Source organism: Streptomyces sp. NPDC032198 (genome assembly GCF_040636975.1).
GTDB lineage: Bacteria > Actinomycetota > Actinomycetes > Streptomycetales > Streptomycetaceae > Streptomyces.
Genome location: NZ_JBEZVL010000021.1, coordinates 1 through 115,343, shown reverse-complemented (window position 1 = coordinate 115,343; position 115,343 = coordinate 1). Strand labels below are relative to the sequence as shown.

Sequence of the window (115,343 nt, the reverse complement as noted above, 5' to 3'; positions counted from 1 at the left end):
TCGGAGCTGCGGCCCACCGTGGTGATGGCGAGAGCGACGAGCAGCATGGTGCCGAGCACCAGCAACTGGGCCGTCGTGTCGCTCTCGCCCAACGTCACTGTCATGAACGTGGGGAGATACGACGTCACCATGTAGTTCGTGACGTTGTAGAGCAGCACGAGCCCCATGCAGATCAGCACGGCCTGCCAGTGGCGGGTGAAGATCTCCTTGAGCCGTCCCTTGCCGGACTGACGGGCCTGCTCGACGGGGTCCTCCTCGCCGCGCTCGGGACCCGCCTCTCGCTCCGCCGCGGCGGTGGCCGCCTCCTGCTGGAAGGCGGGCGTCTCCTCCAGCTTCAGCCGCATGTACAGGCCGATGAGCCCGAGCGGTCCCGCGATGAAGAAGGGGATGCGCCAGCCCCAGCTCTCCAGGCCGTCCGACCCGAGGGTCAGTGTCAGCACCGTCACCAGACCCGAGCCCAGCGAGTAGCCCACGAAGGTCCCGAAGTCGAGCCAGCTGCCCAGGAAGCCGCGCCGCTGGTCGGGGGCGTACTCGGCGATGTAGGTGGTGGCTCCGGCGTACTCGCCGCCCGTGGAGAACCCCTGGACCAGTCGGCACACGAGCAGCAGCAGCGGGGCGGCGAACCCGATCGAGGCGTACGTGGGCAGCAGGCCGACGGCGAACGTGCTCGCGGCCATCATGATCATGGTGGCCGCGAGCACCTTCTGCCGGCCGATGCGGTCGCCGAGAGGCCCGAATACGAGGCCACCCAGCGGGCGGACGAGAAAGGCAGCGGCGAATGTGGCAAACGTGGCGACGACCTGCGCCCCTGGCGAACTGGACGGAAAGAAGACCTTTCCGATCGTGCCCGCCAAATAGGCGTAGACGCCGAAGTCGAACCACTCCATGGTGTTGCCGAGCGCGGCGGCCGTCACCGCGCGCCGCACCTTCGGGCGGTCCGAGACCATCACGTCCTCGGCACTGAGCGCCTTCTTGCGGCGGCGCAGCAGCGTGCGCGCCATACGGTCGGTCGCCGACCGTGACGCGCGCGTCGATTCCGTCTCAGGCCCCCGGGGCCGCCGGGGTTTTCTGTGCGGAATGCCTTTCACCATGAAGCTTTTCTCCTCTTGCCTGAGAAAAAGCTGTGTCGCCGCAAAATTAGGCTGATCAAGGGCGACCGGCAAATTGTCCGCCTGCCCTGGCCCGGAGAGCCTCGCCCATGTTCTCCGCTCGCCAGCGGCGCAGAAGTTCATGGAAGGCGACGGCGCCGTGCGGGTAGGCCGTGGGGCCGTTCGGGCGGCCGCGGCCCTCGCCGTTGTAGTAACCGGGGGTGCATTCGGCGTGGAACCACGCGTGGTCGGGGGCGCCCTGCGCGCAGATGTCGATCCAGGCGTCCTCGGCCTCGGGGGCCGGCTCGACGACGGCGCCCTTCTCCTCGGCGGCGGCGACCAGGGCGGCGGCGTGCACGGCCTGCTCGTCCAGGATGTGCGTGAAGTTCACGCTGCTGGCGTTCTGCAGTGAGCCCATCCGGATCAGGTTCGGAAACCCGTTGCTGGTGAAACCGTGCAAAGTGCGCGGACCCCGCTGCTTCAGCGCGCTCAGGAGCTGGATGCCGTCGCGGCCGGTCACCGGCAGCTTCCCGGAGGTGACGCCGGACAGGCCCACGGAGAACCCGGTGGCGAACACCAGGCAGTCGACCTCGTACTCCACTCCGCCCACGACGACACCACGCTCGCTCATGCGCTCGATGCCGTGGGTGTCGGCCGTGTCCACCAGGGTGACGTCGGCGCGGTTGAACGCGGGCAGGTACGTGTCGGAGAACGTGGGGCGCTTGCACGCGTACCGGTACCAGGGTGCGAGGGCCGCGGCGGTCGCGGCATCGGTGACTTCGGAGGCCACGCGTGCGCGGATCTGGTTCATCGTCGCGTGGTCGGCGACCTCGTATGCGGCCTCGAAGTCCGGCTCGCCATGGCGGCGGAAGCTGGGCAGGAGCTTTTCGAGCAGCCCGGCCGACTCCGTCCAGCGATCGGCCACCAGGTCCTGCTCGGCCTCTTCTCCCGAGCAGATGCGCAGGAAGTTCTCACGGCGCTCACCGGCCCAGCCCGGCCGCTCGGCGCCGACCTGGCGCGGCGTCATGGGCTGCTGGCCACGCACGTCCACGGCGGAGGGGGTGCGCTGGAAGACGTAGAGGTGACCGGCGTCCGCAGCCAGCATCGGGATGACCTGCACACCGGTGGCACCCGTGCCGACGACGCCGACTCTCTTGCCCGCGAGGCCCGCCATGCCTCCCTCGGGACTGCCGCCGGTGTACGCGTAATCCCAGCGAGAGGTGTGGAAGGTGTGGCCCCGGTAGTCCTCGATCCCGGGTATGCCGGGCAGCTTGGGCTCCGAAAGTGTGCCGGTGGCGGTGATGACGTAGGTGGCCCGGAACTCATCGCCGCGATCGGTGGTGACCACCCACTGCTCAGCCGTCTCGTCCCAGGCCAGGGAGGTGACGGCGGTGGAGAACAGGGCGTGCTCGTACAGGTCGAACTGCTCGGCGATACGCACCGCGTGGCGGCGGATCTCCTCGCCCGGGGCGTACTTCCACCCGGGCACGTAACCGGTCTCGTCCAGGAGCGGAAGGTAGACGTGGGACTCGATGTCGCAGTGGATGCCGGGGTAGCGGTTCCAGTACCACGTGCCGCCGAAGTCGCCGCCCTTCTCGACGACACGCACCTTCGCCACGCCCTGCCGGCGCAGGCGCGCGCCCGCCAGGATCCCGCCGAACCCGCCACCGACGACGGCGACGTCCACCGTGTCGTGCAGAGGCTCGCGCTCGGTCGCCTCGCCGGCGTACGGGTCGGCGGCGAAGTAGCCGAACTCCGCCTCGGCGGGCCGGTACTGGCCCGTGCCCTCGGGGCGTACGCGGCGTTCCCGCTCGAGGCGGTAGCGCTCGCGCAGGGCGACGATCTCCTGCGGGGTGGGCTGATTGGCGCACTGCGGCAGGGACATGGGGCGAGGTCCTCTCGTGGGGGTGGGGGGAAGCGCGTCGGGCGCCGCGCGGGCGAGATCAGTGCCCTCGCCGGGGGCGCCCCGAGCGGTCAGAGGTACCGTAACCCAGGAACCGGACAGTGTTGTCCGGTTGGGTTCGATGCCTCCCCGCGAACCGCCCGAGCGCCACGACACGCGATGACGCCATGCCACGCGACGACGCCACGACACGCGACGACATGACGCCACGACAGACATGACGCCACGACATGAAAGGCCTGCGATGCCGAACATCACCCCCGCATCCCCGCTGCGCGACTGGCTGGCGGAACCCACCGCCGGACAGGTTCTGCGTGGTCTGCTGGTCTCCCAGGGGCAGAGCGAAGAGGCCCTCGCCCCGGCCCTCGGCCTGCCGCTTGAGCAGCTCGTGCAGATGTCCGGGGGGAAGTTCCCCGCGGAACTCGTGGACGTACTGGTCACCGCCGCCGAGACCGGGCAGATCCCCGACAGCCTGCCGGCGGCGCCGCCGACCGAGGCCGCCGCGACCGCCGAGCCCGACCCGGGCGTCGAGATCGGTGCCCCCGAGCCGTGGATCGAGCAGGTCACGCCGGGCCGCTTCGGCGGTCAGAAGGTCGTCGTCACCGAAGCCGCCTCCGGCATAGGCAAGGCCGTCGCCTCCCGCATCGTGCGCGAGGGCGGCATCGTGGTCGCCGTCGACATCTCCGCGGGCGGCCTCGCGTCCCTGGCCGCGGACCTGGGCGAAGCGCTCGTGCCCGTCACCGCGGACATCACCGAACCCGCGTCCGCCGACGCGGTCCTGGCCGCCGCGGCCGGCCGCGTGGACGCCCTGGCGAACGTCGCGGGCGTCATGGACAACGACGCCGCCGTGCACGAAGTCGACGACATCACCTGGGAACGTGTCCTGCGCATCAACGTCGACGGCCCGATGCGCCTGATGCGCGCCGTCGTGCCCGGCATGCTCGCCGCGGGAGTCGGCCGGATCGTCAATGTCGTCTCCGAGGCGGCCCTGCGCGGCTCGGCGGCCGGAGCCGCGTACACGACCTCGAAGCACGCGCTGGTCGGCCTGACGATGTCGTCGGCCTATCAGTACTCGGGAACGGGCGTACAGATCAACGCAGTTGCCCCGGCGCTGTCGCCACCGGCATCGCGATGCCGGCCGCCGCCCCGTACGGCTCGGCCCGCACCGCGAAGATGCGCGTGGCGATCCCGCGTCTCGCCATGGCCGAGGAACTGGCTGCCTCGATCACGTTCCTGCTCAGCAAGGACGCGGTGAACATCAACGGCGCCATCCTGCCGTCCGACGGGGGCTGGTCGGCCGCCTGACCCTGACCCATGTCCGGCTGCCCCGGCCTCATGGGCGGCCGCGACCGCACCCGTACCTCACCACGTCTCCTGCACATCACCACGTCCGAGCCGTTCGGACGTGCAGGAAGGAGCACCCCACCGCATGAACGCTCGTTGCACGCCCCGCCGCCGTCCCCGCGCCGCCCTGGCGGTTCTGGCCGCCGGCGGCCTGCTGGCCCTGACCGGCTGCGGCACCCAGACCTCGGCCGCCCCGGCCTCGCGCCCCGCACAGTCGGGCGAAGGCAGGGCCATCCGCGCCACGCAGGTCGCACACGTGACGGACCCGCACGAGGCCACCGGCAGGACCCTGCTGGAGGGCCCGGTCCTGGACGAGGACGGCGACCTGTACGTCGTGGACGTCACCGCGCCCGCCGGCGAACCCAAAGTCATCTCCGTGGACCTGGCCACCGGAAAGCACAAAGGCATCTACACCGACAAGACGGGCGCCTACACCTCCGCGCAGATCAGCCCGTACGACGGCCGCCTCTACCTCACCGACTACACCGGATCCGTCGTCAGCACCGAGCCGGACGGCTCGCACCCGCGCACATTCTTCTCGGGTGAGGTCGACGGCTCCACGATGAACCTCGACGACATCGCCTTCGACGACGAGGGCAACCTGTACGTCAGCGACCTGCACGGTATGGAGCCGGGCAAGGCCGAGGGGCGCATCGTGCGCATCGACCGCGACGGTGGGAAGGCCACGGTCCTTGCTGACGGGCTCGCCCACCCCAACGGGGTCATGTTCGACCCTGACCTGCGCGGCTTGTGGATCAGCGAACTCGCCGAGAACACCATCTCGTACCTGTTGCTCGACGCCGACAAGACCGCCGTGACCTCTCAGCACGAGGCCATCCACGTCGACGGCGGCGTGGCCCAGACCGACTCCATAGCCGTGGACGCCGACGGCAACCTCTACCAGGCACTGCATGGCCGACCGGCCATGGCCGTCTACAGCCCCGACGGTGAACGGCTCGCCACTGTCGAAGTTCCCGCCAAGTCTGCCAAGGGGCTGGAGTCGGCGACCAACGTCGCCATCACCCAGGGCGGCACGAAGGCGTACATGACCGTGAGCGGTCCCGACGGCGGGTACGTCTACCGCTTCACCGCGCTTGGCGAGGGCATCCGCCAGTCCAACGGCGGCTGACGGTCACCCGTCCACGGGAGTCTCGACGGGCCGCAACGGCCCCACGTCGACGCCGAGCAGGCGCCAGGCCGCCAGCGCACGGTGCTCCCGCTCGTCCGGTGTGGGGCCGTTGACGGCCCCGGACACCATGGCGACAGCGAGCATGACGTCGTCGGCGGACAGCCGATGGCCTGCGGGCAGGCACCGGGACAGGACGCTGTGGACGCGTCCGGCCAGCGCCAGGGCCTGCTCGCTGTCACCCCGTGCGCCGCGTATGCGCAGGAGGTCGACGAAGGCCGTCGAGCGGGTCAGATGCCAGGTGACCACGCCCAGGACGCTCGCCAGATCCGCGTCGGGTTCGTGCGCGGCCTGTTCGATCTGCTGGACGTTCTCGTCCAGGACGGCGGAGGCCAGCGCGATCCGGTCGGCGAAGTGCCGGTAGAGGCTGCCCTGCCCCACCTCGGCGCGGCGCGCGACGGCCGACAGCGGTGCGTCCAGCCCTTGCTCGGCGAACACTTCTCGGGCGGCGGCGATGAGGGCGGCGCGATTGCGGGCCGCGACCCGCCGCCCCTGGTTGGCCGGACGGACCGCGCCGACCGTGCTGCCCTGCACGGCGGCCGAGCCCTGGGCGGCCGACTGCGGGCCCTGGGGCTCGATGTGGTTCATCACGCTCGAAGGGTAGTACGACCGCTCTGTCCGCTTCGGCATCCGGCTCGACGACCGACCCCGTACGTGTCACCGTCTTGACCGGTGACGCATGAGCGAGCGAGACTCGTCACCTGTGGAACCGGTGACGCTGCGGGTCTGGTCCTTGTCGCGCTCAGCTGCTCTGCGGTTGCCGAGAAGTGGAAGAGGAACAGGAGGCCGGATGCGTGGGACGGATGACGTCGGCATCGGGATCGAGGCTGTCGTTTTCGACGTGCTGGGAACGATGGTGGATGAGACCGGAGGACTACGGGCGGCCCTGAGCGAGGCGGTGTCCGCGTCCGGCGGGGCGTCTGCCGACGAGTCGCCCGGAGGGGCGTCCGTGGAGCAGCTGCTCACGGTCTGGCGGGAGCACGTCGAACGCGAGCAGCGGCGCATCGAGGAGGGCGGCCGAGCGTATGCCAACAGCGAGGTCGTCGACCGGGAGGCGGCTGAGCGTGTGGCCGAGCGTGCCGGGCTGAGCGATCCGGTGGCGATCGGCCGGCTGGCCGGCGCGTCGCGGCGCCTGCGGCCGTGGGGCGATTCCGCTGCCGGACTTGCGCGCATGGCCGGACAATTCCCTGTGCTGGGGCTGTCTCACGCCAGCCGCGGGACGCTGCTGCGACTGAACGCGTACGCGGGTCTGCGCTGGCACCAGGCGTTGTCCGGCGAGGACGTACGGGCCTACAAGCCCGCACGGGAGGTCTACCGGCTCGCGATCGAGGCGGCGGGCTGCCCGGCCGAGCGGGTGCTCATGGTCGCCGCGCATGCGTGGGACTTGCGGGGAGCGCAGGCGGTGGGGATGCGAACGGCCTATGTTCAGCGCCCGGTGGGGGATCCGCCGAGGAGCGGCGACTCCTTCGACTGGCAGGTGGAGGGTCTGGAGGAGCTGGCGGACGTGCTGGCGGCGGTGTAACGCTGCCGATGTGCGCCGCGAGGCCCTCTCCATGACCCTGTGCACGTGTCCCCGCCCGGCACAGCCGGTGACGTCATACGTCGGGGCGGTGGCACAGCACCGGGACCCGTTGCGTGGCGTTGTTCCCGAAGCCGCCCCGGTTCCAGGGCTGTTCCACGGGCTGGGTGTGTCCGTCGGCGTCGGACGCGCGGACGGACAGGGTGTGGTGGCCGGCGACCGCGGTCCACGTGGTGTGCCAGGGCTGCCAGCCCCAGCGGTGCGGGCCGCGGGGAGTGACCTCGGCGTCGACCCAGGTGCGGCCGTCGTCGGCGCTGACCTCGACCCGCGTGACCGGCCCGTATCCGGACCAGGCGCGCCCCTCCAGCTTCACCGGCCCGGGGCGCACGACCCGGACGCGCGACATGAAGTCCGGGAAACCCGGGGGTATCAGGAGGGCGCGCGGGGCTATGTGCGTGACGGGCTCACCAGCGTCCTCGGGGGTCTGCCGGTAGCGATACGCGACGGCTTGCTGGAAGCCCGTGAAGGGGGAGCCGATCAGTTCGATCCCGCGCAGCCATTTGACGCTCGCCATGCCGTACCAGCCGGGGACCACGAGCCGCAGCGGGTAGCCGTGCTGGGGCGGGAGCGGGCCGCCGTTCATCTCATACGCGAGCAGTACGTCCGTGTCCGCGTCCACGGGGAGCGGCAGGCTGCGCCGGTAGTCCTGTTCGACGCCGCGCTCGACACCGTGGTCCGCCCCTGTGAACACGGCCTCGACCGCGTCCTCTTCGACTCCCGCCGCCGCGAGCACGGTCCGCAGTGGAACCCCGGTCCAGTCGGCGGTTCCCACCGCCTCCACGAGCCAGGGCTGGCTGACCGGCCGCGGGTGCAGCCGGGCCCGGCCGTTGCCCGCGCACTCCATCGTGACGCGGTGGGTGACGGCGGGCAGCGCCCGCAGGTCCGCGAGGCCAAGTTCCAGGGGCGTGCGAACCAGGCCGCTCACGGAGAGCCGCCACGCGTTCTCCTCAGCCATGGGGATGTCGTAGTGGACCAGCACGTAGTGGAGGCCGGGGGGTGTGACGTCGTGACGCATGGCTTCCAGCGGCAGGCCGTGATTGCGTGCCGCGAGGGCCAGCTCTTCCTCGCTGATGCCCTCGTCGGCGGCGGCGACGCGCCCCGGCGCGCTGACATCGCCGAGGGATGTCGGCTCCATACCTCCATGGTGGCCCGTGCGACGCGGGTCCGCACGGTTACACGGTTGGAGGACGAACGAATTTCTCGGGGGAGGGGACAGCAGAAAGCCCCGGACGGATTCGATCTGGTCCGGGGCTTCGCGTTGAGCGCTGGGCAGGCCTTGCACCTGCATTTCCCCGCAGGAAGCGGGGCGTCTTTCCTTGGACGACCAACGCGGGGCCCGCTGCCGGAAGTTTCCCGCTGCGAGCTCAAGATCAACTATAGCCTGCGGGATGAGTGCTCCGTGCCACGCCCGGCGCTGTCCTCGCCGGGCTGTGCCCGGGCCTTCCATGGCTGTGCGGTCTGGGCGCAGAGGCGGGAGTGATGGTCACATCGAGTGACCCGGCACGAGTGTTTCGTTGTGACCTTAACCCTCAGGCTTAGCTTTACTGTCGGCTTCTGTCGAGCGCGGAGTGCCGAGCACGGAGCACGAGGCGCCTTCCTCTCTGAACGTTCAGGGGATCGAGGAAATCGGTTGCCTGGCGGCCAGGGTGGTGGATGCAATGTCCGGCATGATCACCCATCGCAGCCCGGGAGACGCCACCTCATGAGTACGCCGCCATCGCCATCCGGAGAGCGAGCAGGAACGGGACCAAAAACAGGAACAGGAGCTGGAGCGGAGAGGGCTGACGGGGCGTCCGTCCGGATCGGCGCTCTCGTTCCGCTCACCCGGCCCGGCTGGGTAGGAGCGGGCCAACACCTGCTCGCCGGACTGGAGCAGGGAGTTCGCGAAGTCAATGACGCCGGAGGGATCGCTGGAAGGTCAGTTGAACTGGTGGTCCGCGACACCGCGGCTGATCCGCGGAGGGCAGTGGACGCCGTGGACGAATTGGCCGCCCTGGGGGTGGCTGCCGTGGTGGGGGAGTATCACAGCGTCGTCGCTCGCGCCGCGGCCGCCAGGGCAGACGCCGTCGGTCTGCCGTTCCTCTGCTCGTCAGCGGTTCTCGACGCGCTCACCGAACAGCCGACGGAATGGGTCGCGCGCCTCTCCCCGCCGCAGTCCCGAGGTTGGCAGGTCTACGCGGACTTCCTTCTCGGCGCGGGCCACAGCCGCATCGCGGTAGCAACGCAGCCGAGCGTCTACTGGGCGTCCGGGACCCGCATCCTGCGCGACTACCTCGCGCCACGGGGCGGCACCGTCCTCGAACTCGACATGAGCGTGCTGACCCCCACGACGTTGTGCGACGAACTCGTCGAGAACGGCGCGACAGCCCTCCTGTTGCTGGCCGGACACCCGGAGCCGGCCGTCCCGATCGTCAAGTCCGTACGCCACGACCAGCGCCTCGGCGAGATCCTGATCGGTGCTCCGGCCGGACAACCGGAGCTCGCCGAATGGGCCGCGCTGCTGGGCGGCGACGGCGCCGCGATCCCGTTCCTGCGGTACCTGCCCGAGCGGCTCAGTCCCCTCGGTACGCGAGTCGGGACGGCCCTGCGTGAGCGGCTGGGCGCAGCGCCTTCCTTCGTCGCCTTCGAGGGGTACGACACGATCGCCGTCCTCGCCGAAGCCCTGCGTTCCCATGGCACGGACCGGGTGGACCGGGCACGCATCGCCGAATCCTGGCCGCGCGTCGCAGTCGAAGGCACCCGTGGCCAGATCCGGTTCTCCCGCATCCCGGGCATCAGCGTCTGGCAGTGGGCGCGGACGCCGATCCAAGTCGTCGATCGAGACCCGGCGGACCCCGATCGCTTTCGAACCCTTCACGCCGACTGAGACCTGCCCCTCCCTCTGAGACCTGCCCCTCCCTCGGCCAGAAACCAGGTGCGTACAGGCGGTGCGGTGACGTCTGATCAGGGCATGGCAATTGTGGTGAGCGAGCCGGGAGTTGACGGTCTGAGTCAGGCTGTGGGCGTGCTGCGGGAGTGGCAGTACCTTGTGGCGTAGAGGAAATGCGTAGGGTCGGCCTGTTTTCGGCTCCGTCGAAGGAGGACGGTGGAGGTAGGGCGTACCGTCCGCGACGAGCTCCCCTCCACGGCCGGTGCTGCCCGACCATGGGCGCCGACGCGGCGGGAATGCGTCGGCGTTCATGGGCGGTGGGCAGCTCCAGCAGTGTCGAGCAGTGGCGCTCAGCGGCGATCGGTAAAGTCGCAGCCATGCATGGTGTGCGGGTGGTGCTGATCGGGGGAACGTCGCACGTCGGGAAGTCGACCGTCGGCCAAGTGGTGGCGGACAGAGCGGGATTCGAGTACCGGTCGACGGACAGACTCGCCCGGCACCCGGGGCGCCCCTGGCGAACGCCGGACTGGGAAGTTCCCGCGCACGTCGCGGAGCACTACAGAACCCTCCCGGTGGACGAACTGATCGCGTCCGTGCTGGACCACTATGAGCGGCTGTGGCCCCGCATTCAGGAACTGATCACGGAGTACGCGGCCGGGCGGCAAGGTGTCGGAGGGGGCCTGGTCCTGGAGGGGTCGGCGCTCTGGCCCGACCGTGTCGCGAGTCTGACGGCCCCTCACACGGCTGCCGTGTGGCTGACCGCGGAGGAGTCTGTTGTCCGCGCCCGGATGTACGAGGGCAGCCGCTACACGGAAGCCGCCGCCGAGGATCAGCACCTGATCGAGAAGTTCCTGGCCCGCACCGTGCGCTACCAGGCGCTCATGCGAACTGCCGTCGACAGGCTGGGCCTTGACCGCATTGAAGCCGACAGAGGCCGGTCTCCTGAGGAACTGGCCGACGTGGTGCTCACGGCTGTCGGCTCGCAAGGTGCGGTCGGACGCTCGACCGCCGGATGATGACGCCTGCTGCGATGGCCCGCGGGCAACTCCGTCAGGTCGGGGCGACGGTCGGCCATGAGGTGGTTCTCGCCACCCGTGAGCGCTTCGAGCAGGCGGTGACCCGCGCCCGCGCCCAGGAAACCGCCGCCGCCCTCGCCCACGAGGACGGCACCCGCCAAGTCCTCGCGGCCGTCGAACGGCTCGGCCGACGTTGAGGGGTCGGGGGGCTGAGGATCTGAAGGGTGCACCCATGCGTCAGTAGAGGCCGGAAAGGCCAGCCGTTATACGGAATCGGCTACTCCCGTGTGGCAGGGGCACACGGAGGCCATGACTCTGGCGAGATCTCTTCCCGACAGCCCCACCGAGTGGTGGATCTTCCTCGGGGGCCTGGCCCTCTATCTGCTGGGGCGGTGGTTCTTCGCCTGGCGCCAGGCCCGCTCGGAAGGACGAAGAAGTCCTGCGCGCGCCGCGCTGAACGAGGTGGGGGACGACGATCACCCCGACATGTACCCGGCGGGGGTCGCAGCCGGAGGCTTCTACAGCTGGCAGCAGTTCATCGGGTTCCTGATCGGCGCGGCGGTGCTCGTCGTGATAGCCGGTCTGACGGACGGGCCGCTGCGCCTCGCGCTGCTCTGGGTCTTCGCCCCGGTGCTGGTGATCGCCCTCGCGTACCTGGACTTCCGAACAGCCCGCAAGGCGAGTGCGAAGAAGGCCCGCACGAGCACCTGAGGGGCTGGCGGGTGTGCAGCGCGGTGTGCCGCCGACCGGGCCCGGCTTTCGCGCCCGCCCGGTATGGCTTCGGAGCGAAGGAGTGATGCGACGCTTCCGACCAGCCCGGGGGCATCGGCATCGCCCTCGCCGCCGTGCTGACGGCCATGCTCGCGCAGGGCTCCTGGCAGTGGTTTGCCACGTACGTCGGGGTGACTCTCCTCGCGGTGGTCTTCTCCTACTACCGTCTGCGCTGGGCATGGCTGTTCCCGATGCCGGGCACGCGCGACAGGTGTGATGCGCTGGGTGCCTACGAGAGCATCCGGGCGGAGGCGTCGCTCGGGAGCCTGGTCGGTCGAGACGGAGTCGCCTTGGCCGACGCCCAGGAGGTCCGGAGCCATGAGGCCGTCGCCGACTGCCTGTCCTCCACCACCCTGTGGCTGCCGGTCGGAAGCCCCCGGATCCTCCGGGGCAGGGCTGAACAGGCCACCGCATACGGCGGGCAGCGGGCCGCAGACTACGCTGACCGCATGATCATCCCGCTCCTCGTCGGCCTCACCGTCCTCGCCACCGTCGGCGCCGTGGGCATCTGGGTGTCCCTGGAGTTCTGCAAGGCGTTCCGCGATCGGAGGCGCATGCCCGCCGGGCCCGCCGCCGGCGGGCAATAGCCCCGATCCAGACCTGAGCACGCAGGACGACGGGTACACGTCGGTGTGCTCACCGCGGCATACGACTACGACGCCCCCGGACCGTAGCGCGCGGCGATGTCCTCCGAGCCCACCCACCGGCTGTAGGTGGGGGACTGCGGCCAGCCCTTGGGGGAGTCCTGCCACTCCTCCTGCCGCCCGTACGGCAGCAGGTCGATCAGCGCGAAGCTGTGGCTGAGCTGCTCGGTGCCGCGGCCGGTCGTGTGCCAGGTGCGGTAGACGGTGTCGCCGTCACGCAGGAAGACGTTGACCGCGAACCCGCCGCCGGGCGGTGCGCCCACGTCGCTGCCGAACGTGCTGTTCGCGGTGGAGTACCAGGTCATCTTGTTCCCGACCCGCTCCTTGTACGCGAGGGCCTCGCCGATCGGGCCCTGCGTGACGATGACGAACCTGGCGTCGTAGCCCTCCAGGAACCCCAGCCGCGTGAACTGTGACGTGAACCCCGTGCAGCCGGGGCACTGCCACTTCTCGCCGGGGAACCACATGTGGTTGTAGACGATCAGCTGCGACGCGCCGTCGAAGACGTCGGCCAGCCGCACCGGTCCTTCCGCGCCCTCAAGGGTGTAGTCGGGCATCTCGACCATCGGCATACGGCGGCGCTGGGCGGCGATCGCGTCGAGTTCCCGGGTCGCAGCCTTCTCCCGAACGCGCAGGTCGTCGAGCTGACGCTGCCAGGTCTCGACGTCGACAACGGGCGGTAGTGATGTGGGCTCCATGAGTGCCTCCGGCTCGCGGTGTGCACGTACAGACCCTTGGACCGATCCCGTGCACGAAACTCATCGCTCCGCGCTGCCGTGAGTCGCCCGCCTCCGGACCCGTCAGCCCCCGGGCGTCGTGGCCGGACCGCCCGCCAGATCCGGACCGCCCGCCAGATAGCGGGTGAGCATCGTGGCGAGTTCGTCCTCGAAGCCGGCGACGCACCGCGGTATCTGTTCCTCGCGGGCGGGATCGGGATCACGCCGCTGCTGCCGATGCTGCGCTCGGCGGTGGCCGCCGGACTCCCCGCGACCCTGCTGTACGTGGGGCCTTCGCTGGACGGCATGCCCTTCGCCGAGGAGCATCGCCGCTCCTACGGGGACCGGGTGCGGATCGTGGAGACCGAGCGGCCGGGGAGACCGGACCTCGACGCCCTCGCGGCCGTGCTGGAGGCCGACACCCTGGTCTACTGCTGTGGTCCCGCGGCCATGCTGGCGGCCGTTGAGGCGGCGTTCCCCGCCGGGAGGCTGCACGCCGAGCGGTTCCAGCCGGTGGCTCGCACCTTCGGCCCCGACACGCCGTTCGAGGCGGTCTGCGCGGCGCGCTCCGGGAGCACCGTCACCGTGCCGGCCGACGAGTCGCTTCTGGATGCCCTGGCCCAAGCTGGGCACGCCCTGCCCTCCGGATGCCGCGAAGGTGTCTGCGGCAGCTGCGAAGTCACCGTCCTGTCCGGCGAACCCGACCACCGGGACGACATCGGCGCCCCCGAGGCCCGCATGTACGCCTGCGTGTCCCGCGCACGATCCCCCCGCCTGATCCTCGACCTCTGATGGGAGCCGTACCCGCAAACTTCCCTTCGCCCTGAGCCTTGCCGCCGCCCGGATCAGCCGACACACGGCCGTAGTCCCCCTGTCGTAATCCGCCTGCATGGTTGATCGTTGGGCCGTGGGAAGCAGGCATAGACCGAACAGGGGGACGACCAATGACCATCAGCCGCAGGGGGCTGCTCGGGGCCGGCGCGGCAGTGGGGCTGCTGAGTGCGTGTGGCTCCAACACCGGCCGCGACGACGGTGGTTCAGGCGATGGGCCCAAGTTGTCGCAGTGGTACCACCAGTACGGCGAGCAGGGCACCGAGCAGGCCGTGAAGAAGTACGCCGCCGCCTACAAGAAGGCGGACGTCAACGTCCAGTGGCGCCCCGGTAATTACGATGAGCAGACCGCCGCCGCGCTCCTCACCGCCTCTGGACCCGATGTCTTCGAGGTGAACGGGCCGAGTCTCGACCAGATCCAGGGCAAGCAGGTCGCCGACCTCACCGAGCTGTTCGACGGGGTCAAGGACGACTTCAATCCGGCCGTCCTTGCCCCGAAGACGTACGAGGGCAGGATCTGGGGCATCCCTCAGGTCGTCGACATGCAGATGCTCTACTACCGCAAGAGCCTGCTCTCCGATGCCGGTGTCCGGCCGCCGCAGACGCTGGACGAGCTCGTGGACGCCGCGAAGAAGCTCACCTCGAAGAAGACGAAGGGCCTGTTCCTGGGCAACGACGGAGGCGCCGGCGTCCTGGGCGGCATGCCCCTGTACGCGGCCGGCCTCGAACTCGTCACCACCGACGGCAAGGTCGGCTTCGACGATCCGGCCGCCGCCCGCGCCCTCGGCAAGATCCACCAGTTGTACGCCGACAAGTCGCTGCTCCTGGGTGCGCCCGCCGACTGGTCCGATCCGTCGGCGTTCGTCCAGGGGCTGACCGCCATGCAGTGGTCGGGCCTGTGGGCGCTGCCCTCGGTGCAGAAGGAACTCGGCGACGACTTCGGCGTCCTGCCGTTCCCGAAGGACGGGGCCGAGGGCAGGCCCGCGGTGCCGGTCGGCGCGTACGCCGCCGCCGTCAGTACCCGCAGCAAGCACCAGAAGGCCGGCAAGGACTTCCTCAAGTGGCTGTGGATCGACAGCACCGACCGCCAGGAGGACTTCGCCCTCGGGTACGGATTCCACATCCCGGCCCGCATGTCCCTGGCGAAGAAGGCGGAGAAGCTCAGGAAGGGCGCCGCGGCCGACGCCGTCCGCTACACCACCGACCACGGCCGTGCCGAACCGCTCCTCTGGACCCCGGCCAGCAGAAGCGCCTACCAGGACGCCCTGAGCCGCATCATCAAGGACGGCGCGAGCCCCGACGACGAGCTCAAGAAAGTCGTGCGGAAGGTGTCCGCCGAGCTCGGCCGGGTGAAGAAGAAGTCGTGACCACGACAGCCCCTCGCGAACAACAGGGAACGGGGCGCAGGAAGGTGTGGGGGACCCAGAACCGCACCCTCTGGTTCTGGGTGTTCGTCGGGCCCTTCCTGCTCGGCCTGGGCGTCTTCACGTACATCCCGCTCGGCTGGAGCGTCTACCTCAGCTTCTTCGACGCCCACAACACCGTCACCCCGGACGACTTCGTAGGCTTCGGCAACTACACGGCGATGCTGCGGAACGAGGCGTTCACCGACAGTCTGTGGACCTTCTTCGTCTTCTCGCTCTTCATCGTGCCGGCGACGTACGCGCTCTCCCTCGCGCTCGCCCTCATGGTCCACCGGCAGCGCCGCGCCCAGGCGTTCTTCCGCTCGGTCTTCTTCCTGCCCGCGGCCTGTTCCTACGTCGTGGCCGCGCTCATCTGGAAGATGTCGATCTTCAACGGGGTGCGGTTCGGGCTCGCCAACACCGTCCTCGGCTGGTTCGGCGGCGATCAGATCGCCTGGCTCTCGACCACCGACCCGCCCTGGTACTGGGCCGTCATCGTCACCGTGCGGCTCTGGCTCCAGGCAGGCTTCTACATGGTGCTCTTCCTCGCCGGACTCCAGCGCATCAGCCCCACCCTCTACGAGGCGGCGGCGGTGGACGGGGCGCGGCCCGGCTGGCAGGTCTTCCGGCACATCACGTTCCCGCAGTTGCGCGCCACGTCCGTGGCGGTGGTGCTGCTGCTCGTCATCAACGCGTTCCAGGCGTTCGACGAGTTCTACAACCTGCTCTCGGATTCCCGCGGCTACCCGCCCTACGCCAGGCCCCCGCTCGTCTACCTCTACTACACGGCGCTGGGCCAGGGGCAGAACCTCGGTCTGGGCAGCGCTGGCGCCGTCCTCCTCGCGCTGATCATCGCGGTGGTGACGGTGGGTCAGGCGAAGTGGTTCGGGCTCGGCAGGAAGGACGCGGAATGAGCGAGCATCCGAGGGCCGGGCGGGACGACTCCAGGGTCAGAGCGGGCCGCGCGCTGCGGCTTTCGCTCCTGATCGCGCTCGCGCTCCTGTTCCTGATCCCCTTCTACCTCCTCGTACGCAACGGGCTCTCGGCCGAGAGCGACATCACCTCGCCCGAGTGGACCTTCTTCCCCTCCTCGCTGCGCTGGGGGAATGTCAAGGAACTCTTCGACGACACATCGGTACCGTTCGCGCGCTCCCTGCTCAACTCCTCGCTCATCGCGGTCGCGACGACGCTGGGCACGCTGCTGCTTGCCTCGCTGGCCGGCTACGGTCTGGCCCGCATTCCGTACCGCCACGCGAACAAGGTGTTCTACGCGATCCTCGGCACGCTGATGGTCCCGGCCTCGGTCACCTTCGTGCCCAGCTTCGTCCTGGTCTCGTCGCTCGGCTGGGTGTCGACGCTGCGCGGCCTGATCGTGCCGACCCTGTTCTCCGCCTTCGCGTGCTTCGTCTTCCGGCAGTACTTCCTCGGTTTTCCACGGGAGCTGGAGGACGCGGCGCGCGTCGACGGGCTCGGCTACTGGCGTACGTACTGGCGGGTGGTCGTGCCCAACTCCCGGCCGGTCTTCGCGGCAGTGGGCACGATCGTCTTCATCGGCGCGTGGAACTCGTTCCTGTGGCCGCTGGTCATCGGCCAGGACCGGAACGCGTGGACGGTGCAGGTGGCCCTGTCGTCGTTCACCACGTCCCAGGTGATCAGGCTGCACGAACTCTTCATCGCGGCTGCCGTGTCGATCGTGCCGCTGCTCGTGGTGTTCCTGTTCTTCCAGCGGTGGATCGTGGCGGGGGTGGAGCGGTCGGGCATCGACGACTGACCCCGCCCCGACCCGAAAGGACCGGCGCTGGGGGCCCGTTGCCGGGTCCAGGGTGAAGCCCACTTCGATCCACTCGCCCTGGCTCGACTGCGCGATCCCCGGGCCCCACCAGGTGTTGCTGAGCTTGTCGAAGACGAGCTTCGGACCGTGGCCCGCGTACGAACGTGAGGCGCGGATCGTGTCCGGCTCGACCGGCGCCCGCTTGGCGAAGTGGTCCCGGGTGGCCTGGATACCGGCGGAGAGGTTCACCGCGGCGAAGATGAGCAAGGTCAGGACGATGGCCAAGGTGACCCAGGTGCCGATGTTGTCGAACACACGGCGCAGCCGCGGGCGGTCGGCCGACTTCGAACGGGGCTACGCGGTCACGGCGGGGGCGGTCTTCTTCCGTGCGCGGTAGGCGGCGGCCTTGAGCTTGTTGCCGCAGGACTCCATGCCGCACCACTGGCGCCGCATGCCGCGGGAGCGGTCGATGTAGACCCGCGTGCACTCCGGGTTGCCGCACTCCTTCAGCAGCGGCACGTCCGGGCCGCTGAGCAGCTCGACGGCCTGCCGGGCGACGGTCGCCAGGGCCTGGCCGGGGGTCGCCTCGTTGTGCCGCCCGGCCACGGTGAGTTGTGGCGTCACGGGGGTCTCGCGCGCCGCGCCGTTGAGCACGGCGAGCGCGTCTCCGTCGAACTCCTCGCCGAGGCGGCGTTTGGTGAGGAGCCGGTAGACGGCCTCGCGCACGGTCCTCGCCTCCCGGACGTCCTCCTCGTCACCGGGGGTGATCGCGTCCACGAGGCCGGACTCCAGATACCAGGCATTCAGCCGCTCCGGCGTCACGAGCACCTCGAACCGGGAGGAGCGGCGCGCACGGAGTGTGGCCGCGAAGTCGAGGGCCGGGTGTCCGCAGACGAATACATGGTCGAGGTTCACATCACCATCCTGGCAGGTGACTGTTACGGAACACAATCATCGGCACTGCCCGCCCGTGCGCAGGCGCCCGGGTCAGGAGCGGGAACGGCTCGCCACAGTGCCCTCCGACTGTCCGCTTCCGCCCCCGAGCCGTATCTCGCGGCCCTGCCACCGTCGGCGGAGCCAGCGGTCGTGGCTCGCGACGACGATCGCGCCGGGACCGGCACCCAGCGCCTCCTCCAGTTCGTCGCACAGGCGCGGGGAGAGATGGTTGGTGGGTTCGTCGAGCAGCAGCAGGTGGGGTGGCCGGGCCACCAGCAGTGCCAGCGCGAGCCGCCGCCGCTGCCCTACCGACAGCCTGCCGACAGGCTTCTGCAGGTCCTCCGTGTGCAGCAGGCCGAGCGATCTCAGCGGCACCTCATCGGCCCGCACCGGGCCCAGCGTCAGCTCGTAGGTGTCCTGGGCCGTGCGGTCGGGCCGGTCGAACACGGTGTCCTGGGCGAGCAGCCCCACCGTCAGGCCGCGCCGTCTGCGTACCTCGCCCTCGGCGGTGAGATGGCCGGTGAGTACGGCGAGCAGCGTCGACTTGCCCGTTCCGTTGCCGCCCGTGACCAGCAGCCGGTCCGTCGCCGACACCTCCAGGTGCTCCAGCGCGAGCCGCCCCGGCACCCGTACGTCGCGCAGCGAGACCAGGGGCTGCGGGCTTTCGTCCGCCTCGGCGGCCAGCGCTCCCGCCGCGAACCGCAGGGGGTGCGGCGGCTGTGCGACCTGGGCGCGCTCCAGCTCATCGAGGCGCCGCGCGGCGTTGCGGACCCGGCGGGAGATCTGGCTCTGCACCCGGCCCGCCCGGTGGCCGTAGCCCATCTTCTCGTTGTCGCGCGGTCCCCGGTCCGGCGCGACCCGGTGTGCGGTCACGCCCGCCGAGCGGCGCAGTTCCGCCAGCTCCTCCTGCTCCTCGACGTACCGCCGCTCCCAGCGCTCCCGCTCGGCGCGCTTGTGGCTCAGGTAGGCGCTGTAGTTGCCTCCGTGCCGGACCGGTCCTTCCACCGCCGGGTCGAGGTCGACGAGGTCGGTGCAGACGGCGTCGAGGAACGCCCGGTCGTGGCTCGCGGCCACCACGGTTCCCGGCAGATCGCGGAGCTGCTGTTCGAGGAAGGCGGCAGCGTCGTCGTCGAGGTGGTTGGTGGGCTCGTCGAGGAGGAGTGCCGACGGCCGCCGGACGAGCAGCGCGGCCAGGGCGAGCCGGCCGCGCTGCCCGCCGGACAGCGAGCCGAGCCTACGGTCGTGCCCGAGGGTGCCCAGGCCGAGGCCGCCGAGGACAAGTGCCGCGCGGCGGTCGGCGTCCCAGGACTCGCGGTCCTGGGCCAGTTCGAGACGCCTGCCGTAGGCGTCGAGGAGGTCCTGGTGGCCAGGGGCGTCGTCGGGGACGCGGGCGAGTTCCTCGCTGAGCCTTTCGAGCTCCGCGAGGTCTTCCCGGGCCTCGCGCAGCGCCTCGTCCAGGACAGCGGCGATGGTCGAACCAGTGTCGTAAGGCATCTCCTGGTGCAGAAACCCGAGGTCACCCGGGCGCGAGACGCTTCCCACGTCGGGTTCGTCCACACCGGCAAGGACCCGCAACAGGGTGGACTTGCCGACGCCGTTCTCCCCGATCAGACCGATGCGGTGACCGGGGGAGGCGGTCAGGGAGACACCGTCCAGGACACGTCGGCCGCCGAGGTTGCGTACGAGGTCATGGGCGACCAGAGCCGACTGGACCTGGCTCCGGGGTTGGTGTCGGGGGTGGAGTTGGGGCACAGGAATCCGTCCGATGTGGTCGGTGGTCGGCCCGCCGGGCGCACGGCCTCGGCGCGGGCCACTTCACGCACCGGCGGCTCACACCTCGGGTGCCCCGGTCTCCTTGAGCGTCCCCTCGGCCAGCCGCAGCCAGCGGTTCACCCCGATGTCGGCGAGGAAGCGCTCGTCGTGACTGATCACCACGAAGGCGCCCTGGTAGGAGTTGAGGGCGCTCTCCAGCTGGCCCGCGCTGACCAGGTCGAGGTTGTTGGTCGGCTCGTCGAGCAGGAGCAGATGCGGTGCCGGTTCGGCGCACAGTACGCAGGCCAGGGTGGCGCGCAGCCGCTCGCCGCCGGAGAGCACCCCCACGGGCAGGTGCGCGCGCGGGCCCCGGAAGAGGAAGCGCGCGAGCAGGTTCATCCGCTCCGCCTCGGGCCGCTCGGGGGCGAACACGGCGAAGTTCTCCGCCACGGTGCGCTCCAGGTCCAGCAGGTCGAGGCGCTGCGAGAGATAGGCGATCCGGCCGTCGTTGCGCTTGATCTCCCCCTCGTCCGGAGCGAGGTCGCCGGTGATCAGACGCAGCAGGGTGGTCTTGCCCGCGCCGTTGGGCCCGGTCAGGGCGATGCGCTCGGGTCCGCGGACGGTCAGGTCGACACCGCCGTCGGCGAACACGGCCCGGCCGGTGTGACGGACCTGCATCCCCTCCCCGAGGAAGAGGTTGCGTCCGGCGGGCACCTGCGTGTCGGGCAGCTCAAGGGTGATGCGCTGTTCCTCGCGCAGCGCGCGTCCTGCCTCGTCGAGCCGGGCCTTGGCGTCGCTGACCCGGGTCGCGTGCATCTGGCCCGACCTGCCCGCTGATTCCTGTGCGCCGCGCTTCATGTTTCCGGCGAAGATGCGGGGCAGACCGGCGCTCTTGAGGTTGCGGGCGGCATTGCTCTGCCTGCGTTCGGCGCGTTCGCGGGCCTGCTGCAACTCGCGCTTCTCGCGCTTCAGTTCCTGCTCGGCGTTGCGGATGTTCTTCTCGGCGACCTCCTGCTCGGCGCGCACGGCTTCCTCGTACTCGCTGAAGTTGCCGCCGTAGGAGCGCAGTTCGTCGCTGCCGAGCTCGGCGATGCGTTCCATGCGGTCGAGCAGCGCGCGGTCGTGGCTGACCAGCAGCAGGCAGCCGCTGAAGTCCGAAAGGACGTCGTAGAGCTGGTGCCGGGCCTCCGCGTCGAGGTTGTTGGTCGGCTCGTCGAGCAGCAGCACGTCGGGACGCCTGAGCAACTGCGCGGCGAGCCCGAGGGAGACGACCTGGCCGCCGCTGAGCGTGTCCAGGCTGCGGTCCAGGGCGAGGCCGGACAGGCCGAGACGGTCGAGCTGGGCGCGGGTGCGCTCCTCGATGTCCCAGTCGTCGCCGATGGTGGCGAAGTGCTCCTCGCTCACGTCACCGGACTCGACGGCGTCGAGCGCGCGGATCACCGCGGCGACGCCGAGCACCTCGGCGACCGAGAGATCGCCGGTCAGGGGAAGGCTCTGCGGGAGGTAGCCGAGCGTGCCGCTGACCGACAACGAGCCGGTGGCGGGCGTGAGTTCGCCGGCGATCAGCTTGAGAAGGGTGCTCTTGCCGGAGCCGTTGGGCGCGACCAGACCGGTACGGCCGGTGGCCACCGTGAAGGAGAGGTCATGGAAGACCGGGGTGTCGTCGGGCCAGGCGAAGGAGAGGTTCGTGCAGAGAATGGCGGCGTCGGACATGGAGGTGACCTCGAAGAAGTGAGGGCAGACAGAACTCTGCCCTGAGCAGCGGGGGAGAGGGGGTACGACGAAGAGGGCCACGGCAGCAGCGCCCTTGCGGCGCCGTCCGATGGCCGGTCACATCCGGATCTCATCCGGAGATGTCGTCTTCACCCACCACGTCTGCGACTCCTTGATCCATACGGTCCAGGTCTCTCGCAGCGTAACAGGTGTCTCCCGCACGACCGGCGTGGTGCGAGGGCCTCCACCGCGGCGCACCTGATCCACTCTTGGCAGGAGACCGCACGACCGACGAACAGGAGCGGGCAGATGAACCGGCCCCACAGCCGCACCTCGCGACGGCCTCGGATGCGGTTCGACGGCTGGATCGCAGGAATGGGGACCGCCGGCGGGACACGCATCGTCCTCGGCCACTGGCAGCGGACGCCCTTCGGACCGTTCAGCGACGTGATGGTGGAGGACGCGGACGGGGAACGGCTGCTCCTTGCCCCCTCGCAGGAAACAGCGGACTTCATCAGCGGCACCTACACCTTCGACGCCGTGCGAGTCGTCCCGGTCGAAGTGGACGTACGCGACGACACCTGGACCGTCACGGCGGACCCGCTCAGCCTGTGCTTCACCGTCGGCCGGCGAGGATGGCTGGGCCTGGCCCTTTGCGCCGTCCCCGACGGGATCGCCCGCCGACCGGCGTGGAGTGCTCTGACGGACTGGCCGGCCCGCGTGCTGATGAGCGGAGTGCAGACCCGCGGCAGTGCGGGTGGAGGCCGCACGGAGTGGTACGGAGCGTTGGACCTGCATCCTCTGCGTACCGTCTCCGCCTCCTTCGACGGGGCGGACCTCGGCCCGATCGCGCCCGTCACACCACCCGTCCGCTTCGGGTTCGGCTCGGCGCCGAGGACGCCGAGCCTCACGCGGATCACCACCACCGTGGCGCTGAGCCCGGAGCGACCTTGAACGTCGCGGCGCGCCCACGAAGGCGGTATCCATGCGGTGGTCTTTCGCCGCCCCGGGCCCGGATCGGTACCTGCTCGCGCCGGTAAGGTGAGGCAGCGCTGTGGTCCGGCTCGGTCGCGCGCAGGGGCTCACTAGGTGCAGGGATGTGGCGAGCGTATGAGGCGACCTGAACGGCTGTGGGCGATACCGAGGCTGGGGAACCGGCCGACCGCACCCCTCGCCATGTCCCGTTCCGTGCGGGGGAGTGCCGTCGCATCCTTGCTGCGCAAGGTCGCCGGGCACGACGGGGTCTGGCTGGGTACCGCGGCGGTCCTTGCGATGTCGGGTGACAGGAGTGCCCGCAGAGCCGCGCTGCGTGGAGCGGGTTCCGTCGCGATCGTCGCGGCGGTGAATCACGCCCTCGCCAAGCCGGCCGCCCGCAGCGCGCGCCCGGTGCGGGACGCGTTCCCCCGAGTCTTTCCCCGGCCGAACACGGCGTCCCTGCCGTCGAGTTCCCTGGCGTCGGCCGCCGCCTTCGTCACCGGAGTCGTCCTGGAGTCGCCCCGCTCCGGCCTTGCCGTGCTGCCGTTCGCCGCGGGCCTTGCCTACGTGCGCGGCCGCGAGGGACTGGACCACCGGGGTCGCGTGGCGGCCGGGGTGATGGTCGGGATGGGCGCGGCGCTGCTCACCTGCCGCTGGTGGCCGGTGAAGCCGGAGGCCGCAGCCGCCGCGGCTCCTCCGCGCAGGCCGGCACCCGCCCTCAAGGACGGCAACGGCCTGCACCTGGTGGTCAATCCCTCGTCCGGCATCGGCTGGACCAAGGACACCGTCGAAACCCTGCGCACGTTGCTCCCCGAGGCCACGATCACCGCATTCGAGCCGGGTGACGACCTGTTGGCGCTACTCGACGGGGCAGCGCTGCGGGCCGTCGCGGACGGCGGGGCGCTCGGCGTGTGCGGCGGCGACGGCACGATCAACGCGGGGACGGCGACGGCCGCCCGCCACCGGGTCCCCCTCGCTGTCTTCCCCGGCGGGACGTTCAACCATTTCGCTGTGGACCTGGGGAACCAGACCATGGAGGATGTCGCCCGCGCGATCCAGGCCGGCGACGCGGTCACCGCCGACGTGGGCCGCGCGTCGTCCCCCGCGGGCCGCGACGCCCAGGCCGAGGCGGGTACCCCCAGCGGCTGGCCGGGTGGAGCGACGGCCAGCGCCGGGACCGGAGGTGACCAGCAGCTCTTCGTCAACACCTTCAGCATCGGGGTGTACTCCGAACTCGTCCACGCCCGGGAACGCCTGGAGAAGCGCATCGGCAAGTGGCCCGCGCTGGCCGTGGGCCTGGCCAAGATCCTGGCCACCGGCAGCCCGCTCTCCGTGGTGATCAACGGCCGGGCCCGCAGCATCTGGCTGCTCTTCGCGGGCAACGGCATCTACCACCCGGCCGGTTTCGCCCCGACGTACCGCACTCAGCTCGACGACGGCTTCCTCGACATCCGCGTCGTGGAGGCCGGCACCCCCCTGGCCCGTACGAGACTCCTGCTCGCCGTGCTGACCGGGACCCTGCACAACTCCCGCGTCCTGAGGACCGCTCAGGCACGCCGTCTCGACCTGCAGATCCTGGAGGGCGAACCGCACTTCGCCTACGACGGAGAGGTGACCGACGCCGCGTACCGCCACCTGGTCCTCGACAAGCTCCCGAAGGCGGTCACGCTGTACCGCCCCGCCGACCAGGACCAGTGGCTGCACTGAGGCGCCGGATCGCGCTGGGGCGTCAGACCTTGCGCCAGCGCGCGTTGGCCCAGGAGAACACCCCGAAGGCCACGAGGCCGACCGCGATGAGCACCAGCAGCCACGGGCCGACAGGAGTCTCGGTGAAGGAGCGCAGCGTGTCGTCCATGCCCTTGGCCTTGCCGGGCTTGTGCTGGACGGCCGCGGTGACGGCGAAGCCTCCCGCGACGGCGAAGACGACGCCACGGGCCACACCGCCGAACACCCCGAGGAAGGTGACCACCTGACGGGTCCGCGCTGACATCTGGGACATCTTCAGGTGCTTCTTAAACTTGCGGCGGATGGCCCTGACGGCGATATACACACCGGCCCCGGCCACCACGGCACCGGCGATGGCGACGACCCACTGGCCTGCCGGCCAGTCCAGGACCTTCGCCGTGACGTCCCGGGAGCTCTTGTCCGAGCTGCCGCTGCCGCTGCTCTTGTCTCCGGCCGCGTAGGACAGCACGGAGTACGCGACGAAGCCGTAGAAGACGGAACGGCCCGCGGCCATCGCCCGCTTGTTCGCCTTCCGGCCGTCGGGCCCGGCCTGACCGAACGCCGCCTCGGACAGCCGCCACAGGGCCATGCCCACCAGGGCTATGCCGAGCAGCCAGAGCAGAGCCTCACCGAAGGGCTTTCCGGCGATCTCGGCGACGGCTCCACCCCTGTCCGCCTGCTTGCCGCCGCCGTCCGAGAAGGCGATCCGTAGCGAGAGAGCGCCGATCAGGATGTAGATGATCCCGCGGGCGACGAAGCCCGCACGGGCTCCCGCCGCGACCGCCGTACTGTTCGCCGCGCGTCTTGCCTGACCGCGCCCACGTGCCGCTGCCGTTCCTCTAATCATTTACACCCAGTGCCCCCAGCGGAGGAATCGACGCCTGTCGGGATCGTGTCAGGACCCCCGAGCCCGTGGGAGGGGTCGTCACCGCCTTGACGGGTGACGGACTCTGGGTACAGGCTGAGAGCCGCTACGAGTGGCGGCGAAGTTCGATGGGATTCGCCGTCCACGCGCACGATCGACGAAGTGGAGATCGGCCATGAAGAAGGAACTCACCGGTGATGCCGCCACGGCGGCGCGGCACGAGCGCTACGGCCGACTTCCCGAGCGCGTCGTCTTCGAGGACATGACCGAAGAGGTGAAGGCCGGGCGGAGCGGCGGGGACAACGGTTCGTACAACCCCGAGGGCTCATGGAAGTACTACTCGTGCCTGGCCCTCGACCTGGGGCTGTAGAAGCCGCGCAGGCATCGCGCCGCGTTTTGGCGTCCAGCGGTCACATTCCTTCGTCGCCATCCGTCAGGGCAGTGAAAGCGATACACACTTGCCCTGAGGAGACAGTGATGGAAGCACGTTTGATCACGGCCGAGGTTCCGATGGCCCCGCGGATGGCCGAGGACCCCGCTGCGCTCGTCCCCGAGCTGGCGGCGGTTTCGGCGGCGCTGTTCAAGGTCACCGGCAACGGCTCGATACCGCGCTCCACGATCAGCCTGATCCAGCTGCGGGCCGGGCAGATCGTCGGCAGCACCTATCTGACCGTTCTGCACACGGGCTTCCTGCGCAAGGCGGGGGAGTCGGAGGAGCGCATCACGTCGGTGGCGTCCTGGCAGGACTCGCCGTACTTCACCGTTGCCGAGCGGGCCGCGCTGGCGCTCGTGGAGGCCGTGCTCACGCCGTCCGGGGACGGGGAGCGGGTGTCCGACGAGCTGTACGCCCAGGCGGCCGAGGTCTATGAGCCCCAAGCCCTCGCCACACTCATGTTCGCCATCGGCCAGGTCAACTTCTTCATCGCCGTGGCGCTCATCGCCAAGCCGGTGCCCGGCCGGTCGTTCACCGACCCCTGGAACTGACCCTATGCGCCAGTACTGACCCAACCCAGCCGTCCGGGTCCCGCACGCAAAGCGGGGCCCGGGCGGCTTTCGCGCGTGAGGACGCCACGGGCGTACGCGTCGCCCAGAGCGCCCCAGAGCGCCCAGAGCGTTCCGGCGGACACCACCGCCCGCCCCTCCGGGCAACCGCCTCTGCCCTGCCGCCTCCTGACGGACCGCGCGGGCCCGGGAGTTGCTGGGCGGGCAGCAGTTCGTGCGGCAGCATCGTCGCCAGGACGGCGGACAGCAGCCGGTGTTCGTCCTGCGGAGTCTTCGTCCAGGCCGTCACCAGATAGGCGAGCCGGAACCACCGCGGGGGACGGCGGCGGCGTACGACGACGTCCCGCTCGTCGCGCAGCCCGGTGCGGCCGCGCCGGCGCAGCGACACGTCCTCCCGGATGTCGTACAAGTAGGCGTTGACCACGGGTGCGTTGCGCCGGGCCGCCCAGTCCCGGGTGGGCACGTCGAAGGACACGTCGATACCGGATCCGGCCAGTGCCCCGCCGCTGATGAGCTTCTTGAGGACCTCGTCCACCTCATGGATCACTCGCAGGCTCCCACGTGCCGTTCGCTTCCGTGCCGCCCGGTCGCGGCCCTGGCATCGATCGTGCGCCCCGCGCCGACCGGAACGCAGGCACGACAGGGATGACGACGGGGCAGTGCTCTGTGCCTCAAGGGGCCGACGTCGGAGCCCGTCCGGTCAGATGTAGCCCTCGCGCAGGGCGTGCGCCACCACGTGCGCCCGGTTGCGCAGGTGCAGTCGTGTGGTCAGGCCGTGCATCACGTTCTTGACGGTACGTTCGGAGTACGACAGCTTCAGGGCGATCTCCGCGGTGTCGAACCCCTCGGCCACCAGCCGTACGACGTCCACCTCGCGCTTGGTGAAGCTCAGGAAGCCTCCCGGCAGATCGGTGCTTCCCCGGTTGAGCCGCCCCACCTGGCCGATGAGCTGTCCCAGCAGGTCCGCGGGCAGATCGCCCCCGCCCTCGGCCGTCGTCAGGACCGCCTGCACCAGGCGCCGGGCGGTCGCTTCGCGGCGCCAGACGATGGCGCCGACACCGCACTCGATGACATCCAGGAGCTCGTGTTCGCGGACCGTCCCCGCGACGAGCACCGCACGCGTACCGTCGCTGCGCACGGCCCGTCGCAGCCGGGTGAGCGCCGCTTCGTCGAGGGTGTCCTCGACGAGCAGGGCGACCGCGGCGGGGCCGGACTCCAGGTTCAGGTCGACCTCCGGATGCCGGCGCAACTGGCTGAGGACTCCCTCGCGGCTGATCGGGTCGGGGGCGGTGACGGCGACCCGTACCCGGTTCGGCTTCGGTACGGCGGTCGCTAAGGCCGATGGGGTCGAGGAGGCCGGGGGCGGCGGGCTGGACAAGCGCGTTTCCTTACCTCTGGGGCCGGGCTACGTATGGGACCGGGCGTTGCGTGAATCGCGGAGAGCAGGTCGCCGCGCTCGCGGAGAGCCGGGCGCCGCCTCAAGGGCGGGGCGGCGCCCGATGGGGGTCAGGAGCAGTTCTTGTAGAAGTGCTTCCAGCCGTCGCTGGGCATGGCCGGCGGCTCGGCCGGGGTCCCGGTCTCGCCGTACTGCTGCTGCTGGTCGCTGTCGTACGCGCCCGGACCCTTGCCCGGCACGGACAGGCGCACGCCGCGCTCCCACACCCCGTCACCGGCGTTGCTGAGGATCGCGAGGTCCGGGTACGCGTCACCGCCGTAGTTGGCGATCCTCAGCTCCTTGCCCTCACGGGCGTCGCCGATGTCGGAGTGCCGGGCCTGGGCGGAACCCAGGTTCGCCCGCTTGAGCGGGCCGGGGCGGAACTCCGCGATGCGGGCCGTCGCGGGGTCGTCCACGCCGGACGGCTCGACGACGTTGACGACGATGTCCAGGGTGCCGTCGTTCTGGAAGTCGGCGACCGCGGCGGTGGCGACCTCACCGGTCCTCGCGCCCAGGAGCTTGGCGACGGTCTGCTTCTGACCGAACGAGCCGTCAGCCTTCCCCCACTGGACCGTCATCTTGGTGCCGGTGTGCCCGGGGTTCGCGATCTTGTCCGGGTTGCCGTCACCGTCGAGGTCACCGACCAGGGTGGTGGCGTTGGCCAGGCACGGGGCCGCAGCCCTGGCGGACTCGCCGGACCGTCCCGCGCCGCCGGAAGCCGACGACCCGGCAGCACTGGCCTGGTAGCCCGCGACCGTCAGAGTGAGGGCGACAGCCGCGATCGGCGCGGCGATCAGACGTGAGCGCTTGTGAAGCATGTGCGAACTCCTCATGTTGTTGCTTCTGAGCCGTGCTCGCCGAGCGGGCGCCTTGCCACACCCACCACTGCGTACGAGTGCCGTACAACTGCCACTGCGGGGCGTGGGCGGAGCTCCAGAACGAGCACGACTGAAGCGTGTGGGGCGATACGCCCACATGGCCAGGAAAGGCGGACAGTTCGGGACGATGGAACGCTTGAACGTATCTGACCTGCGGAAACGTAGGGCGCCTGGAACGGAGGGCTGGAACGTCCGTGCCCCTCCGGATCAGTCGCGATCCGAGTGGCGGGGACGCATCCCGCCCGGCGATGTGCCCTTTCCGCCCCCTGGCTCTGCCTCCGCCGCCGCCCCTGCCGCCCTTTCGTGGACCGAGGCGACGAGTCACCGTGGAGGCCGAGTGACCGGACCACCGACGGAGCCGTCATGGGGCCGCGGCCATGAACACGTACGCCGAGCAGGTCGTGACGGGCGACCGCGCCCGCCAGGAGGCGGCGGGCCGGGAGCCCGGGAAGTACGTGATGGAGCTGGGGGTCGCCCACGCCACCGCGCACCGAAGCCGCGACGGCGGCCCGGTCCGGGCCGATGACGCCACCCTCCCGGGCCTCTTCCCCCGCATGTCCGAGCTGCTGAACGTCCCGGCCGTGGAGTTCACCGAGGACGGTGACCCGCCGCGCCCGGCGCTGAGACGGATCCGCCCCACCGCGCCTCCGAGGCAGAGGGACACCGGCGTGTGACACGCCGGTGTCCCTCAGGGAACCCGGAGCCGGAGGAGGCGGCCACGACTCCGGGAGGCGAACGCGAGAGCGACGCGTTGGACATTCCCGGGAGGCGTCTGGCAGGGTCGCCCGTCCGGTCCCCCATCCCTTGAAGGGAGAGACGCGATGATCGAAGTGAGCACGCGTAGCGTCAAGGAAGCGGCTGCCGCAGAGCAGCTGCGCGCGAACACCTCGACCCTGGACATTCCGAAGGGCTTTGACCTGTGGACGGCCGAGGAGATCTCGGAGTGGCTCGACCAGGTCGAGGACGACCCGGGCGTCTCCGACGCCGACTTCTACGCGGCCCAGCAGGCGGTGCGGCGGGTGCTGGGCGACGAGGGCATCTGACGGGGATGCGTGTACGTGGACGGCGGGCGCATGACGGTTGGTCAGGAACCGGCGATGCGAGAGCCGTCGGTGCACGGCCCGGTGGTGGATTCGGACAGGCCTGAGCCCCGGACACCTGGGGTGCCGGGGCTCGGGGCGGACGAGACCGGATGCGGTCCAGTCGGGATCAGTACGCGCCGTTGACGTTGTCGATCGAGCCGTACCGGTCGGCCGCGTAGTTGCAGGCGGCGGTGATGTTGGCGACCGGGTCGAAGCTGTCCGACGAGGTGCCGGGCACGTGGTAGGCGTCGAACGTCGGGGCGATGACCTGCAGGAGCCCCTTGGACGGGGTTCCTGCGACGGCGTTGGAGTCCCAGTTGTTTATGGCAAGCGGGTTGCCGGAGGACTCGCGTATGACGTTGCGGTGGATGCCCTCGTAGGTACCGGGGATGCCGCGCTGGGCCATGATGTCCAGCGATTCCTTGATCCAGCCGTCCAGGTCGTCGGTGTAGGACTTCGCCGCCGGGGCCACGGCGGGCTTGGCGGTGAGCGTGTCATCGCGCTCGGAGCGGTCCGCTCGCTCGGCGGGCGCGGCCGGCGAGCCGAGCGTGAGCTTGAGGCCGGGGTGGATCAGCTTCGGGTCGTCGCCGAGCGCGCTGCGGTTGTCCTCGTACAGCTTCTTCCAGCCGCCGCTCACGGAGTGCTCCCGGGCGATCTTGGCGAGGGAGTCGCCCGCGGCGACGACGTACGTCTTGGGGGCCGCGGCGGGCTTGGCGGCCGTCCCGGCCGGTGCCGCGGTGGCGGCGGTGGCGCCGAGCACCGGGAGAACGAGTACGGCCCCGCCGGTGCCCGCGACGGCGAGCCCCCGGCTGAGTGAGCTGGACTTGGGGCGGCGGTGCTTTCCCTTTGCAGGCATGACGAATTCCTCTCCGTCGCCTACGAGGTGAGCTGTCGGGTTCGGACGGGAGATGTCCGGTCGCACTGCGCATGCGACTTCACCCCGAGCCGTTCCGGAATCCGGATCGGCGACTTACCTGGGTCCCCCGCTCCTGCCGAGCGAAAGTGATTGATGGGAAGGGTTTCCGGACAGCGGCAGGATTCGGCGTTCCATCCGGATTGACGGTGACGTTAGGCGAGAAAGCCCGAACGGAACAAGAGCCGAATTTGCAGAGGGAATGGGTGAGGCCAGTATCCGTCGCCCGGAACCCATCCCATTCTTTGATCGAAAAGCCCCAACTTTCTTTGCGCGGAGCGGAAGTGCGCTCGACGGCTCCCGAGCCCCCCGAACTGCCGATGTGACCGATTCCACTGAAAGGGTGCAGGTCGCGCGGCGAATGGAGGCGTATCGGATCGCGCTATTTCACACAAGAATCGCGCAATGCGGACAGTGGTCTCTATGCATTACGAATAAGGCAAGAAGGGGCTTTATTGGGCAAGATGGACATGGTGCAAGGTGCGCCATGACCGCCATAAGGGGCATATCGCCTTCGATGGGTGTGCGCCTGCGATGCGTGCGCTCTGGGGGCGGCTCGGACCGCGGAAGTACCCCAACCAGCCTGAAGAATAGGCGCGGTTGGTCATGGATGCGCGGCTATGGACGAGTCATGTGGCGCCCGGTGGCTGGGGGGTGGCGTTAGGTGGGCCCGGCTGCGGAACATTGTTCATCTCGTCCACCTCGCCCTCCTTTCCAACCTTGCTCGCCTTGTTCGCTTTGGCAATGACTGCCGCGAGTTGCTTCTGTACGGCCTCGGGCAGGTCGGTCCCCTGCGCGGTTCCCACCAAGTTCTCCGCCAAGTGGTGGAGTTTTGTGTTGGTGTTCTGCGAGGCCGTGACGAGTACTTCCCAGGACGCTTCGGGACTCAGGCCGAAGGCGGACATCAGGACGCCGTGGGCCAGGTCGATGGTCGGACGGGTCTGCATGGCCCGCCGCAATGGGGAGATGACGGTCCGCAAGCTCTCCTCGGAATCCTTGTCGGGCTCCGTTTCATCGCCGGCGGGTCCGCTCTCCTCCTCGCTTTCGGGGGCGGGCGGCTCAGTCAACTCGGGCGGCGCGAACAGGTCATGGGTGGCAGTCAGGTCGAACATCCGCTCAACCGCGGTACTGGTCGAGAGCACCGCCACGGTCTTGCCGTCCCGCAGGGCCAGCCGGCGCAGGTCGAGCAGAAGGTTCGTCCCCGAGCAATCGCAGAAGGTCACTTCACTCAGATACAGGTCGATGCCCTCGGTCGATCCGCTCAGGGCGCGGAGCAGGTCGGGCCGGAGCCGTTCGCCGGTTTCGAGGTCGAGTTCTCCGCGCACGATCACGCTCACCCGGGTGCCGTCCGACACGGTGTCGACCGTGGCCGGCAGCGGGAGCCGGGGCGGCGACGGGTGGATGTCCCGTGCGGGCTCGGCGCCCTTCCCGGCGAGGGGCTCGTCTGAGTGTGCAGGCTCCGGCATGGCCTCTCCCTCTCGTGGTGCCTAGCGCCGCTCCTAGGCTGCACTTCGCAGCGCAAGCACGTCAACTAATACATGAAAGGAAGTACGTGTTTTTGAAAACGTGTACGCTTGCTCGCTAGAGTTGTCGCATGCATGAAGTGCCCGAGCCCCACACCGGATGGACGTTCCTCACCAACCATGCGCGGGTGCTGGCGGCCATCGCCGACAACCGCAACGCCCGGATCCGGGACATCGCCGCGCACTGCCGACTGACCGAACGCGCTGTTCAGAAGATCATCGCCGACCTTGAGCAGGACGGTTACCTCTCCCACGTCCGGAAAGGGCGCAGCAACACCTACCGGATCGAGCCCGGCGAGGTGCTGCGCCACCCGGCGGAGTCCGGCCTGGCCGTGGCCTCGCTCCTGTCCCTGCTGGCGCCGGACGAAGCCGGCCGCGCCACCTCTTCGGACGTCGATGGGGGGAGCCGCGCCAGCGCGTGACGCGGGAGAGTACTGGAGCTGCTGCCCCGGCTGAGGCGGGGGAGGCGGCACCACTCTTGTGCAGGGGCGGCGATTCCCCTTGAGCGGTCGCCGGCTACCTCGGCGGTACGTGTGTGAAGTGCTGCCGCACGCCGTCGCTGGCGTCCGCGTCGAGGGAGAGGCGCCACTCCAGGCCACCCTAGGCCCGAGGCGCAGCCCCCAGTCCCGTAGCTGTCGGCTCCTGGGCGTCGGCTTCGTGGTCGGTGACGTCGCGACGGACCCCCGCGCAGCTATGGCCGTATTACTGACGCGTCAGTACGGTGCTGGCCAACCCCCCTTTGCCCACAGGAGAGTTGGGAGAGCTGCATGATGCCAGCTTTACGCAGACGACCGGTGGCCGCGGGTGCCGTTCTCGCGGTGGCGGTGCTCGGGCTCCCCGGGTCCGCCGCCGCGCAGAGCACCAACGCTCCGGATGGTGCCCGGGACGCGACCCCCACGACCCGGTCCGCGGCGCAGTCCGCCGGAAACGCCCTCAGCGCCGCGCGGCACGGCAGGGACAAGAAGCCGGGGAAGAAGAAACCGGGGAAGAAGACCGCCCCCGGCGCGATCCTCACCTCGAAGCCCTCCTCCTTCCAGTACACGCCGGGCGTTCCGACCCCCACCAAGGCTTGGAAGATCACCTACCGGTCGACCTCCGCCGACGGACGGCGCAACGCGGTCTCCGGCACTGTGATCGTTCCCGATGACGGCAGGACCACCCCACGCCCGCTGATCACCTACGCCGTCGGCACGGTCGGCCTCGGCGACAAGTGCGCGCCGTCCGCGGGATTCCCGGGCGGTACGACGGCGGAGGCACCACTCGTCAACGCCGCGTTGGTACGGGGATACGCCGTCGTCGTCACGGACTACGAGGGCCTCGGCACCCCGGGCGACCACACCTACATGGTGGCCAAGGCGCAGGGCAGCGCTGTCCTCGACGCGGCGCGCGCGGCCCAGCGGCATCCGGAGGCGGCGAAGTACGGCGTCTCCGCGAACGCACCCGTCGGGATCATGGGCTACTCGCAGGGCGGCGGAGCCAGCGCGAAGGCCGCCGAGATGGCCGCGACCTACGCTCCCGAGTTGAAGGTCAAGGGAACGGCGAGCGGCGGCGTTCCCGCCGATCTCAACAAGGTAGCCGAATCATTGGAGGGCGGGGACAGCGCCGGCTATCTGCTGATGTCCGCCGTCGGCCAGAACGCCGCCCAGCCCACCCTGGCGCTCAACAAGTACCTCAACAAAGAGGGCCGCAAGCTCGCCAAGGTGGTGCGGACCGAGTGCGTCGGTACGGTACTGGAGGCAGGGCGGGGCAAGGCGATCGAGGACGTCACCACGTCCAACCCGCTGGACCGGCCGAACTGGCAGAAGGCCATCGCCAAGCAACTGATCGGCACCAAGCGTCCGTCGGCGCCCACTTTCCTGTACCACGGGGACGCGGACGAGACGATTCCCTACGCGGTCGGTCAGAAGCTGCGGGCCGACTGGTGCGCCAGGGGAACCGCCGTGGAGTGGCGGTCCTTCGCCGGGCAGTCCCATGTGGGGACGGCGATTCAGGGCAACGGCCCAGCACTTGAGTGGCTCGGCCGCCGCTTCGCGGGCGAACCCACATCGGGCAACTGCGGCACCTGATCCGGGGCCCCGCACCCGCCGCTTCGCCGCCGCCCATGAACGGCGCCGAAGCGGCGCCGATGCCTGATGGACGTCTCGGCGCGGGCCTCGGACTACCCCGCCCCGGGCGCAGGCAGCCGTTCCGTGATGCGGTCGAACAAGTTCGTCAGTGGCTCGCTGACGTACTGGCCGAACTCGGTCAGCCCGTAGGTGACCTGGGGCGGTGTCGTCGGCTCGACCTCTCGCCAGATCATGCCGTCCAGGACCAGCGCGCGCAGAGTCTGCGCGAGCATCTTCTCGCTGATGCCCCGGATGCCGTCACGCAGCTCGTAGAACCGAAGGTCGTTGCTCCGCAAGGAGATCAGCACCCAGATGCCCCACTTGCTGGTCACGTGGTCGACCACGTCACGCGCGGGGCAGTCTGTGTGAAACACCTCATACCGAGTGCCTGCCTCGCTCTGCGTCAGCTGCACACCTTCATTCATGCCCGGAGCTTACCCATAGGTATGTCCTTACGGAAAGTAAGCCCGGCTCCTAGCGTCAACTTCCGCAGTGCACAACGGACTAGGAGCTGAACATGATCGTGGTTACCGGAGCTACCGGAAATGTGGGCCGACCCCTGACGCAGGCCCTGGCCGAGGCGGGCGAGCAGGTGACGGCGGTGTCGCGGCACGCTGCGGCGGTGCCGGACGGAGTCCGGCATGTGGCGGCCGACCTGACCGAAGCGGGAAGCCTTACCACCGCGTTGCACGGGGCGAAGGGGCTCTTCCTCCTGCTGTCCGGCGACCTGCACGCCCCCGAAGCCACTCCGGCCGACCTCATCGGCCTGGCCGCGGCCAGCGGGGTCCGCCGAGTCGTCCTGCTGTCTTCGCAGGGCGTGGCGACCAGGCCGCTCGGCCCGACACGGGTCGCGATGCGCGCGGTGGAGGACGCGTTGCGGGAGTCCGGCCTGGACTGGGCCGTGCTGCGACCGGGCGGATTCGCCTCCAACGCCTTGGGCTGGGCGGAGTCCGTCCGCACGCAAGGCACGGTCGCCGCGCCCTTCGGCGGCGTGGGGGTGCCGGTCATCGACCCGGCGGACATCGCCGAGGTCGCGGCGGCCTGCCTGCTGGACGACCGGCACAACGGCGGGGTGTACGAGCTGACCGGCCCGGAGGTGATCACGCCGCGTCAGCAGGCGGCGGCGATAGCCGCCGCGCTCGGCTCGTCCGTACGGTTCCACGAACTCACCCGCGACGAGGCCAAGGCCATGATGACCCGGTTCGTGCCGGCGGAACTCGCCGACGACACCCTGGACATCATCTCCGGCCCGAACCCGGCCGAACTGCGGATCAGCCCGGACGTGGAACGAGTACTCGGCCGCGCCCCGCACCCCTTCAAGGACTGGGTCGACCGCAACATCGCCGCTTTCCGCTGAGGCACGGCTCAGCGGAAGCACCAGGGTGGTCTCGCGCGCCGGAAACGTAAGCTTGCGGGCATGCGGACGCGACCCACCTTGACCTGGGAGCCCACCGGCGGCTCGCTCCCGGCCTCGACCGACCTCACACCGGTCGTCGATGCGGTGCGGGCGGGTGGGGTCGCGGTGCTGAGCGGCGCCGGTCTGTCCACCGAGTCAGGCATCCCGGACTACCGCGGGGAGCACGGCTCCCTGCGGCGGCACACTCCCATGACGTACCAGGAGTTCGTCGGCGCCGAGCAGGCACGGCAGCGGTACTGGGCCCGCAGCCAGCTGGGGTGGCGTGCCATGACGACGGCCCACCCGAACGCCGGTCATCGGGCCGTGACCGCGCTGGCCGAAGCGGGCCTCGTCACCGGCGTGATCACACAGAACGTCGACGGGCTGCAGCAGGCCGCCGGGGCCCCGGACGTCATCGAGCTCCACGGGAGCCTGAGCCGGGTGGTCTGCCTGGACTGCGGGAACGGCATCACCCGCGCGGAGCTCGACCGGCGGCTGCGGGAGATCAACCCTGATTTCGAGGCCGCAGCCGAGCGCTACCGCGCCGCGCGGGTCAATCCGGACGGTGACGTGGAACTGCCCGACGAGGCGGTCCGCGAGTTCCGGGTGGTGGACTGCTCGGCCTGCGGCAACGGGATGCTCAAGCCGGACGTCGTCTTCTTCGGCGAGAACGTGCCCCCCGAGCGGGTCGCGGCGTGCCGGCGCCTCGTGGAGGAGGCCGAGGCCCTGCTCGTGCTCGGCTCTTCCCTCACCGTCATGTCCGGGCTGCGTTTCGTGCGCCAGGCGGCCCAGTCGGACACACCGGTCCTGATCGTCAACCAGGGCGCGACCCGAGGCGACCGCTGGGCCACCCAGCGTGTCGATCTACCGCTCGGGGATGCGCTGCGCACCCTCGTGGCGCAGGTGTGCCCCTGAGCTCTCCTTCGGGCTCGGAAGCGCTTCCGGATCGGGCTGAGCCGTACGGTCCGGGCAGACGAAAGCCCCGGCTGGACGGGGGAGACCAGCCGGGGCAGACGGTGGTGGCATGCGGAGGGCGGTCGCCTCTCGGCGAGTGGCTCCATGGGGCTTCAGCCGAACGATCGTCCCCATGGGCTATGTGTGGGCCCGGGGACACTGTCCCCTCCGCAGCCACATACAGAAGAACGGCGGGCCCTCCTGGTTTGTTCCGGCCTTCTCGCCGCTTGCCGGGTGAGGCGGGCCACACCGGCCCGCTTCCCGTTCACCCACGCTACGCCGCGCCGAGCGTCCCCAGCAGGGCGAGCGACAGGATCACCTCCACGGCTCCGATCACCGGAGCCCGTACGGTGCCGCGCGTCGGCATCCACACGGCCCGCAGGAAGCAGACGCCGAAGAAGGCCACTGTCGGCACGGGCAGGTGCAGGCCGTACGCCGCTGCCACCGCGCCGCCGTGCCAGAGGGCGGATGCCCAGCGGTACGGGGAACTGCCCCGCTCCCGGATCATGGTCTTGACGTAGAGGACCGTGCCGGCGAAGTAGAGCAGGCAGGCGAGCGCCGGGCGCCACGCGTCGCCCAGATCGCCGCCGCCCAGGAGAAGCGCGACCGGAAGCATGCCGCAGGCGGGGATCACCGCGGCGATCCCGTTCGGCAGAGCCCGCTCGCGGTTGCGCCACGCGTAGGCGTAATTGACGGCGAGGAACGGCACCGCGCAGACCCCGGCCGACAGCAGCCACGGCGCGTGGACGACCAGTACCGCGGCGAGCGGCAGGAGGGCGAGGCCGAAGACCCGGGCAGGCAGCGCGTGCCGCCGGGCGGCCCGGGGGTTGCGGGAGTGCCGGCGCAGCCGCAGCCACTGCTGGGTGTGGAAGGAGGCGAGATACCCCAGCAGCCAGGCGAGCAGCAGGACGGCGTGCCAGGGAGTGGGCGTACCGAGGAACATCCCGGTGAGGAACGGTACGACGAGCATCGCCCAGGCCCCGTGCTGATTGGGCAGCCAGCGTCGGGCGGCACGCGATGCCATGACACCCCCTTCCCGACTCCGAGGATTCCCGGCTCGGCGGGCTCAAGGCTTCTCGGAATCCTTGGTTCTCGGACTGCTGCCCAGCCTGGCAGCCGACTCGACCCGCGGTTGCAGTCGTTGGTCCCGTCCCCGGCAGGCGTAGGTCCCCCGCATCAGGCTCTCCCGGCCAACTTGCCGCCGCCGGAAGCCGCCTGGGCGGGCGGCACCCGTAAGTACGGGCCTTGGTCCCGCCCTCATGGGACCTATGCCGTGAAATGACCGAAGGGCGCGCACATAGTGTCATTGCGTACCGATGTTCGTACCGGTGCTCGCGCCACATCGGGCGCCGTGGCGCGCCCGATCCGTCGATGTCCATGAGGAGTCCGGGTGCAGCAGAAGCAGGGCGGCGACCCCGCCGACCTCCTGATCAGGGCCGGCCGTTTCTTCAGCCGGGATGCGGTCTCCGACGATCTGCGGACGGTGACCCGTACCGGGGGCCGCGACGCGGAGTCGTTCTACCGGGACCGGTGGAGCCACGACAAGGTCGTGCATTCGACGCACGGCGTGAACTGCACGGGTTCCTGCCGGTGGAAGGTGTACGTCAAGGACGGCATCATCACGTGGGAGACGCAGGCCACGGACTATCCCAGCGTCGGCCCCGACCGGCCGGAGTACGAGCCGCGCGGCTGCCCGCGCGGCGCCTCCTTCTCCTGGTACACCTACTCGCCGACGAGGGTGCGCTACCCGTACGTCCGCGGCGCCCTGATCGAGATGTACCGGGAGGCGAAGTCCCGGCTCAAGGATCCGGTGCTCGCCTGGGCCGACATCCAGAACGACCCGGAGCGGCGCCGGGGTTATCAGCGGGCGCGCGGCAAGGGTGGGCTGGTGCGGGCCACTTGGGAAGAGGCCCTGGAGATCGTGGCCGCCGCGCATGTGCACACCATCAAGACGCATGGCCCCGACCGGGTCGCGGGCTTCTCTCCGATCCCCGCGATGTCGATGGCGTCGCACGCGGCGGGCGCACGGTTCCACTCGCTGATCGGCGCGCCCATGCTGTCGTTCTACGACTGGTACGCGGACCTGCCGGTCGCCTCGCCGCAGGTGTTCGGCGACCAGACCGACGTCCCCGAATCGGGGGACTGGTGGGACGCCGCGTATCTGATGATGTGGGGCTCGAACGTCCCCGTCACCAGGACCCCCGACGCGCACTGGATGACCGAGGCCCGTTATCGGGGCCAGAAGGTCGTCGCCGTGTCGCCGGACTACGCGGACAACACGAAGTTCGCCGATGAGTGGATGCATCCGCACCCCGGCACGGACGGCGCGCTCGCCCTCGCCATGGGTCACGTGATCCTCAAGGAGTTCTTCGTCGACCGGCAGACGCCGTTCTTCACCGACTACGTAGGCAAGTTCACCGATCTGCCGTTCCTGATCACCCTGAAGGAGACGGACGCCGGGCTCGTCCCGCACAAGTTCCTCAACGCCTCCGACCTGGGCCAGGACGTCGAGAACGCCGAGTGGAAGCCGGTCCTGCTCGACGACGCCACCGGCGAACCGACCGTGCCGAACGGCACCCTCGGCCACCGCTGGGGCAGCGGCGAGAAGCCCGAGTGGAACCTCGATCTCGGTGACGTCGTCCCCCGCCTGAGCCTCTACGCGAACGGCTGCGAGAGCGCCGAGGTGACCCTTCCCCGCTTCGAGGAGGGCGCTCCCGGCACCGAGCGCCGCGGTGTTCCCGTGCGGCGCGTCGGCGGAAGGCTCGTGACGACCGTGTTCGACCTGATGCTCGCCCAGTACGCGGTCGGCCGCCCGGGTCTTCCCGGCCGGTGGCCGACGTCGTACGAGGACGCGGACACGCCCGGTACACCGGGCTGGCAGGAGACCCTGACCTCGGTCCCGGCCGCCCAAACGGTGCGTGTGGCCAGGGAGTTCGCCGACACCGCCGAGCGGTCACAGGGCCGCTGCATGATCCTCATGGGCGCCGGGACCAACCACTGGTTCCACTCCGAGACGATCTACCGCGCGTTCCTTGCGCTGCTCACCCTGACCGGCTGCCAGGGCCGCAACGGTGGCGGCTGGGGGCACTACGTCGGCCAGGAGAAGTGCCGCCCGGTCACCGGCTGGGCCACCCTCGCGGCGGCGTCGGACTGGTCACGGCCGCCGCGCCAGATGATCGGCGCGGGCTGGTTCTACCTCCACACCGACCAGTGGCGCTACGACACGCTGCCCGCCGAGGCACTGGCATCACCGCTCGGCGACGGCCGCTTCAGCGGTATGACGGGCGCGGACTGCCTGGCGGCCTCGGCCCGCATGGGCTGGATGCCCTCGTACCCGACGTTCGACCGCAACTCCCTGGACCTGGGGGAGGCCGAGGACCCCGTCGCGCACACGGTGGACCAACTCAAGTCCGGCAAGCTGAAGTTCGCGACCGAGGACCCGGACGCGCCGGAGAACTGGCCGCGCGTGATGACCGTATGGCGGGCCAATCTCCTCGGCTCCAGCTCCAAGGGCAACGAGTACTTCCTCAAGCATCTCCTCGGGACGCACTCCAACCTGCCGGACGACGGACGGCGCTGCACCCCGCGCGACGTGACATGGCGCGAGGACGACGTCGAGGGCAAGCTCGATCTGCTGCTCTCGCTCGACTTCCGCATGACGTCGACAACGCTGCTTTCCGATGTCGTGCTGCCCGCGGCGACCTGGTACGAGAAGCACGACCTCTCGTCGACGGACATGCACCCCTTCCTGCACGCCTTCACCCCCGCGATCGACCCGCCCTGGCAGGCCCGCTCCGATTACGACATCTTCCTCGCGCTGGCCCGCGGCTTCAGCGACCTCGCGGACCCACACCTCGGCGTACGCAAGGACCTGGTGGCCTCGGCCCTCCAGCACGACACGGCGGGCGGCGAGATGGCGCAGCCGGGCGGCGTCGCCCTGGACTGGTCGAAGGGGGAGTGCGAGCCGATACCCGGGCGCACCATGTACAACCTGACCGTCGTGGAGCGCGACTACGGCGCGATCGGAGAGAAGTTCGCCGCGCTCGGCCCGCTCGTCGACACCCTCGGCGTGACGACGAAGGCGGTCACCTTCGAGGTGGGCGAGGAAGTCGCGTATCTGGCGGAGAAGAACGGCGCGGTGCGCGGGGGAGTGGCCGACGGAAGGCCCCGCCTGGACACCGCGCAGCGGGCGTGCGAGGCGATCCTCAGCCTGTCCGGCACGTCGAACGGCCGCCTCGCCACGCAGGGCTTCCGCACCCTGGAGGCCAGGACGGGCCAGGAGATGGCGCACCTCGCCGCCGAGCACGAGGGAAAGCACATCACGTTCGCGGACACCCAGGCGGCACCCGTACCGGTGATCACCTCACCGGAGTGGTCGGGCAGTGAGTCCGGCGGACGGCGCTACACCGCGTTCACCGTAAACACCGAACACCTCAAGCCCTGGCACACCTTGACGGGTCGTCAGCACTTCTTCGTCGACCACGACTGGATGCACGAGGTCGGCGAGGCGCTGCCCGTCTACAAGCCGCCGCTGAACATGCACCGGCTCTACGGAGAACCGGAGCTCGGCACCGTCAGCGACGAGCGCGAGGTGTCCGTCCGGTTCCTGACCCCGCACAACAAGTGGGCCATCCACTCCCAGTACCAGGACAACCTCTACATGATGACGCTCGGCCGTGGCGGCCAGACCGTGTGGATGTCGCCGCAGGACGCCGACGCCATCGGCGTACGCGACAACGAGTGGGTGGAGGCCGTCAACCGCAACGGTGTCGTCACGGCCCGCGCGATCGTCTCGCACAAGATGCCGCCCGGCACCGTCTACATGAACCACGCCCAGGAACGCACGGTCGGCGTCCCCAAGACACAGAAGAACGGCAAGCGCGGCGGCATCCACAACTCGCTCACCCGGATCATGCTCAAGCCCACCCATCTCGTGGGCGGCTACGCCCAGTTGACGTGGGCCTTCAACTACCTGGGCCCCACCGGCAACCAGCGTGACGAGGTCACGGTCATCCGCCGCAGGTCGCAGAAGGTGGAGTACTGACATGCGTGTCATGGCACAAGTGGCGATGGTGATGAACCTCGACAAGTGCATCGGCTGCCACACCTGTTCCGTCACCTGCAAACAGGCGTGGACGAACCGGCGCGGCACCGAGTACGTGTGGTTCAACAACGTCGAGACCCTCCCCGGCCAGGGCTACCCGCGCCGCTGGCAGGACCAGGACCGCTGGAAGGGCGGCTGGGAGCGCACCCGCTCCGGCCGTCTCCGCCTGCGGGCCGGCGGCCGGGCGAAGCGGCTCGGTTCGATCTTCGCCAACCCCGATCTGCCGACGGTCGACGACTACTACGAGCCGTGGACCTACGAGTACAAGAACCTCACCGAGGCCCCCGCGGGCGACGACATGCCGGTCGCGCGCCCGTACTCGCAGACCACCGGTGAGCCGATCGACACGATCCAGTGGGGCCCGAACTGGGACGACAACCTCGGCGGCGCCCCCGAGCACGGCTCCAAGGACCCGATCGTCGAGCGCATCAGGGAGGAGGTCGGCGAGCGCATCCGCTTCGAGTTCGAGCAGAGCTTCATGTTCTATCTGCCGCGGGTCTGCGAGCACTGCCTCAACCCGGCCTGCGTGTCGGCCTGCCCCTCGGGCGCCATGTACAAGCGTGCCGAGGACGGCATCGTGCTCGTGGACCAGGACGACTGCCGCGGCTGGCGGATGTGCGTCAGCTCCTGCCCGTACAAGAAGGTCTACTTCAACCACGCCACCGGCAAGGCGGAGAAGTGCACGTTCTGCTTCCCGCGCGTCGAGATCGGCATGCCGACCATCTGCTCCGAGACATGCGTGGGCCGCATGCGCTACCTCGGTGTGATGCTCTACGACGCCGACAAGGTGACCCGGGCGGCGGCCGTCGAGGATGAACACGACCTGTACCCGGCCCAGTTGGAGTGCTTCCTCGATCCGCGCGACCCGGCGGTCATCGAGGCGGCGCGGGCGAGCGGCATCAGCGACGACTGGATGGACGCGGCACGTCGGTCCCCGGTCTACGACCTGATCCGCACCTACCAGGTGGCCCTCCCGCTGCGCCCCGAATACCGCACCATGCCGATGGTCTGGTACGTCCCGCCGCTCTCCCCGGTGGTCGAAGCGGTGGCCGCCAGCGGCCACGACGGCGAGGACGCCGGCAATCTCTTCGGCGCCATCGACAGCATGCGCATCCCCGTCGAGTACCTGGCCGAACTGCTCACCGCGGGCGACACCTATCCCGTGGACGCCGTACTGCGGCGGATGGCCGCGATGCGCGCCCACATGCGCAGCCGCAACCTCGGCGAGGAGCCCGACCCGGCGGTCGCCGCGTCCGTACGGCTGACCGGGCAGGAGCTCGAGGACATGTTCCGGCTGCTCGCCATCGCCAAGTACGAGGACCGGTACGTGATCCCGAGCGCGGCCCGCGCCGACGCGGACGCACTGGCCGATTCCCATCCGCTGGATCCGCCGGACGCCGAGTGCCCGGTCGGTTCGGTGCCGAACGAGCCCGTGCTGCTCAATCTGCCGACCCTCCGGAGGTCCGCATGACACCGGATGCCACCCTGTGCCTCGCGGCAGCTCGTCTGCTGGTCTACCCCGACGAAGGCATGTATCAACAGCTGCCTCTAGTAAGGGAGTTGTCGGAGGCGCTCGACGGTGGGCCGGACGGCCACCTCGCGGCCTTCCTTGCCTACGTCGACGAGGAGCGCCCTCTCGATCTGGCGGCGCACCACACCGCAGTGTTCGACACACGCAACCGCCGCTGCCCGTACCTGACCTGGTGGACCGACGGCGACACCCGCAACCGCGGCCTCTCGCTCGTCCGCGTGAAGCAGGTCTACCGCGAACACGGCCTGGCGTTCGGCAGCGAGGAACTGCCCGACTACCTGCCCGTCATGCTGGAGTTCGCGGCCCTCGAGCCCGCGGCGGGCACCGAACTGCTCCAGGAGCACCGCGCCGGACTCGAACTCCTTCGGCTCGCACTCACCGAGCACGGTACCCCCTACGCGCACCTCCTCCAGGCCGTCTGCGCCACCCTTCCCGGCCCCTCACCCGCCACCCGTGAGGAGGCCAAGGCGCTGGCCCGCCAGGGCCCGCCGCGCGAGAGCGTCGGCCTCGAACCTCTCGGCCCCGGCATCGAACTGCCCTGGCCGACCCTGCCCGAAAGGACCCCGGCGTGATGGACCTGCTGCTGTGGGGCGTCCTGCCCTATGTCGTCCTCGTCCTGCTCGTCTCGGGCCTGGTGTGGCGGTCCCGCCACGACCGCTTCGGCCTGACGACCCACTCCTCGCAGCTCCACGAATCACGGCTGCTGCGCATCGGCTCCCCGCTGTTCCACTTCGGCATGGCGTTCGTGGTGATCGGCCATGTGGTGGGCCTGCTGATCCCGCAGAGCTGGACGGACGCCGTCGGGGTGAACGACCACCTGTACCACCTGGTCGCCGTCTCGACCGGCGCCCTCGCGGGCATCGCCGCCGTGACCGGCATCGGCATCCTCGTGTACCGCCGCTTCACCGTGCCCGGCGTGCGCCGGGCGACCCTGCGCAGCGACCACCTCATGTACACGGTGCTGATCGGCGCGATGCTCCTGGGCCTCGTCGCGACGCTCCTCAATTCCGCCGGAATGAGCGGGGATTACAACTACCGCGAAGGCATCTCGGTCTGGTTCCGGTCGCTGTTCACGCTCCAGCCCGACTACGCACTGATGTCGGGGACCCCCCTGGCCTTCAAGCTGCACATCCTCTTCGGCTTCGCGCTCCTCACCCTCATCCCGTACTCGCGACTGGTCCACATGTTCAGCGCGCCGGTGCGCTACCTCTTCCGCCCGTTCGTCGTCTACCGGCGGCGGGATCCGCGGCAGCAGCCCGCGCAGCGTGCACCCAGGCGCGGCTGGGAGCGCGTGAAGTGAAGGCGAACCCGAGCGTGCGCAGCCCGCGCCATGCCGTCGCGGAGCGGCCGTTCATCGTGATCTGGGAATCCACCAGAGCCTGCCCGCTCGCCTGCCTGCACTGCCGTGCCACCGCACAACCCGACCGTGACCCCGGTGAACTGAGCGGATCCGAGGCGCGGGACCTGATGCGTCAGACGGCGGAGTTCGGGCGGCCGTCACCGCTGTTCGTGATCACCGGCGGCGACCCCTTCCAGCGCCGTGACCTCAACGACCTCGTCGCGTACGGCACGTCACTGGGTCTGCGCATCGCCGTATCACCGTCGGGGACACCCACGCTGAACCGCACCAACCTGACGGCGGTACACGATGCCGGCGCGGTGGCCCTGTCGCTGTCCCTGGACGGATCGACGGCGGAGCGGCACGACGCCTTTCGTGGGGTCGACGGTGTCTTCGAGTGGACCATCGACGGCTGGCGCACGGCACGCGACCTCGGCCTCAAGGTGCAGATCAACACGACCCTCACCCGGAACAGCCTGCCCGACCTCGCCGACATCGCCGCGCTGGTGCGCCGCGAGGGGGCCACGCTCTGGTCCGGTTTCCTCCTGGTGCCCACCGGGCGGGGGACGCAGCTGGACGGCCTGACGCCCCAGGAGGTCGAGGACGCGATGCACTTCCTCTACGACTGCGGCGCGGTGATCGCCACCAAGACCACGGAGGGGCACCACTTCCGGCGCGTGGCGGTGCAGCGCGCGATCCACGCCGAACGCGGCACCCGCCCAGCGTTCGGCCCGCTGCATGGTGAACTCATGCGACGAGCAGCCGAGTTGGGGCTGTTCGATGGTCAGCTACGCACCCGACGCCGCCCGCCCATGGACGTGTCGTCGGCGCGCGGTTTCGTCTTCGTCTCGCACACCGGAGAGGTGCACCCGAGCGGCTTCCTGCCCGTCTCCGCGGGCAACGTCAGGCACAGATCGCTGCCGGACATCTACCGCACCTCCGACCTGTTCGTCTCGCTGCGGGATCCGGCCCGGCTTCGCGGGAAGTGCGCGCACTGCGAGTTCAGCCAGGTGTGCGGCGGCTCGCGGTCCCGCGCCCACGCGCTCACTGGCGACATGTTCGCCGAGGACCCGTACTGCGCGTACCGTCCGGGCACCTTCCCTCACCAGGCCGAGCTGCGGGCAGTCCTCGCACCGGCCTCCTCCCGAAGTGGATCGTCATGCGATCGGTAATCGTCATCGGCGCGGGCATCAGTGGCCTCACCGCCGCGTGGGCCCTGCGCGACACGGCCCGTGTCACCGTGCTCGACAGCGCACCCCGGGTGGGCGGCAAGATCCGTACCGGTCGTGTCGCCGGTGTCCCGGTGGACCTGGGCGCGGAGTCCATGGTGACGATGGGGCCCGACGCCGTCCGCCTCGCGGAGGCCGTCGGCCTGGGCGACGCGCTGTGCGAGCCCGCCGCCGCACCCATCACGATATGGACGCACGACGCCCTGCGTCCCATGCCGCCGGGGCACCTGATGGGCATCCCCTCGCGCCCCGAACTCATGGCCAGATCCGGCCTGTTGTCGGACGAGGGCCTGAACCGTCTGCACCTCGGCGAGGATCTCGAGCCGCTCCCGCCGACCACGGACGTGACCGTCGGCGGCTACCTTGAGCCGCTGATCGGCAGGGAGGCGGTGGACCGCCTCGTGGCCCCGGTGCTCGGCGGCATCTATGGAGGCGACGCCTACCGCCTCTCGCTCGCCTCGGCACTGCCCTTCCTGACCGGAATCACCGAGTCCGGCGAACCCCTCATGACTGCCCTGCGGCGCCGCGAGTCGGCCCGCGCGGGCGCGCCGCGAACCTCGCCGGTACGCGGTGTTCGCGGCGGCATGGGACGCCTCGCGCAGGCGGTCGCGGAGTCGTCCGGAGCGACCGTGCTGACCGGCACGACGGCCCGCGCCGTGTGCCAGGAGGCGGAGACGCGGGCGCAGGCGGATGCGAAGGCGAACGGTGCTTGGCGCGTCCACGCCGACACCGACGACGGGCCGCTCGCTCTGGACGCGGACGCCGTGATCCTCGCCGTACCCTCCGACGTCGCCGCACGGCTTCTGGGCCCGCACGCGCCGCACGCCGCCAAGGCCCTCGCGGAGGTCGAGCACGCGAGCTCCGCGGTGGTCACCCTCGCGTTCCCCGCGGACGGCGCGACGCGGGAGGCCTTCGCCGGCCGCAACGGATTTCTCGTGCCGCCCGTCGACGGACGCGCCGTCAAGGGCGCCACCTTCCTGTCCGCGAAATGGCCCTGGTACGCGCAGGACGCCCCCGGCGTCTTCATCGTCCGGGCCTCGCTGGGGCGGGCGGGGGCCGATTCACCGCTCGGTGTCCCGGACAGGACGCTGGCGGACGCCGCCCTGTCGGACCTGACGGCGGCACTGGGCCCCTTGGATGAGCCAGTGGCGAGCCGCGTCACCCGCTGGGAGCGCGGCCTGCCGCAATACCACGTCGGCCATGGCGCACGCATGGACCTGGTCAGGGACGAACTCGCCTCTCTGCCGGGACTCGACGTGTGCGGTGCGACGTACCGGGGCGTCGGAGTCGCGTCCTGCATCAGCAGTGGGCTCGCCGTGGCGCGCCGCATGGCCCCCGAGACCGAGCCGTTCACACGACAGGAACCCGCCGATGAGCAATAGGAAGAGCTACAAGAAGAGCGACGAGCCGAGCAACATGAAGCAGGCGCGCTTTCGTAGGCGCGCCCTCATCGGCGGCTGCGCCGCCATCGCCGTGGCGTTCGCGGCCGGTGTCGGCATCGCCACCGGAACCGGCACCAGCTCGGCGGAGGAGGCGGACCGCCCGCTGAAGGTTCCCGCGAACTCCTCAGGAACTGACGGCACGTTGATCGCCTACGGCGACAGCAAGGCCGGGACCACCGTCAAGGTGTACGAGGACCCGCGCTGCCCGTACTGCGGCGAATTCGAGCGGAAGCTCGGCCCGACCCTCAAGGACATGGTGGACTCCGGCAAGGTCAGGGTCGAGTTCCACCTGGCCGCCTTCCTCGACAAGAGCCTCGGCGGCCAGGGCTCGAAGACCTCGCTCGCCGCGCTCGGAGCGGCCCTGAACGAGAGCCCGGAGAAGTTCCAATCCTTCCACGATGTGCTCTTCGCCCATCAGCCCGCGAAGGAGACGGACGACGACTTCGGCAGCACCGCGAACCTGCTCGAACTCGCGAACAAGGTACCGGGGTTGCGCACACCGTCCTTCAACAAGGCGGTCAAGGAGAAGACGTACGCGCCATGGGCGGACAAGGTCGCCGACGCCTTCTACGACAGCGACGTCACCGGCACACCGACCGTGAAGGCCGACGGCGAGAAGCTCACCGTCATCGGCGAGGACGGCAAGGCGGTCAGCCCCAAGGACTTCACCCGCCAGGTGGATGCCGCGGTCGCCGGCAAATAGTCATCTAACGTTGGTCCATGCCCAACATGCCGCCACGGGTCGAACTTCGCCCGCTCACCCTCTCCGACCAGGACGAGTTCTGTACGCTCGCGCAGGCCAGCTCCGATCTGCACCGGCCCTGGGTGCAACTGCCCGCGACCGCCGAGGAGTTCCAGGCCTGGATGCGCCGCTTCGACGACGGCACCAACCTGGGTTTTCTCGTCCGCGTCCGGGAGACCGGTGCAGCCGCCGGCATGGTCAACATCAACTCGATCATCCGGGGCCGCTACCAGGGAGCGTCCCTCGGCTATGCGGCTTTCGCCCCGTCCGCGGGGTACGGGTACATGACCGAAGGGCTCGCCGTCACCCTGCGGCACGCCTTCACCGACCTGCGGCTCCACCGGCTGGAGGCCAGCATCCAGCCGGGGAACACAGCGTCCCTGGCCCTGGTCCAACGGCTGGGTTTCCGCTACGAAGGCGTCTCGCCCGCCTACCTCTACATCGACGGGGACTGGCGGGACCACGAACGCTGGTCCATCACCGCGACGGACCCCTGGACAGCCGATCCCTCACTCCCGGAGGTCTGAGTCGCACGGCGCCGCTCATGACGGTTCGACCAGCCCCGCGCGCTCTTGCTCAGTCGGGGAGTTCCACCCGGACCACCGCTGTGGTCCATTCCTCCGGGCTCCTGTCCTCATGTGCGGGCTCGGCCTCCACCGCGGCGTACAGCGCGTCAGGCGAGCCCGCTATGGCCTGCACTCCCGCGATCACGGGGGAGAGTTCCCCGTGGGCCACCCGGTGGACGAGTTTCCCGCCCGACGACTCCTCGATGAGCTTCTTCTGCGGGGCGGATGAAGCGCCGCGCCAGCCGTAGGCGCCGTTCAGGCTCGGTTTGAGGCTGCTTCCCGCATCGGAGAAGTAGAGCTCATCGCGCCCCGGCACGAGCGTCAGGTCGCCGCGTGTGCCGCCGGAGGCGTGGCGTGGGATGGTCGCGTCGGCCGCTCTGCCCACACTCTCGAACGGTCCGTCCGCCTCGGTGATCTTCTTGGGTGCGGCGGCCGAGACGACGGGGCTCAGTGTGCCGTCGCCGTTGATCCGGACGATGCCTTGCCCGGTCCTCCAGTAGAGGCCGTCCTTGCCGGAGGCGAGCCAGCCGGAGTTGAAGCTGTCCGTGACCAGCACGTCCTTGGCCTTGGTGTGGGGCGATGGGTTGATGCCGTTCTTCACTGCCGGGTTGGAGGGTTTGTACGTCTCGCCGTCCTTCGGCGGGCGCCCGGCGACCAGCTCGATCGAGTCCCCGTCGACCTTGTGGACGTAGGAGGCCACGTCATCCCGGTTCACCTGGTCGCCTATGTAGAGGGAACCGTCATCGGCGAGGGCGACGCCCGTGATCTGCCCGGCGCAGAACTTGCCCGCGACTGTGACGCGCGGGTCGGGGCTCTTGCACCTGCCGTTGATGACCTTTGTCGCTTTCCCCGCCGCGCTGACCTTCCAGAGGTCGTCCGCCGCGAGGTAGACGGAGCCGTCCCGGGCCACCGCCGCCTGCTGGGCCGTGACGGTGTCCATGCCGGAGATGGGGATGCGCTTGACGGCTCCGGAGGGCTTCCGTCGCCACGGTCGAGGAACGGCCGGACCGACGGATCCTATGCACTCCCACCGCGCCCCGGCCATGCCGTTGCGGCTGCCTGACAAAGCTGAAGCTCCCTGTACGCCGCCGTGGCGCCCGGGAGCGCCCCGGAAACCCGCGCCCACCCTTGCGCCGGATGCTGTCCGTGTAGTCCGCTGATCCGCATGAGGAACAGGAGCATTGCCGCAATGACCGCCGCCCTTGTCGCGGGGGCCCTTCTGACCGGCGTACCGAATGCCGGTGCGCAAGCCGCCGGGCACGGCGCCGACGACTCGTCGCCGACGAACGGGTCAGCCCACGGCCTCGGGGTCGACCTGGACACCGTGACGATTCCGGAATTACAGGCACGCATGGCGAAGGGTTCGCTGACTCCCACGATGCTGACCAAGGCGTACCTGCGGCGCATCGAGAACGTTGATCCCAAGATTCACTCGGTGCTGCGCACCAGCCCGACGGCTCTGCGCCAGGCGGCCGCCAGTGACGCAAGGCACAGACACGGTAAGACCCTTGGGCCGCTGGACGGCATCCCCGTTCTGCTCAAGGACAACGTGAATACCCGTGACATGCCGACGACTGCCGGGTCGCTCGCGCTCGCCGGGAGCCCGCCCGGCACCGATGCCGCGCTGGTGACCCGGCTCCGGAAGGCGGGGGCGGTGATCCTCGGCAAGACCAACCTGTCCGAATGGGCCAACTTCCGTGGTGCGAAGCCGACATCGGGGTGGTCGGCAGTGGGCGGGCAGACCAACAACCCGTACGTCCTCGACCGGAATCCCTGCGGTTCGTCGGCCGGTTCCGGCGCGGCACTCGCCGCGTCGTTGTCGCAAGTGGCCATCGGCACCGAGACGGACGGGTCCATCGTGTGCCCGGCCGGAATGAACGGCGTCGTCGGCCACAAGCCCAGCCTCGGCCTGGTCAGTCAGTCGGGCGTGGTCCCGATCTCCGCCGAACAGGACACGGCCGGGCCCATGGCACGCAACGTGACCGACACCGCGCTCACCCTCTCGGTGCTGAGCGAACACAAGAGCGCGCGCGGTGAGGGCGGGAGCGCCGACCTCCGCGGCAAGCGGATCGGCCTGTGGCGCCTGCCCTCCCTCGGATCCGACGTGGACGCGGTGATGAGCCGTACGGCGAAGAAGCTGCGCAAGGCCGGAGCCGTGGTCGTCGAGGTGACACCCCCTTACCAGGCACGGCTCGCCGAACTCGAATTCCCGGCGCTGCTCAGCGAGTTCCACCGGGACATCGACGCCTACCTCGGCACGCGCGAAGGCCCCCGCAATCTTGCTGAGCTGATCGAGTTCAACCGCACCCACCCCGAGGAACAGACCTGCTTCGCCGGCCAGGAGCTGTTCGAACAGGCCCTCGCCGCGCCGCCCACCACCGACCCCGAGTACCGGGCGATGCGCACCGAACTGAAGGACCTCTCACGGCGCTCCATCGACGAGACCCTGGCCACCCATCACCTGGACGCCATCGCCGCGCCCACGAACCCGCCCGCCTGGACGACCGACTGTGCCCGCGGCGACAACGACGTCATCCCGTCCTCCACCCCCGCGGCCGTCGCCGGATATCCCTCCCTCTCGGTGCCTGCCGGGTCCGTGCACGAACTGCCCGTGGGCCTGCTTCTGATGGCCGGTGACCGCCAGGACACCAAGCTCCTCTCGCTGGGAGCCGCGGTGGAGCACCGGCTGAAGGCCTGGCGGGCACCGCGCTACCTGCCGACGGTCGGGTCCGGCGCGTCACGGTGAACACGGGAAGGAAACCCTCAGCGGCCTGATCACTGAACCTCAGGACCGCCGATGTGATGCCCGCCACGGGCCGGGTGCTTCGGGTCGCCCCTGCGCGATCATGATCCGATGGAGAGTCGATTCCTTGGCATCGGTGAGCTCGTCGAAGCCCCGACCGTGGCGGTCGTGGTCGACGTCATGCGTGCTTTCACGGTGGCCGCCTGGGGCTTCGCCCGCGGGGCGGAAAAGATCGTCCTTGCCGAGTCGCTGGACGAAGCCCTGTCGCTCAAGGCCCGTCACCCGGACTGGCTGGCACTCAAGGACGGCCCGCCCGCACCCGGGTTCGACGCCGTCAACTCGCCGGGTCTGCTGAGGTCCACCGACCTCGGCGGCCGGACCGTCGTGCAGAAGACCACGGCAGGCACGGTCGGCGCCCTCGCGGTCAAGGAGGCTTCGCTGGTGCTGTGTGCCGGCTTCGTGGTCGCGGAGGCAACGGCAGAGGTCCTGCGGACACGCGAATGCGACAGCGTCACGTTCGTGGTCACCGGCGAGGAGGGGCACGCCGACGAAGACCTGGCGTGCGCCCAGTACATCGCTCGGAGGACCACCGAGGCCGGGACGGACGCAGCCGAGTTCCTCCGCCGCGCCGGGAAGTCACGTGCCGCCGCCGAGCTGGCGGAGGGGGTGCGCCAAGGAGTCCATCCTGATGACGTCGCGCTCTGTCTGGAGCTCGACCGCTTCCCCTTCGCCATGGTGGCGACCTTGGAGGACTCACTCATGGTCCTTCACCCGCATGCCGTGGGCGGAGTGACCACCCCTCCGCGCGGGACGCCCCGAGGACGATGACACGCACGAATGCTCCTGATGGTGAGTGGTGCCGCTGAGAAGAGGCGAGGACGCCATTCAGTACGCCGCCACTGGCCCCCCGTGCGCTCCGGTCACCCCACCAGATCGGGCGAGCGCAGCATCTGCGGCGGGATGCCCCAGGCGTCGACGAGATCGGTGGCGAGCGGCCGGATCTTGCGGCACAGGTCGTTCACCTCCCGGCGAATCGCCTTGGAACGCTGCGTCGTCAGCCGGCCGTGTTCCATGAACCAGGCACGGTCCGCCTCGATCGTGGAAAGGGCGAAGAGGTCGCACAGCAGCCCCAGCGCGACCTTGTTGTCGCCGTCGGGCAGCCGGCGCATCGTGTCGACGAACGCCTCGAGCACCAGCCGCTCGACATGTGCGTGGGCCACCGCGATGACGTGGTCCTGCACCTGTGAGAAGACGACACCGGGGTGGGTCTTCTGGTCCATCCCGCGCTTGAGCCGCCGCGCCACACCGGCGAGCATGTGCTCCTCGCGGAAGCGGAGCATGGCGAGCTGGTACTCCGAATCGAACAGGCCCGCTTCCTGATCCCACTCGTCACCGCCGGGCAGCAAGTCCCGTACCCGCTCCAGGAGTTTGTGGGCCGAGGTCTTCTCGATGACTGTCTCGACGGCGAGGTTCGTCACGTACCGGACCATGCCGAGCTGGTCCAGGTTCTCGAACTCGCTCGCGTAGTGAGTCAGCAAGCCCTTCGCCACCAGCTGCAGCAGCACGTGGTTGTCGCCCTCGAACGTGGCGAAGACGTCGCTGTCGGCCTTCAGGGCGGCGAACCGGTTGACGGCAAGATAGCCGGCGCCCCCGCACGCCTCACGGCACTCCTGAATCGTGCGGGTGGCGTGCCAGGTACCGAGCGCCTTGGTGCCCGCGGCCCGCGCCTCCAGCTCACGTCGTGCGAGCTCGTCGTCATTGATCCCCGAGAAGACCTCGTGCAACTGCGTGCGCACGACGTCCTGGGCGAAGTGCAGTGCGTAGGTGCGCGCGATGAGCGGGAGCAGCCTGCGCTGATGCATGCCGTAGTCGAGGAGTACCTGCTCCTCGGTGTCCGAGGCCGCCTGGAACTGGCGTCGGCGCACGGCGTACTTGGTGGCGATCGCCAGGGCGACCTTGCTGGCGTTGATGGCGCCGCCGCCCACGCTGACCCGCCCCTGTACCAGCGTGCCGAGCATGGTGAAGAAGCGACGGTCGGGGTTGTCGATCGGGCTCTGGTAGACGCCTTCGGGCGTGACGTCGGCGAACTGGTTGAGCAGCGCCTCACGCGGCACGCGTACGCCGTCGAACCAGATGCGGCCGTTGTCCACGCCGTTCAGGCCCATCTTGCGGCCGTCGTCCTCGATCCGGACGCCGGGGGCCACCTCGCCGTTCGCGCGGATCGGTACGACGAACGCGTGGACGCCCTGGTGCTCTCCGGCCACCTCCAGCTGGGCGAAGACGACCGCCAGCTCCGCGTGCCGGGCGGCGTTGCCGATGTAGTCCTTGCGCGCCTGGTCTCCGCCGGTGGTGATGACGAACTCCTGGCTCTCGGCGTCGTACCGGGCCACGGTGCCGAGCGCCTGGACATTGGAGCCGTGGCCGGTCTCGGTCATCGCGAAGCAGCCCATCAGCTCCCCGGTGATCAGACGCGGCAGGTAGGCCTCGTGGTGGCGTTCCGTGCCCAGGTGCAGGATCGCGCCACCGAAGAGCCCGAACTGCACGCCGACCTTCACCAGCACCGAGAGATCGCCGAAGGCGAGCGTCTCGAACGCGGCGATCGACGCCCCGATGTCGCCGCCCCCGCCGTACTCCTTCGGAAAGCCCATGCCGGTCTGGCCCGTTGCCGCCATCTCGACGACGAGCTCACGCACGCGCTCGCGGAACGCGTCGAAGCCGAGCTGCTCCGCGTCGTCCAGGACGCCCGCGTACGTCGTCAGGTTGGCGCGGACCAGGTTGCGGACCTCGGCGTACTCGCCGTCGAGCAACTCGGCAAGAGCCGGTACGTCGACGTCGGGCTGCACGTATCCGCTCGGGGGAGTGGCGCTGTCGGTGACCATGTCGCCCTGCTACCCGCCCCGGGGATGATCAAATCGGTCGCTTGGTCCATCCAGTGGCCCCGCCCGACGCTCAGGACGGGGCCCCGTAGCGGGCGGCGATCATGGCGCCGCGGTTGCGTAGGGCGGTACGCAACGACTGCGGGGTCAGGGCTTCCGCATCCGTGCTGAGCTGCCACAGCGCCCATTCCGCATGCCGTGCATCCTGGAAGGTCACCTCCAGCCGCAGCCAGCCGTCCGCGTCGGGTTCTTCCGCGCGAACGGCCAGCGCCGTGTCCAGCAGCTCCTCCCGACGTACCGGGTTCACCCGGACCAGCACAGTGAGGTGCTCGCTGCCGGACAGGAACCGCGCCGAGCGCTCCCGCCAGATCCGGTCCAGATCGACCTCGTTCGGTCGCTGTGCCGGTTCGGGGAGCTCCTCGGCGGCCAGCACCCGCGACAGCCGGTAGGTGCGGTCCGCGCCGGATCTCGTGGCAAGCAGATAGGCCCGGTCTCGTACGGTGACCAGGCCGACCGGATCCACCGTGCGCCACTGGGGTGCCTGGCCCGTGGCCGCGTAGTGGATGCGCAGCTTGTGTCCGGCGAGGACCGCGCGCCGGACCTCGATCATGGTGGTGTCGGCCACCTGCTCGGTGACCAGGCGGCGTGAGAGCAGGTCGGTCTCCGGGTCGATGAGCATGCGCTGGGCCGCGTCGCTCGCGGTGACGCGGTGGCTTTCGGGCAGCGCGTCGACCACCTTCCGTATGGCCGAGGCGAGCGCCGAGCCGAGGCCGAACGCCTGCTCGCCGCGCCCCGGTCCGGCGGTCAGCACGGCAAGGGCCTCGTCGTGGTTCAGGCCGGTGAGTTCGGTCCGGAAACCGGGCAGCAACGCGAAACCGCCGTGCCGACCGCGTTCGGCATGGACCGGGACTCCCGCCGTGGACAGTGCCTCGATGTCGCGCAGCACGGTGCGGGTGGACACCTCCAGCTCGCGGGCCAGCGTGTCCGCGGTCAGCCGACCGCGCTGACGCAGCAGCAGCACAAGCGAGACCAGCCGGTCGGCACGCATGCGGAGAGGTTATCCAAATACATGACCAAGGGTGTCGTGATTTGTTGGGAGGCTCGTTTCCATGACGTCGAGGCCGGCGGCCACCGCGCCGACGGACGTCCGTACGCCCTGCTTCCCGATCCCGATGAACCGACTGAAATGGATGTGGCAATGGAACGAACGGCAGTCAACCCGGTGACGTGGTCGCAGGAGCTGGGATTCAACCAGGGCGAGGTGGTCTCCGGGCACACACGGACCCTGTACTGCTCCGGGCAGACGGCGATGAACAGCGACGGCAAGCCTCAGCATGAGGGCGACATGGCGGCACAACTGGCGCTGACCATCGACAACTTGGAGGCCGTGCTCGGCGAGGCCGGCATGTCTCTCGCGAACCTCGTCCGGCTCAACGTCTACAGCACCGACGTCGATGACCTCTTCCAGCACTACGGCGTGCTGGCGGCGCGTTTGGGCGCCGCGAGAGTGGCACCGACCACCACGATGCTCGGGGTGACACGGCTGGCGATCCCCGGGCAGATGGTCGAGCTGGAGGGGACCGCCGTCGCATGACGCCAGGTCGACTGGCGTATGAACTGAGTTGCGGGGCGAACGCATCCTGAGCCCCTGATGATCGTTCAGCTAGGCATGGAGAACACCAAACGCGCCGTCGTTGCCCTGACCCTTGCCGCCGCAGCCCTTGCCGTGGCCGGACCCGCCGAGGCGGACGACGTCCCCGGCGACAGCGGACGGATCAACCTCCCGCACAGCCCCGGCGAGGTCGTCCACGGAGTACGAACGGGTCTTGACGCGGCGGCCATGACCTGGGAGCTGGCGCAGGCCCGTTGAGAGGTGAGCGCGAGAGAGTCCCGGCCCTGAGGCCGGGGCTCTTCGTCTGTTCACAGATGGCTGTCGGTACAGATGTCTACCGCTCACAGGTGACTGTCGGCCGAACGCCCGTCCGGGTCGTCGGCCAGCGCGAGTGTCGCCGTGATGCGCTTGCCCATCGGCTCCCGGTGCACGTGGAAGTTCCGGCACACGGCCATCACGACTTCCAGGCCGTGCTGTCCGATGCGGCTCGGATCCGGTGCCGAGACCGCGGGAAGGACGATGTTGCCGTCCCGTACGGTGACTTCGACGTTGTCACCCTGCACCTCGAGGCTGAGCAGACATGGCCCGGGGGCATATTTGCGGGCGTTGGTCACCAGCTCGCTGACCACCAGTTCCACCAGGCTCATGGCCCGGCTGGACACGGGAAGCCCGTGAGCGGATCGCACGCCCGCCAGGAAGGCCCGGACCAGATGCCGCGCGGGCGCGATACCCTCGTCGCCCTCGAACAGCTGGGAAACCGACACAGACCCCGCCGGTATCGACGGCTGTCCGTCATCGCCCGCTGTCTGACCCATACAGTCCGCCTTGCTCCCCGATCAGCCCGGCCTCACGCGGACCGACTACCCCCGTAACCGCGCTTAACCCCGGCTCGGCGTCCAACTGCCCGCGGAATGAACGCAACCGGCCCTCATCGAGGTTCTGCCACCCGGCGCAGGGCGGCGAGAAGTTCCCGATTGCTCGCGCCTTTGAGTACGTACTCCGAAACGCCGGCGTTCCTCATCTGCTCCATGGAGCCCTTGTCGTCATACGCGGAGAACGCCACGATTCGGCTGGCCGGTGAACACCGTGCGATGCCCTTGGCGACGGAGTGACCGCCCCCGGGGAAGCGGACGTCCAGGATGACGAGGTCCGGCTGATGGCGATACGCGAGTTCGAGCGCCCGCTCGCTGTCGCGCGCGGTGCCGACGACCTCCAGGTCGGGCTGTGCCTGTACGACCTCGCTCAGGGTCTCCAGGAGCATCGCGTTGTCATCACACAGGATCACGCTGAAGAGTGAACGCGGGCAACCGTCCTCGGCAGCCGCGCTCACGGCGCCTCACCGTTCGATGTCGGTGCCGACGCAGGGGCCGAGGCCGGGGCCGGGAGTGGGTTCGGCACCCAGAACTCGACTGTCGTCCCCTCCCCAGGGCGGCTGTGCATGGACCACCACCCGCCCGCCGTCTCGGCTCGCTCCCGCATCTCGATGACTCCGAAATGATCGCGGGTGCCGTCCCGGGACAACGGCACGCCGGTTCCGTCGTCCACGACCCGCGTCACGATGCCCCCGTCAGCGGACGAGACGCGGACGTCGACTCTGCTCGCGCGCGCGTGCTTGTGCACGTTCAGCAATGCTTCTTGGACGATGCGGAAGATGGTGATGGCCGTCTCGGGCGAGGGCGCCCGGTCCAGCTGGTGCTCGAACGAGTAATCCATCCCCCACGAGGAGCCCACGACGTCGTCCAAGTGGCTGGAAAGACCGTCGACCAGGCCGTGCCTGTCGATCCCGGGTGGATGCAGCCGGAAGGTCAGACTGCGCAGGCGGCCGATCGCCTCGCGCACCGATGCGTCGAGACGCTGCAGTTCGGCGGCGTACGACTCCGGAACCCGGTCGGCCAGCAACTCCAGCCGCATCCCGACGGCGACCATGGCCTGGATGGAGTCGTCGTGGACATCCCACGCGATGCGGCGTCGTTCCGTCTCCTGTGCCTGGACCAGGTGATCGAACAGCCGCCGTCGCTCGCTGAGAGCATGCTGCGCTGCCCGCCGTTCGGACATGTCACGGGTGACCTTGCCGAATCCCCGCAGTACGCCGTCGTCGTCCCACAGGGCGGTGATGACCACGTTCGCCCAGAACCGGGACCCGTCCTTGCGGACCCGCCAGCCCTCGTCCTCCAGTCTGCCGTCGGCCACGGCGGTCTCCAGCTCCCACTGCGGCTTGCCGGACGACTGGTCCTCGGGCGGGTAGAAGACCGAGAAGTGCTGTCCGACGATGTCCTCGGCCCGGTATCCCTTGATCCGCTCGGCCCCCGCGTTCCAGCTGATGATGTGGCCCTGTGGGTCGAGCATGAAAATGCCGTAGTCCAGCACGCCCTGGACCAGCAGCGTGAAAGCCGCTTCCGACATCGGAGCCGCCTGCTTCCGCGCCCGCTTCTGCTGTCGCGGCTCCCGTGTCACGTGAGCAGCCCTTCACGTCGCGCGATCGTCACGGCTTCCAGCTGGGAACGCGCGCCCAGCTTTTCCAGCACCCGCTGGACGTGGTTGCGCCCCGTGTTGAGAGCGACCCCCAGCTGATCGCTGATCTCCGTGGTGGTGCGCCCCTGCCCCAGCAGCTGAAGTGCCTCCCGCTCCCGCGGGGTCAGGTTCGCGCCCGGACTCGGCACCCTGCCGGTCAGCCGGCCCAGCACGTCGCCCAACAGGTCCTGGCTGAACACCATTTCACCCGCCGCCACCCGGCGTACGGCGTCCTCCAGCTCGCTGAGTCCGCGGGCCTTCAGGATCAGGCCGGCCCCGCCCGCCTCGGCTACGCGCGCGGCCACCGATCCGCTCGCTTCGCCCGCCAGGACCAGTACGCGCACGTCCGGCATGATCACCAGCAGATCGGGGATGGCGGTGACCCCGTCACCGTCCGGCAGACGCCGGTCCATCAGCACGACATCCGGCTCGCATCGTCTCGCGTCGGTCAGCGCCGAGGCCACCGACGTCGCGTGGCCGACGATCCGCAGGTCGGGTGAACGCTCCAGGGCGAGGCATATCGCCTCGGCCACCATGTCGTGATCCTCCACCAGCAGGACTCTGATCGGACGGCTGTGCGGGGGAGGTGAAGGCATCAGTGCATCCTTGCAGGGTGGGGGATTGCACGATCATGCCAGAAGGTCCCGGAGCGGCGACTGATCGATGGCCCCCGCCGCATCGTGCCCGGTTGCGACCGTGTCCGAGGGGGAGTGGGCCACCTTCGCCTTCGCCGGTGTGTTCCCCTCGGTGAAGATGTCGTCGGCCCCGATGAGGAAGAGCAGCCGCGCCACCTGCGTTCCGGCCCCTTCGACGTAAAGATCCACGCCTGCCTCAAGAGCGGAGATCCGTACGGTGAGCAGGGCGTTCAGGCCGGCGCAGTCGCAGAACGAGATGCCGGTCAGATCGAGGCAGAGACTCGTTGGCTGCTTCGCCAGACACTCCGCGACCGCCTCCCGGACGAAGGGTGCGGTGTCCAGGTCGAGTTCGCCGACGAGAGTCACTCGGGCGATGCCGGATCGAACGACGGCCTGCGACGTGAACGGGTAAAAGGTCACAGCGTCCCGCACCTCTCCGTGCTCACGTGCGGCGCGCATCCGCGCGGCACGGTCCCAAAAGCCCTTCCTGCGGAGGGGTCCCCCGGTTGTCAGCTGCAGCATCACTACCCCATGGCCGCGTAGTGTGAGGGCATCAGTTCCGCTCTAGTGAATCTGCACTAGACGAGGAAGTCAACACGCTCATACGAGGGTTGACGGCGGGGATTCACCGGGGCAGGGCGCCGGTCAGCAGTTCCACGAGATCGTCGGTGGCGTCGGCGGCCCCGAGGGCGGCGAACGCGCCGATGGCGAGAACTACGGCGGCGACGGCACGCAAGTCCGGCGGCGGTGTGGTCCGCAGCGCGGCGATACGCGCGGTCACGGCGCGGTCGGTGAAGTTCAGGCGGCGGGCCGGACGCGAGCTGTGGGCCGTGAGGGCCGCCCGGGCGAGGGCGCGGGCAGTGGTGTCCCGGTCGCCGACGGTGTGCGCGGCGTGTTCGTCCGCCCAGCGTTCGATGAGGAAGGTGACCGTCGTGTGCACCGGCGTCAGGAGCGGGTTGGCCGCGGCGGCCAAGGCCGCGCCCGCCGAGACGCGTGCGTGGCGATGGGTGAGGTGGGCGCGTTCGTGGGCCAGCAGGACGCGGCGCTCGGCGGGTTCGAGCGCGCTCAGCATCGAGGAGCTGGCGAGGATGCGGCCCGGAGAGCCGGGGGAGCCGGGGATGGCGAAGGCCTGCGGAACTGGGGAGTCGATGACGATGAGCTCGCTGCCCGATGGATGGTTCGCAGTCAGCTTGCGCAGGGCGCGCCGCATGGCGTGCTGGGCGCGCAGCACCCGGTGGAGGCGGTACGCGACCAATGCAAGGGCCAGCAAAGCGGCGCAGGCCACGGCCTGGGGAACCGGGTCGGCAAGGTGCTGTCCGTCCTCGCGGGCCTGCGCCTCCACGGGCGGGGCCTCGGTGATGAGAGTTGCCGAGAGCAGGAGCAGCGCCCAGGTGGTGGAGGCCGCGGAGAGGACGGCGGCGAGGGTGAGGGCGCGGGTGGCGGGGGCGGGCGCCAGGCGTCGACCGATGGCTGGGCTGATCGCGGCGAGCAGCACGGACAGGACGAGGGGGATGTACACGTCGAGTCTCATGGGTGGCCCCCGTCGAGGAAGTCCCGCAGGGCACGCTCCTCGTCCGGGCTGAGTCCGCTGACGAACTGCTGGAGCGCGGCGATGGGGTCCGGGCCGCGGTCCAGGGCCTGGTGCATGGCCTCCGCGGTGCTCTCGGCGGCGTTCTTCGCCGGGCGGTAGGAGCCTCGGCGGCCGTGGGCGTCGCGGATGACCAGGCCCTTGTCGTAGAGGCGCCGGAGAATGGTGTGCACCGTGTTGTAGGCGAGGCCGCCGCCCAGTTCGGCCTGGACCTCGCCCGGTGTCAGGGCCTCTTCGGTGGCCCACAGGGTGGCCAGGACTTCGCTCTCCAGCTGGCCCGCGCCGCGCCGTTCGGGACCCGCGCCGCGCCGTTCGGGACCGGTGGCGCTGTGTCGTCCGGGTATGCCGTGGGGGTCCTTGCCTGCCATGCTTTCACCTTACGACGCGTAGGGTCCGGTGCCGGCGGCGGCCGCGGGGGCGCTCGCGGCCCGGCTTCGCCGCCAGCTCGGCGATGAGTGTCTCCCATTGGGCGCGGATGCGCTCCGGCCGGTAGCGCAGGGCGGAGGCGGCGGCCTGCTCGCCCAACTCGGCCCGCATCGTTGGTCGTTCGATCAGATGGGTGACGGCCTGGGTGAGGGCTCTGGTGTCACCGGGGCTGATGAGCAGCCCGTCGCCGCCCGTGATGATCTCGCGGGGCCCGTGCGGGCAGTCGAAGCTGACCGGCGGGACGCCGTGGCTCATCGCCTCGGCCAGCACCATGCCGAAGCCTTCGTGCCGGGAGGCCAGGGCGAAGACGGAGGCTTTGGCGAGCTCGGCCTCCAGGTGTGGCGTACTGCCCATGAGATAGACGTGGTTGTAGAGGTGCCACCGGTGGATGAGGGCGCGCAGGCGGTCGCGTTCGGGGCCGGACCCGTAGATTCGCAACTGCCAGTCGGGATGTGCCTCGGCGACGGGTGCGAAGGCCTCGATGAGGGAGTCGAAGCCCTTGGCCTTCACCAGGCGTCCGGCGCTCAGGACGAGCGGCCGGTCGAGGGTCGAGCGGGTGGGTGAGCCGGCCGGGAGCGGGTTCGGGATGCCGACGATGCGGGGGCCGTCGCTGCCCAGGCGGGCGGTGTAGGCGCCCCGGTCCGCCTCCGTCAGTACCGTCAGCGCGTCGAGTCGCGGATACCAGAGGCCGATCTGCTGGTCCAGGGCCGGTTTGTGGTGGGCGTGGTGCAGGTGCTCCTGGCCGATGCCGATGACGGACGCGGGTGTGAAGCGGGCCGAGAGGAGATTGAGGGCGGGCCGGGTGGTGATGAGGACGCCACCGTCCAGGGAGCGCAGATAGCGGACGAGACGCCGGTCCGTGAGCCGGCTGAAACGGTGGTACTTCACCTCGGCGGCGGGCACCAGCTGACTGGGGCGGGCGCCCAGCCACGCCTCGATGCGGCGGCGCGGCCAGGACGCGCTGGTGGTGGTGCCCGTGGCGGCCGTGTCGTCCACGAGCGCCCGCAGCCGTACCCGCCCGTGCAGGGCGAAGACGGGGGCCGGGCGGTGCCGGTGGACGCTGGTGATCTCCACGTCGTGTCCGGCCTCGGCGAGTGCGTTCGCCTGGTTGACGACGGTGCGTACGGTGCCGCCGACCGCGTACGCGTTGAGCAGCAGGAAGCGGATCTTCACCGGGACCCCCGGTGGCAGCGGATCGAGAGATTGTCCTTGACCGTGAAGTACGGCTCCACCCAGGTGTCTTCGGTGCGCTGAGCCGGATAGACGAAGATCCCCTTCTTGCCCTTGACGTCATCGAGGTGCTTGCCCAGGCGCAGCCGGTCGCGGCCGGTACGGGGGGCGAGGTGGAGATCCCAGACCCACTCGCGGTCTCCTTCGGGCACGCCGGTGCGGGGTCCGCCGGGGGCGGCCAGACAGTCCAGTGGGATACGCACCTCGAAACGACCGCCGCTTCCGGCCGTGGGAAGGCGCAGTTCGTTGTCACGGCCCCGGACTTCGAGCACGAGATCGGCCTGCTCGGCCTCGGCCTCGGTGCCGGCGAGCGTCAGCCACAGCAGGATCTGTCCGTCGCGGGGCCAGACCTCAGCGACTTCCGCGTGATGAGGGCCGGACGTGCAGGGCGCCGTACGCACGGGCACTTCGTGCATGGCTGCCCCCCTTTCGCTCTCCCCAGCAAACCCTACGCCTTGTAGGGTTCGAGGCGACCCTACAGCCTGTGGGGTGAGGCGGTGGGTAGCAGGTGGAGACCGCATTCTCTGGCGTGGAGTTCTCCCGCGCCGGACGCCACGCCGTGCCCGAACCGGACCCGGCTGCTGCGCCGCGTGCGGCGGCTCGCGCTCCTTCTGGTTAATTGTGGCGGGATAAACCAAATACGAGCCTTGGCCGGATCGCCCCCTTTCGTCATGTGGCGCGCTCTGCTTCGCTGCTCCCTTAGGTGACGGACCTTCAGACGGGTCTGGTCATCAGGGGGATCACTCATCGACGGAGGGGGCCACCATGGCGGACGTGCTCAAGTACGGCGACAAGGTGCACATCCAGAACGGCTACGACGGCTGGAAGGGCGGGTACCTCGACACCAACGGCGGCAGCAGTCAGAGCGGATCCCTGTACGGGGTCTCCACCGCCGACACCCCCACCCGGGGCAAGGGCACCGGCACTTGGGAGATCATCTCCGCGACCGGCAAGAACACCGGCGAGCAGGTACTGAGCGGGGACGTCATCCACCTGCGCAACCTGTATGCCAACGATGGCGGCTATCTGGACACCAACGGCGGGGCCAGCCCCGACCAGACGGCGGCCGCCAAGTACGACGTGACCACCCACAAGGACAAGGACCGGGCGTCAGTCGGCACCGCGAGCTGGCGCATCTTCGCCCAGACGTCGGCCCCGGCCGACCAGTTCGTACGGACCAACGACATCGTCATCCTGTGGAACCTGTACTCGCCCACCGGCAGTTTCCTGGAGACGAACGGCGGCACCACGGCATCCGGCGGCAAGTACGACGTATGCACCAGCGCCTACTGGAACCGTTCGAGCAACGTCGGCGACTGGCGTCTGATCAAGGCCAAGGCGTAACGGCACCCACAGAACCTCCGCGGCCACCGCCACCCCTCCGAGGGTCGCGGTGGCCGCGGCTGGTCCCGGGGCCGGGTTGAGGTCACAGCAACCGGTCGACCAGCCCGTCGATGTAGTCCGGGGTGAGCGGGACCATGCCGAACAGGACGCGGATGTACATCGGGGCCAGGATGTGGTCGAGCACGCCGAACGTGTCGGGCGCTTGCTCGCCACGTTCGCGGGCGCGATCGAGCATGGACTGCAGTTGCCGCGTACGTTCCGCGCGAAGGTGGTCAGCCGCCCGCAGGCCCTGCTGGCCGTTGCTGGACAGGGTGACGGCCAGGCGCACCAGCGCCAGGCCGTCGGGTCCGGTGATCTCGCGGGCCACTTGGGCCGCGTAAGCGCGCAGGTCGCCGTCCAGGGTCCCGGTGTCGGGCATCGGTGACCTGGCGTTGAGGCGGTTGAGCGCCACGTCGCTGAGCAGGGATTCCAGGCTGCCCCACCGGCGGTAGATGCTGCTGTCGGCCACGCCCGCGCGGGCCGCGACCTCGCCGACGGTGAAGTTGCCGTAGCCGCGCTCGCTGATCAGGTCGGTGACGGCCTGGTGTACCTCCGCGCCGACGCGGGCGCTGCGCCCGCCGGGCCGCCGGGTTCGCTCTCGGTCGTTCATGCCCTCACCTTAACGCAGTTGGGACTTGCGTTTGTGGGGTGACCCTCCTTATAGTCGCTTAACGCAGTCGCCGACTGCGTTAGAGGGCTCAGGTGTATCGCCACCCGCGTCGACCGCGGCCGGGCGCACCTGACGATCGAGAGGAATACCCATCACCGCATCGCTTGGGGCCGTAGGCAGTCGATCAAACCGGGCCGTGCTGCTCACGGTGACCTGCCTAGGCCAGTTCATGGTCCTGCTCGACAACACGATCGTTGGAGCGGCGCTGCCCGACATGCAGCACCGGCTGCACACCGAGTTGACCGGCCTGCAATGGATCGTCGACGCGTATGTACTGCTGGTCGCCATGCTGCTGCTGTCCGGCGGCATCTTCTGCGACCGGTTCGGCCGCAAGAGGGTGTACCTGACCGGCGTGGCGGTGTTCACCGTCGCGTCGGTGCTGTGCAGCCTGGCGCCCTCGGTCGGCTGGCTGGTCGCAGGACGGGTACTGCAGGGCATCGGGGCCGCGGCGGTGAGCCCCGCCTCGCTGGCCCTGCTCGTCGCCGCCTATCCGGTGCCGCAGGAACGAGTCAAGGCGATCGGGCTGTGGGCCGGACTCAGCGGAATCGGTCTGGCCGCAGGCCCCGTGGCCGGCGGCGTGCTGACGGAGGCCTTCGGCTGGCCCGCCATCTTCCTGGTCAATCTGCCCATCGGCGTGGTCCTTCTGCTGCTCGGACTGCGCAGCCTTGAAGAGGCCCGCAATCCGAGCGCCCCCGCCATCGACATCCCGGGGACGGTGCTGTCCGTCCTGGGGGTGGGGGCGATGACCTACGGGCTGATCGAGGGTGGTGCCCGCGGCTGGACGGCGCCGGTGATCCTGGGCAGCTTCACCGCCGCGGCGATCCTCCTCGCCGCCTTCGTCGCCGTCGAGGCGCGTCGCTCCGCTCCGATGCTGCCGCTGCGACTGTTCCGGCAGCGGTTGTTCACCGTGTCCAACACCGCCATGGTCGTGGTGGGGTTCGCGCTCATGGGCTCGTCGTTCTTCTTCTCCCAGTTCTTCGTGTACGTCCAGGGCAGTTCGATCCTGCGCGCCGGCCTGCAGACCCTCCCCGTCTCCCTCGCCATGGTGATCGTCAGCCCGTTCGCGGGCCGGTTCGCCGCCCGGTACGGCTTCCGGATCGTGGTCACCATCGGCCTGGCCCTGGCGGGTCTGGGCCTCCTTGCGCTCGGCTTGGTGCACGCCGACACGGGTTACGGGAACGTGTGGTGGCGGCTGGGAGTCGTCGGCATCGGCTTCGCCCTGACCATGTCCCCACTGACGGGCGCCGCCATCCAGGCGGTCAGCTCGCAGGAAGGCGGCCTCGCCTCCGGCATCAGCAGCACCACCCGGCAGATCGGCGCGGTGCTCGGTGTGGCGGTACTCGGAGCCATCGTCCGCACCCGGCAATCCGGCGGCGCCTCCTTCGAGGCCGGCCTCAACAGTGCCTTCGTCGCGGCGGGCGTCATCACCTTGGCCACCGCCGTGTTCACCGGCCTGTGGCTGGCGAGGTCCAAGTCCGCGGAAGGCTCCGCGGCGCCGCAACGCTCCACCGACCCGGATGCGGTCGCCGTGACGAACGAGGCGCCCGCGAACAGCCGTTGACCACGGCGACCACCTCGGCCGGGAAGCGCGGGAGCCCCGGCGCGCGACCCGCGCCTGCTCTGCTCGAGGGCGAATACCCCTCTCTCGAACACGCGAAAATCTATGTTGGCCGGAGTAGACACCGCAGGACATCGATAGTCGTAGGCCGGCAGATGGTGTAGCAGTTCCTTCGGGGCCCTGGTGCGAGTTAGGCACCAGGGCCCCTCCACGTGCGCCATGGAGCAGTGAACTCCTCGTCGGGCAAGGCGACTTCGGTGATGCGCGGTCTTGGCGGCATCAGAACAAGCTGGTTAGGGTGACGGGCAGAGGCTGATCCCGATGCCCTTGACCAGGGTGACGGCCGGGCCGGCGAACAGGGTCGCCGGACGGTGGGTCGGACACGACGGGGGGGGCTCGCGTTGGATCGCCTGGCCGGAGCAGATCCGGAGCCCGCGGTGCTGCCCGCCGCGTTTCGCGCCTGGCTCGGGCTGATCGGGGCCCTCTCCGCGCTGGTGGTCGTCCTGCTCGGTGTTCTGTACGCCGGCCACAGCGAGCCCGGCACGGTGGACAGGTGGGTCATCGATCCGACGGCGGACAGCGTCCAGCCGCCGTGGCGGTACGTCGCCCTGGCCACCGACTTCCTGGGAGAGCCCGCCGGCTCGGCGATGCTGATCGTGGCCGTCGTGGCGGGCTGCCTGCTGCGTCGGCGTCCTCGCGCAGCGGTGTTCGTCGTGGTCGGCGTCGGCGTGACCGTCGTGACGGCGACGCTGCTCAAGTTCCTGGTGGGACGCACCATCCACGGTGACGACAACCTGTCCTACCCGAGCGGGCACACCGCCTTCCTCACCGCGCTCGCCCTCATCGTGGCGCTGCTCGCGGCCGGTCGCCTCGGCCTCGGCAGGACGGCTGGGACGCTGCTCGTGCTCGCCGCGGCACTGGTCGCGGGCGCCGCCATGGGCTGGGCGCAGGTCGCCCTGGGCGCTCACTACCCGACCGACGTCCTCGGCGGCTGGTGCACCGCGCTGGCGGTGACACCGACGACCGCGTGGCTGGTCGACCGGGCGGCCGACCGGCGGGCCGACCGGATGGCCGACGCCGGTCGGCAGGAGCACCGCTGACGTCACGTCACGTCAAAGCCGTCCCGCATCACCTCACGCCAAGCGGCGGAACACCGGCTTCACCGGTCGCCCGCCCAGCCAGGGGGTGGGGTCGGTGGCGTCCAGTGCCTTCCGGTACACCGCGCAGGCCTGGGCCACCACATCGACGGTGCGGTCGATGTCGGCGTCGCTGAGCGCGCTGCTCACCACGAACGATGGGGCGAGCACCCCGCCCGCCAGGAGGCGGCGCAGGAACAGGGTGCGGTACTCCTGCGACGGCTGCCCGTTCTCGCCGAGGGTGGCGAAGACCAAGTTGCTGGCCCGGCCCCGGACGACGATGTGCTCGCCGACGCCCATGCCGGCCGCGGCATCGCGGACACCGGCGGCCAACCGCTCGCCGAGGGCGTGCAGCCGCGCGGTGACACCCTCTTCGACGTAGGTGGCCTGCACGGCCATCGCGGCTGCCAGTGAGTGCGTCTCCGCACCGTGCGTGGTGGACAGCAGGAACACCCGCTCGCCGGAGTGACGCAGCCCGCCCCGCTCCATCAGATCGCGGCGCCCGGCCAGCGCGGAGACGGCGAACCCGTTGCCCAGCGCCTTGCCGAACGTGGAGAGGTCGGGGACCACGCCGTACAGGCCCTGGGCGCCCGCCTCGGACCAGCGGAACCCGGTGATCATCTCGTCGAAGACGAGCACGCAGCCGTGGCGGTCGGCCAGTTCGCGCAAGCCGGCGAGGTACCCGGGCGGCGGCTCGGTATGGCCGGCGGGTTCGAGGATCAGACAGGCGACCTCGCCCCGGTACCGGGTGAGCAAATCCTCCGTGGCGGCCAGGTCCCCGTACGGGAACGCCACGGTGAGCTCGGTGGTCGACGCCGGAATACCGGCGGACATCGGGGTGGTGCCGATGAACCAGTCGTCGACGGAGAAGAACGGATGGTCGCCGCAGATGGCCACCCGCGGGCGCCCGGTGGCGGCGCGCGCGAGGCGCACCGCGGCGGTGGTGGCGTCGGAGCCGTTCTTCGTGAACTTCACCATCTCGGCGGTCGGCACCGTGGCCAGGAAGCGTTCCGCGGCCTCGACCTCCACGAAGGAGGGCCGGACGAAGTTGCTCCCGCGGTCGATCTCCCGTCGCACCGCCTCGATCACGCGCGGGTGGGCGTGGCCGAGACTCACCGACCGCAGGCCGGAGCCGTACTCGATGTAGCGGTTGCCGTCGATGTCCCACACATGGGCGCCTTGGCCGTGGCTGATGACCGGGGCCAGGTTCTCGGGGTACTGGTCGTCGCCCTTGGCGTAGGTGTGCGCGCCCCCGGGGACCATGGCATGCAGCCGCTCGTTCGCCTCGCGCGACCGGGGGAGGAGGAACTCCTCGGTGCTTACAGGGCTTTCGGTGCCTGCGGTGTGTTCGGTGTCCACGCCGACCTCAACTCTCCTTGTGCTTCAGGACCTCGGCGAGGCTCGGCGCCTCCCGGTCCCGCTGGGACATCGACGTGACCGGCAGCGGCCACGGAATGGCAAGCTCCGGGTCGTCGAAGGCGATCGTCACGTCCTCGGCCGGATCGTGCGGGCGGTCGATCCGGTACGAGGTGTCGGCGGTCTCCGTCAGGGCCTGGAAGCCGTGCGCGCACCCCGCCGGGATGTACAGGGTCGCCTGCGTCGCGTCGGACAGTTCGAAGAAGGCCCGGTTGCGGTAGGTCGGCGAGTCCGTCCGCAGGTCCACGACGACGTCGAAGATCTTCCCGTACGAGCACCGCACGAGCTTGGCCTCACCGGCACCGGAGCGCAGGTGCAGGCCGCGCAGCACGCCCCGGACCGAGCGGGACAGGCTGTCCTGGATGAAGGCGTCCGGGTCGAGGCCCACCGAGCGGACCACGTCGGCGTCGAAGGTGCGGCTGAAGAAGCCGCGCTCGTCGGCGTACGGCGTCGGCTCGAAGAGGTACGCGCCGTCGATCGCCGGGACTTCGGTCGCTTTCATGGGGTCTCCCGCTTTGCATGGGCGTGGGCATGGGTGCGGTCGGCCGTCGGGAACAAGGCCGCGGTCAGGGCGGTGAATTGGCGCTCCAGACGCCGGGTGGCGACCGCGTTCCGCTCGGTGAGCGTCCGCCGCAACTCGGCCGATCGCTTCTCCAGCTCCCGGAACTGTTCGAGCAGCCGGTCGGCGTCGACCTCGCGGGCCGGGTGGCGGTACGCGGCGAGGCCCATCTCGGTCATGAGCGCGTCGCTCTTCGCCGCGTAGCTGAGCGCGAGCGTCGGTGTGCCGACCTTCAGGGCGCAGATCAGGTTGTGATAGCGGGTCGCCACCACGGTGTCGGCGGCAGCCATCTCCTTCATCAGGTCGGCAAGGGAGGCCGCATCCGAGGTGGTGACCAGCGGTGAGTCCACCGCGTCGCGGATCGCCGCGACCACCGGCGCATCGCACGCGTCGCCGGTGAGCAGCCGGACCGGCCTGCCGTCCTCCACCAGCGCGCGGACGAAACGGGTCGTCCCGTCGAGGTAACGCCGGTAGATCTCCTCGGCCCGGTCGCGGTCGTCGTTGCCGCCGTGGAACGCCATGACGCCGACACAGACCGGACGCGGCGTGTCTGACGGCGCGCTCGCCGGCTGGGTCGGCAGGGCGAAGGCGAGGTCCGGATACACCTCGTCCCGCGAGGTGTTCACACCCATCGCCCGCATCGCGTCACGGGACAGGACGTCCCGGTACGACCGGTACGTGGCAAGCCGCGCCGCCCAGCGCACCAGAGCCCGGGTCGGCCGGTCGCTGATCGTGTCCGCGCCGACGCCGACCAGCGCGACCCGGGTGCCGACCAGACGGCCGCTCGCGCACAGCAGGAACAGCGAGTAGGGGAAGCCCCACGGGCGCAGCGGCAGCGTGGCCTCCAGGACACCCATGCCCGGCACGATCACCACGTCGTGCCGGCGCACCCAGGCGGCGGTGCGCACGACGTCGACGAGTTTGCCCAGCCCCTTGGCCGCGATCGCGCCCGCACGAGACGCGGTCCGATACTCCCCGCGGTACCAGTGCAGCCGCGTCGCGGGTATCCGATACCTGCTCGCGACGACTTCGGGGCCGCCGCACAGCGCGTCCACGGCCGCTTCCGGGTGCTCGGCGCGAAGGTAGCCGAGCACGGCTTCGAGCGACCCGTCGTTGCCGAGGTTGCCGGAGCCGAGCAGGCCGAACACCCCCACGCGCACCGGAGATTCGTCCCCGGGGCTCATGCCTGCCCACCTCCACGGCCTTCACGGCCCGCGACGACGTCGTCGACGGAGACGGTGAGGCCGCCCGGGTCGGCCGGCGCGCGGTCCTCGACCCGCTCGCCCGCGCCGGGACGGACCCGGCTGGTCATCCACGCGGCCAGGTGGCGATAGCAGGCGCGCCGGTCGGCCGCGGACAACGGCGCCCGCCGGATCGCCGAGGTGAAGCCCCAGACGTACTCGGCGAGCAGCCGGGGCGTCGGGTGCAGCGGGCCCGCCCGGCGCGGGTCCAGGTTCACGCACCGGGAGCGCTTGCTCGGGTTGGCCCGCTCGGCGCGGGTGGGGTGGTCGCGGCGGAAGTAGAGCAGCTCCGGCACCTGGTGGAAGGGCCCGTGCAGGACGATCTCGGCGACGAACGTGCGGTCCGCGTGGTGGTAGCTGTCGTGCGGCTTCACCCGGCGCAGCATGTCGGCCCGCATCACCCCGTAGAAGTCGTCGCCGCCGGGCTCGAACAGGAAACTGCGGAACCGCTCCGGCGCGTTCGGCGAGTCGGTGGCGATCCCGTACTCGTACGGGACCTTCACCTGCCCCTCGCCGTCGATGACCGCTTGGCCGGAGTGCGCGAGGACGACGTCCGGCCGCTCGTCCAGCGCCTCCACGCAGCGCAGCAGCAGGTCCCGGGCGTAGAGGTCGTCGTGCGAGGCCCACTTGAACAGCTCGCCCTGGCACCGGGTGAACACGTAGTTGTGGTTCGGCGCGGCACCGATGTTGCGCAGGAGGCGGATGTAGCGGATGCGTGAGTCCTGCGCGGCGTACTTGCGGCAGATGTCCTGGGTTCCGTCGGTCGAGGCGTTGTCGGAGATGACCAGCTCGAAGTCCTCGTAGGTCTGGCCGAGCAGGGCGTCGAGCGACTCGGCGAGGTACTCCTCGCCGTTGTACACGGGCAGGCCGATGCTCAGCCTGGGTTGCGCGGTCATGAAGTCCTCACTTCGGGAATGGAGTTGTGGTGGCGCTCGCTCAGGGCGGACCGCAGCTGCAGCCACCACACGGCCGAGCCGCAGACGGTCGCGGTGGCGACGCCCCAGGCCGAGCCGACCGTGCCGGCCAGGACCGCGCCGCCGAGCCCGCCGGCGACGTAGCAGGCGGAGGCGAACAACTGGCTGCGCAGGCTGCGCCGGGCCGCGGCGAGCGCGCGGAGACCGGCCGCCGCGCCGGTGCCGAGGCCGGCGCCCGCGACGCCGAGCGTGACCGGCACGATGAGCTCCGACGCCGAGCCCCAGACGTCGCCGAGCACGAACTCACCGAGCCGGTCCGGCATCAGGAGCAGCGCCGCGCCCCAGAGCAGCGCGGCGACGGCCTGTATGCCGCCGAGCAGGAGACAGAAGACGCCGAGGCGGTGCGGGGCCTGCCGCAGCACCCGTGCCGCCTCCGCGACGGTGACCAGCGAGAGGCCCATCAGCAGGGCCATGAACGGGCCGAGCAGGAGTTCGGCGCCGCGGACCACACCCACCGCGCTGACCCCGACGATCGCGCCGAGCCCGTAGGCCCGCAGCTGGCTCGCGCCGCTGACACCGACGTTCTCGACCAGGTACCGGTAGCTGAGATCGCGGTGCTCGCGAAGCCACTCGCGCCCCCCGGTCGGCCGCGGCCGGATCCCGGACTGGAAGCAGCCGTACACCGCGGCCACCGCGGCGGACGCGCCCCAGGCGAGCACGAAAGCGGACACGCTGCCCACGTGGGCGGCGACCACCATGGCGGGGACGAGCGCGACGCCCCACACGACGTCGTTGACGAACGCCTTGCGCCCGGCGCCCGCGGCGAAGAACGCGTACCGCCAGGCGTCCTGCAACAGCAGCCCCGGCAGCATGATGCCGAGGCAGGCGAACGCGGTCCCCACGCTCCCGCCGAGGGCGAGGCCGACCACCAGGCAGGCCGCGCCGATGGCGGTACCGACACCGAGCGCGGTGCCCGACGACCGGGCCACCGCGCCGCGCCAGGAGTCGTCGGGCACCCCGCTGAAGCGCACCACGAGCGGGTCGGTGGCCAGGCCGCGGGAGACACTGAGCACCACGCCGTACGTCACCCAGGCCAGGCTGAACACGCCGAACGCGGTCAGCCCCAGTGAGCGGGCCACGTAGATACCCACCACGAAGTTGGACAAGCTGGAGGCCGCCTGGTCGGCCAGCCCCCAGGACAGCCGGCCGACGATGGCCCGGCGGGCGGGTCCGGCCGGAGTCGTCGTCTTGTCCCCCTCGGTGGTCATCGGCGTCATTCCTTGATCAGCGCGGCGGCGTGCAGGGCGTCGGCCGCCGCGGCGACGGTGTCGAACGGCAGCCCGGAGCGCTCGGCCACGTCAAGCAGCCCGTGCTCACCGTCGGAGAGGCTGAGCACCCAGAGCATGGCCATCTGGGCCTGCTTCGTGTCGCTGCGGCCGCCGAGCGCGTCGTACAACCCACGCCGGCCCAGCTGGGGTTCGCCGTAGGGGCTGAGGTTGATGTACCTCCGATTGCGGTCGAGCATGGCGAAGGCCTCGCGGCAGACGGCGAGGGTGTCCGCCATCGCCTCCGGGGAGACGAAGTCCGGGTTGTCCGCCGAGGTGTGGTACTCGGGGTAGCCCGCGTACGGGGTCCTGCTGAGCGAGCCCACGCCGAGATCGAACCCGGGGGAGCAGTACTGCCGCTCGTCGTAGCCGTACGGCGTGAACTCGTTGACGTGGTGCGGGCGTTCGGACGCGGTGAGCACGTGCCGCATCACCCGGTCGATCTCCGCGTCGCCGCGCCTGCTCTGCTTGTACGTCAGCTGGCCCGAGTCACCGGCGCAGGCCAGCACAAGGCCGTGCTTGATCCGCTCCACCCGCTCCGCGTTGCGCGCCAGCCACGTGATCGCCCCGACGGTGCCGGGCGCGAAGATGAACCGGTAGGTGTAGTACGGCGTCCGCTCCGCGAGCGCCCGCGCCAGGAACGTCGCCACCGCGATGCCGGCCAGGTTGTCGTTGGCCAGCGACGGGTGGCAGACGTGGCAGGAGACGATCACCTCGTCCGGGACCTGCCCGGGGACCACGTGCTCGGCGTAGGTGAGGTGACCGTCGGCGATGGTCGAGTCGATGCGGACCTCGTACTTACCGTCCGGCATCGCGTCCAGGGTCTCCTGGGCCAGGCAGAAGCCCCACTCCGGCTTGTAGTAGCTGGTGCGGTACGGCACCCACGTCGGATGGTCCGGCAGGGTGTGCAGATGCTCACGCAGCTCGGAGAGGGGCATGGTCGCCGACACCGGCACGCTGTAGCCGAGCACGTGCAGGCTGGACTCGGCGAAGTCGACGACTCGGTTGCCTGCCGTGTCCGCGATGTACGCGTCGCGGATGTTCCACTCCTGGGGCACCGTCCAGTCGAGCACTTGCGTCCCGGTCGGCACCTCGTGCACCTGCAGCGGGATGTACTCGCCGACGATCTCCAGGGTGGCGCGCACCCCGTCACCGGTGATGCTCCGGCACAGCGGGTACAACCGCTCCACCAGTGTGTGCATCTCCTCGCCGGGCGTGCTCATCCGCGCCGCCGCAGGGTGTCGTCCACGGAGCCTGCCTCGGACGCCGCGCGCAGCACGGCGAGGCGGGTGAAGCGTCGCTCGAAGTCCTCCCGGGTCAGCCCGAACTTCCGGTAGGCGTCGGCGAGTTCGAGGGCTCCCTGCTTCACGGTCCACTCGCAGTCGAAGCCGGGGATCGAGGCGCGGAACCGGGAGAAGTCCACCCGGTAGGAGCGTGGATCGGCACCGTTCTCGCCGGTGATGACCACCTTCGAGCCGGACACCGCAGCGGCGACCTGCTCGGCGATCTCGGCGACCGTGACGTTGTTGACCTCGCTGCCGATGTTGAACGCCCGGTCGTGCACCGCTTCCCGCGGCGCGTCCAGCGCGGCCGTGAAGGCCCGTGCGATGTCGGCGGCGTGTACCAGCGGACGCCACGGGGTGCCGTCGGAGAGCACCAAGACCTCGCCGGACAGGAGCGCGTGGCCCACCAGGTTGTTCAGCACGATGTCGGCGCGCAGCCTGGGGGAGTAGCCGAAGGCGGTGGCGTTGCGCATGAAGACCGGGCTGAAGTCGCCGTCGGCCAGCGCGTGCAGGTCGTCCTCCACTCGCACCTTGGACTCCGCGTACGGCGTCACAGGGCGCAACGGGGCGTCCTCGGCCACCAGGTCGCCGCCCCCGGCGGCCCCATAGACCGAGCAGGTCGACGCGTACAGGAAGCGCCGCACTCCCGCCTCGCGGGCCAGCCGGGCGAGCCGCACGGAGGCGTGGTGATTGATGTCGTAGGTGAGCTCCGGCGCGAGCGATCCCAACGGGTCGTTGGACAGCGCGGCCAGATGGATCACGGCGTCCACGTCGGCCACGTGCTCGGCCGTGATGTCGCGCAGGTCCACCCGGTGCCCTGACGGGTCAGCGGGCGGCGGACCAAGGACGCAGTCGGCGAAAAGGCCTGCGTCAAGACCGACGACCTCGTGTCCGGCGGCCGTGAGTACCGGGGCCATGACGGTGCCCAGGTATCCCTGGTGTCCGGTGAGCAGTACGCGCAAGGTTCATTCCCCCAGGTCGAGAGTGAGTTTGGTGACGGCGAACGCCTCGGCGTAGCGCGCGTGGCATTCGATTCCGCGGATCCGGGCGAGGCCGAGGAAGGCCTCCCGGTCGTACCAGGGACGGTGCCGCTGCGAGGAGTAGTGCTCCTGCAGCAGCCCCACCTTCTGTTCGGCGATCTCCGGGGTCAGCGGCTGGTAGGCCCCCATACGGCCAAGATCGCCGTCCCACTTGACGATCTCGTAGCCGAGCACGAGATGGTCGCGGAACGCGGTGGGGATCAACTGCGCCAGGCCGCGGTGATCCTGGTGCGCGTCATCGACGCGCGGGGCCAGGACCAGATCCGGCTCGGTCTGCCCGCGCAGTTCCTCGACCGCGGCCTTGGCCTCGTCCCAGTGCACGGGCATCCGGCCGTCCGGCAGCTTGAGCACGGTGAGGCGCAGGTCGGCGCCCGGGCAGAAGGCGGCCAGCGCGGCCCGCTCCTCCTGCTCGCGCTCGCTGCCACCGCCGGAGAGCACCAGCGCGTCGACGCGGATACCCGGGTGCGCGAGGCACAGCGTGAGGAGCGTGCCGCCGGCGCCGATGGCGATGTCGTCGCAGTGCGCGCCCACCGCGACGACCCGCTCCAGGCGCCCGGCCCCGAGCCGGATCACGCAATCACCCCGGCACTGTCCCGCTCCCACACGGCCCACGGGCGGTCACCCCGGGCATGGGCCTCGTCCAGCGCTGCCCGCTCCTTCACGGTGTCCGTCGGCTTCCAGAAACCGCGGTGCTGGTGTGCCACGAGGCGGCCCTGCTTGGCCAGTTCGGCGCATCCGTCGGCGACTAGGTCCCCGTTCTCCGGTATGTGGTCGAAGACCTCCTGGCGGAGCACGAAGTAGCCGCCGTTCTCCCACATCGGCAGTTCGCTCACCGGGGTGATGCCTCCGACCAGGCCGTCCTCGCCCAGCTGCACGCAGTGGAACGAGGACTGCGGCGGCACCACCATCATCGACGCACCGGCGTCGCGCCCGGCGAACTTCTCGATCATCTCCGGCAGCGGTGCATCGGTCAGTACGTCCGCGTAGTTGGCGAGGAACATCTCGTCGCCGTCCAGGTGGTGGCGTACCCGGCGCAGCCGCTCCCCGATGGGGGACTCGATGCCGGTCTGCGCGAACGTGATCGTCCAGTCCGAGATGTCGGTGGACAGTAACTCGGGCCGCCCGCCCCGCAGCACGAAGTCGTTGGACGTCGTCTCCTCGTAGTTGAGGAAGAAGTTCTTGATGTGGTGAGCCCCGTATCCGAGGCACAGGATGAATTCCGTGTGCCCGAAGTGCGCGTAGTAGCGCATGACATGCCAGATCAGCGGTCGGGGGCCGACCATGGCCATCGGCTTGGGCACGTCGTCGGCAGCGCCGCTGCGCATGCGCATCCCGTAACCACCGCAGAACAGTACGACCTTCATGATGTGCCCTCGACAATGCTCAGTTCCGGGATGGGAAAGACAAGGCGGCCGCCCCATTCGTGCACGAAGGACAGCTGCTCGACGAGCTCGGCCCGCAGGTTCCACGGCAGGATCAGTACGTAGTCCGGCCGGTCGGCGGCTATTTGCTCGGGCGCCAGGATCGGGATGCGGGTGCCCGGGGTGAACCTGCCGTGCTTGTAGGGATTGCGGTCGACCGTGTACGCGAGCAGGTCGGGCCGGATGCCGCAGTGGTTGAGCAGGGTGTTGCCCTTGCCGGGGGCGCCGTAGCCGACGACCGTCCGGCCGCGCTCGGCCGCCTCGATGAGGAACTTGAGGAGGTCCCGGCGCACCTTGGCCACCCGCGCGGAGAACTCGGTGTACCCGGACAGCTCCTGCAGCCCGGCGGCCTTCTCCCGGTCGAGGACCTCGGCCACCCGCTGCGAAGGCTCACCCGCCGCCTCGGCGGGCCGGGCCCACAACCTGATGGAACCGCCGTGCGTGGGCAGCAACTCGACGTCCACGAGCGTGAGTCCACCGCTGGCGAGCGCCCGGATCGCGGACGCGACCGTGTAGTACTGGAAATGCTCGTGGTAGATCGTGTCGTACTGGTTGTCCTCGATCAGCGTCAGCAGGTGCTGCACCTCGATGGAGACCCAGCCGTCGTCGGCGACCAGGGCGCGCAGCCCCTGCGTGAACCCGACCACGTCGGGGATGTGCGCGTACACGTTGTTGGCCACGACCAGGTCCGCCGGGCCGTGTTCGGCGCGGACCGCCGATCCGGTGTCCGGGCTCAGGAACTCCGTGAGCGTGGGCACCCCCGCGTCCCGCGCCGTCGCGCCGACGTTCACCGACGGCTCGATGCCGAGGCAGCGGATCCCCCGGTCCACCACGTGCTTGAGCAGGTACCCGTCGTTGCTCGCGACCTCGACGACGAACGCGTCGGGGCCCAGATCCACCTTTTGTACGGCGTCGGCGACGAACGTACGCGCGTGCTCCACCCAGGAGGTGGAGAAGGAGGAGAAGTACGCGTACTCGCTGAACGTCTCCTCCGGCGTGATCAGCGGCGGAATCTGCGCGAGCCAGCAGTCGGTGCAGACCTGCAGGTGCAGCGGGTAAGCCGGTTCCGGCTTGTCCAGTTGGTCCGCGGCGAGAAAGCTCTCGCACGGCGGGGTCGCCCCCAGATCGACGACGCTCGCCAGCGCCGCCGAGCCGCAGAGTCGGCATCGTGTCATTTACTGCCCCCATCCCTGCTCGCGCGGATGCCCCATCGCGAGCCAGTGTTTCCATTTCCTGACGGCGGCGGGCTGTCCCCGCCGCCTGACCGACCCGCGATCGCGGTGCGGTACCCCTCCACCAGGCGCTCAAGGCCGACGGCCGGGCTGAAGCCCTGCTCGTAACGTCGCCTGGCCGCCTGGCCCATCTCCCGGTTGCGGGCCGGTTCGGCCGCGATCCGGCGTATGCAGGACGCGAGCGAGGCGGCCTCGCCCGGCTCGTGCAGCAGTCCCGTCACGCCTTCGTCGACGAGTTCGACGAAGGCGCCGTGACCGGCGGCGACGGTCGGGACCCCGGCCGCCATCGCCTCCACGACCACCAGGCCGAACGCCTCGAGCCACGTCGAGGGAGCCACCACGGCCACCGACTGTGCGATGGCCGTCTGGCACTCCGCCGTGTCGTACAGGCCGACGTAGCGCACGTCGTCCCGGCCCGCCGCCCAGCCGCGCACCTCTTGCTCCAGTGGCCCGGTGCCGGCGATGACGAGCGGCACGCCCACACCGCCGTCCGCGGCGATCTCGTCCCACGCGGTCATGAGCAGCCGTACGCCCTTGGCCTCAGCGAGCCGTCCGAGGTAGAGCACGTGCTTGCCCGTGCCCGAGCGGTGGGCGTCCGGATCGGGCACGAAGTTGTGCTTCACCGCGAGGCGCTCACCTGGCATACCGGCCTGCACCAGGACGTCGCGCTGTGCCGCGGAGATGCAGAAGAACCGCTCCACGCCGGTCCACCAGCGCCGCCGGTTGACCGACAGACTGACCGCGAGCGGCACCGTCGCAAGGCGCGAGTTGCGGTAGCAGCCGTGCCGGACGGCGGGCAGCGGCGTGGACCCGACGCACTCGGTGCATGGCCGGCCGTCCCGCTGCAGGGTGCCGGGCGGGCAGACCTGGGTGTAGTTGTGCAGCGTGGCGACGGCGGGCACACCGGCGTCGGCGCAGGCCGCGAGCACCGCGGGTGACAGGAGCGGGAAGACGTTGTGGACGTGCACCACGTCCGGCCGCTCGCTGCGAAGCCTGGCCGCCAACTCCGCGCGCACCGCGGGGTTCCACGGTACGAGAAGCGGCAGCGCGGCCTTGCTCGGCAGGGACTTGGCGGCGATGTCGTCGCTGCGCCGCTCGAACATCTCGACCCGGTGGCCGGCCGCGCGCAGCACCGCCACTTCCTGGTCGACGACCTTGTTCTCCCCGCTCGGCTGCGCCGAGCCGTAGCGGTTGTGCACCACGAGAACGTGCATGCTCAGCTCACCTCCGCTCTCTGGGCCCATCGCGGGACGCGTCGTCGTGGAACTGCGGGTGTGGAGAGGGGAGCGGCCGCGGCGGGCGCGGCGAGCAGCGAGGCGGCCAGGCCCAGATGCAGCAGATACGGCGAGGCGTCGCCGAGACCGGCCTCGGTGTACGACGCGATCGCGCAGTAACTGATCAGGAAGATCGCACAGGCCCTCGCCAGCGACGGCGGCCGCAGCAACGCGACGCCGCCGAGCACGATGAAGATCGCTGCCACCAACGTGACGCCGATCCAGCCCTGTTCGTGGTAAACGGCCAGCCAGCTGTTGTCGATCGGCAGCCCGCCGAACGACTTGTCGCCAAGGCCCATGCCGAACAACTGCTCCGAGGTCGACCGGGGCGCCGCAAGCAGGGCGTCCCAGACCTTGGCCCGACCGGTCAGGCTGGACAAGCCCTCCTGGCTCTGTCCCCGCAGGAACCACACCTGCAGCGCGGAGGCGAACCCCACCCCGGCCACCACGGCGCACACCACCGCCCAGGTGAAGAACCGGCGGGCGGCGGCGCTGGTGAGCAGGAGGGATCCGACCGCCAGTGTCAGCCCGAGGAACAGGCCGAGCGTGGCCGTCCGGGTATGGGTCAGCGCGAGCAGGATGAGCGACGGCACGATGACCACGACCGCGCTGGCCCTGTCGATCCGGCGGCCCAGGACGAGCAGCACGGTGAGCCCGACGATCACCGCGGCGTACTGGCCGATCTGCGGCGGGGTGAGCGGCCACAGCGCGCCGACCAGGCGTCCGCCGTAGAGCTCGGGCATGGCCGCGCCCGGCGAGATGACCAGGCCTGCGGCCACCGACCCGAGCACCGCGAAGTACACGCGGATGTGGCTCCGGACGAACGCCAGGCCACCGTCCCACCAGCGGCTGAGCAGCCATAGCGTGGCGACGAAGAGGGCCAGCCTGCCGCAGCGGAACAGCGCGCCGAACCCGGACTCCAGGTTCACGCTGGAGATCACGCTCGGCACGATCAGCAGGGTGAGCAGGAGCACGAAGGCACTGGGGCGGATGCTCAGCCGGAGATTGACCGCGAGCGCCAGCGCGAACGCGGCGACCAGTGCGCCCATGGTGACCATCTGGATGAGCGAGCGGGGGAGCGGCACGATGGTCACCGCCCCGGCGGAGCCGAGTGTGTTGAGAATCAGCAGCCCCCAGGCCGCCCCGACGAGCTTCGGCGTGTGTTCCCCGCCCATCTCAATCCCCCTCCCGCGCGCGGAAGGTGCTGCCCTTGTCCTGACGGTACGACGGGCCCTGCCACTGCCCCGAGTCCAGGACCCGGCTCGGGTCGTGGGCCACGAACTTCCAGGGCCCGACGTAGACGTTGTCGTGCCAGCGGTTGTGCTGCTTGTTCGTGATCGCCTCGGCCACCCGCTCGCCCTGGTAGGGCGACCAGTCCGGATAGGTGCCGTAGTTGGCGAGCACCGCCATCCGGTCGCACATCGCCGTGCACTCGACGACGGACTTGTCCAGGACGAAGCGGTTGCCGTGGATGTCCACCCGCTGGGTCTTCCACCGGCAGTCGGCGTAGAGCGGTGCCTTGGAGATCGCCGGCTTCGCGCAGCGGTCGGTGTCCCTCACCAGCAACGTGCAGTCGCCGGAGGAGGTGTTGGCCGGGCTGTTGCAGAACCGGTCGGCGTTCTCCCACAGGGTGATGCCGGACCAGTTGTTCTCCAGCACGTTCCCGGAGACCTCGATCTTGTCCGTACGGGCCTTGACCCGTGGCTCGCCGCCGGACTCGGACAAATAGACCGTCGCGTACGGGAAGTTGTCGTCGCGGTCGGCGTACTTGCGGCCCTCGACCCAGTTGTTCCGCCGGATCGTGTTCTTCCGGATGACCGCGTTGTAGCTGGTCTCGTAGATCAGCGCGGCACCGTCGTTGGCCTCGAGCACGTTGTTCTCGATGCGGAAGTCGTTGTTGTTGGTGTCCGCCCACAGGCCGGTCCCGCGGTTGTCGTGCACCCAGTTGCCGCGCACGTCGGCGCCGTTCACGGCCCAGAACTTGATGCCTCCGGTACAGCCGCAGCCCTTGCGCCGCCGCTCCCAGTCGCCGGTGTTGTTGCCCACGATCTCGTTGCCCTCGACCACCAGGCCGGTGATACGGCCCTTGGCCTTGTACGCGTTCATGCCGTACTGCCCGTTGTCGCGCAGGCAGCTGGCGCGGACCCGCTGGCGGGCACCGGCCATCAGTCCGGCACCGGAGTTCTTCTGGATCGTCGCGTGCTCGATCACCCACCCGTCGGCCGAGTCGTGGTTGACCACGCCCTCGTCCGGCGGCGCAACGAAACGCTGCACGGTCAGGTGGCGGATGGTGACGTCCGCTGCCTTGCCCCCGAACGCGTACTGATTGGTCTTCCCGCCGTCGAACACCGCGCCCGGCGCGCCGAGGTAGCGGTTCCCCTTCTTGGGGATGACCTGGGAGTAGCGGTCAGGATCGAGCCTGTGCTTGCCCGGCCGGAGCCAGAACGTGGTCTTCGGGGGGTTGCTCTTGGTCTTCGCGGTCAGATCACCGACCTTCGCCGGGTCGACCGTCACCGCGCCCTTCGGCGCCTTCGCCGGTCCGGCCGCGGGCTTGGCGCACACCCGTGCCACGGGGCGGGCGCCGGACGTGGAGGGCTGGGCGGTCGGCTCGGCCGCCGGGGAGCCCGACGTGCTCTCACAGCCGGTCGCCGCCAGCAGGACCAGCGCCAGCGGTGCCGCAGGATATGCCCAGTGCCGCCACTTCATCCTCACTCCTCCTCCCTTCCTAGTCACGGAACCTGAGTACGGTGGTGAACCCCTCGGTGCCGTCGGCGAAACCGGTGCCGACCAGCGTTGTCGCGGGTTCCTTGCGGCCGAAGCCGGTGGAGTACCAGCCCAGCGGCGGATCGGTCTCGCCGCGGTGCGCGCGCCAGCGCAGCTGCCCGGGCAGGTCAAGCACCGCGAAGCGGTCCTCGCCCTCGCGGGTCCAGGTGAGCACGGCCCAGTTCCCCACCAGGTCCGCGGCGATCGTCGGGCCGAGGTGGAAGGTGAGGTGCACGGCCCGGCGCGGCCCGCGTATCTCGTCGACGACCTTCAGCTCGTGGTTCGCGGCCGTGAGCTCCACCCGGCGGCGGTGCACGGAGTTCTGGTAGCCGTCGTGCTCGGCGCACCAGCGGGACACGCCCTCGTCGGACGGGTCCGCGGTCAGGACGCGGGTGCGGGCATGCCGGGTCCAGAGGAACGGGCCGCCGGAGACGGACTGGTCGCCGCCGTCCAGTTGCAGGGTGTTGTGGCCGAGGGTCGACCGGAAGTACTGCCGCCACTCCGGCTGCCCGTGGTAGCAGAAGGTCCCCGGGTCGGCGAGTACGTCGACCCCGTCGTGCCGGACCTCCACCGAGAGCGCGTCCGCGTGGGCGTGCGCGGCGATGGAGAGGAAGCCGTGCGGACCACCGTCGCAGCGGCACCAGATCCCTGCCGGACCGCGCAGTATGGTCATGCCCGCGTCGGCGAAGTGCCCTGGCCGGCTCGCCGGGCGGGCCTCGGCCGGTGCGCTTCCCTTCTTCGCGTACGGCCGGATGAGCGCGGCAAGGAGCGGCGTGCGCACATCGGCGCCGGTCACCGTCGGCCACCAGTCGAGCCGGCCGAACACGGCGTCTCCGGTGGCGAGCAGCGAGGCCCAGCGGTCGGTGCCCGCGCCGTCCACGATCAGGCCGTGCCCGTCATCGGCGTCCCCCTGGCGAGGAGGCCGCAACCGGCTGTCCACGATGGCCGCGAGCGCGTCGGTCATCCGCAGCAGCACGAGCCGGATCGACGCGGGGACCGGCACGTCCGCCGCGTCCGCCTCGGCCACCGCGGCAAGGCCCAGCTCGAGGACGAGCCCGTGGTACTCGGTGGCCAGCTCTCGGTTGAGGCCGGAGTCGAAGGTGTTGCCGCGCAGGTGCCGCTCCAGCGACCGCAGCGCGCCCGCCCGCCAGCGTGCCGACGAAGGGAACCAGCCGAACGCGCAGGCCGCGGCGAGCTGACCGGCGGCCTCGGCGATGACATGGTTGTTCGCCGAAGATCCCCGGCTGGGGAAAGCGGCCAGCCAGCGCTGGTGGTGCCAGATCTGGTTCAGCGCCACCGGATTGTCCTCGAACAGTCCGGCCACGCCCGGCCAGCCGTCGAGCAGCCGCCGGACCCACACCCAGGAAAGCAGCCGGATCCCCAGCTCGATGCCGCTGATCCAGTGCACGCCACGCAGCGGTGGGTTGGCCGACCACCACGAGCGCAGGTGCTCGGCCACGCGCTCGGCGTACCGCTCGTTCCCGGTGAGCGCGTACGCGGCGGCCAGCACGGTGAGGTACTGATGCCGGGACAGCTCCCAGATCTGCTTGATGTCCCCGACCGCGTCCTCGTTGCGGTAGGGCACGTCGAAGGCATAGCCCCACGGTGCGCGGCGCCCGGTCTTCGGGTCGCTCCACCAGTCCGGGTCGACCAGGTCGTCGCGCTCCACGCCGAAGTACTCGGCGTGCCCGGCCATCAGGCGATCCGCCTCGGCGATGAGACGTTTCGCCGCGTCCGGCGGGACTTCGGCGAGCGTCCCTGCGGGCAGCACCGCGGTGAACCGGGCGCCGGTCACGCTCGGGCAGTGCGGCCGCGCCGACCGCCACCGCCGCCTGCGCACCGTATCGCCCACCCGGCCGCCGACCTCCCGCGGTCCCATCCGGGACAGCCGCCGCAGGTACCAGCCCGGGCTCCCCGACTTCACGGTCATCGTGCCCTCGCCAACGTCACCGGTGCTCCGCCGACCAGTCCGGTCTGCACGGCGAGGGTGGCCGCCGTGGTGGCGACGAGCGACTCCAGCGGCACCGGCATCGGCCCCCCGGCCCGCACGGCCTTGATGAACGCGGCCAGTTCGGCGGACTGGCCCTTGTCCCTGGCCTTGGGCAGCCGCGAACTCACCCAGCGCTTACGGCCGTAGACCGAGGCGCGGACGAAGTCGTCGAGCCGCAGTGCGTGGCCGTCCGCGACCATGTCCAGCGTCTCCTTGGGGAAAGCCGCGGGACCGGAGGTGACGTAGCTGATCGTGGCGGTGGACTCGTCCGGGTAGCGCAGCACGATCTGCAGGTCCTCGTTGCCGGACGATCCGATGGAGTACACCGATACCGGGTCGGCCCCGAGCAGCCAGCTCGCCGTGTCGATGAAGTGTCCGCCCTCCCCGGCGAACCGCGAGCCCTCGGTGCCCTGTTGGAGGTACCAGCTGCCGTGCCCGAGCCGGCCCGCGTTCACGAGATAGCGGACGCTCGCCGGACCGGTCCGGGCGCCGAACCGCTTCTTGGCCTCTTGCAGCAGCGGCGAGAACCGGCGGTTGAAGCCCACCTGCAGCCGGTCGTTGCCGGACTCCTCGACCGCCGCGAGTACGCCGGCCAGCTCGTCCTCGGTGAGGGCCAGGGGCTTCTCCACGAACACGGTCTTGCCCGCCAGGAGTGCCTGGCGGGTCAGTTCGGCGTGCGAGCTGTGCCGGGTGACCACGAACACCGCGTCGATGGACTTGTCGCCGAGCACGGCGTCCAGGTCGGTGGTCGCCTGGGCGAAGCCGAACTTACGCTGCGCGTTGGCCGCGGAGAGCGCCGTCGTGGTGACGACCGTCGACAAGGCGACGCCGTCGCGGTTTGCCAGGTGCGGCAGCAGCATCGACGTCGCGTAGTTTCCCGCGCCGACGAACGCGAGTCGCACCGGTGACTTGGCAGCACGGGCCGGAGCGGACACCTTGCCGGTGGGTCGCTTCACGGCGGGCACGGCCACCGCCGGGGCGACCGACTCCGCCGGGCTGTCGACGGGGCCGGGGTAGCGGAACAGCACGGCCACGGCCTTCAGGTCGCCGTCCTTCAGGCGCTGGTACGTCTCGACGGCGTCGTCGAAGTCGGCTATGTGCGAGATCAGCGGCTCCACATCGACACTGCCGCGCGCGACGAGATCGAGGAAGCACGCCAGGTTGCGGCGCTCGGTCCAGCGCACGTAGCCGATCGGGTAGTCGCGCCCTTCCAGCTCGTACGAAGGGTCATAGCGCCCGGGGCCGTACGAGCGCGAGAACCGTACGTCGAGTTCCTTCTCGTAGTACGCGTTCCACGGCAGGTCCAGGCGGCACTTGCCGATGTCGACGACCCGGCCGCGGTCCCGGCAGAGCTTGGCGGCCAGCTCGACGGGCCCGTTGGTGCCGCCACCGGCGGCCAGGTACACCTGGTCCACGCCGTGACCGGCGGTGAGTTCGGCGACGGCCGCTTCCACGGCCGCGGACGCGGGATCGCCGCAGGCCGCGGCGCCCAGACGCTCGGCGAGCTCGCAGCGCGACGGGTCGGGGTCGACCCCGACGACGCGGACCCCCGCGGCGACGAGGAGCTGCACCACCAGCTGCCCGATCAGACCGAGGCCGATGACCAGGGCCACCTCGCCGAGCTGAGGCTCGCCCTGACGGACGCCCTGCATCGCGATCGACCCGACGGTGCCGAAGGCCGCGTGGCGGGGCGCGAGGCCGTCCGGCACCGGGGTGTAGAGATTCTTCGGCACCCAGTTCAGCTCGGCGTGCAACGCGTGCTCATTGCCCGCGCAGGCCACGAGGTCACCGACCGACACATCGTCGATCCCACTGCCGACCTGCTCGACCACGCCGCACAGCGAGTACCCCAGCGGCGTATAGGAGTCCAGCTTTCCCATCACCTTGCGGTACGTGGCGGGCACCCCGTTGGTGGCCACGCTCTGCATGACCTTGGCCACCTGGTCCGGCCGGGAGCGGGCCTTGCCCACCATCGACATGCCGGCCTCGGACACCTTCATGAGCTCGGTTCCGGTGGAGATCAGCGAAAAGGCGCTGCGCACCAGCACGCCGTCCGCCTTGCACCCCGGCACGGGCACGTCGAGCAGCGTCAGTTCGCCACTCTTGTAGTTCTGAACGACCTGTTTCACCCGAGCTCCTCTTATTTCTACGTTCAAAGCCGTCAAGCCGCTTGTCTCTGGCCGGAGCCAGAGGTCGCGTCGCGATACCAGTACTCAAGGGTCAGCACGTGCCACAGATGCTTGGAGAAGTCCCGCTGACCCGCGGCGTCCTCGGCGACCATCCGTGCCAGCGCGTCCCGGCGCAGGAACCCGGAGTTGACGAGAACCCCGTCGTTCACCACCTCGCGCACCAGCGGTGCCAGATCCCGGCTCATCCAGGCGCGCAGCGGAGCGCTGAACAGCCCCTTGGGCCGGTACACGATCTCCTTGGGCAGGACCGAGGTGGCCGCCTCCTTGAGGATGGCCTTGCCCTGCCGTCCGACGATCTTGCGATCGCCGGGCACGGCGAACGCCGCCTTGACCACCTCGACGTCCACGTACGGGACCCGGACCTCGGTCGACGCGGCCATGCTCGACCGGTCCGTGTAAGCGAGGTTCAGGCCCGGCAGGAACATCCGGGCATCGCCGAGGCACATGCGGTTGACGAAGTCGTCGAGTTCGTTGTCCTCGTAGATGTCCGCATGCTCGGTCAGTACGTCGTCGACCGTCCCGGCCAGGTCCGGATTGACCAGGGCGAGCAGCTCGTCCTGGTCGTACATCGTGTAGCTGCGCCGGAACGCGGTCTCCTCCGGCAGATCGGCGAAGGACAGGAACCGCTTCGCGAAGCGCACCGACCGGTACCCCCGGCGGGCCGAGGCGACCGGCAGCCGGTCCACGGCCGCGGACACCCCGCGCCGCAGGGGACGCGGGACGCGCTGGTAGCGCAGCGCGAGCAGGTTGGCCAAGTGCTTGCGGTACCCGGCGAACAGCTCGTCGGCACCCATCCCCGAGAGCATCACCTTGACCCCGGCCTCCCGGGCGGCCGAGCAGATCAGGTAGGTGTTGATCGCGGCGGGGTCACCGATCGGCTCATCCAGGTGGTACGTCATCTGGGGGAGCAGGTCGAGCACATTCGGAGCGATCTCGATCTCGTGCAGGTCGACGCCGAACTGCTCGGCCACCTGCCGGGCATAGCGCAGGTCGTCCGGCATCGCCTCGAACTTGGCGTCCTCGGCACGGAACCCGATCGTGTACGCGGAGATCCCGGGCCGGTCGCGGGCCGCAAGCGCGGTCAGATAGCTGGAGTCGAGACCGCCGGAGAGGAAGGTCGCCACGGGTACGTCGGACAGCAGGTGCTGCCGCGTCGACTCCTCGACGATGGCGGCCAGGTCCGGCAGCTCGCCGCTGCGGGCCCGCTCGCGGCCCTCGGCGGCGACGTCCTTCAGGTGCCAGTACCGGCCGCGCTCCACCTGGCCGTCGGGCCGGCACCTGAGCCAGCTCCCCGGAGGCAGCTTCTCCGCTTCGCGGAACGCACAGCGCGAGTCCGGCACCCAGTAGTACAGAAGCGAGGCCACCAGCGCCGCGTGGTCCACCTCCAGGGACCCGCCGGTGGCGGTGGCGAGCGCCTTGAGCTCGGAGGCGAACACCACACCCCCGCCGCGCCGGAGCAGGAACAGTGGTTTGATGCCGAGCTGGTCGCGGGCGAGCACCAGTTCACCGGTGCGCTCGTCGAAGATTCCGAACGCGAACATGCCGCGCAGCCGGGGCAGGCAGTCGGTGCCCCACCGCCGCCAGGCCTCGAGCAGCACCTCGGTGTCGGAGGTGCCGCGGAAGCGCACCCCGGCCGCTGTCAGCTCGGCACGCAGCTCGGGCGCGTTGTACAGCTCGCCGTTGTACGTGAGGGCGAGGCCGTCCGAGACCATCGGCTGGGCGCCGGTCTCGGACAGGTCGATGATGGCCAGCCGACGGTGCCCCAGGTGCACTTCGCCGTCACCGGTGGCGTGGCTGTACCGGCCTGCCCCGTCCGGCCCGCGGTGGGCGAGGGTATCGGTGAGCCGGTCGGTCACGGACTTCCCGTCCGGCCATCGGTACGTACCTGCGATGCCACACATGTCTAGCGCGCCTCCTGGTCACTGTCGGGGACTCGTGCGGCCCACATCGGCTGCCGCTCCGTCGGCGGCTGGCCCATCTCGTTCTGCCGGGCCGGCCGCTCGCTGCGTCCTCGCAGCGCGACGTGCAGCCCGTCCCAGAGCGTGCCGTCGGTCCGGTCGCGCGGGTCGGGGTCGATCAGCACCACACCGAGCACCGGAATGCGCTGGTCGGCGAGTTGCCGCGCCACGGTGTGCAGCCATGTGGCGCTGCCGTGCCCGGCACGCACGACGAGCACGGTCCGGCCACCGAGGTACTGGAGGTCGGTCCACGCCGTGCCGGGCGCGACCGAGCCGACGCCGAGCCGGCGCACCTGATGGTCCACGGCCACGGCACGCTCACCGCTGACCACGGCCGGATCTCCGGGTTCCCGGCGGCTGTTGGCGAGCTGCGGTCCTGGCAGACCGTCGACGATGACCACCGGTCCATCCGCCGCCAGTGCCCTGGCGACGTCCAGTGCGATCACGCTCGTGGTGCGCGCACAGCCCAGTTCGAGCAGCGACACCGGCTCCGCGGAGCCGCGTACCGTGCGGGCCAGGGTCGCCGTGAGCCGTTCACGTGCCGCCCGGTTCCGTCGGCGCTGCCACAGCTTGGCCGGCCGGCGGCGCGCGCGATGCAGCTCCGCGATGACCGAGGCACCCAGGTTCGCCGAGATCTCCCGGCGCAGTACGGGTCGGCCGGCCACCACCGCGCCGACCGCGGCCACCGCGAGGCCGAGGACGAGCCCGAGGATGAACCCGATCGCGGCGTTGGTGACGGCGGCCTTGGGCAGGGAGTACCGCAACGCGCGGGGGGCGTCGACGACCTGCGTACCGGCGATGATCTTTGGCGTACCGGTGCGCGCCTCCGCGGCACGCTGGTCGAAGTCCGCGATCCGCGAGTTGAGTTCGGCCCGGCGCGCGAAGAGGGACTCGACGCTCGCCGACGATTTCGGGTCGCTGTCCGGAGACCGGTCGCCGATCTCCTTGTTGACCTTGGCGAGTTCGACCCGCATGCGGTCACGCTGTTCGATCAGTGCCTTGGACTCGGCCTTCGCGGTCTCCCGCATCCGCCGCACATGGTCGGCGACGAACGTGTCGGCCAGCGCCTTGGCCCGGGCCACCGCTTGCGCTTCGGTGTCGGCCGTCACGTCGATCTGCAGCAGGTTGTTGGTCACGCCGGTACCGCGGTAGTCCTGCATGAAGTCTTCCGGTTTTTCCGGGGACTTGAGGGACTTCAGGGCCTGGCCGGCGATCCGCGTCGTCCCCAGCAGCTCGACGTCGGTACGGATCAGCGTGCCGGTGTCGTTCGCCTGGTCCTCCTGATGTGTGACGAGCACCTTGGTCACCGCGGTCGGCGGCGGCGGCATCAGGACCGCCACCGCGGCGCCGATCAGCAGCCCGAGCAGCGCCAGGGAGGACCAGAGGCGGCGGCGCCTGCGCACCGCGACCACCAGTGCCTGAAGATCGAGGAGCGGGGCGGCGGCCGACGACTCCGAAGTCTTGCTCGTGGTCACGCCGAACCTCCCCGCGCGTTGTCGCCGACCGCCATCGCGGCGGGCTGCGGAGGACGGCCGGAGGTCCGTGCCGGACGGGCCCGGACCGCGTCGGCGACGACGATGCCGACGACCTCGTGCCCCGCGTCCTTGCACGCCCCGGCGATGCCGGTGAGCTCTCCCGTGGTCCGACTGCCCGCGCTGAGCACGACCAGGACACCGGACTCGGTGTCGCGGTCGGGCACCATCGGACGGTCCACCGAAACGTCGGCCACCCGCAGCAGCGGATCGTTCGTGGCCTCGGCGGAGAGCTGGTCGGCGGCCCGGCGGGCGATCTCGTCGCCGTCCGGGACGACGACCAGCAGCCGCCGGGGGGCAGGCACTTGGTTTCGGATGCGGGCGCACACCCGCCGGAAGCGGGTGCGTCTGCTGGCCTCGTCGCCGGATGCCCGCGGGGTCGGCATGTCCCACCGCGTGTCGATGCCGAGCAGTCGGCGGATCCAGGCCCGCGGGCCACCGCCCTCCGACCCGTGCGCGAGGCCTTCACCAGGTACGTCGACGGTGCCGATGAGCGCCGCGCCAAGCGCCGCGGTGATCTCCGGTTCGGTGCGCAGCCGACGGTTCATCCGTGTGGCGGCGAGATGGCCGATGACCGCGAGCAGGAAGGACAACAGCGCCCCGGCGACGATCAGTTGCATCCTCGTCGGCGGAGCCTCGCCGGTCGGCCGGGCCGCCGAACCCATGACGACCATGCTGGCCTTGTTCGCCGCCGGGTCGGCCTGGTCCAGCTTCTTCATGGCCTCCGCCAGCGCGGTGCGCAGCTTCTCGAGCTCGGTGCGGGCCTGCACGCTCTCCACGGTCTGCCCCGGATCGGCCGCATTGGCCAGGTCGGAGATGCGGCGGTTGGTCTGCACCACCTTCTGCCGCAGCGCATCGGGCCCCGTCGCCGATTCGGAGTCGGGGTTGTCGCCCGCGATCCGCGCGGCGAAGGTGACGAACTGCTGGGCCACCTCGTCGGAGAGCCGCTGCGCGCGCCCCGGGGTCTCGGCCGTCCCCGAGATCTTGATGATGTTGCCGTCGGTGGCCTTGGCACTCACCTGATCCCGCAGGTCGGTGCCGTTGACGCCGCTCCAGTGGAGCGTGTCGGCCGTGCGGTCGACCACCTCCGAGCTGCTCGCGATCTCCGCCTGGGTCAGCAGTTCACGCTCCTCCCACTGCCCCGGCAGCAGTACCGATGCCGAGGTCGTGTAGCTCGGGGGGAACAGCAAGGAGGCGCCGTAGCCGACGAGGGCGCCCACCACGGCGAGGGCGGCGAGAAGCCGCCACCGCCGACGGAAAATCCGCCCGAGCGTGACCAGGCGTATCGTGTCGTCGCTCAACGCCGCGGCCTCCGCCCTGTCCGGACCGGGCCGCCCGCCGACACCGGAATCTGGTCACGGCAGGCAGCGGCGTACGCGGCGAGCAGCGAGCGCTGGGAGTTCCGCCAGGAAAGCTGACCGCTGATCCGCTCCTGGCCGATCTTGCCCATCCGGGCCCGCTGCTCCGGATCGTCCAGGAGAAGTGCGACGAGCTTGGCGAATTCGGCCTCGTCGTTGGCGGGCGCGTAGACCGCGGCGTCACCGGCGGAGACTCGCGCCTCCCTGAGGTCGAACGAGACGATCGGCCGGCCCATCACCATGTACTCGAGGACCTTGTTCATGGTGGACACGTCATTGAGCGGATTGTGCGGGTCGGGGGAGAGGCACACGTCCGCGGTGGACAGGTACCGCACCAGGTCGGCGTCCGGTATGCGGCCGGTGAACTCCACTTGCTCCGAGAGCCCGAGCTGCCGGGACAGCTCCACCATCGCGTCGAAGGTGTCGCCGCCGCCGACGAACACCGCGTGCCAGTCGGTCCGCCCGAGTTCGTCGCGCAGCTTCGCCAGGGCACGCAAGGCGTAGTCGACGCCGTCCTGCGGGCCCATGACGCCGAGGTAGCACAGCAGATGAGGCTTGCCGCGCTTCAGCTCCGGCTCGGCCGGCACGGGCGCGAACCGGTCGATGTCGGGCGCGCTGCGCACCACGAAGACGTCCTCCGGCCGCCGGCCGCCACGGCGCACCGCGACGTCCCGGTAGCTCTCGTTCGTGGCGAGCACGACGTTCGCGGCCCGGTAGGTCCGCCGTTCCAGCGCGCACACGGCGCGGTAGAGCAGATCCTCGCCGCGGTCGAACCGCGAGAGGTACAACTCCGGCACCAGGTCGTGTTGGTCGAAGATGAACCGCGCGCCACGCCGCTTCATCCACAGCGCCGGCAGGAACAGCAGGTCGGGCGGGTTGCACGCGTGGACCACATCGACCGGGCCGACCTTCCGGGCCAGCCGGACCGTGTGCCACAGCGCGGATCCGTACTCCCGCAGGTAGCCGGAAGGACCTCCGGTGGCCGCGCGCAAGGGGTAGCGGTGGATCCGCACCCCGTCGATCTCGGCCTCCGGCTCGGTGTCCCGCTTCACCCCCTGGGGGCAGATGACGTGTACCTTCCAGCCCGCGTCGCGCAGTGTCGTGCATTCCTGCCACACCCGCCGGTCGAACGGCACCGACAGGTTTTCCACGAGGATCAGCGCGCTCCGGTCCGGCCGGTCGTCGCTGGTCGCGTTGTTACCAAGCAAGGCCTATGTACCCCGGTTCGGTTCGGCGCGTCTCCGCGTCGGGAAGGCGGATGAGATCGACGATCACCGGGCTGTCGCCATGGGGCAGCGCCGAAACGACGGCTGGATCCTTGGTTCCGACCAGGCACACCTCGGCGTGCTCGAGGACCTCGTCGACGGAGTCCACGAGCAGTTGCGCGATGTGCGGCAGCCGGGTCTCGATGTACTCGCGGTTCGCGCCGAGCAGCCGGGAGAGGCTCACGTTGGCGTCGTAGATCCGCAGGTCGTACCCCTTGCCGAAGAGCCTCTCCGCCAGCTCGACGAGCGGGCTCTCGCGGAGGTCATCGGTGCCGGGCTTGAAGGAAAGACCGAAGATGCCCACCTTGCGCTTGCCGGTGCGCTCCACCAGCTCCACCGCACGCTGCAGATGGTCGGAGTTGGAGGGCAGCACGTGGGCGAGGATGGGCACCGAGACGTCGGCCCGTTGCGCCGCGTAGAGCAGGCTGCGCAGGTCCTTGGGCAGGCAGGAGCCGCCGAAGGCGAAGCCGGGCCGCAGATAGGCGGGGCTGATGTTCAGCTTGCGGTCGGCCAGGAACACGTCCATCACCTGATGCGAGTCCACCCCGAGCGCCTGGCACACCGCGCCCAGCTCGTTCGCGAAGCCGATCTTGAGGCCGTGGAACGCGTTGTCCGCGTACTTGATCGCCTCGGCCGTCGGGACCGGCACCCGGAAGACTTCGCCGGGCAGGCCGTCGTACAGCGCCGCCACCACGTCGCCGCTCGCCGCGTCGAACTCGCCGATGACGGTCTTCGGCGGGTCGAAGAAGTCCCGCACGCTCGTGCCCTCGCGCAGGAACTCCGGGTTGACCGCCACCCCGAAGTCCACCCCGGCCGTGCCGCCGACGTGCTTCTCCAGAATGGGCACCAGTAGGTTCAAGCAGGTGCCCGGGAGCATCGTGCTGCGGAACACGACGGTGTGCCGCCCGTCCCGCTCGGCCAGCGCGGCGCCGATCTGCTCGGTGACCCGCTCCAAGTAGGTGGTGCACAGACTGCCGTTGGGCTCCGACGGCGTGCCCACACAGATCAGCGACACGTCGCTGCCCATGATCGCCTCGCGGACGTCGGTGGTGGCGCGCAGCGCTCCGGTCCGCACGACCTCGGCGATGAGATCGCCGATCCGCTCCTCGACCACCGGGGCCTTGCCGTCGTTGACCAGGTCGACCTTCACCTGGTTGACGTCCACTCCGATGACCTCATGACCCAGGCCCGCCAGGCACGCGGCCGACACGCAGCCCACGTAACCAAGCCCTAAGACGCTGACCCTCATATCCCGCTCCTCCCCCAAGGCAGGCCCTTGTGGCCTGCCTTCCGTGCGCCGATCCGACAACCCCCGTGCATCAATAGGCCCCTTGCCCCTGGAGCACCGCACGCAGCGTCTTCCACAAGATCACTGTGTCCAGGGCCAGCGACCAGTCCTCCACGTACCGCAGATCGAGCCGGACCGCTTCCTCCCACGGCAGGTCGCTGCGTCCGCTGATCTGCCACAGGCCGGTGAGCCCGGGCTTGACGAGCAGTCGCCGCCGGATGTCCGGGCCGTAGGCGGCGGATTCCTCCGGCAGCGGAGGCCGCGGACCGACGAGCGACATCGAGCCGGTGAGCACGTTGAAGAGCTGTGGCAGCTCGTCGATCGAGTACCGGCGCAGTACCGCGCCCACCCGGGTCACCCGCGGATCCCGGCGGAGCTTGAACAGCAGGCCCGCGCCTTCGTTGCGGTCGGCCAGCTGGTCACGTGCCCTGTCGGCCCCGGAGACCATCGTGCGAAATTTGAAGATGGTGAACTCCTGGCCGTCCTTGCCGACCCTGCGCTGTCGGTACAGCGCCCCGCCCCGGCTGTCCGCCAGTACGAGCAGCCCGACGAGCACCATCAGAGGAGCGAACAGCATCAGCAGGATGGCCGCGCCCGTGCGGTCGACGAATCCCTTGACCACTCGGCGGCCCCCGGTGAAAGTCGGCATGCTGACCCGCAGCAGCGGGATGCCGAGCACCGCGTCGACGTGCAGCCGTGGTCCTGCCACCTCCATCAGCACCGGGGCCACGACCATCTCGGCATCGCTGCCCTCGAGGTTCCAGGCCAGCCGCTGCAGCCGGTCCGGTGACCAGTGCGGGTCGGATGTGACCGCGACGACTCGGTAGCCGTCGCGGCGCACATGGCCCGCGACGTCCGTGAGTCTGCCGACGACCGGCACCCCGTCCAGGTGATCACCGTCAAGCCCGAGGCCGTCCGGCGTGCACACCGCCTCCACCCGCCAGCCGAGGTGCGGGAGCTTGCGGGTACGGGTGATCAGGTCGCGTACGGTGGCCGGGCTCCCGGCAGCGAGCACCGGGCGCAGGCAGCGCCCCTCCATGCGCTGTCTGTGCAGCCAGAGGCGCAGCAGATACCGCTCGGTCATGGTGATGAGTGCGATCGCCGGGATCGCGACGAAGATCCAGAGCTTGATGTTGCGCGAGGTGAGGGCGATCCCGCCGAGCGCCAGTACGACGGCCGCCGTGAACAGTGAGCGTCCGAGTCTGCGGAACTCCTCGGCGCCCTGGCCGAGCACGGCAGGCGCCCACGACCGGCTCACCGCAAGCGCTCCCAGCACCAGCAGTTCGGTGCCGAAGGCGAGGATGCGCCACTTCTCGTGCCAGTTGGCCGCGTCCCGGACCCCGAAGAAGCCGCCGATCGCCGCCACCACGAAGGCGGTGACCACGGTGTCGCTGGTGATCACGGCACGGCGATAACGCTGCTCCCAATCGATCGGTGGCCGGCTGATTGACCCGTTCCCCGGACGCCCGTGCGCCGGTGGAAACGGGCTGACTAATTCCCCCTGTTGCACTGACCCCCCCAGGTCGTTCATGGGCTCGACGTGTTCGCTCCACACGGTTCCTCCCCCCGGGAGGCACCGCCCCCCGACCCTGTTCCTCCCCCGGGAGACCCCCGCCCCCCGCGCCACGCGTCGTTCCCCGAGAGGTCCCGCCCCCAGCGGATGACATCCCGGTCAATGCAGCGCTACTTGAACACCTCACCCAGGCGGCAGCGGACGCGCACGTCCTGCCGGACCTTCGAGATGCACGGGAACCCGTCGAACCTTGGATGTTCCCCAACACCCAAGGCCCTCTGCCGGGCCCCAAAAAATCGACCACCCCCACGTCCGGCGCCGGGACGCTATTGCTGACTTTCCACGGTGCCGGACCTATAGATCATCTTTTGTCGCCTCGTGTCCAGATGTGAAGCACGGTCAATCTAGACCATTGGCGCTGCTCTGAAGAGGGGATGTGTGAGATTTGTGCTCAAGCTTTGAAGCGGGGTCAACCGACCGGCGCTGCCCGCGGGTGGCGTGGCGCCGAAGGCATGCCGTGTGACCTGTGACGACGTGATTCCGCCGGGTCACCGGAGCCGCTAACCCGCAGGCCATCGCGGGGAGTTGGCAAAGACCGTGGCGCAAATGTTTGGCTGTAACTTTGGCGCGATCAGGTGCCGTGAGGTGAGTGCTGTCCGCGGGGTCCGCTGCCGGACGGACGGCGCGGGGTGAGCACGCCGTGAAAGTCCTGAGGAACGGGCGCGAAACGGAACGCCATTGTGATACGGGCGGGGTTGGGCACGGTGAGGTGGTAACGGGTACTCATCAGGCGGCACAGCGCCATCAGTTGGAACGTGCCCAGCGCCGCGCCCACGCACTTCTTGGGCGTCCAGCCGAAGGGCACGTACGAGTCCCGGCCGGCCGGGCCGTGCGGAGCACCGGCCAGGAAGCGGTCAGGGTCGAAGGTGTCCGCGTCCTTCCAGACCCGGTGGTCGCGATGGATCATGTGCGGACTCATCAGGTAACCCCGCCCCGCGTCGAGGGTGATGCCGCCCACGTCGAATGCCTGTCGAGCCTGCCGGACGAGGAGCAGCGGCGGGCTCCACATGCGCAGTGTCTCCTTGACGAAGCGGTGGGTGAGGGGCGCGGCCTTCGTGGGCGCCTCGAGGAACGCGGCCGTGTCCAGGCCCCCCAGTTCGGCGGTGACCCGGCGGGCCCACTCCGGCTGCCGGACCCACTCGTACAGCACGGCGGCCGCCGCCGAGCCGGGCGGGCCGCCGATCGCCGTGAGCACGGTGGTGACCACGTTCAGGGCGCGGTCCATGCCGAGTTGGGGCAGCAGGTCGACGAAGGGGTCGGCCAGATCGCACTCGCGTGGGCGGCGGCCCGCGGCGCGGGCGCGCAGCACCCTGCGGACGACGAGCCCGGCCCGTGCCTGCACGGCGGCGAAACGCAGCCGGTGGGCCGGGCCGTCACCGGGGGAGCGGTCGATCAGGCGCAGCAGCTTCTGGTCCAGGTCGCGCACGATCCACTCGGTTTCGCGGGGCGTGAGGCCTGACAGGGCGCACGGCAGCAGGGACCGTATGGCGGTGTCCTGGGCGAGGGTGACCAGATCGACGCGCTCGCCGAGCCGGGCGTCCATGACCTGCCGCATACGGTCCGTCAGCGTCGCCCGGTGCGAGACGTCGGCCAGCCGGTGCAGCTGGGCCAGCCACGCGGTGCGCACATGCACCCAGGGCACCACGGGACTGCGCCGGCCCCGCAGGAGGTCGAGACCGCGGTCGGGCATGACGAAACCCCGCCAGTTCGTCCTGCTGATCCGCTGCGCCGCCTCCGGCTCGAACACGGCCAGCAGGTCGTCGTTGACCCAGAAGACCCCGTCCTCGGCCGCGCTGCGCCTGCGCAGGTCGTGCAGGAAGTCGTCGGGATGCTCCGGTGTGGTCACGAAATCCCCTTCACTCGCCGGGAGTTGCCGACGAGGGCGGGAGACCGCCCGGGATGGACGATCTCCCGCCCTCGCATGGGCGATCAGATGTGGTGGTAGAGGTACCAGAAGTTGTGCAGCCCGCCGTAGGCGGAGCGGATGTTGAGAGCGGACAGTGCGGAGCGGTAGAGCTTGCGCATGAGGTTCACCTCCCTTCCCCGGCAGGGACGCGGGTGCCGAGCTCCGCGGTGAAGCGTGGCGGAGCCAGCGCGGGGCCGAGCTGGGGAGCGATCCCCTCGGCGGTGACCGACAGGTGCCAGTCGCACGTGATGATCCGGATGAGGTCCTCCAGCAGCTCCAGCGCCACGGCGGCGCCGGTGCAGCTGTGCGGCCCGTACCCGAAGGGCAGGAACGCGGGTTCGGGCGGCGGGCTTTCCCACCGGCCGGGCAGATACGCGTGGGGCCGGTCCCACTGCCCGGGGTCGCGGTGCACGAGGAGGGTGCAGACGTCCACCGCGTCTCCTGTTCCCACCGGCACTCCGGCGAGTTCGTGCGCGACGTGCGGCGTGCGGGTGAAGAGCCAGGCGACCGGCCACAGCCGCAGCGCCTCCCGCACGACCCACCGCGGGGCGTGCTCCGCGGGCCGCGGGTGGGTTCCGGCCAGGTAGACCGCCCAGCCCAGCGCGAAGCCGACCGAGCCGACCGTGGCGAACAGGAACGAGAGGTAGACCTCTGCCAGTGTGCCCGGGTCCGTCGTACGGCCGCCACCCGCGACGACGACGTCCAGCAGGTCGCGCGGCTCGCCCGGCCCCTCGCCCGGCCCGGCAGTGCGGCGTGCTGTTATCTCCTCGGCCAGCGCGCGCATCACGGCACGCCGGAAGTGCCGCCGCGACAGCGCCGAGTGCCGTTGGCGTGCTCCGGCCAACACTGCGCGATGAACGACGCCCACGACCGCGTCCCGCAGCGACGCAGGGGCCGCGCGGCACAGCAGCACGTCGTCCAGGTGCTCGCACACGAGCAGGTTCCCGGCATCCGGCCATCGGCTCAGTGGCGCGAGCCTGCTTTCGACGAGCGCGGCCAACTCGTGCCTGCGGGCAGCCAGTTGCCGCTGGAGCAGGACGCGCGCCGCGCGACCGATCTCGATCTGCGCGGACCGGGGGCCGAAGACCCCGTGCCGGGTGTGGAAGAAGTCGGACGTCTCGACGTACCACTGCCGCCGGTTCCCCAACACCTCGCGCGCCGCTTCGGCTCCCGTCACCCACACCCGGCCCGAATCCGCGCGGCACACGTCACGCCCGTCGCCGTACTTCTCGATCAGACGCGCCAGCGGGTCCGGCCGGTCGGCCGGAGCGTGGTGCGTGTCTGCCGCAGAGGGGCGGCGCGGACGTGAGAGCCGGTTGTGCCTGCCGCGCGACGGTTTCATGGCTCCTCGCGGTACGGCTTCGGGGCCCGGGTCGGGTACGTGGAGTCGAGTACGTGGAGGAGCCGCCGAGCCTGTCGGTTCACACGTCGTCCGAGGGTCCCCCGCTCGTGCACTGCTCATGGTGACAGTCAGTCAGCTTGCCCCTGGTATTCGGCCCGTGTCACGCCCTCGGCAGCTGCGGGCTGAGCCCGGTGCGGGCCGGGAGCACCGACGCGCCACGACGCACCGGACCGAGCTGCGCCCACCCGGGCCGCCCCTGACCTGCGGTGGGCCGCCATTCCAGCGGTGCGCGCGAGGTGGTGGCCCCCTCTCCGCGTCCCGGGTGGGGATGACGCGCGGTAAGCCTGTTGTGAGAGGGGTGCATCTCCATCCGGCACAGGCCTGGGGGCCCGGCACCGGCATCGCGAGCGGTGCCGGGTAGACGGCCTCCGTACGTGACCTCATTCCCGGCGGACCCGCGGACCTGAAGGCGATCGCTCAGGCGCGGCGGGCGCGCCAGAGCCACACTGCCGTACCGACCAGCAGGGCGAACATCGCCAGGTTGGCCAGGAGGGCCGGGGTGTCGCCCGACGGGCCGCCGCTGGACAGGTTCCAGGTGGCGATGACGGCGGTCGGCAGGACGGCGGTGACCAGTACGCCGGTGGTCTTCTGGACGGTGGTCCAGTGCACCGAGGTGCAGAGAAGGACCGCGCCGGTGATGCGGAACAGGACGGCGAAAACCGGCCCGGGGAGGTCGGGGAAGACCATCACGAAGGGCAGCGAGAGCGTAAGCATGAGGAGCGGGACCAGGGGGTGCACCTTGCCACGCCGGGCGGGTGCGCCGGCACCGCTCCGGGGCGCGGCCCCCGCAGTCCCCGTCCCCGCCTCGGCCAGCGCCGTTGCCGCGATCGTGCGCGGGTCACCCAGCTCCGCGAGGATCTCGCCGACCGTGGCGTCGGGGCGTTCGGTGCGCGTCACCTCGATGTGTTCCGTGAGGTCGGCGAGGAGCTCCTGGCGGCGGTCGGCGGGGAGTGCGGAGGCCTCGCGCCCGACGGCGGAGAGGTAGTCACGTATGGGGTCGGCAGAGGTCTTCATGCGAGGTCTCCGGTGGGGGGATGCGGGGTGGTCAGGAAGGTGTCGACGGCGTTGCGGAAGCCGGGCCAGACACGGGTGAACTCATCGAGCGCGGCGCGGCCGCTGTCGGTGAGCGCGTAGTAGCGGCGGGGTGGTCCGGAGGCGGACTCCTGCCAGGTGGTGGTGACAAGGTCGTCGCGGCGGAGCCGGGAGAGCAGCGGGTAGACCGTGCCCTGGCTGGTGGCCAGGGCACCGGAGTCCTCGAGGGCGTGGAGGAGTTCCACGCCGTACTGGGGACGGTCCCGCATCAGGGCGAGCACGCAGTACTCCAGGACGCCCTTGCGCAGCTGGGCGGCTGCCCGGGCCTGCTTGGTCGAATCACCTGGTTCCATGCGATGCAAGATACCTGGTGGGGCAAGTGGAGGGGAAGGGGGGGTAGGGGTCTACCTGGCGCGGTTGCGCGTTCAGGAGGCAGGGCGGACCTGGACAGGGCACTCCCCGTCGAGCGCGTAGATCGCGTTTCCCTCGGCGTCGCTGAGGTGGAAGCAGTTGCCGTTGGCCCACACCGTGACCGAATCGGGCCGATGGTCGACCTCGAACGGCTCGTCCGTACGCGAGGTCCCGGGCCAGGAACCGCCTCCCGCAGGCGAGTGGGTCACCACGACGCAGCTCTGCTTCGGCAGGATCGAGTGGATCTCCGCCCACGGCTCCACGGTCAGCTCGAGCGGCGCATCACCGCCGTTGCTGAGTACCAGCCGCGCTGTTCCCCCGGCGAACATGTCCACTCTCCTTGCCCTACAGGCGATCCCGGTGCGGCCGCCTTCGTGGTGGGCGCACCCGGCCTGATCCTCACACGTGCGATCAGGTGGCCAGACGGGGCGTCCGTCGCCGGGTGGCGACGGACGCCCCGCGCGGTCATGCGTTGAGGGTGAGCCCGGCAGAGAGAGCCAGGATCAGTTCCTCGGCCATGGCCTTCGGGTTCTCGAGCGGCGCGGAATGCTCGCCCTCGATGCTCCGGACCACGAACGTGCCCCTGGTCACCGTGGCCCAGCCCTCCGCCGTGCCCTCGGGCAGTACCGGGTCGGCCGTGGCCGACACCGCCGTGATCGGGATGTCCAGCGGGCCCCTGCGGTCATGACGCAGCACGAGCTGGTGCCGCTTCCACATCGTGGAGTCGTTCCGCAGGTTCTCCAGGTAGCCGCCGAAGACCTCCTCGTTGGCGAGGATCTCGTCGGGCAGCACGCCCCGGAACGACTCGACGAGGTCCTCCGGCGCCGCCGTGTCCCACAGCGTCGCCACCTCCTGGAACCGCATGAGTGGCTCCGGCGCCTCACTGAACGGCGGCAGCGCGCAGGCGACCACGAGGGACAGCTCCGGTCCGCCCGCCCTGCTGCCCATCCGGTGAGCGACCTCCCAGGCCTGCAGGGCGCCCTGGCTGTGTCCGTACAGGACGGTCGGCACGTCGAGATGGCCGGACATCTCCGCCACGACCCGGTCGACGAGGACGTTCACATCGGTCACCGGGGGCTCCCCGCTGCCTCCCTCACGGCCGGGAACCCGGATGGCGAGCAGTTCCACGTCCTCGGGGATGTACGGGATGAGCGGGACGTGCCCGGTGGTCGTGCCTCCCATCCCCGTCATGCACACGATCCGCGCCCTGGGGTTCTGCGCCGGCTTGAGCACCCGTACCAGCGGGTCCTGCGCGGCCTCGATGACGGGCTGCCGCCCGGTGAGTTCATCCACCAGATGTTCCGCGATGCCCGCGCAACCGCCGTTCTGGAACAGGACATCCGTGCCGAGCCGCAGGCCGCTTCGCCCGGCGAGCCTGGCGCGCAGGCCGACCGCCATCAGCGAGTCCATCCCCAGCTGCTGCAGGGGCTGATCCGCGGGGATCCCGGCTGTCCCGAGAGCGGCGGCGGCCTCCCTGCGGACCAGCTCGAGCACCGTACTGAGCTGTGCCTCCCGGCCCATGCCCGCAAGCCGCTCTTCGAGGCCGCTCTCCTGCTCGTGGCGCTCACCGTTCATCTCGGCGCGCGCCTCCGAGATGCCAAGGAGCAGGGGACGCCGCCCGGCGGCGCAGAACGCGGGGGTGAAGCGGGACCAGTCGATGTCAGCCACCCCCAGCGCCACCCGATCCGTTCCGAGCACCAGGTCCAGCGCCCTCAGCGCATGGTCCGGGGACGTCATCCGCAGCCCCCGCACCCGCAGTTGCTCCTCGGCCTCCTCCGTCACCATGTCCGCGTCGGTCAAGCCGCCCCAGTGCAGCACGGTGGCCGTGCGGTCGTTGGACATGCGGTGCCGGGCGAGGGCGTCCAGCGCGGCGTCGCCGGCCGCGTGGACCGTCCCGCCGCCCGCACTCCACAGACCGGCACCACTGCCCTGGAGCAGGAACGCGTCCAGTGGCCGGTCGCCGAGCAGTTCGTCCAGGTGCCAGGCGCCGGACACCATCGCGGAGAGTTCCTCCGCGGCCCGAGCACCGTCGAGCTCTGCCAGGAGCGTCGCCCCGGAGACCTCCGCGAGGTGCGCGACGACCGTCAGCGGCGGGCCGTCGGCGTCGATCCGGCCGATCAGTTCGGCGACCTGCCTCCCCTCAACGACGTCGCAGGCCGCCGTCACGACCTCCGCCCCGGCCGCCTCGAGTTCCTCGCGGCACTGTGCGGAGACCTCACCCTTGCGGGAGGCGAACATGACGCGCCGCGTCCCGTGTTCCACCAGCCAGCGGGCGAGCCGTCCGCCGAGGGCTTCCGTGCCACCGGTGATCAGGGCGGTGCCACTGGTCGTCCACCGCGGCCGTGGTGCGGGCGTGGTGCGACGCAGCCTTCGCACGTACCGGCCGTCGGCACGGATCGCGATCTGGTCCTCGTCGTCACCGGCGAGAACGGCGCGGACGAGTTGGGCGGCCCAGTCCGGGTGCGGCTGCTCGGGCAGGTCCGCCGTGCCGCCCCAGCCCTCGGGACGTTCCAGTGCCGCGACCCGGCCCAGCCCGTTGAGCAGAGCCTGCCCGGGGCGCGTGACCAGATCGGTCTCGTCCACACCGACAGCGCCCCTGGTGACCAGCCACACCGGAGTGCTCGGATGGCTTGCTCCCAGTTCCTGCAGCAGTCGTACGGTTCGGAGGAAGCCTTGCTGCGCGCCCTCCTCGTCCAGTGGCGCCAGGATGATCACACCGTGCAACGCCGCTGGCAGGGAGGCCAGTTCGGACGGATCCGTGCCGGCGCGGTGTGCGTCGGCCGCCCCGGCCTCGCACAGGGCCGTCACCAGCTCCGTGGCCGGTGACGCGGGGTCTCCGAGCACGGCCCATACTCCGCCTGTGGGGGCTGGTGTCGGTGCGTGGTCGGGCTCGGTGCGCTGCCAGGCCTCCTCGTACAGCCGGTCGGCGATCTCAGTGTGGTCGTCGCGGCCCTCGTGCCAGCGCCGGAGCAACGGCAGCAGGTCCACGACACTGTCCTTGAGCTGCCCGGAGGCGCCGAGCAGCTCGGCGAGCCCGTCCACCTCGCCCGCACCGACGGCGTCCCAGAACCGCTGGTCGGTCGTCTTGCGGCGAGCGGGTTCCTTCCAGTGGCGCTGCCGCTGGAAGGCGTAGCCGGGCAGGTCGACCATGCGGCCGTCGGGGACGGCCGCCGGCCAGTCGATGTCGACGCCGTGCGTGTGCAGGGCACCCAGCGTGCGCCGGAGCCGGTCCAGGCCGCCCTGGTCGCGTTCCATGGCCGCAAGGACCACCGCGTCCTGGTCGGCGCCGCCGTCGGCCAGCGGCATCGCCAGCACGGGATGCGGGCCGACTTCGACGAACACCGTGTACCCGTCGTCGAGCAGCCGCTGTTGTGCGAGGTCGAGCCGGACGGGTTCGCGCAGGTTGCGGCACCAGTAGGCGGCGTCGAGCTCTTCGCCCCCGGCCTGCCGCCCCAGCACCGTGGAGTACAGCGGGAGGTCGGTCGTACGGGGACGCAGCGGGGCGAGCTGGTCCCGCAGACCGGGCAGCAGCGGGTCCATCTGCGAACTGTGCGACGCACAGGCGGCGTTCAGCCTGCCGCACGGCACGTCCTGGTCGTCCCACCTGTAGAGCAGCTCGTCGACGGTCGCACGGTCTCCCGAGATGACCGTGGATCGCGGTGTGTTCACCGCGGCGATCGAGACGGCGTCCCCGTAGGGGGCGAGCGCTGCCTCCACCTCGGACACCGGGAGTTCCACCGTTGCCATCTCGCCGTCCGAGGACAGCGCGGCAAGGGCGGCGCTGCGTACGGCCACGATTCTGGCGCCCTCCTCCAGGGTGAGCGCCCCGGCGACCACGGCCGCGGGAATCTCGCCCTGGCTGTGCCCGACCACGGCCTGCGGTTCCAGGCCGAGATCCCGGATGGCCGACGCCAGGCCGAGATACATGGTGAACACCACCGGCTGGGCGACGTCCAGACGGTCCCACGCGATGCGGTCCTCGTCCTGGAGCAGTTCGAGGACCGACCAGCCGGTCCAGGGGCGCAGTGCCTCGTCGCAGCGGGCCACGGTGTCGGCGAACGCGGGACTTTCGGCGAGCAGCCCCTGGGCCATGCCCGGCCACTGCGAGCCCTGGCCGGGGAAGACGAACGCGACCTTGCCCGGCCGTGCGGTGGCCGTGGTGACCGACGTATGCGGCCGGTCACCGGCGATGGCCGTCAGTCCTTCGATGACGGTGGGCAGGTCGGACCCGGCCACCGATGCGCGTTCGGCGAAGTGCTGACGGTGCCGGGTGGTGGTCCTGGCGAGGTCGGTGAGGGGGGTGTCGGGGTGCCGGGTGAGCCACTGCGCCCATTGCCGGGCCTGATCGCGCAGGGCCTGCGGGGTCCGTCCGGAGAGCACCACCGGTGCCGCGGCCCGCGGCCGGTCCGGCTGTGCGGGCGGCTGCGGAGGCTGCTCAAGGACCAGGTGGGCGTTGGTGCCCCCGATGCCGAACGACGACACTCCCGCACATCGCCTGCCCGGCCACGCCCGCGTGTCGTCGCTGATCCGCAGGACCGCCGGGTCGAGGCCCAGTTCGGGGCTGACGCGTCGGAAGTTGACCGTGGGCACCAGCTCGCCGTGGTAGACCGACAGGGCTGCCTTGACCAGTCCCGCAAGTCCCGCGGCCACATCGGTGTGGCCGATGTTGGACTTCACCGAGCCGACCGCGCAGGGCTCGTCGCGGTCCGCGGTGAACACCGCCTGCAGGGCCTGGATCTCGATGGGATCGCCCATCGCCGTGGCCGTGCCGTGCGCCTCGACGTAGCCGATGTCGGCGGGGGAGAGTCCGGCGTCGGTGAGGGCGTCGGTGATGACGGTGGCCTGGCCGCTCACGCTGGGTGCGGTGAAGCCGACCTTGTCCGCTCCGTCGTTGTTGATGGCACTGCCGCGGACGACCGCGTAGATCCGGTCCCCGGCCTCCACCGCTTCCGACAGCCGCCGCAACACCACTGCCACCACACCATTGGCGAGGACCGTGCCCGCACCGTCGGCGTCGAAGGGCCTGCAGTGTCCGTCCGGCGAGGCCACGAAGCCTTCTTGGTACTCGTAGCCCTGTTCCAGGGGGAAGGTGAGGGCGGACGCACCGACGAGTGCCACGTCGGTTTCCCCGCGCAGCAGGCTCTGCCTGGCCAGGTGCGTGGCCACCAGTCCCGTGGAGCACGCCGTCTGCACCGTCAGCGCCGGACCACGCAGATTCAGCTTGTGCGCCAGGCGAGTCGCGAGGAAGTCGTTCATGTTCCCGATCGCCGAGCGGAAGACCTCCGAGGTGCCCTCGGGGTCCCCCTGGTCGTAGCCGCCGAAGCCGACTCCGCCGAAGACTCCGATGCGACCGGGGTGGGCGCCGGGCAGGATGCCGGCGTTCTCCAGGCCCTGCCAGGCCGTTTCGAGGAAGAGCCGGTGCTGCGGATCCATGTTCTGCGCCTCGGACGGCGAGCATCGGAAGAACTCGGCGTCGAAGAGATCGGCGTCCTCCACATAGCCCTTGGCCGGGACGAAAGCGGGGTCCTCCAGTACGTGACGAGGCACCCCGGCATCCAGCAGTTCCTGGTCGGTGAAGCGGCGGATCGATTCCACACCGTCCCGCAGGTTCTGCCAGAACTGCTCCGGGCCGTTCGCGCCCGGCAGACGCAGGGCCACGCCCACGATCGCCACCGCGTCCTCGTCGAGGCGCTCCCCGCCCGACGCCGACGCCTGGGCCTTGGTCACCGCAGGAATAACGCCCCCGCGCAGGAAATCGGTCAGCTGCCGCAGCGTGGGGTAGCGGAACAGCGTCGAGAGCGGAAACTCGCGGTCCAGGCCCGCACAGACCAACTCGTGGACCTGTAGCGCCGCCATGGACGTGCCGCCCAGTTCGAAGAATCCCCTGTCCGGATCCACCTCGGCCGGCTCCAGTCCCAGTACCTGCGACCAGGCCGAGATCACCGTCTCCCACACCTGGTCACCACCGGAGGCCCGTTCGGTGGGCTCGGGCCGAGGCGCGGGCAGAGTGGCCAGGGCCAGCCGGTCGATCTTGAGGTTCGGAGTCAGCGGCAGGCTCTCCAGCCGTACCCACCGCGAGGGCAGCATCGACACCGGCAGCCGCGCCGCCGCGTGCTCGGCCAGGACCTGCTGGTCGGCTTCTCCGGAGTAGTACACCCACAAGGCCGCCGGGCCGGCGTCCTCGCGTACCACCGCGGCGGCCTCCCGCACCCCCGCGCACCCAGCGACCACGGAGTCGATCTCACCGAGCTCGATGCGGTGTCCGGCCAGCTTCACCTGGGAGTCCGTGCGGCCGCAGTACTCCAGCGATCCGTCCTCGCGGTAGCGGACCACGTCCCCGGAGCGGTACATCCGCCCCGCACCCGCGAACGGGTCCGTCACGAACCGCTCATCCGTCAGCGCGTCCCGGTTCCAGTAACCCCGCGTGACACCACGCCCGCCGATCCACAGCTCACCGCGACAACCCCGCGGCACAGGCTGCTGGTGCCGGTCGAGAACGGCCAGCCGGGTGTTGAGCACCGGAGTTCCCAGCGAGACCGGCCCGGGCTCGACCCGCCAGCCCGTCGAATAGATCGTGGTCTCCGTGGGCCCGTACATGTTGAACACGTCGCCGCCACACGTCCGCAGCAGCCGGTTGGACAGACCGCGGTCGAGTGCTTCGCCGGCGAGCAGGAGCATCCGCAGTCCGCCGAGCAGCTCGCGGCCTCCCGCGTCAGCAAGCAGCATCCTGGCCAATGACGGCGTGCACTGCAGGTGGGTCGGTCCGTACTGCCGGTATCCGGCCCAGCCGCCGAGTTCTCCGTTCGCGATGACCACGCGGTAGCCCCTGGTCAAGGTCCACAGCAGTTCGAGGCCTGAGGTGTCGAAGGACATGCTGGTCACGGCGAGCCAGGTGTCGCCGGAGCCTCCGCCGACCCGCTCGTCCATGGCACGACAGAAGTTGGCGAACTGTGCGTGCTCGACCACGACGCCCTTCGGGGTGCCCGTCGAGCCCGAGGTGTAGATGACGAAGGCGGGGTCGGACGCTTCCGGCGGGACCGGCAGAGCGCCGTCCGGCTCCCCGTGCTCCCCGGCCTCGGTGATCTCCCCGACGGACAGCACCCGCAGCCCGTCCGCCAAGGCGTCCGCGAGGGAGCCGTCCGAGATCACCACGCGGAGCCCGCTGTCGGACACCACGTGGTCCAGCCGCGCCTTCGGATAGGCAGGGTCCAGGGGAACGTAGGCGGCCCCGGCCATCCAGATGGCGAGCATCGCCACCGGCAGATCGACCGTACGGAGAAGACAGAGGCCGACCAGATCTCCTCGGGTCACGCCCAGTTCCGCGAGCTGCCGGGCGAGCGTCCGGGCTCGCGCGGACGCCTCCCGGTAGGTCAGTTCACCTCCGTCCGACACCACAGCCACCGCGTCGGGTGTGCGGACCGCCTGAGCCAGGATCAGCTCGTACGCACTCTCCCCGACGGGCTCGGCCGCGACGTGGCCGCCGTGCTCGGCGAGCCAGCGGCGTTCCGCGCCGCAGAGCAGTTCCGCCTCCCGGACGGGACGGGCCGGATCGGCGGCCAGCGACGCCAGCAGGGTCTCGAAGTTGGCCACCATGCGGTGGGCCGCGTCCTGGTCGAGCACATGTGACTGGAACTCCAGCTCCCCGCGCAGCACGTCACCGTCGGCGCTCAGCGTGAGGCCGAGCTCGAACTTCGACGCACCTCGTACGTTGCCGGACACGCTTCCCGTGGTGGGGAGCCGCCAGGCCGCCTCGCCCGTTCCGATCGAGGGGAAGGCTGTGCCGGCGTAGTTGAACACCGCCCGGAACAGCGGGTTCTCCTCACCGGTCCGGTCACCGCCGGCGAGGCGCACGACCTCGGTCAGCGGGACGCTCTGGTGCTCGAACACCCCTCGTACGCGGGTGTGCGTGCGGGCGAGGACGTCCTCGAAGGACACCGTCCCGGTCAGGTCGCAGCGCAGCGGCAGGGTGTTCGCCAGGAACCCGAAGGTCTCCGCGACCTGCGGCAGCTCCCTCGCCGACCAGATCGTGCCGATGCCGAAGTCGTACTGATCGGTGTAGCGGGCGAGCAGCACCGCGAAGGCACTGACGTACACGGTGTATCCGGTCACGGAGTTGCGCGTGGCCAGCTCGTCCAGAGCGGCCCGGAGCTCCGCGGGCACGGTGAAGTGCACGGCATCGCCCTGGGCGCCCTCCGCATCGTCCTGCGCATCGGCCCGCTCGGGGAGTTCCAGGCGCGGCGTCCCTTCCAGCTCGGATTCGAAGTACTGGAGAGAACGCGCGAAGGCGCCCTCCTCGATGGACCGCTTCTCCCAGCGCGCGTAATCACCGAGGTGGTACCGGACCTCCGCGAGCGCGGGCGTCTCCTGCCCGGCGAGGACCCGGTACGTCTCGTACAGCTCACTTAGGAACAGGGACATCGACCAGCCGTCGGTGATGGCGTGGTGCAGAGTGAAGCACATGGTCCACTTCTCGCCGGAGTCCACCAGCAGGCAGCGGAACAGGGCCTCGGCGTCCAGCTCGAACGGGATCTGTTCCTCCGTGCGCAGCAGCCGGTCGAGCTCATCGGTGTCGGTGACCTGCTCGTGCCGCAGCGGAACGGTGAACTCCTGATGCACCGCCTGAACCAGCTCGCCGTCACGGAGCTCCAGCCCGGTACGCAGCGCCTCGTGACGTTCCATCACCGAGCGCAGTGCCAGGCCGAACGTCTCCGGACTCAGCGGACGCTCCACCTCTAGCCGGAGCACGGCGTTGTACTGCGCGGAGTTCGGACTCATCCGCTCCAGGAACCACAGCCTGCGCTGGCCCTCGGTCGCCGGATGGACGTCGCGCCGCTCGGTACGTTCCATCGACAGGCCAGGAGTCGGCAGCTCGGAGAAGGCGTGGGCCAGCAGATAGTCCACGACCCCTTGAGGCGTGGGGTGTTCGAAGGCGAGCGTGGACGGCAGCGGAGTGCCGGTCACCTCGCTGAGCCGGTTGCGCAGCTGCAGGGCCATCATCGAATCCAGCCCGAGGTCCTGGAACCGTCCGTCCACGGGCATGGGCTCACCGAGCCCGAGAACGCCGTTGACCACGTCCTGCACGGCCTCCAGCACGGCGAGGGCACGGTCCGAGGCGGGCAGTGCCGCCAGGCGGGCCGCCAGGTCCGCCGGGGGTGCCTCGCGCTCCTGCCGGGGACGTGATCCGCCGTCGATCCAGTAGCTCTGCCGCTGGAAGGCGTAGCCGGGCAGGTCGACCAGGCGGCCGGGCCCGTCGACGACCCGTGTCCAGTCCACCGCGTGGCCGCGGACGTGCAACTCGCCGAGGCCGCGCACGATCTGCTCGAGCCCGCCGTGATCCCGGCGCAGGCTGCCAAGGACCACTCCGCCGCTGTCGGCGGTGAAGGTGGTCAGCGGGATGGCGAGCAGCGGATGCGGGCTGATCTCGGTGAACACGCCGAAGCCGGCGGAACGCAGCGCGTCGAGTGCCAGGTCCATGCGCACCGGCTCCCGCAGGTTGCGGCACCAGTAGCGGGCGTCCAGGACCTCTCCGCCGATCGGCTCCCCGGTCACCGACGAGTACATCGCCACCGTCGTCGCGCGGGGGCGCAGTCCGCTCAGCGCCGCTTCCACCTCGGGCAGCATCGGGTCGACCAGGCTGCAGTGCCCGGCCCGGTCCACCTTGATCCGACGGGAGAACACGTCACGATCGGCCAGCCCCGCGAGCAGGTCGTCCACCGCGTCCGCCGCGCCGGCCACCGCCACCGAACCGGGGGTGTTCACCGCGGCGACCGACAGCGATCCGCCGTACGGGGCGAGCAGTTCCTCCACCTCGGCCAGCGGCAGCCCCAGCAGGGCCATCCCGCCCGAGCCGCTCTCGATGCGCTGGAACGCCTGGCTGCGGACGGCGACCACCTGGGCGCCCTCCTCCAGGGTCAGCGCTCCGGAGACCACGGCCGCGGGGATCTCGCCCTGGCTGTGCCCGACCACGGCCTCCGGTTCCAGACCGAGGGACCGCCACACCGCCGCGAGGCCGAGTGCGACCGCGAACAGCGCGGGCTGGGTCACCTCGACGTCGTCCAGGCTCAGCGCGCTCGCCCCGGGGTTCTCCAGCAGTTCGAGGACCGACCAGCCGGTCCAGGGGCGCAGTGCCTCGTCGCAGCGGGCGACCGCCCCGGCGAAGGCCGGGCTCTCGGTGAGCAGCCGCTGTGCCATGCCCGGCCACTGCGAACCGTGGCCGGCGAAGACGAACACGACCTTGCCGCGCTCCTGGGCCACCCCGGTGCACACCGCGTCGTCGCCGCGTCCGTCCGCGAGCGCCGTCAGCCCGCGTACCACCTCGTCCAGGTCATGGGCGAGGACGGCGGCACGGTGATCGAAGTGCTGGCGGTGCCGGGTGGTGGTCCGGGCGAGGTCGGTGAGGGTGGTGTCGGGGTGCTGGGTGAGCCAGTCGGCCCACTGCCGGGCCTGGTCCCTGAGCGCCTGCGAGGTCCGTCCCGAGACGACCACGGGTGCCGCGGCCTGTGCCGGAGCGGGCTGTGCGGGCGGCTGCGGAGGCTGTTCCAGGACCATGTGGGCGTTGGTGCCTCCGATGCCGAACGCCGACACTCCGGCGCGTCGGGCACCCGGCCAGGCTCGCGTGTCGTCGCTGATCCGCAGGACCTCCGGGTCGAGGCCCAGTTCCGGGTTGATCCGCCGGAAGTTGACCGTGGGCACCAGCTCGCCGTGGTAGACGCAGAGTGCTGCCTTGACCAGTCCTGCCAGACCCGCGGCCACGTCGGTGTGGCCGAGGTTGGACTTCACGGAGCCGACCGCGCAGGGCTCGTCGCGGTCTGCGGTGAACACCTCCTGCAGGGCCTGGATCTCGATGTGGTCGCCCATGGCGGTGGCCGTGCCGTGGGCTTCCACGTAGCCGATGTCGGCGGGGGAGAGTCCGGCGTCGGTGAGGGCGTCGGTGATGACGGTGGCCTGGCCGCTCACGCTGGGTGCGGTGAAGCCGACCTTGTCCGACCCGTCGTTGTTGATGGCGCTGCCGCGGACGACCGCGTAGATGCGGTCTCCGGCCTCCACCGCGTCCGACAGCCGCCGCATCACGACGGCCACCACACCGTTGCCCACCACGGTGCCCTGGCGGTCGGCGTCGAACGCGCGGCACGAGCCGTCCGGCGAGAAGACGAAGCCTTCCTGGTGGAAGTAGCCGTACTCCAGGGGGAAGGTGAGGGCGGAGGCGCCGACGAGTGCCACGTCGCTCTCCCCGCGCAGCAGGCTCTGCCTGGCCAGATGCGCGACCACCAGACCCGTGGAGCAGGCCGTCTGCACCGTCAGCGCCGGACCTCGCAGATTCAGCTTGTGCGCCACCCTCGTGGACACGAAGTCGGACTTGTTCCCGAGGAGATTGCGGTAGAACTCATGGAGTTCGGTGATCTCGTCGCCGCGCACGCTTCCGCTGTTGTAGCCGCCGAATCCGGCACCGGCGAAGACTCCGATGCGGCCGGGGTGATCGCCGGGCAGGATGCCGGCGTTCTCCAGTCCCTGCCAGGCCGTTTCCAGGAACAGCCGGTGCTGCGGATCCATGTTCTCCGCCTCGGACCGCGAGTAGCCGAAGAACTCGGCGTCGAAGAGATCGGCGTCCTCCACATAGCCCTTGGCCGGGACGAAGCCGGGATCGTCCAGTACGTGCTGGGGCACTCCGGCCTCCAGCATTTCCTGGTCGGTGAAGCGGCGGATCGATTCCACACCGTCCCGCAGGTTCTGCCAGAACTGCTCCGGGCCGTTCGCGCCCGGCAGACGCAGGGCCAGGCCCACGATCGCCACCGCGTCCTCGTCGAGGCGCTCCCTGCCCGACGCCGTCTCCGGGGCCGGCGCCGCAGTCACCGCAGGAGTAACGTCCCCGCGCAGGAAATCGGTCAGCTGCCGCACCGTGGAGTGGCGGAACAGCGTCGAGAGCGGAAACTCGCAGTCCAGTCCGGCGCGGACCAACTCGTGGACCCGCACCGCCGTCAACGACGTGCCGCCCAGATCGAAGAACCCGCTGTCCGGATCCACCTCGGCCGACTCCAGCTCCAGTACCTGCGACCAGGCCGAGACCACCGTCTCCCACACCTGGTCACCATCGGTAGCCGTATCTGCGGGCTCAGGCTGAGGCTGCGGCGCGGGCAGCGCGGCCGGCTCCGGCATCACGCCGTCGCCGTGCCGCCTGAACCAGCCTTCTTCCTCGCCGTGGAGCAAGGACAACCGGCTGACCGGCAGACCGCCGTCCCGGACGAAGGAGTTCAGCAGGGTCTCGAAGTTCGCGACCATGCGCTGCGCGGCTGCCTCGTCCAGTACGTGTGACTGGAACTCCAGCTCCCCGCGCAGCCCCTTCGCAGCAGGCGCAAGGCTCATGGTCAGCTCGAACTTGGCGGTCCCCGCGACGTTACCGGTGAAGAACCCGGCGAACGGCTGCCATGTGTCGTCGTCGGCCGGCTCCGCACCCAGGCCGTAGTTGAACACCGCCCGGAACAACGGGTTCTCCTCCCCGTTGCGTTCGGCGTCGACGACCTTGACCACCTCGGACAGGGGCACGTTCTGGTGTTCCATCACGCCGAGCACGCGGGACTTCATCGCCGACAGCAGACCGGGGACGTCCGGGTCGGCGGAGAGATCACAGCGCAACGGCAGGGTGTTGGCGAGGAAACCGACGATCTCCGCCGACCCGGGCAGTCCACGCCCGGACCACACCGTGCCGATGCTGAAGTCGCGCTGGTCGCTGTACCGGGAGAGCAGCACCGCGAAGGCGCCGGCCAGCACCGTGTACAGCGTGACCCCGGCCTCGGAGGCGAGGGCCTCCAGGTCCCCCCGAAGCGCGTCGGGCACCGCGAATCCGACCTTGCCCGCACCGGAGTCCGGGCCGCTCGGGGGCAGTTCCAGACGCGGGGCCCCGGCGAGTGCGTCCCGGAAGAAGCCCAGTCCCGCCTCGAAGGCTCCCTGTTCGAGGGAGGCCCGCTCCCAGACCGCGTAGTCACCGAGATGCATGATCGACTCGCTCCCGCTGTCGGGAACGACGCCCGCGCGGAACTCCCCGTACGCGGCGAACAGCTCATGCAGCATCATGACCAGCGACCAGGCGTCGATGACCGCGTGGTGCAGAGTGAAGCAGACCACCTGCTCGTCCGCGCCGGTCAGCACCAGGCAGCGGAACAGCACGGGGCCGGACAGGTCGAACGGCGTCTCGGCCTCGCCCCGGATCCGGTCGGCCAGCTCCTCGGCACCGGCCACCTCCTCGAAGCGCAGCGGAGTGCCGAACTCCTCGTACACCACCTGGACCAGCTCACCGTCGCGGCTCTCCAGGCCCGTGCGCAGTGCCTCGTGCCGCCGCACCACGAACTCGACGGCGGAGGCGAACGCATCGCGGTCCAACGGGTCGGCGACCCGGACCGGCATCGTCACGTTGTACTCGGCCGTGCCGGGACGCATCTGCTCCAGGAACCACAGCCTGCGCTGGCCCTCGGTCGCCGGATGAATCCCGCGGTGCTCCACGCGTTCCACCCGCCGGGCACGTTTCGGGTCCGCACCCCGATCTCGTACGCAGCCGTTGAGGTACTCGGCGAGACCGACGGGCGTCGGGTGGTCGAAGACCGCCGCCGCGGGCAGGGACAGTCCGGTCTCGACGGCCAGCCTCCGACGCAGTTCCACCGCCACCAGGGAATCCAGACCGAGGTCGGTGAACTTCGCGTCGGAGGGAATCTCGGCGGAAGTGCCCAACGCCACCGCCGCCTCGCGCCGTACGAGGTCGGTCAGTGCGCGAAGTCGCTGCGATTCCGGCAGTTCGGACCAACCGGTGCCGACGCTGTCCGTACGCGTGTCCGCCAGCCGCCGCATCCGGGTCCTGCCGCGCAGCAGCGGCGAGCGCCCGTCCTTCGCCCCGGACAGATCAAGCCGAAGGGGCACGAGATGCGCGCGCCGACTGGTCAGCGCGGTGTCCAGAGCCCCCAGCGCCTGCGCTCCGGTCAGCGCGGTCACTCCCTGCCTGCGCATCCTTGCCAGTTCTGCCTGGCCGAGGTGTGCCGTAAGACCCGCACCGGCCTGCTCCCACAGCCCCCAGGACAGGCTCAGTCCCACAAGTCCCTGCCGGCGCCGCTCGATCACGACCGCGTCCGCGAACGCGTTCGCCGCCGCATAGGCACTCTGCCCAGCGCTTCCGAGTACACCGGCGGCGGACGAGAACACCACGAACCACGTCAGCGGACGGTCCGCGGTCAGCTCGTGCAGCCACCATGCCGCGCGTGCCTTCGGCGCCCAGACCCGTTCCAGACGCTCCGGCGTCTGGTCCGCGAGCAGCCCGTCGTCGAGTACGCCCGCCAGATGCCATACGCCGCTGAGATCCGTGACGGAGTCCACGAGTCCGGCCACCTGGTCGCGGCGGGTGACGTCGCAGGCCACCACGCGCACACTGTCGGCCCCGGCGGCGGTCAGCTCGGCGACCAGCTCGTCGCAACCGTCCGCCGCGTCGCCCCGGCGGGAAGCCAGTACGAGCTTGCGCACTCCCCAGGTGCTCACCAGATGCAGGGCGACCTGCCGCCCCAGTTCACCGGTACCGCCTGTGATCAGCACCGTGCCCTCGGATCGTTCCGCATCACGGGTGCCGACGGCGGACATCGCGCCACTCTCCGCGGGCGCCGCCTCGGCCGGGGAGAACCGGACCAGCCGAGGAATCCGCACCGTGGCGCCACGGACCACCAACTCCGGCTCGGGGATGGTCAGCGACGCCCGCACCTTGTCCGGATCGGCGGCACCGTCCACGTCCACCAGCCGCACCGGATGTCCCTCGGCGCGCGCCGCGCGCAGCAGACCCCACAGGGGCGCCGATGCCAGGTCGACGGTCTCGCCCTCGTCCACGGACAGCGCCCGACGGGTCACCCAGACCAGTTCGGTGTCCGCCAGCCGTGGATCGGCCAGCAGGTCACGCGCACGGATCAGCGCCGCCGCGGTGCATTCCTCCGGGGTACCGGAGGGTTGCGTGGCATCCACCACGATGCGGGAAGGAACCGGTCCGGTCCCTGTGTCCAGGTCCAGCGTGGGCAGTTCGAGCACGGCCGCGAGGGGGCCACCGGTGACCCTGGTGTCCGCCGGCGCGGCAGCGGGCGACAGGCACTCCTGGAACTCCAGCCGGTACAGGTGCTGTTCCGCCGCCGTCCGCAGCCCTTCCGCGCTCGCCTCCCGGAGACGAAGGCTCGCGGTGACGACCAGGTCCCCGCTCTCGTCCGTCACCCACAGCTCGGCCTGCTCGCGCGTGCTGTCCAGGCGCACGCGTACTCGTACGACCGACGCGCCGGTCGCGTACAGCCGGGCGTCGTTCCACTCGAACGGCAGCAGGACCCGCTTTCCGCGCTTCGGACCGGCGTCACCGCCCTGAGCGGAGTCGCGGTGGTGGGTGATCGCGTCGTCGGCTTCTTCAGCGGTGAGGATCGAGTGGAGCGCGGCATCCAGGAGAGCCGGGTGGATCCCGAAGCCCTCGGGCCGCAGGCTCTCCGGAAGACGAAGGACCGCGTAGAGCTCGTCGCCCTGTCGCCACAGGTCGCTGAGGCCCTGGAACGCGGGGCCGTAATCGAGACCGCGCTCGCGGAAGCGCTCGTAGAAACCGTCCAGGGACATGTGTTCCGCGGACTCGACCACTGCCGCCCAGTCGACGGACTCAGGATCGCGCGTGGATACGTCGTGCGTGAGTTGGGCGATGGCGTGGGTGACCCAGGGGATGTCAGGGTGGGTGTCGGGGTCGGGGTGGGTGTGGACGGTGACTTGGCGGTGTCCGTTGCCGTCGATGTCGCTGACGGCGATCTGAATCCGCAGCGGCCCGGTTTCGGGGAGGACGAGGGGGGCGGTCAGGGTGAGGGTGTTGATCCCGGTGGCGTCCACGCGTTCGGCGGCGGTGAGGACCATGTCCAGGATTCCGGTGCCGGGCAGCAACGCGGTGCCGAATACGCGGTGGTCGCCCAGCCAGCCCTGCGCGCCGTCGGTGGCGTCGATCGTCCCGGTGAGGATCAGTCCGTCGCCGGAGGCCAGGGGCGTCGACAGCGTGAGCCACGGGTGGTCCACCCCGTCCACGCCCCGACCCGCGGCATCCACCGGAGTGGTGGTGCGGGTGGCGAGCGAGTAGCGCCGACGGTCAAAGGCATAGGTGGGCAACTCGCTTGCCACCGAGGCCCGGGGAACCAGCTCGTGCCACGGCCATGTGTCTGCGTGGGTGAGTCCGGCGTGGACCCATGCGGAGAGTACGTCGGTGGTGTCGGCGTGGTTGCGGTGGGCGGTGGCGACGGTGGT

General features: G+C 70.3%; 94 protein-coding genes and 1 riboswitch (1 of these 95 running past the window's edge). Of the genes, 38 read left to right on the top strand and 56 right to left on the bottom strand.

Features of this window, described 5'->3' with window-relative positions; all coding sequences use genetic code 11:
- A protein-coding gene (gene proP, locus AB0E78_RS39510; protein ID WP_361843806.1) for a glycine betaine/L-proline transporter ProP crosses the window boundary here: on the bottom strand, positions 1-1,001 show its 5' portion. 544 nt of this gene lie to the left of the window's left edge; the window shows 1,001 of its 1,545 coding nt (coding positions 1-1,001); it begins with the start codon at positions 999-1,001; the stop codon falls past the left edge of the window.
- A gap of 145 nt (positions 1,002-1,146) precedes the next feature.
- The gene (locus AB0E78_RS39505; RefSeq protein ID WP_361843803.1) at positions 1,147-2,973 is read right to left on the bottom strand and encodes an NAD(P)/FAD-dependent oxidoreductase; all 1,827 of its coding nucleotides are present in this window, start codon (positions 2,971-2,973) and stop codon (positions 1,147-1,149) included.
- Positions 2,974-3,235: 262 nt separating this feature from the next.
- On the opposite strand from AB0E78_RS39505, the gene AB0E78_RS39500 reads away from it, so the two are divergent.
- Entirely contained in the window at positions 3,236-4,246 is a 1,011-nt protein-coding gene (locus AB0E78_RS39500) for an SDR family NAD(P)-dependent oxidoreductase (RefSeq protein WP_361843800.1), read from the top strand.
- Positions 4,247-4,420: 174 nt separating this feature from the next.
- Positions 4,421-5,464 carry an SMP-30/gluconolactonase/LRE family protein gene (locus AB0E78_RS39495; protein WP_361843798.1) on the top strand — a complete coding sequence of 348 codons (1,044 nt, stop codon included), beginning with the start codon at positions 4,421-4,423 and terminating at the stop codon, positions 5,462-5,464.
- Positions 5,465-5,467: 3 nt separating this feature from the next.
- Here the strand turns inward: AB0E78_RS39495 and AB0E78_RS39490 are convergent, their stop codons facing one another.
- Positions 5,468-6,112, bottom strand: coding sequence for a helix-turn-helix domain-containing protein (locus tag AB0E78_RS39490; protein ID WP_361843795.1), 645 nt, complete (start codon positions 6,110-6,112; stop codon positions 5,468-5,470).
- Between the two features lie 199 nt (positions 6,113-6,311).
- Here AB0E78_RS39490 and AB0E78_RS39485 point away from each other — a divergent pair, with 199 nt between their 5' ends.
- Complete coding sequence (locus AB0E78_RS39485; RefSeq protein WP_361843793.1) at positions 6,312-7,043, top strand: haloacid dehalogenase type II; 732 nt, start codon at positions 6,312-6,314, stop codon at positions 7,041-7,043.
- Positions 7,044-7,116: 73 nt separating this feature from the next.
- On the opposite strand, the gene AB0E78_RS39480 is transcribed toward AB0E78_RS39485, so the two are convergent.
- Entirely contained in the window at positions 7,117-8,235 is a 1,119-nt protein-coding gene (locus AB0E78_RS39480) for a sulfite oxidase (RefSeq protein ID WP_361843790.1), read from the bottom strand.
- A gap of 666 nt (positions 8,236-8,901) precedes the next feature.
- Here AB0E78_RS39480 and AB0E78_RS39475 point away from each other — a divergent pair.
- From AB0E78_RS39475 to AB0E78_RS39455, 5 genes are all read left to right on the top strand, one after another.
- Complete coding sequence (locus AB0E78_RS39475; RefSeq protein ID WP_361843828.1) at positions 8,902-9,966, top strand: ABC transporter substrate-binding protein; 1,065 nt, start codon at positions 8,902-8,904, stop codon at positions 9,964-9,966.
- A 380-nt stretch (positions 9,967-10,346) separates the two neighbouring features.
- Complete coding sequence (locus AB0E78_RS39470; RefSeq protein WP_361843787.1) at positions 10,347-10,985, top strand: hypothetical protein; 639 nt, start codon at positions 10,347-10,349, stop codon at positions 10,983-10,985.
- The gene (locus tag AB0E78_RS39465; RefSeq protein WP_361843786.1) at positions 10,982-11,182 is read left to right on the top strand and encodes a hypothetical protein; all 201 of its coding nucleotides are present in this window, start codon (positions 10,982-10,984) and stop codon (positions 11,180-11,182) included. Before AB0E78_RS39470 ends, AB0E78_RS39465 begins: the two co-directional genes overlap by 4 nt.
- A gap of 112 nt (positions 11,183-11,294) precedes the next feature.
- On the top strand, positions 11,295-11,696 hold the full coding sequence (locus AB0E78_RS39460) for a hypothetical protein (RefSeq protein WP_361843783.1): 402 nt from the start codon (positions 11,295-11,297) through the stop codon (positions 11,694-11,696).
- Between the two features lie 134 nt (positions 11,697-11,830).
- Positions 11,831-12,343 carry a hypothetical protein gene (locus AB0E78_RS39455; protein WP_361843780.1) on the top strand — a complete coding sequence of 171 codons (513 nt, stop codon included), beginning with the start codon at positions 11,831-11,833 and terminating at the stop codon, positions 12,341-12,343.
- A gap of 65 nt (positions 12,344-12,408) precedes the next feature.
- Here the strand turns inward: AB0E78_RS39455 and AB0E78_RS39450 are convergent, their stop codons facing one another.
- Positions 12,409-13,098, bottom strand: coding sequence for a DUF899 family protein (locus AB0E78_RS39450; protein ID WP_361843778.1), 690 nt, complete (start codon positions 13,096-13,098; stop codon positions 12,409-12,411).
- A 78-nt stretch (positions 13,099-13,176) separates the two neighbouring features.
- On the opposite strand from AB0E78_RS39450, the gene AB0E78_RS39445 reads away from it, so the two are divergent.
- The 5 genes from AB0E78_RS39445 to AB0E78_RS39425 all read left to right on the top strand — a co-directional run bounded on the left by AB0E78_RS39445 (position 13,177) and on the right by AB0E78_RS39425 (position 17,518).
- Positions 13,177-13,908 carry an iron-sulfur cluster-binding domain-containing protein gene (locus AB0E78_RS39445; protein ID WP_361843777.1) on the top strand — a complete coding sequence of 244 codons (732 nt, stop codon included), beginning with the start codon at positions 13,177-13,179 and terminating at the stop codon, positions 13,906-13,908.
- 152 nt (positions 13,909-14,060) lie between these two features.
- Positions 14,061-15,314 (top strand): sugar ABC transporter substrate-binding protein, encoded by a 1,254-nt coding sequence (locus AB0E78_RS39440; RefSeq protein ID WP_361843774.1) that lies wholly within the window; start codon positions 14,061-14,063, stop codon positions 15,312-15,314.
- Entirely contained in the window at positions 15,311-16,264 is a 954-nt protein-coding gene (locus AB0E78_RS39435; RefSeq protein WP_361843772.1) for a sugar ABC transporter permease, read from the top strand. The genes AB0E78_RS39440 and AB0E78_RS39435 overlap by 4 nt, the downstream gene beginning before the upstream one ends.
- Positions 16,261-17,121 carry a carbohydrate ABC transporter permease gene (locus AB0E78_RS39430; protein ID WP_361843769.1) on the top strand — a complete coding sequence of 287 codons (861 nt, stop codon included), beginning with the start codon at positions 16,261-16,263 and terminating at the stop codon, positions 17,119-17,121. Before AB0E78_RS39435 ends, AB0E78_RS39430 begins: the two co-directional genes overlap by 4 nt.
- Before the next feature lie 124 nt (positions 17,122-17,245).
- Complete coding sequence (locus tag AB0E78_RS39425) at positions 17,246-17,518, top strand: hypothetical protein (protein WP_361843768.1); 273 nt, start codon at positions 17,246-17,248, stop codon at positions 17,516-17,518.
- Here the strand turns inward: AB0E78_RS39425 and AB0E78_RS39420 are convergent.
- From AB0E78_RS39420 to abc-f, 3 genes are all read right to left on the bottom strand, one after another.
- Positions 17,476-18,036, bottom strand: a complete 561-nt coding sequence (locus tag AB0E78_RS39420) for a CGNR zinc finger domain-containing protein (RefSeq protein WP_361843765.1) — start codon at positions 18,034-18,036, stop codon at positions 17,476-17,478. The two genes, AB0E78_RS39425 and AB0E78_RS39420, sit on opposite strands and share 43 nt — an antisense overlap.
- 72 nt (positions 18,037-18,108) lie before the next feature.
- Positions 18,109-19,809 (bottom strand): ABC-F family ATP-binding cassette domain-containing protein, encoded by a 1,701-nt coding sequence (locus tag AB0E78_RS39415; protein ID WP_361843762.1) that lies wholly within the window; start codon positions 19,807-19,809, stop codon positions 18,109-18,111.
- 78 nt (positions 19,810-19,887) lie between these two features.
- Positions 19,888-21,522, bottom strand: a complete 1,635-nt coding sequence (abc-f, locus tag AB0E78_RS39410; protein ID WP_361843759.1) for a ribosomal protection-like ABC-F family protein — start codon at positions 21,520-21,522, stop codon at positions 19,888-19,890.
- Positions 21,523-21,831: 309 nt separating this feature from the next.
- Here abc-f and AB0E78_RS39405 point away from each other — a divergent pair, with 309 nt between their 5' ends.
- Together AB0E78_RS39405 and AB0E78_RS39400 are read left to right on the top strand one after the other, a co-directional pair.
- Entirely contained in the window at positions 21,832-22,476 is a 645-nt protein-coding gene (locus tag AB0E78_RS39405) for a hypothetical protein (RefSeq protein ID WP_361843757.1), read from the top strand.
- A 156-nt stretch (positions 22,477-22,632) separates the two neighbouring features.
- Positions 22,633-24,204 (top strand): diacylglycerol kinase family protein, encoded by a 1,572-nt coding sequence (locus AB0E78_RS39400; protein ID WP_361843755.1) that lies wholly within the window; start codon positions 22,633-22,635, stop codon positions 24,202-24,204.
- Positions 24,205-24,226: 22 nt separating this feature from the next.
- On the opposite strand, the gene AB0E78_RS39395 is transcribed toward AB0E78_RS39400, so the two are convergent.
- The gene (locus tag AB0E78_RS39395; RefSeq protein ID WP_361843752.1) at positions 24,227-25,069 is read right to left on the bottom strand and encodes a DUF1206 domain-containing protein; all 843 of its coding nucleotides are present in this window, start codon (positions 25,067-25,069) and stop codon (positions 24,227-24,229) included.
- Between the two features lie 193 nt (positions 25,070-25,262).
- On the opposite strand from AB0E78_RS39395, the gene AB0E78_RS39390 reads away from it, so the two are divergent.
- Positions 25,263-25,457, top strand: a complete 195-nt coding sequence (locus AB0E78_RS39390; protein WP_361843750.1) for a hypothetical protein — start codon at positions 25,263-25,265, stop codon at positions 25,455-25,457.
- Between the two features lie 107 nt (positions 25,458-25,564).
- A complete protein-coding gene (locus tag AB0E78_RS39385; RefSeq protein ID WP_361843747.1) occupies positions 25,565-26,071 on the top strand; it encodes a carboxymuconolactone decarboxylase family protein in 507 nt (168 codons plus the stop codon).
- On the opposite strand, the gene AB0E78_RS39380 is transcribed toward AB0E78_RS39385, so the two are convergent.
- The 3 genes from AB0E78_RS39380 to AB0E78_RS39370 all read right to left on the bottom strand — a co-directional run bounded on the left by AB0E78_RS39380 (position 26,052) and on the right by AB0E78_RS39370 (position 28,342).
- On the bottom strand, positions 26,052-26,636 hold the full coding sequence (locus tag AB0E78_RS39380; protein WP_361843745.1) for a DUF4255 domain-containing protein: 585 nt from the start codon (positions 26,634-26,636) through the stop codon (positions 26,052-26,054). The two genes, AB0E78_RS39385 and AB0E78_RS39380, sit on opposite strands and share 20 nt — an antisense overlap.
- Positions 26,637-26,789: 153 nt before the next feature.
- Positions 26,790-27,467, bottom strand: coding sequence for a LuxR C-terminal-related transcriptional regulator (locus AB0E78_RS39375; RefSeq protein WP_361843742.1), 678 nt, complete (start codon positions 27,465-27,467; stop codon positions 26,790-26,792).
- Between the two features lie 128 nt (positions 27,468-27,595).
- Positions 27,596-28,342 carry a VCBS repeat-containing protein gene (locus AB0E78_RS39370; RefSeq protein ID WP_361843740.1) on the bottom strand — a complete coding sequence of 249 codons (747 nt, stop codon included), beginning with the start codon at positions 28,340-28,342 and terminating at the stop codon, positions 27,596-27,598.
- 437 nt (positions 28,343-28,779) lie between these two features.
- Here AB0E78_RS39370 and AB0E78_RS39365 point away from each other — a divergent pair, with 437 nt between their 5' ends.
- On the top strand, positions 28,780-29,076 hold the full coding sequence (locus tag AB0E78_RS39365) for a hypothetical protein (RefSeq protein ID WP_361843737.1): 297 nt from the start codon (positions 28,780-28,782) through the stop codon (positions 29,074-29,076).
- A 147-nt stretch (positions 29,077-29,223) separates the two neighbouring features.
- Entirely contained in the window at positions 29,224-29,445 is a 222-nt protein-coding gene (locus AB0E78_RS39360) for a hypothetical protein (protein ID WP_361843735.1), read from the top strand.
- A 166-nt stretch (positions 29,446-29,611) separates the two neighbouring features.
- On the opposite strand, the gene AB0E78_RS39355 is transcribed toward AB0E78_RS39360, so the two are convergent.
- Together AB0E78_RS39355 and AB0E78_RS39350 are read right to left on the bottom strand one after the other, a co-directional pair.
- On the bottom strand, positions 29,612-30,340 hold the full coding sequence (locus tag AB0E78_RS39355) for a LysM peptidoglycan-binding domain-containing protein (protein ID WP_361843733.1): 729 nt from the start codon (positions 30,338-30,340) through the stop codon (positions 29,612-29,614).
- A 4-nt stretch (positions 30,341-30,344) separates the two neighbouring features.
- Positions 30,345-30,539: riboswitch (cyclic di-AMP (ydaO/yuaA leader) on the bottom strand.
- A 487-nt stretch (positions 30,540-31,026) separates the two neighbouring features.
- On the bottom strand, positions 31,027-31,752 hold the full coding sequence (locus AB0E78_RS39350) for an ANTAR domain-containing protein (protein WP_361843731.1): 726 nt from the start codon (positions 31,750-31,752) through the stop codon (positions 31,027-31,029).
- A 239-nt stretch (positions 31,753-31,991) separates the two neighbouring features.
- On the opposite strand from AB0E78_RS39350, the gene AB0E78_RS39345 reads away from it, so the two are divergent.
- Entirely contained in the window at positions 31,992-32,342 is a 351-nt protein-coding gene (locus AB0E78_RS39345) for a helix-turn-helix domain-containing protein (RefSeq protein WP_361843729.1), read from the top strand.
- Between the two features lie 345 nt (positions 32,343-32,687).
- Positions 32,688-33,986 carry a lipase family protein gene (locus AB0E78_RS39340; RefSeq protein WP_361843726.1) on the top strand — a complete coding sequence of 433 codons (1,299 nt, stop codon included), beginning with the start codon at positions 32,688-32,690 and terminating at the stop codon, positions 33,984-33,986.
- A gap of 92 nt (positions 33,987-34,078) precedes the next feature.
- Here the strand turns inward: AB0E78_RS39340 and AB0E78_RS39335 are convergent, their stop codons facing one another.
- On the bottom strand, positions 34,079-34,450 hold the full coding sequence (locus tag AB0E78_RS39335; protein WP_361843724.1) for a helix-turn-helix domain-containing protein: 372 nt from the start codon (positions 34,448-34,450) through the stop codon (positions 34,079-34,081).
- Positions 34,451-34,542: 92 nt separating this feature from the next.
- Here AB0E78_RS39335 and AB0E78_RS39330 point away from each other — a divergent pair, with 92 nt between their 5' ends.
- Positions 34,543-35,382, top strand: coding sequence for an NAD(P)H-binding protein (locus tag AB0E78_RS39330; protein WP_361843721.1), 840 nt, complete (start codon positions 34,543-34,545; stop codon positions 35,380-35,382).
- A 60-nt stretch (positions 35,383-35,442) separates the two neighbouring features.
- Positions 35,443-36,336, top strand: coding sequence for an NAD-dependent protein deacetylase (locus tag AB0E78_RS39325; protein ID WP_361843719.1), 894 nt, complete (start codon positions 35,443-35,445; stop codon positions 36,334-36,336).
- Between the two features lie 313 nt (positions 36,337-36,649).
- Here AB0E78_RS39325 and AB0E78_RS39320 read toward each other — a convergent pair whose 3' ends face one another.
- On the bottom strand, positions 36,650-37,399 hold the full coding sequence (locus tag AB0E78_RS39320) for a YwiC-like family protein (RefSeq protein ID WP_361843717.1): 750 nt from the start codon (positions 37,397-37,399) through the stop codon (positions 36,650-36,652).
- 366 nt (positions 37,400-37,765) lie between these two features.
- Between AB0E78_RS39320 and AB0E78_RS39315 the strand changes: the two genes are divergently transcribed.
- The 8 genes from AB0E78_RS39315 to AB0E78_RS39280 are packed head-to-tail and all read left to right on the top strand — an operon-like array spanning position 37,766 to position 48,289.
- A complete protein-coding gene (locus AB0E78_RS39315; RefSeq protein ID WP_361843714.1) occupies positions 37,766-41,419 on the top strand; it encodes a nitrate reductase subunit alpha in 3,654 nt (1,217 codons plus the stop codon).
- Between the two features lies 1 nt (position 41,420).
- Complete coding sequence (gene narH / locus AB0E78_RS39310) at positions 41,421-42,950, top strand: nitrate reductase subunit beta (protein WP_361843712.1); 1,530 nt, start codon at positions 41,421-41,423, stop codon at positions 42,948-42,950.
- A complete protein-coding gene (gene narJ, locus AB0E78_RS39305; RefSeq protein WP_361843710.1) occupies positions 42,947-43,582 on the top strand; it encodes a nitrate reductase molybdenum cofactor assembly chaperone in 636 nt (211 codons plus the stop codon). Before narH ends, narJ begins: the two co-directional genes overlap by 4 nt.
- Positions 43,582-44,310 carry a respiratory nitrate reductase subunit gamma gene (narI, locus tag AB0E78_RS39300; protein WP_361843825.1) on the top strand — a complete coding sequence of 243 codons (729 nt, stop codon included), beginning with the start codon at positions 43,582-43,584 and terminating at the stop codon, positions 44,308-44,310. The genes narJ and narI overlap by 1 nt, the downstream gene beginning before the upstream one ends.
- A 14-nt stretch (positions 44,311-44,324) precedes the next feature.
- Positions 44,325-45,521 carry a TIGR04053 family radical SAM/SPASM domain-containing protein gene (locus AB0E78_RS39295; protein ID WP_361843707.1) on the top strand — a complete coding sequence of 399 codons (1,197 nt, stop codon included), beginning with the start codon at positions 44,325-44,327 and terminating at the stop codon, positions 45,519-45,521.
- Positions 45,509-46,960: a protoporphyrinogen oxidase gene (gene hemG, locus AB0E78_RS39290; protein ID WP_361843705.1), complete on the top strand. Its 1,452-nt coding sequence runs from the start codon at positions 45,509-45,511 to the stop codon at positions 46,958-46,960. Before AB0E78_RS39295 ends, hemG begins: the two co-directional genes overlap by 13 nt.
- Positions 46,950-47,723, top strand: a complete 774-nt coding sequence (locus AB0E78_RS39285; RefSeq protein ID WP_361843703.1) for a thioredoxin domain-containing protein — start codon at positions 46,950-46,952, stop codon at positions 47,721-47,723. Before hemG ends, AB0E78_RS39285 begins: the two co-directional genes overlap by 11 nt.
- Positions 47,724-47,740: 17 nt before the next feature.
- Positions 47,741-48,289: a GNAT family N-acetyltransferase gene (locus AB0E78_RS39280; protein WP_361843700.1), complete on the top strand. Its 549-nt coding sequence runs from the start codon at positions 47,741-47,743 to the stop codon at positions 48,287-48,289.
- Positions 48,290-48,338: 49 nt separating this feature from the next.
- Here the strand turns inward: AB0E78_RS39280 and AB0E78_RS39275 are convergent, their stop codons facing one another.
- Positions 48,339-49,268 carry a hypothetical protein gene (locus AB0E78_RS39275; protein WP_361843697.1) on the bottom strand — a complete coding sequence of 310 codons (930 nt, stop codon included), beginning with the start codon at positions 49,266-49,268 and terminating at the stop codon, positions 48,339-48,341.
- Between the two features lie 225 nt (positions 49,269-49,493).
- Here AB0E78_RS39275 and AB0E78_RS39270 point away from each other — a divergent pair, with 225 nt between their 5' ends.
- Together AB0E78_RS39270 and AB0E78_RS39265 are read left to right on the top strand one after the other, a co-directional pair.
- Positions 49,494-51,074, top strand: coding sequence for an amidase family protein (locus AB0E78_RS39270; protein ID WP_361843694.1), 1,581 nt, complete (start codon positions 49,494-49,496; stop codon positions 51,072-51,074).
- Positions 51,075-51,182: 108 nt separating this feature from the next.
- Positions 51,183-51,899: a 2-phosphosulfolactate phosphatase gene (locus tag AB0E78_RS39265; protein WP_361843691.1), complete on the top strand. Its 717-nt coding sequence runs from the start codon at positions 51,183-51,185 to the stop codon at positions 51,897-51,899.
- Between the two features lie 92 nt (positions 51,900-51,991).
- On the opposite strand, the gene AB0E78_RS39260 is transcribed toward AB0E78_RS39265, so the two are convergent.
- Together AB0E78_RS39260 and AB0E78_RS39255 are read right to left on the bottom strand one after the other, a co-directional pair.
- Positions 51,992-53,950 carry an acyl-CoA dehydrogenase family protein gene (locus AB0E78_RS39260; protein WP_361843688.1) on the bottom strand — a complete coding sequence of 653 codons (1,959 nt, stop codon included), beginning with the start codon at positions 53,948-53,950 and terminating at the stop codon, positions 51,992-51,994.
- A 70-nt stretch (positions 53,951-54,020) separates the two neighbouring features.
- Positions 54,021-54,995 (bottom strand): WYL domain-containing protein, encoded by a 975-nt coding sequence (locus tag AB0E78_RS39255; protein WP_361843686.1) that lies wholly within the window; start codon positions 54,993-54,995, stop codon positions 54,021-54,023.
- Between the two features lie 150 nt (positions 54,996-55,145).
- On the opposite strand from AB0E78_RS39255, the gene AB0E78_RS39250 reads away from it, so the two are divergent.
- Entirely contained in the window at positions 55,146-55,541 is a 396-nt protein-coding gene (locus tag AB0E78_RS39250) for a RidA family protein (protein WP_361843822.1), read from the top strand.
- A gap of 57 nt (positions 55,542-55,598) precedes the next feature.
- A complete protein-coding gene (locus tag AB0E78_RS39245; protein WP_361843683.1) occupies positions 55,599-55,817 on the top strand; it encodes a hypothetical protein in 219 nt (72 codons plus the stop codon).
- Between the two features lie 83 nt (positions 55,818-55,900).
- Here the strand turns inward: AB0E78_RS39245 and AB0E78_RS39240 are convergent, their stop codons facing one another.
- The 9 genes from AB0E78_RS39240 to AB0E78_RS39200 form a co-directional block, all read right to left on the bottom strand.
- Positions 55,901-56,374: an ATP-binding protein gene (locus tag AB0E78_RS39240; protein ID WP_361843682.1), complete on the bottom strand. Its 474-nt coding sequence runs from the start codon at positions 56,372-56,374 to the stop codon at positions 55,901-55,903.
- A 113-nt stretch (positions 56,375-56,487) separates the two neighbouring features.
- Positions 56,488-56,844: a response regulator transcription factor gene (locus tag AB0E78_RS39235; RefSeq protein ID WP_361843679.1), complete on the bottom strand. Its 357-nt coding sequence runs from the start codon at positions 56,842-56,844 to the stop codon at positions 56,488-56,490.
- Between the two features lie 41 nt (positions 56,845-56,885).
- On the bottom strand, positions 56,886-57,962 hold the full coding sequence (locus tag AB0E78_RS39230) for a PAS domain S-box protein (RefSeq protein WP_361843677.1): 1,077 nt from the start codon (positions 57,960-57,962) through the stop codon (positions 56,886-56,888).
- 47 nt (positions 57,963-58,009) lie between these two features.
- Complete coding sequence (locus AB0E78_RS39225; RefSeq protein WP_361843674.1) at positions 58,010-58,666, bottom strand: response regulator transcription factor; 657 nt, start codon at positions 58,664-58,666, stop codon at positions 58,010-58,012.
- Positions 58,667-58,699: 33 nt separating this feature from the next.
- Complete coding sequence (locus tag AB0E78_RS39220) at positions 58,700-59,125, bottom strand: STAS domain-containing protein (RefSeq protein WP_361843672.1); 426 nt, start codon at positions 59,123-59,125, stop codon at positions 58,700-58,702.
- 205 nt (positions 59,126-59,330) lie between these two features.
- Positions 59,331-60,236: a M48 family metalloprotease gene (locus AB0E78_RS39215; protein ID WP_361843669.1), complete on the bottom strand. Its 906-nt coding sequence runs from the start codon at positions 60,234-60,236 to the stop codon at positions 59,331-59,333.
- Positions 60,233-60,565, bottom strand: coding sequence for a BlaI/MecI/CopY family transcriptional regulator (locus AB0E78_RS39210; protein ID WP_361843820.1), 333 nt, complete (start codon positions 60,563-60,565; stop codon positions 60,233-60,235). Before AB0E78_RS39210 ends, AB0E78_RS39215 begins: the two co-directional genes overlap by 4 nt.
- Positions 60,566-60,665: 100 nt before the next feature.
- On the bottom strand, positions 60,666-61,892 hold the full coding sequence (locus AB0E78_RS39205) for a glycosyltransferase family 4 protein (RefSeq protein ID WP_361843667.1): 1,227 nt from the start codon (positions 61,890-61,892) through the stop codon (positions 60,666-60,668).
- Complete coding sequence (locus tag AB0E78_RS39200; RefSeq protein WP_361843664.1) at positions 61,889-62,365, bottom strand: hypothetical protein; 477 nt, start codon at positions 62,363-62,365, stop codon at positions 61,889-61,891. The genes AB0E78_RS39205 and AB0E78_RS39200 overlap by 4 nt, the downstream gene beginning before the upstream one ends.
- 349 nt (positions 62,366-62,714) lie before the next feature.
- Between AB0E78_RS39200 and AB0E78_RS39195 the strand changes: the two genes are divergently transcribed.
- Entirely contained in the window at positions 62,715-63,293 is a 579-nt protein-coding gene (locus tag AB0E78_RS39195) for a hypothetical protein (RefSeq protein ID WP_361843662.1), read from the top strand.
- A gap of 82 nt (positions 63,294-63,375) precedes the next feature.
- On the opposite strand, the gene AB0E78_RS39190 is transcribed toward AB0E78_RS39195, so the two are convergent.
- The gene (locus AB0E78_RS39190; RefSeq protein ID WP_361843659.1) at positions 63,376-63,942 is read right to left on the bottom strand and encodes a TetR/AcrR family transcriptional regulator; all 567 of its coding nucleotides are present in this window, start codon (positions 63,940-63,942) and stop codon (positions 63,376-63,378) included.
- A gap of 196 nt (positions 63,943-64,138) precedes the next feature.
- On the opposite strand from AB0E78_RS39190, the gene AB0E78_RS39185 reads away from it, so the two are divergent.
- Positions 64,139-65,563, top strand: coding sequence for an MFS transporter (locus tag AB0E78_RS39185; protein ID WP_361843656.1), 1,425 nt, complete (start codon positions 64,139-64,141; stop codon positions 65,561-65,563).
- Positions 65,564-65,970: 407 nt separating this feature from the next.
- Entirely contained in the window at positions 65,971-66,660 is a 690-nt protein-coding gene (locus AB0E78_RS39180; protein WP_361843818.1) for a phosphatase PAP2 family protein, read from the top strand.
- A 33-nt stretch (positions 66,661-66,693) separates the two neighbouring features.
- On the opposite strand, the gene AB0E78_RS39175 is transcribed toward AB0E78_RS39180, so the two are convergent.
- The 27 genes from AB0E78_RS39175 to AB0E78_RS39045 form a co-directional block, all read right to left on the bottom strand.
- Positions 66,694-68,055, bottom strand: a complete 1,362-nt coding sequence (locus tag AB0E78_RS39175) for a glutamate-1-semialdehyde 2,1-aminomutase (RefSeq protein WP_361843653.1) — start codon at positions 68,053-68,055, stop codon at positions 66,694-66,696.
- 7 nt (positions 68,056-68,062) lie between these two features.
- Positions 68,063-68,614, bottom strand: coding sequence for a dTDP-4-dehydrorhamnose 3,5-epimerase (rfbC, locus tag AB0E78_RS39170; RefSeq protein ID WP_361843650.1), 552 nt, complete (start codon positions 68,612-68,614; stop codon positions 68,063-68,065).
- Complete coding sequence (locus tag AB0E78_RS39165; RefSeq protein WP_361843648.1) at positions 68,611-69,855, bottom strand: polysaccharide pyruvyl transferase family protein; 1,245 nt, start codon at positions 69,853-69,855, stop codon at positions 68,611-68,613. Before AB0E78_RS39165 ends, rfbC begins: the two co-directional genes overlap by 4 nt.
- On the bottom strand, positions 69,852-70,808 hold the full coding sequence (locus AB0E78_RS39160) for a glycosyltransferase family 2 protein (protein ID WP_361843645.1): 957 nt from the start codon (positions 70,806-70,808) through the stop codon (positions 69,852-69,854). Before AB0E78_RS39160 ends, AB0E78_RS39165 begins: the two co-directional genes overlap by 4 nt.
- Positions 70,805-72,094 carry a hypothetical protein gene (locus AB0E78_RS39155; protein ID WP_361843642.1) on the bottom strand — a complete coding sequence of 430 codons (1,290 nt, stop codon included), beginning with the start codon at positions 72,092-72,094 and terminating at the stop codon, positions 70,805-70,807. Before AB0E78_RS39155 ends, AB0E78_RS39160 begins: the two co-directional genes overlap by 4 nt.
- A 5-nt stretch (positions 72,095-72,099) precedes the next feature.
- The gene (locus AB0E78_RS39150) at positions 72,100-73,374 is read right to left on the bottom strand and encodes a DUF4910 domain-containing protein (RefSeq protein WP_361843640.1); all 1,275 of its coding nucleotides are present in this window, start codon (positions 73,372-73,374) and stop codon (positions 72,100-72,102) included.
- Positions 73,371-74,396, bottom strand: coding sequence for an SDR family oxidoreductase (locus AB0E78_RS39145; protein WP_361843637.1), 1,026 nt, complete (start codon positions 74,394-74,396; stop codon positions 73,371-73,373). Before AB0E78_RS39145 ends, AB0E78_RS39150 begins: the two co-directional genes overlap by 4 nt.
- Before the next feature lie 3 nt (positions 74,397-74,399).
- On the bottom strand, positions 74,400-75,047 hold the full coding sequence (locus AB0E78_RS39140; protein WP_361843634.1) for a PIG-L deacetylase family protein: 648 nt from the start codon (positions 75,045-75,047) through the stop codon (positions 74,400-74,402).
- Entirely contained in the window at positions 75,044-75,838 is a 795-nt protein-coding gene (locus tag AB0E78_RS39135; protein ID WP_361843632.1) for a glucose-1-phosphate cytidylyltransferase, read from the bottom strand. The genes AB0E78_RS39140 and AB0E78_RS39135 overlap by 4 nt, the downstream gene beginning before the upstream one ends.
- Entirely contained in the window at positions 75,835-77,070 is a 1,236-nt protein-coding gene (locus AB0E78_RS39130; protein WP_361843630.1) for a class I SAM-dependent methyltransferase, read from the bottom strand. Before AB0E78_RS39130 ends, AB0E78_RS39135 begins: the two co-directional genes overlap by 4 nt.
- Positions 77,067-78,341, bottom strand: a complete 1,275-nt coding sequence (locus AB0E78_RS39125; RefSeq protein WP_361843628.1) for a glycosyltransferase — start codon at positions 78,339-78,341, stop codon at positions 77,067-77,069. Before AB0E78_RS39125 ends, AB0E78_RS39130 begins: the two co-directional genes overlap by 4 nt.
- Positions 78,342-78,343: 2 nt before the next feature.
- A complete protein-coding gene (locus tag AB0E78_RS39120; RefSeq protein WP_361843625.1) occupies positions 78,344-79,576 on the bottom strand; it encodes an O-antigen ligase domain-containing protein in 1,233 nt (410 codons plus the stop codon).
- A 1-nt stretch (position 79,577) separates the two neighbouring features.
- The gene (locus tag AB0E78_RS39115) at positions 79,578-81,113 is read right to left on the bottom strand and encodes a right-handed parallel beta-helix repeat-containing protein (RefSeq protein ID WP_361843622.1); all 1,536 of its coding nucleotides are present in this window, start codon (positions 81,111-81,113) and stop codon (positions 79,578-79,580) included.
- A 13-nt stretch (positions 81,114-81,126) separates the two neighbouring features.
- Positions 81,127-83,094, bottom strand: a complete 1,968-nt coding sequence (locus tag AB0E78_RS39110; RefSeq protein WP_361843619.1) for an alginate lyase family protein — start codon at positions 83,092-83,094, stop codon at positions 81,127-81,129.
- Entirely contained in the window at positions 83,091-85,283 is a 2,193-nt protein-coding gene (locus tag AB0E78_RS39105; RefSeq protein WP_361843617.1) for a bi-domain-containing oxidoreductase, read from the bottom strand. Before AB0E78_RS39105 ends, AB0E78_RS39110 begins: the two co-directional genes overlap by 4 nt.
- A 32-nt stretch (positions 85,284-85,315) precedes the next feature.
- Positions 85,316-87,244 (bottom strand): asparagine synthase (glutamine-hydrolyzing), encoded by a 1,929-nt coding sequence (gene asnB / locus AB0E78_RS39100; protein ID WP_361843614.1) that lies wholly within the window; start codon positions 87,242-87,244, stop codon positions 85,316-85,318.
- 2 nt (positions 87,245-87,246) lie between these two features.
- Complete coding sequence (locus AB0E78_RS39095; RefSeq protein ID WP_361843612.1) at positions 87,247-88,776, bottom strand: Wzz/FepE/Etk N-terminal domain-containing protein; 1,530 nt, start codon at positions 88,774-88,776, stop codon at positions 87,247-87,249.
- The gene (locus AB0E78_RS39090) at positions 88,773-90,134 is read right to left on the bottom strand and encodes a Wzz/FepE/Etk N-terminal domain-containing protein (protein ID WP_361843610.1); all 1,362 of its coding nucleotides are present in this window, start codon (positions 90,132-90,134) and stop codon (positions 88,773-88,775) included. Before AB0E78_RS39090 ends, AB0E78_RS39095 begins: the two co-directional genes overlap by 4 nt.
- A complete protein-coding gene (locus AB0E78_RS39085; RefSeq protein ID WP_361843607.1) occupies positions 90,131-91,399 on the bottom strand; it encodes a glycosyltransferase family 4 protein in 1,269 nt (422 codons plus the stop codon). Before AB0E78_RS39085 ends, AB0E78_RS39090 begins: the two co-directional genes overlap by 4 nt.
- The gene (locus AB0E78_RS39080; protein ID WP_361843605.1) at positions 91,389-92,705 is read right to left on the bottom strand and encodes a nucleotide sugar dehydrogenase; all 1,317 of its coding nucleotides are present in this window, start codon (positions 92,703-92,705) and stop codon (positions 91,389-91,391) included. Before AB0E78_RS39080 ends, AB0E78_RS39085 begins: the two co-directional genes overlap by 11 nt.
- Before the next feature lie 70 nt (positions 92,706-92,775).
- Entirely contained in the window at positions 92,776-94,254 is a 1,479-nt protein-coding gene (locus tag AB0E78_RS39075; RefSeq protein WP_361843815.1) for a sugar transferase, read from the bottom strand.
- A gap of 634 nt (positions 94,255-94,888) precedes the next feature.
- Positions 94,889-96,163 (bottom strand): cytochrome P450, encoded by a 1,275-nt coding sequence (locus AB0E78_RS39070; RefSeq protein ID WP_361843603.1) that lies wholly within the window; start codon positions 96,161-96,163, stop codon positions 94,889-94,891.
- A gap of 184 nt (positions 96,164-96,347) precedes the next feature.
- Positions 96,348-97,565, bottom strand: a complete 1,218-nt coding sequence (locus tag AB0E78_RS39065) for a cytochrome P450 (RefSeq protein ID WP_361843601.1) — start codon at positions 97,563-97,565, stop codon at positions 96,348-96,350.
- 477 nt (positions 97,566-98,042) lie between these two features.
- Complete coding sequence (locus tag AB0E78_RS39060; RefSeq protein WP_361843599.1) at positions 98,043-98,639, bottom strand: hypothetical protein; 597 nt, start codon at positions 98,637-98,639, stop codon at positions 98,043-98,045.
- Complete coding sequence (locus AB0E78_RS39055; protein ID WP_361843598.1) at positions 98,636-99,010, bottom strand: PadR family transcriptional regulator; 375 nt, start codon at positions 99,008-99,010, stop codon at positions 98,636-98,638. Before AB0E78_RS39055 ends, AB0E78_RS39060 begins: the two co-directional genes overlap by 4 nt.
- 72 nt (positions 99,011-99,082) lie before the next feature.
- Positions 99,083-99,397, bottom strand: coding sequence for a hypothetical protein (locus tag AB0E78_RS39050; RefSeq protein ID WP_361843593.1), 315 nt, complete (start codon positions 99,395-99,397; stop codon positions 99,083-99,085).
- Positions 99,398-99,533: 136 nt separating this feature from the next.
- Entirely contained in the window at positions 99,534-115,220 is a 15,687-nt protein-coding gene (locus AB0E78_RS39045) for an amino acid adenylation domain-containing protein (protein WP_361843590.1), read from the bottom strand.
- Between the last annotated feature and the right edge of the window lie 123 nt (positions 115,221-115,343).

Excerpts from the sequence above, each read along its gene's own strand:
- AB0E78_RS39225 (WP_361843674.1), bottom strand. The coding sequence starts at position 58,666 with ATGCCTTCACCTCCCCCGCACAGCCGTCCGATCAGAGTCCTGCTGGTG.
- AB0E78_RS39125 (WP_361843628.1), bottom strand. The coding sequence starts at position 78,341 with ATGCACGTTCTCGTGGTGCACAACCGCTACGGCTCGGCGCAGCCGAGC.
- AB0E78_RS39120 (WP_361843625.1), bottom strand. The coding sequence starts at position 79,576 with ATGGGCGGGGAACACACGCCGAAGCTCGTCGGGGCGGCCTGGGGGCTG.
- AB0E78_RS39130 (WP_361843630.1), bottom strand. The coding sequence starts at position 77,070 with ATGACACGATGCCGACTCTGCGGCTCGGCGGCGCTGGCGAGCGTCGTC.
- AB0E78_RS39050 (WP_361843593.1), bottom strand. The coding sequence starts at position 99,397 with ATGTTCGCCGGGGGAACAGCGCGGCTGGTACTCAGCAACGGCGGTGAT.
- AB0E78_RS39155 (WP_361843642.1), bottom strand. The coding sequence starts at position 72,094 with ATGACCACCGAGGGGGACAAGACGACGACTCCGGCCGGACCCGCCCGC.
- AB0E78_RS39360 (WP_361843735.1), top strand. The coding sequence starts at position 29,224 with ATGATCGAAGTGAGCACGCGTAGCGTCAAGGAAGCGGCTGCCGCAGAG.
- AB0E78_RS39460 (WP_361843783.1), top strand. The coding sequence starts at position 11,295 with ATGACTCTGGCGAGATCTCTTCCCGACAGCCCCACCGAGTGGTGGATC.
- AB0E78_RS39485 (WP_361843793.1), top strand. The coding sequence starts at position 6,312 with ATGCGTGGGACGGATGACGTCGGCATCGGGATCGAGGCTGTCGTTTTC.
- AB0E78_RS39345 (WP_361843729.1), top strand. The coding sequence starts at position 31,992 with ATGCATGAAGTGCCCGAGCCCCACACCGGATGGACGTTCCTCACCAAC.
- AB0E78_RS39160 (WP_361843645.1), bottom strand. The coding sequence starts at position 70,808 with ATGACCGCGCAACCCAGGCTGAGCATCGGCCTGCCCGTGTACAACGGC.
- AB0E78_RS39405 (WP_361843757.1), top strand. The coding sequence starts at position 21,832 with ATGAACCGGCCCCACAGCCGCACCTCGCGACGGCCTCGGATGCGGTTC.
- narH (WP_361843712.1), top strand. The coding sequence starts at position 41,421 with ATGCGTGTCATGGCACAAGTGGCGATGGTGATGAACCTCGACAAGTGC.
- AB0E78_RS39245 (WP_361843683.1), top strand. The coding sequence starts at position 55,599 with ATGATCGTTCAGCTAGGCATGGAGAACACCAAACGCGCCGTCGTTGCC.
- AB0E78_RS39480 (WP_361843790.1), bottom strand. The coding sequence starts at position 8,235 with ATGGAGCCGACATCCCTCGGCGATGTCAGCGCGCCGGGGCGCGTCGCC.
- narJ (WP_361843710.1), top strand. The coding sequence starts at position 42,947 with ATGACACCGGATGCCACCCTGTGCCTCGCGGCAGCTCGTCTGCTGGTC.
- AB0E78_RS39135 (WP_361843632.1), bottom strand. The coding sequence starts at position 75,838 with ATGAAGGTCGTACTGTTCTGCGGTGGTTACGGGATGCGCATGCGCAGC.
- AB0E78_RS39385 (WP_361843747.1), top strand. The coding sequence starts at position 25,565 with ATGGAAGCACGTTTGATCACGGCCGAGGTTCCGATGGCCCCGCGGATG.
- AB0E78_RS39285 (WP_361843703.1), top strand. The coding sequence starts at position 46,950 with ATGAGCAATAGGAAGAGCTACAAGAAGAGCGACGAGCCGAGCAACATG.
- AB0E78_RS39060 (WP_361843599.1), bottom strand. The coding sequence starts at position 98,639 with ATGAAGACCTCTGCCGACCCCATACGTGACTACCTCTCCGCCGTCGGG.
- AB0E78_RS39270 (WP_361843694.1), top strand. The coding sequence starts at position 49,494 with ATGAGGAACAGGAGCATTGCCGCAATGACCGCCGCCCTTGTCGCGGGG.
- AB0E78_RS39195 (WP_361843662.1), top strand. The coding sequence starts at position 62,715 with ATGGCGGACGTGCTCAAGTACGGCGACAAGGTGCACATCCAGAACGGC.
- AB0E78_RS39320 (WP_361843717.1), bottom strand. The coding sequence starts at position 37,399 with ATGGCATCGCGTGCCGCCCGACGCTGGCTGCCCAATCAGCACGGGGCC.
- AB0E78_RS39230 (WP_361843677.1), bottom strand. The coding sequence starts at position 57,962 with ATGTCGGAAGCGGCTTTCACGCTGCTGGTCCAGGGCGTGCTGGACTAC.
- AB0E78_RS39150 (WP_361843640.1), bottom strand. The coding sequence starts at position 73,374 with ATGAGCACGCCCGGCGAGGAGATGCACACACTGGTGGAGCGGTTGTAC.
- AB0E78_RS39355 (WP_361843733.1), bottom strand. The coding sequence starts at position 30,340 with ATGCCTGCAAAGGGAAAGCACCGCCGCCCCAAGTCCAGCTCACTCAGC.
- AB0E78_RS39400 (WP_361843755.1), top strand. The coding sequence starts at position 22,633 with ATGAGGCGACCTGAACGGCTGTGGGCGATACCGAGGCTGGGGAACCGG.
- AB0E78_RS39265 (WP_361843691.1), top strand. The coding sequence starts at position 51,183 with ATGGAGAGTCGATTCCTTGGCATCGGTGAGCTCGTCGAAGCCCCGACC.
- AB0E78_RS39255 (WP_361843686.1), bottom strand. The coding sequence starts at position 54,995 with ATGCGTGCCGACCGGCTGGTCTCGCTTGTGCTGCTGCTGCGTCAGCGC.
- AB0E78_RS39215 (WP_361843669.1), bottom strand. The coding sequence starts at position 60,236 with ATGAGACTCGACGTGTACATCCCCCTCGTCCTGTCCGTGCTGCTCGCC.
- abc-f (WP_361843759.1), bottom strand. The coding sequence starts at position 21,522 with ATGTCCGACGCCGCCATTCTCTGCACGAACCTCTCCTTCGCCTGGCCC.
- AB0E78_RS39365 (WP_361843737.1), top strand. The coding sequence starts at position 28,780 with ATGAACACGTACGCCGAGCAGGTCGTGACGGGCGACCGCGCCCGCCAG.
- asnB (WP_361843614.1), bottom strand. The coding sequence starts at position 87,244 with ATGTGTGGCATCGCAGGTACGTACCGATGGCCGGACGGGAAGTCCGTG.
- AB0E78_RS39395 (WP_361843752.1), bottom strand. The coding sequence starts at position 25,069 with ATGATTAGAGGAACGGCAGCGGCACGTGGGCGCGGTCAGGCAAGACGC.
- AB0E78_RS39470 (WP_361843787.1), top strand. The coding sequence starts at position 10,347 with ATGCATGGTGTGCGGGTGGTGCTGATCGGGGGAACGTCGCACGTCGGG.
- AB0E78_RS39250 (WP_361843822.1), top strand. The coding sequence starts at position 55,146 with ATGGAACGAACGGCAGTCAACCCGGTGACGTGGTCGCAGGAGCTGGGA.
- AB0E78_RS39430 (WP_361843769.1), top strand. The coding sequence starts at position 16,261 with ATGAGCGAGCATCCGAGGGCCGGGCGGGACGACTCCAGGGTCAGAGCG.
- AB0E78_RS39370 (WP_361843740.1), bottom strand. The coding sequence starts at position 28,342 with ATGCTTCACAAGCGCTCACGTCTGATCGCCGCGCCGATCGCGGCTGTC.
- AB0E78_RS39280 (WP_361843700.1), top strand. The coding sequence starts at position 47,741 with ATGCCCAACATGCCGCCACGGGTCGAACTTCGCCCGCTCACCCTCTCC.
- AB0E78_RS39080 (WP_361843605.1), bottom strand. The coding sequence starts at position 92,705 with ATGAGGGTCAGCGTCTTAGGGCTTGGTTACGTGGGCTGCGTGTCGGCC.
- hemG (WP_361843705.1), top strand. The coding sequence starts at position 45,509 with ATGCGATCGGTAATCGTCATCGGCGCGGGCATCAGTGGCCTCACCGCC.
- AB0E78_RS39275 (WP_361843697.1), bottom strand. The coding sequence starts at position 49,268 with ATGGACACCGTCACGGCCCAGCAGGCGGCGGTGGCCCGGGACGGCTCC.
- AB0E78_RS39500 (WP_361843800.1), top strand. The coding sequence starts at position 3,236 with ATGCCGAACATCACCCCCGCATCCCCGCTGCGCGACTGGCTGGCGGAA.
- AB0E78_RS39450 (WP_361843778.1), bottom strand. The coding sequence starts at position 13,098 with ATGGAGCCCACATCACTACCGCCCGTTGTCGACGTCGAGACCTGGCAG.
- AB0E78_RS39065 (WP_361843601.1), bottom strand. The coding sequence starts at position 97,565 with ATGAAACCGTCGCGCGGCAGGCACAACCGGCTCTCACGTCCGCGCCGC.
- AB0E78_RS39055 (WP_361843598.1), bottom strand. The coding sequence starts at position 99,010 with ATGGAACCAGGTGATTCGACCAAGCAGGCCCGGGCAGCCGCCCAGCTG.
- AB0E78_RS39165 (WP_361843648.1), bottom strand. The coding sequence starts at position 69,855 with ATGAGCCCCGGGGACGAATCTCCGGTGCGCGTGGGGGTGTTCGGCCTG.
- AB0E78_RS39330 (WP_361843721.1), top strand. The coding sequence starts at position 34,543 with ATGATCGTGGTTACCGGAGCTACCGGAAATGTGGGCCGACCCCTGACG.
- AB0E78_RS39190 (WP_361843659.1), bottom strand. The coding sequence starts at position 63,942 with ATGAACGACCGAGAGCGAACCCGGCGGCCCGGCGGGCGCAGCGCCCGC.
- narI (WP_361843825.1), top strand. The coding sequence starts at position 43,582 with ATGGACCTGCTGCTGTGGGGCGTCCTGCCCTATGTCGTCCTCGTCCTG.
- AB0E78_RS39390 (WP_361843750.1), top strand. The coding sequence starts at position 25,263 with ATGAAGAAGGAACTCACCGGTGATGCCGCCACGGCGGCGCGGCACGAG.
- AB0E78_RS39200 (WP_361843664.1), bottom strand. The coding sequence starts at position 62,365 with ATGCACGAAGTGCCCGTGCGTACGGCGCCCTGCACGTCCGGCCCTCAT.
- AB0E78_RS39240 (WP_361843682.1), bottom strand. The coding sequence starts at position 56,374 with ATGGGTCAGACAGCGGGCGATGACGGACAGCCGTCGATACCGGCGGGG.
- AB0E78_RS39440 (WP_361843774.1), top strand. The coding sequence starts at position 14,061 with ATGACCATCAGCCGCAGGGGGCTGCTCGGGGCCGGCGCGGCAGTGGGG.
- AB0E78_RS39495 (WP_361843798.1), top strand. The coding sequence starts at position 4,421 with ATGAACGCTCGTTGCACGCCCCGCCGCCGTCCCCGCGCCGCCCTGGCG.
- AB0E78_RS39110 (WP_361843619.1), bottom strand. The coding sequence starts at position 83,094 with ATGACCGTGAAGTCGGGGAGCCCGGGCTGGTACCTGCGGCGGCTGTCC.
- AB0E78_RS39325 (WP_361843719.1), top strand. The coding sequence starts at position 35,443 with ATGCGGACGCGACCCACCTTGACCTGGGAGCCCACCGGCGGCTCGCTC.
- rfbC (WP_361843650.1), bottom strand. The coding sequence starts at position 68,614 with ATGAAAGCGACCGAAGTCCCGGCGATCGACGGCGCGTACCTCTTCGAG.
- AB0E78_RS39505 (WP_361843803.1), bottom strand. The coding sequence starts at position 2,973 with ATGTCCCTGCCGCAGTGCGCCAATCAGCCCACCCCGCAGGAGATCGTC.
- AB0E78_RS39260 (WP_361843688.1), bottom strand. The coding sequence starts at position 53,950 with ATGGTCACCGACAGCGCCACTCCCCCGAGCGGATACGTGCAGCCCGAC.
- AB0E78_RS39465 (WP_361843786.1), top strand. The coding sequence starts at position 10,982 with ATGATGACGCCTGCTGCGATGGCCCGCGGGCAACTCCGTCAGGTCGGG.
- AB0E78_RS39335 (WP_361843724.1), bottom strand. The coding sequence starts at position 34,450 with ATGAATGAAGGTGTGCAGCTGACGCAGAGCGAGGCAGGCACTCGGTAT.
- AB0E78_RS39340 (WP_361843726.1), top strand. The coding sequence starts at position 32,688 with ATGATGCCAGCTTTACGCAGACGACCGGTGGCCGCGGGTGCCGTTCTC.